Annotated in this window: 95 protein-coding genes and 2 tRNA genes (1 of these 97 running past the window's edge); 42 read left to right on the top strand and 55 right to left on the bottom strand. The window is 68.3% G+C overall.

The genetic code is table 11. From position 1 onward, the window contains the following. On the top strand, positions 1–333 hold the final stretch of the coding sequence (locus AAG565_RS01670; protein WP_348817803.1) for a sulfotransferase domain-containing protein. It extends 690 nt beyond the left edge of the window; 333 of the gene's 1023 nt are visible here — the last part of the coding sequence; the start codon falls outside the window, past its left edge; it ends in the stop codon at positions 331–333. Between the two features lie 23 nt (positions 334–356). Here the strand turns inward: AAG565_RS01670 and AAG565_RS01665 are convergent, their stop codons facing one another. From AAG565_RS01665 to AAG565_RS01625, 9 genes are all read right to left on the bottom strand, one after another. Continuing rightward, the gene (locus AAG565_RS01665; protein ID WP_348817802.1) at positions 357–1709 is read right to left on the bottom strand and encodes an O-antigen ligase family protein; all 1353 of its coding nucleotides are present in this window, start codon (positions 1707–1709) and stop codon (positions 357–359) included. A gap of 136 nt (positions 1710–1845) precedes the next feature. Continuing rightward, positions 1846–2943: a glycosyltransferase family 1 protein gene (locus AAG565_RS01660; protein WP_348817801.1), complete on the bottom strand. Its 1098-nt coding sequence runs from the start codon at positions 2941–2943 to the stop codon at positions 1846–1848. Next, positions 2940–3872 carry a glycosyltransferase family 2 protein gene (locus tag AAG565_RS01655; RefSeq protein ID WP_348817800.1) on the bottom strand — a complete coding sequence of 311 codons (933 nt, stop codon included), beginning with the start codon at positions 3870–3872 and terminating at the stop codon, positions 2940–2942. The genes AAG565_RS01660 and AAG565_RS01655 overlap by 4 nt, the downstream gene beginning before the upstream one ends. Beyond that, positions 3869–4861, bottom strand: coding sequence for a glycosyltransferase family A protein (locus tag AAG565_RS01650; RefSeq protein ID WP_348817799.1), 993 nt, complete (start codon positions 4859–4861; stop codon positions 3869–3871). Before AAG565_RS01650 ends, AAG565_RS01655 begins: the two co-directional genes overlap by 4 nt. After that, on the bottom strand, positions 4858–5763 hold the full coding sequence (locus tag AAG565_RS01645) for a glycosyltransferase (RefSeq protein ID WP_348817798.1): 906 nt from the start codon (positions 5761–5763) through the stop codon (positions 4858–4860). The genes AAG565_RS01650 and AAG565_RS01645 overlap by 4 nt, the downstream gene beginning before the upstream one ends. Positions 5764–5768: 5 nt before the next feature. Beyond that, positions 5769–6719 (bottom strand): glycosyltransferase family 8 protein, encoded by a 951-nt coding sequence (locus tag AAG565_RS01640; protein WP_348817797.1) that lies wholly within the window; start codon positions 6717–6719, stop codon positions 5769–5771. After that, positions 6716–7747 carry a putative sugar O-methyltransferase gene (locus tag AAG565_RS01635; RefSeq protein WP_348817796.1) on the bottom strand — a complete coding sequence of 344 codons (1032 nt, stop codon included), beginning with the start codon at positions 7745–7747 and terminating at the stop codon, positions 6716–6718. Before AAG565_RS01635 ends, AAG565_RS01640 begins: the two co-directional genes overlap by 4 nt. Then, the gene (locus AAG565_RS01630) at positions 7744–8667 is read right to left on the bottom strand and encodes a glycosyltransferase family 2 protein (RefSeq protein ID WP_348817795.1); all 924 of its coding nucleotides are present in this window, start codon (positions 8665–8667) and stop codon (positions 7744–7746) included. Before AAG565_RS01630 ends, AAG565_RS01635 begins: the two co-directional genes overlap by 4 nt. An 8-nt stretch (positions 8668–8675) precedes the next feature. Next, positions 8676–9629, bottom strand: coding sequence for a glycosyltransferase family 8 protein (locus AAG565_RS01625; RefSeq protein ID WP_348817794.1), 954 nt, complete (start codon positions 9627–9629; stop codon positions 8676–8678). 59 nt (positions 9630–9688) lie between these two features. Here AAG565_RS01625 and AAG565_RS01620 point away from each other — a divergent pair, with 59 nt between their 5' ends. After that, a complete protein-coding gene (locus tag AAG565_RS01620; protein ID WP_348817793.1) occupies positions 9689–10450 on the top strand; it encodes a class I SAM-dependent methyltransferase in 762 nt (253 codons plus the stop codon). Between the two features lie 5 nt (positions 10451–10455). Here AAG565_RS01620 and AAG565_RS01615 read toward each other — a convergent pair whose 3' ends face one another. The 7 genes from AAG565_RS01615 to AAG565_RS01585 all read right to left on the bottom strand — a co-directional run bounded on the left by AAG565_RS01615 (position 10456) and on the right by AAG565_RS01585 (position 18898). Continuing rightward, positions 10456–11970: a lipopolysaccharide biosynthesis protein gene (locus AAG565_RS01615; protein ID WP_348817792.1), complete on the bottom strand. Its 1515-nt coding sequence runs from the start codon at positions 11968–11970 to the stop codon at positions 10456–10458. 15 nt (positions 11971–11985) lie between these two features. Then, complete coding sequence (locus AAG565_RS01610) at positions 11986–12777, bottom strand: TylF/MycF/NovP-related O-methyltransferase (protein ID WP_348817791.1); 792 nt, start codon at positions 12775–12777, stop codon at positions 11986–11988. Between the two features lie 169 nt (positions 12778–12946). After that, on the bottom strand, positions 12947–13939 hold the full coding sequence (locus tag AAG565_RS01605; protein ID WP_348817790.1) for a sulfotransferase: 993 nt from the start codon (positions 13937–13939) through the stop codon (positions 12947–12949). Further along, positions 13936–15132, bottom strand: coding sequence for an acyltransferase (locus AAG565_RS01600; protein WP_348817789.1), 1197 nt, complete (start codon positions 15130–15132; stop codon positions 13936–13938). Before AAG565_RS01600 ends, AAG565_RS01605 begins: the two co-directional genes overlap by 4 nt. 48 nt (positions 15133–15180) lie before the next feature. Beyond that, positions 15181–16329: a hypothetical protein gene (locus AAG565_RS01595; protein WP_348817788.1), complete on the bottom strand. Its 1149-nt coding sequence runs from the start codon at positions 16327–16329 to the stop codon at positions 15181–15183. Between the two features lie 37 nt (positions 16330–16366). Continuing rightward, positions 16367–17599, bottom strand: a complete 1233-nt coding sequence (locus tag AAG565_RS01590; protein WP_348817787.1) for an acyltransferase — start codon at positions 17597–17599, stop codon at positions 16367–16369. 123 nt (positions 17600–17722) lie between these two features. Beyond that, the gene (locus AAG565_RS01585; RefSeq protein WP_348817786.1) at positions 17723–18898 is read right to left on the bottom strand and encodes an acyltransferase; all 1176 of its coding nucleotides are present in this window, start codon (positions 18896–18898) and stop codon (positions 17723–17725) included. 195 nt (positions 18899–19093) lie between these two features. Here AAG565_RS01585 and AAG565_RS01580 point away from each other — a divergent pair, with 195 nt between their 5' ends. The 10 genes from AAG565_RS01580 to glmU all read left to right on the top strand — a co-directional run bounded on the left by AAG565_RS01580 (position 19094) and on the right by glmU (position 27571). Further along, positions 19094–19450 (top strand): ATP synthase subunit I, encoded by a 357-nt coding sequence (locus AAG565_RS01580; protein WP_348817785.1) that lies wholly within the window; start codon positions 19094–19096, stop codon positions 19448–19450. Further along, positions 19443–20228: a F0F1 ATP synthase subunit A gene (atpB, locus tag AAG565_RS01575; RefSeq protein ID WP_348817784.1), complete on the top strand. Its 786-nt coding sequence runs from the start codon at positions 19443–19445 to the stop codon at positions 20226–20228. Before AAG565_RS01580 ends, atpB begins: the two co-directional genes overlap by 8 nt. Before the next feature lie 66 nt (positions 20229–20294). After that, positions 20295–20564, top strand: coding sequence for a F0F1 ATP synthase subunit C (gene atpE / locus AAG565_RS01570; RefSeq protein WP_348817783.1), 270 nt, complete (start codon positions 20295–20297; stop codon positions 20562–20564). 61 nt (positions 20565–20625) lie between these two features. Further along, positions 20626–21099, top strand: coding sequence for a F0F1 ATP synthase subunit B (locus tag AAG565_RS01565; RefSeq protein ID WP_348817782.1), 474 nt, complete (start codon positions 20626–20628; stop codon positions 21097–21099). Positions 21100–21117: 18 nt separating this feature from the next. After that, on the top strand, positions 21118–21654 hold the full coding sequence (locus AAG565_RS01560) for a F0F1 ATP synthase subunit delta (RefSeq protein WP_348817781.1): 537 nt from the start codon (positions 21118–21120) through the stop codon (positions 21652–21654). Positions 21655–21706: 52 nt separating this feature from the next. Beyond that, positions 21707–23245: a F0F1 ATP synthase subunit alpha gene (atpA, locus tag AAG565_RS01555; RefSeq protein ID WP_348817780.1), complete on the top strand. Its 1539-nt coding sequence runs from the start codon at positions 21707–21709 to the stop codon at positions 23243–23245. A 20-nt stretch (positions 23246–23265) separates the two neighbouring features. Continuing rightward, positions 23266–24126: a F0F1 ATP synthase subunit gamma gene (atpG, locus tag AAG565_RS01550; protein ID WP_348817779.1), complete on the top strand. Its 861-nt coding sequence runs from the start codon at positions 23266–23268 to the stop codon at positions 24124–24126. Positions 24127–24207: 81 nt separating this feature from the next. Continuing rightward, complete coding sequence (atpD, locus tag AAG565_RS01545; RefSeq protein WP_348817778.1) at positions 24208–25590, top strand: F0F1 ATP synthase subunit beta; 1383 nt, start codon at positions 24208–24210, stop codon at positions 25588–25590. Positions 25591–25660: 70 nt separating this feature from the next. Continuing rightward, a complete protein-coding gene (locus tag AAG565_RS01540; protein WP_348817777.1) occupies positions 25661–26086 on the top strand; it encodes a F0F1 ATP synthase subunit epsilon in 426 nt (141 codons plus the stop codon). A 102-nt stretch (positions 26087–26188) separates the two neighbouring features. Further along, a complete protein-coding gene (glmU, locus tag AAG565_RS01535) occupies positions 26189–27571 on the top strand; it encodes a bifunctional UDP-N-acetylglucosamine diphosphorylase/glucosamine-1-phosphate N-acetyltransferase GlmU (protein ID WP_348817776.1) in 1383 nt (460 codons plus the stop codon). A 33-nt stretch (positions 27572–27604) separates the two neighbouring features. On the opposite strand, the gene AAG565_RS01530 is transcribed toward glmU, so the two are convergent. Beyond that, complete coding sequence (locus AAG565_RS01530; RefSeq protein ID WP_348817775.1) at positions 27605–28717, bottom strand: XdhC family protein; 1113 nt, start codon at positions 28715–28717, stop codon at positions 27605–27607. A gap of 183 nt (positions 28718–28900) precedes the next feature. On the opposite strand from AAG565_RS01530, the gene glmS reads away from it, so the two are divergent. From glmS to AAG565_RS01510, 4 genes are read left to right on the top strand one after another with little or no spacing between them, the layout of a single operon-like run. Continuing rightward, the gene (gene glmS / locus AAG565_RS01525) at positions 28901–30736 is read left to right on the top strand and encodes a glutamine--fructose-6-phosphate transaminase (isomerizing) (protein ID WP_348817774.1); all 1836 of its coding nucleotides are present in this window, start codon (positions 28901–28903) and stop codon (positions 30734–30736) included. A 26-nt stretch (positions 30737–30762) separates the two neighbouring features. After that, entirely contained in the window at positions 30763–31071 is a 309-nt protein-coding gene (locus AAG565_RS01520) for a nucleotidyltransferase domain-containing protein (RefSeq protein WP_348817773.1), read from the top strand. After that, complete coding sequence (locus AAG565_RS01515; protein WP_348817772.1) at positions 31058–31420, top strand: HepT-like ribonuclease domain-containing protein; 363 nt, start codon at positions 31058–31060, stop codon at positions 31418–31420. The genes AAG565_RS01520 and AAG565_RS01515 overlap by 14 nt, the downstream gene beginning before the upstream one ends. After that, entirely contained in the window at positions 31417–32316 is a 900-nt protein-coding gene (locus tag AAG565_RS01510; protein ID WP_348817771.1) for an AEC family transporter, read from the top strand. The genes AAG565_RS01515 and AAG565_RS01510 overlap by 4 nt, the downstream gene beginning before the upstream one ends. A gap of 3 nt (positions 32317–32319) precedes the next feature. Here AAG565_RS01510 and AAG565_RS01505 read toward each other — a convergent pair whose 3' ends face one another. Beyond that, complete coding sequence (locus AAG565_RS01505) at positions 32320–33873, bottom strand: NAD(P)/FAD-dependent oxidoreductase (protein ID WP_348817770.1); 1554 nt, start codon at positions 33871–33873, stop codon at positions 32320–32322. 14 nt (positions 33874–33887) lie between these two features. Beyond that, positions 33888–34772 carry a metal-dependent hydrolase gene (locus tag AAG565_RS01500; RefSeq protein WP_348817769.1) on the bottom strand — a complete coding sequence of 295 codons (885 nt, stop codon included), beginning with the start codon at positions 34770–34772 and terminating at the stop codon, positions 33888–33890. 129 nt (positions 34773–34901) lie between these two features. On the opposite strand from AAG565_RS01500, the gene AAG565_RS01495 reads away from it, so the two are divergent. Further along, entirely contained in the window at positions 34902–35630 is a 729-nt protein-coding gene (locus tag AAG565_RS01495; RefSeq protein WP_348817768.1) for a TetR family transcriptional regulator, read from the top strand. On the opposite strand, the gene rimO is transcribed toward AAG565_RS01495, so the two are convergent. Further along, the gene (rimO, locus tag AAG565_RS01490; RefSeq protein WP_348817767.1) at positions 35603–37009 is read right to left on the bottom strand and encodes a 30S ribosomal protein S12 methylthiotransferase RimO; all 1407 of its coding nucleotides are present in this window, start codon (positions 37007–37009) and stop codon (positions 35603–35605) included. The two genes, AAG565_RS01495 and rimO, sit on opposite strands and share 28 nt — an antisense overlap. 71 nt (positions 37010–37080) lie before the next feature. On the opposite strand from rimO, the gene AAG565_RS01485 reads away from it, so the two are divergent. Next, positions 37081–37416 carry an arsenosugar biosynthesis-associated peroxidase-like protein gene (locus AAG565_RS01485; RefSeq protein WP_348817766.1) on the top strand — a complete coding sequence of 112 codons (336 nt, stop codon included), beginning with the start codon at positions 37081–37083 and terminating at the stop codon, positions 37414–37416. Positions 37417–37418: 2 nt separating this feature from the next. On the opposite strand, the gene AAG565_RS01480 is transcribed toward AAG565_RS01485, so the two are convergent. From AAG565_RS01480 to AAG565_RS01470, 3 genes are read right to left on the bottom strand one after another with little or no spacing between them, the layout of a single operon-like run. Continuing rightward, on the bottom strand, positions 37419–37985 hold the full coding sequence (locus AAG565_RS01480) for an ACP phosphodiesterase (RefSeq protein ID WP_348817765.1): 567 nt from the start codon (positions 37983–37985) through the stop codon (positions 37419–37421). Beyond that, positions 37982–38971 carry an enoyl-CoA hydratase/isomerase family protein gene (locus tag AAG565_RS01475; RefSeq protein ID WP_348817764.1) on the bottom strand — a complete coding sequence of 330 codons (990 nt, stop codon included), beginning with the start codon at positions 38969–38971 and terminating at the stop codon, positions 37982–37984. The genes AAG565_RS01480 and AAG565_RS01475 overlap by 4 nt, the downstream gene beginning before the upstream one ends. Before the next feature lie 17 nt (positions 38972–38988). Next, positions 38989–39537, bottom strand: a complete 549-nt coding sequence (locus tag AAG565_RS01470; RefSeq protein WP_348817763.1) for a nuclear transport factor 2 family protein — start codon at positions 39535–39537, stop codon at positions 38989–38991. A gap of 222 nt (positions 39538–39759) precedes the next feature. On the opposite strand from AAG565_RS01470, the gene AAG565_RS01465 reads away from it, so the two are divergent. Next, positions 39760–39835: transfer RNA gene (locus tag AAG565_RS01465), tRNA-Phe, on the top strand. 151 nt (positions 39836–39986) lie between these two features. Here AAG565_RS01465 and AAG565_RS01460 read toward each other — a convergent pair. The 18 genes from AAG565_RS01460 to AAG565_RS01375 form a co-directional block, all read right to left on the bottom strand. Then, complete coding sequence (locus AAG565_RS01460; RefSeq protein WP_348817825.1) at positions 39987–40463, bottom strand: hypothetical protein; 477 nt, start codon at positions 40461–40463, stop codon at positions 39987–39989. A 123-nt stretch (positions 40464–40586) separates the two neighbouring features. Then, entirely contained in the window at positions 40587–43322 is a 2736-nt protein-coding gene (locus AAG565_RS01455; RefSeq protein ID WP_348817762.1) for a phospholipase D-like domain-containing anti-phage protein, read from the bottom strand. Between the two features lie 2 nt (positions 43323–43324). Beyond that, positions 43325–44743 (bottom strand): hypothetical protein, encoded by a 1419-nt coding sequence (locus tag AAG565_RS01450; protein WP_348817761.1) that lies wholly within the window; start codon positions 44741–44743, stop codon positions 43325–43327. Next, on the bottom strand, positions 44740–46059 hold the full coding sequence (locus AAG565_RS01445) for an ArsA-related P-loop ATPase (RefSeq protein ID WP_348817760.1): 1320 nt from the start codon (positions 46057–46059) through the stop codon (positions 44740–44742). Before AAG565_RS01445 ends, AAG565_RS01450 begins: the two co-directional genes overlap by 4 nt. After that, on the bottom strand, positions 46056–46472 hold the full coding sequence (locus AAG565_RS01440; protein WP_348817759.1) for an SAM-dependent methyltransferase: 417 nt from the start codon (positions 46470–46472) through the stop codon (positions 46056–46058). Before AAG565_RS01440 ends, AAG565_RS01445 begins: the two co-directional genes overlap by 4 nt. A gap of 7 nt (positions 46473–46479) precedes the next feature. After that, positions 46480–49485 (bottom strand): anti-phage-associated DUF1156 domain-containing protein, encoded by a 3006-nt coding sequence (locus AAG565_RS01435; protein ID WP_348817758.1) that lies wholly within the window; start codon positions 49483–49485, stop codon positions 46480–46482. Next, positions 49482–51395 carry an ATP-binding protein gene (locus AAG565_RS01430; RefSeq protein ID WP_348817757.1) on the bottom strand — a complete coding sequence of 638 codons (1914 nt, stop codon included), beginning with the start codon at positions 51393–51395 and terminating at the stop codon, positions 49482–49484. Before AAG565_RS01430 ends, AAG565_RS01435 begins: the two co-directional genes overlap by 4 nt. Beyond that, entirely contained in the window at positions 51392–52021 is a 630-nt protein-coding gene (locus AAG565_RS01425; RefSeq protein WP_348817756.1) for an anti-phage-associated DUF3780 domain-containing protein, read from the bottom strand. Before AAG565_RS01425 ends, AAG565_RS01430 begins: the two co-directional genes overlap by 4 nt. 2 nt (positions 52022–52023) lie before the next feature. Further along, positions 52024–55149 (bottom strand): anti-phage-associated DUF499 domain-containing protein, encoded by a 3126-nt coding sequence (locus AAG565_RS01420; RefSeq protein WP_348817755.1) that lies wholly within the window; start codon positions 55147–55149, stop codon positions 52024–52026. Then, entirely contained in the window at positions 55146–55343 is a 198-nt protein-coding gene (locus AAG565_RS01415; RefSeq protein WP_348817754.1) for a ribbon-helix-helix protein, CopG family, read from the bottom strand. The genes AAG565_RS01420 and AAG565_RS01415 overlap by 4 nt, the downstream gene beginning before the upstream one ends. Positions 55344–55756: 413 nt before the next feature. After that, on the bottom strand, positions 55757–55912 hold the full coding sequence (locus tag AAG565_RS01410) for a hypothetical protein (protein WP_348817753.1): 156 nt from the start codon (positions 55910–55912) through the stop codon (positions 55757–55759). After that, positions 55909–57864 carry an HIRAN domain-containing protein gene (locus AAG565_RS01405; RefSeq protein ID WP_348817752.1) on the bottom strand — a complete coding sequence of 652 codons (1956 nt, stop codon included), beginning with the start codon at positions 57862–57864 and terminating at the stop codon, positions 55909–55911. The genes AAG565_RS01410 and AAG565_RS01405 overlap by 4 nt, the downstream gene beginning before the upstream one ends. Before the next feature lie 260 nt (positions 57865–58124). Continuing rightward, the gene (locus AAG565_RS01400) at positions 58125–58400 is read right to left on the bottom strand and encodes an oxidative damage protection protein (protein WP_348817751.1); all 276 of its coding nucleotides are present in this window, start codon (positions 58398–58400) and stop codon (positions 58125–58127) included. Further along, positions 58397–59455: an A/G-specific adenine glycosylase gene (gene mutY / locus AAG565_RS01395; protein WP_348817750.1), complete on the bottom strand. Its 1059-nt coding sequence runs from the start codon at positions 59453–59455 to the stop codon at positions 58397–58399. Before mutY ends, AAG565_RS01400 begins: the two co-directional genes overlap by 4 nt. After that, positions 59452–60018, bottom strand: a complete 567-nt coding sequence (locus tag AAG565_RS01390; RefSeq protein ID WP_348817749.1) for a hypothetical protein — start codon at positions 60016–60018, stop codon at positions 59452–59454. The genes mutY and AAG565_RS01390 overlap by 4 nt, the downstream gene beginning before the upstream one ends. Then, on the bottom strand, positions 60015–62429 hold the full coding sequence (locus AAG565_RS01385) for an AsmA family protein (protein WP_348817748.1): 2415 nt from the start codon (positions 62427–62429) through the stop codon (positions 60015–60017). The genes AAG565_RS01390 and AAG565_RS01385 overlap by 4 nt, the downstream gene beginning before the upstream one ends. Before the next feature lie 73 nt (positions 62430–62502). Continuing rightward, positions 62503–63726 (bottom strand): HAMP domain-containing sensor histidine kinase, encoded by a 1224-nt coding sequence (locus AAG565_RS01380; RefSeq protein ID WP_348817747.1) that lies wholly within the window; start codon positions 63724–63726, stop codon positions 62503–62505. Next, positions 63716–64399: a response regulator transcription factor gene (locus AAG565_RS01375; RefSeq protein ID WP_348817746.1), complete on the bottom strand. Its 684-nt coding sequence runs from the start codon at positions 64397–64399 to the stop codon at positions 63716–63718. The genes AAG565_RS01380 and AAG565_RS01375 overlap by 11 nt, the downstream gene beginning before the upstream one ends. Positions 64400–64546: 147 nt before the next feature. On the opposite strand from AAG565_RS01375, the gene AAG565_RS01370 reads away from it, so the two are divergent. Continuing rightward, a complete protein-coding gene (locus tag AAG565_RS01370) occupies positions 64547–66631 on the top strand; it encodes a TonB-dependent receptor (RefSeq protein ID WP_348817745.1) in 2085 nt (694 codons plus the stop codon). A 117-nt stretch (positions 66632–66748) separates the two neighbouring features. On the opposite strand, the gene thiS is transcribed toward AAG565_RS01370, so the two are convergent. Beyond that, complete coding sequence (thiS, locus tag AAG565_RS01365; protein WP_348817744.1) at positions 66749–66949, bottom strand: sulfur carrier protein ThiS; 201 nt, start codon at positions 66947–66949, stop codon at positions 66749–66751. A gap of 60 nt (positions 66950–67009) precedes the next feature. On the opposite strand from thiS, the gene AAG565_RS01360 reads away from it, so the two are divergent. The 6 genes from AAG565_RS01360 to AAG565_RS01335 all read left to right on the top strand — a co-directional run bounded on the left by AAG565_RS01360 (position 67010) and on the right by AAG565_RS01335 (position 70761). Continuing rightward, positions 67010–67083 (top strand) — tRNA-Gly (locus AAG565_RS01360). A gap of 57 nt (positions 67084–67140) precedes the next feature. Then, positions 67141–67920, top strand: coding sequence for a thiazole synthase (locus AAG565_RS01355; protein WP_348817743.1), 780 nt, complete (start codon positions 67141–67143; stop codon positions 67918–67920). Between the two features lie 127 nt (positions 67921–68047). Then, complete coding sequence (locus AAG565_RS01350) at positions 68048–68674, top strand: FMN-binding negative transcriptional regulator (RefSeq protein WP_348817742.1); 627 nt, start codon at positions 68048–68050, stop codon at positions 68672–68674. Then, positions 68661–69368, top strand: coding sequence for a tRNA (guanosine(46)-N7)-methyltransferase TrmB (gene trmB, locus AAG565_RS01345; RefSeq protein WP_348817741.1), 708 nt, complete (start codon positions 68661–68663; stop codon positions 69366–69368). Before AAG565_RS01350 ends, trmB begins: the two co-directional genes overlap by 14 nt. Positions 69369–69409: 41 nt before the next feature. Next, entirely contained in the window at positions 69410–70297 is an 888-nt protein-coding gene (locus AAG565_RS01340) for a phosphoribulokinase (protein WP_348817740.1), read from the top strand. A gap of 161 nt (positions 70298–70458) precedes the next feature. Then, the gene (locus AAG565_RS01335; RefSeq protein WP_348817739.1) at positions 70459–70761 is read left to right on the top strand and encodes a DUF6763 family protein; all 303 of its coding nucleotides are present in this window, start codon (positions 70459–70461) and stop codon (positions 70759–70761) included. 46 nt (positions 70762–70807) lie between these two features. On the opposite strand, the gene AAG565_RS01330 is transcribed toward AAG565_RS01335, so the two are convergent. After that, the gene (locus tag AAG565_RS01330; protein WP_348817738.1) at positions 70808–72796 is read right to left on the bottom strand and encodes a cation:proton antiporter; all 1989 of its coding nucleotides are present in this window, start codon (positions 72794–72796) and stop codon (positions 70808–70810) included. Positions 72797–72936: 140 nt separating this feature from the next. Here AAG565_RS01330 and AAG565_RS01325 point away from each other — a divergent pair, with 140 nt between their 5' ends. After that, on the top strand, positions 72937–73803 hold the full coding sequence (locus tag AAG565_RS01325) for a universal stress protein (RefSeq protein ID WP_348817737.1): 867 nt from the start codon (positions 72937–72939) through the stop codon (positions 73801–73803). Positions 73804–73808: 5 nt separating this feature from the next. On the opposite strand, the gene AAG565_RS01320 is transcribed toward AAG565_RS01325, so the two are convergent. The 5 genes from AAG565_RS01320 to AAG565_RS01300 form a co-directional block, all read right to left on the bottom strand. Beyond that, positions 73809–76562, bottom strand: a complete 2754-nt coding sequence (locus tag AAG565_RS01320; protein WP_348817736.1) for a cation-transporting P-type ATPase — start codon at positions 76560–76562, stop codon at positions 73809–73811. A gap of 89 nt (positions 76563–76651) precedes the next feature. Then, positions 76652–77131, bottom strand: a complete 480-nt coding sequence (locus AAG565_RS01315) for a potassium channel family protein (protein ID WP_348817735.1) — start codon at positions 77129–77131, stop codon at positions 76652–76654. Continuing rightward, the gene (locus AAG565_RS01310; RefSeq protein WP_348817734.1) at positions 77115–77906 is read right to left on the bottom strand and encodes an ion channel; all 792 of its coding nucleotides are present in this window, start codon (positions 77904–77906) and stop codon (positions 77115–77117) included. The genes AAG565_RS01315 and AAG565_RS01310 overlap by 17 nt, the downstream gene beginning before the upstream one ends. 82 nt (positions 77907–77988) lie before the next feature. Beyond that, positions 77989–78318, bottom strand: coding sequence for a hypothetical protein (locus tag AAG565_RS01305; protein WP_348817733.1), 330 nt, complete (start codon positions 78316–78318; stop codon positions 77989–77991). Between the two features lie 68 nt (positions 78319–78386). Then, the gene (locus tag AAG565_RS01300; RefSeq protein ID WP_348817732.1) at positions 78387–78650 is read right to left on the bottom strand and encodes a DUF4404 family protein; all 264 of its coding nucleotides are present in this window, start codon (positions 78648–78650) and stop codon (positions 78387–78389) included. Between the two features lie 153 nt (positions 78651–78803). Here AAG565_RS01300 and AAG565_RS01295 point away from each other — a divergent pair, with 153 nt between their 5' ends. Both AAG565_RS01295 and AAG565_RS01290 read left to right on the top strand, forming a co-directional pair. Beyond that, a complete protein-coding gene (locus AAG565_RS01295) occupies positions 78804–79289 on the top strand; it encodes a CBS domain-containing protein (RefSeq protein ID WP_348817731.1) in 486 nt (161 codons plus the stop codon). Positions 79290–79333: 44 nt separating this feature from the next. Further along, positions 79334–79822, top strand: coding sequence for a cupin domain-containing protein (locus AAG565_RS01290; RefSeq protein WP_348817730.1), 489 nt, complete (start codon positions 79334–79336; stop codon positions 79820–79822). Positions 79823–79845: 23 nt separating this feature from the next. On the opposite strand, the gene AAG565_RS01285 is transcribed toward AAG565_RS01290, so the two are convergent. After that, positions 79846–80643 carry a dienelactone hydrolase family protein gene (locus AAG565_RS01285; protein ID WP_348817729.1) on the bottom strand — a complete coding sequence of 266 codons (798 nt, stop codon included), beginning with the start codon at positions 80641–80643 and terminating at the stop codon, positions 79846–79848. Positions 80644–80819: 176 nt separating this feature from the next. Between AAG565_RS01285 and AAG565_RS01280 the strand changes: the two genes are divergently transcribed. The 5 genes from AAG565_RS01280 to AAG565_RS01260 all read left to right on the top strand — a co-directional run bounded on the left by AAG565_RS01280 (position 80820) and on the right by AAG565_RS01260 (position 89078). Continuing rightward, positions 80820–83987, top strand: coding sequence for a TonB-dependent receptor (locus tag AAG565_RS01280; RefSeq protein ID WP_348817728.1), 3168 nt, complete (start codon positions 80820–80822; stop codon positions 83985–83987). A gap of 226 nt (positions 83988–84213) precedes the next feature. Then, positions 84214–87537 carry a TonB-dependent receptor gene (locus AAG565_RS01275; RefSeq protein ID WP_348817727.1) on the top strand — a complete coding sequence of 1108 codons (3324 nt, stop codon included), beginning with the start codon at positions 84214–84216 and terminating at the stop codon, positions 87535–87537. A 95-nt stretch (positions 87538–87632) separates the two neighbouring features. Then, entirely contained in the window at positions 87633–88592 is a 960-nt protein-coding gene (locus AAG565_RS01270; RefSeq protein ID WP_348817726.1) for a beta-ketoacyl-ACP synthase III, read from the top strand. A 14-nt stretch (positions 88593–88606) separates the two neighbouring features. Further along, positions 88607–88810, top strand: coding sequence for a SlyX family protein (locus tag AAG565_RS01265; RefSeq protein ID WP_348817725.1), 204 nt, complete (start codon positions 88607–88609; stop codon positions 88808–88810). A 10-nt stretch (positions 88811–88820) separates the two neighbouring features. Further along, the gene (locus AAG565_RS01260; protein ID WP_348817724.1) at positions 88821–89078 is read left to right on the top strand and encodes a hypothetical protein; all 258 of its coding nucleotides are present in this window, start codon (positions 88821–88823) and stop codon (positions 89076–89078) included. A 4-nt stretch (positions 89079–89082) separates the two neighbouring features. Here AAG565_RS01260 and AAG565_RS01255 read toward each other — a convergent pair whose 3' ends face one another. From AAG565_RS01255 to AAG565_RS01245, 3 genes are read right to left on the bottom strand one after another with little or no spacing between them, the layout of a single operon-like run. After that, on the bottom strand, positions 89083–90141 hold the full coding sequence (locus AAG565_RS01255; RefSeq protein ID WP_348817723.1) for a GNAT family N-acetyltransferase: 1059 nt from the start codon (positions 90139–90141) through the stop codon (positions 89083–89085). Positions 90142–90174: 33 nt separating this feature from the next. Beyond that, positions 90175–90597, bottom strand: a complete 423-nt coding sequence (arfB, locus tag AAG565_RS01250; protein ID WP_348817722.1) for an alternative ribosome rescue aminoacyl-tRNA hydrolase ArfB — start codon at positions 90595–90597, stop codon at positions 90175–90177. A gap of 11 nt (positions 90598–90608) precedes the next feature. Then, positions 90609–92390, bottom strand: a complete 1782-nt coding sequence (locus tag AAG565_RS01245; RefSeq protein WP_348817721.1) for a DUF885 family protein — start codon at positions 92388–92390, stop codon at positions 90609–90611. 117 nt (positions 92391–92507) lie between these two features. On the opposite strand from AAG565_RS01245, the gene AAG565_RS01240 reads away from it, so the two are divergent. From AAG565_RS01240 to AAG565_RS01220, 5 genes are all read left to right on the top strand, one after another. Continuing rightward, positions 92508–93557 (top strand): hypothetical protein, encoded by a 1050-nt coding sequence (locus AAG565_RS01240; protein ID WP_348817720.1) that lies wholly within the window; start codon positions 92508–92510, stop codon positions 93555–93557. Between the two features lie 215 nt (positions 93558–93772). Then, complete coding sequence (locus AAG565_RS01235; RefSeq protein ID WP_348817719.1) at positions 93773–94396, top strand: hypothetical protein; 624 nt, start codon at positions 93773–93775, stop codon at positions 94394–94396. A 111-nt stretch (positions 94397–94507) separates the two neighbouring features. After that, a complete protein-coding gene (locus AAG565_RS01230; RefSeq protein ID WP_348817718.1) occupies positions 94508–95557 on the top strand; it encodes an RDD family protein in 1050 nt (349 codons plus the stop codon). An 83-nt stretch (positions 95558–95640) separates the two neighbouring features. Further along, the gene (locus AAG565_RS01225; RefSeq protein WP_348817717.1) at positions 95641–96696 is read left to right on the top strand and encodes a ferredoxin--NADP reductase; all 1056 of its coding nucleotides are present in this window, start codon (positions 95641–95643) and stop codon (positions 96694–96696) included. Positions 96697–96707: 11 nt separating this feature from the next. Continuing rightward, positions 96708–97916 carry a ferritin-like domain-containing protein gene (locus AAG565_RS01220; protein ID WP_348817716.1) on the top strand — a complete coding sequence of 403 codons (1209 nt, stop codon included), beginning with the start codon at positions 96708–96710 and terminating at the stop codon, positions 97914–97916. 1 nt (position 97917) lies between these two features. Here AAG565_RS01220 and AAG565_RS01215 read toward each other — a convergent pair whose 3' ends face one another. Continuing rightward, a complete protein-coding gene (locus AAG565_RS01215) occupies positions 97918–98568 on the bottom strand; it encodes a DUF2799 domain-containing protein (RefSeq protein WP_348817715.1) in 651 nt (216 codons plus the stop codon). A 191-nt stretch (positions 98569–98759) separates the two neighbouring features. Here AAG565_RS01215 and thiC point away from each other — a divergent pair, with 191 nt between their 5' ends. Beyond that, positions 98760–100646: a phosphomethylpyrimidine synthase ThiC gene (gene thiC, locus AAG565_RS01210; protein WP_348817714.1), complete on the top strand. Its 1887-nt coding sequence runs from the start codon at positions 98760–98762 to the stop codon at positions 100644–100646. A gap of 24 nt (positions 100647–100670) precedes the next feature. Here thiC and AAG565_RS01205 read toward each other — a convergent pair whose 3' ends face one another. After that, positions 100671–103226, bottom strand: a complete 2556-nt coding sequence (locus tag AAG565_RS01205; protein WP_348817713.1) for a di-heme oxidoredictase family protein — start codon at positions 103224–103226, stop codon at positions 100671–100673. After that, positions 103223–104515, bottom strand: a complete 1293-nt coding sequence (locus AAG565_RS01200) for an alkaline phosphatase family protein (RefSeq protein ID WP_348817712.1) — start codon at positions 104513–104515, stop codon at positions 103223–103225. The genes AAG565_RS01205 and AAG565_RS01200 overlap by 4 nt, the downstream gene beginning before the upstream one ends. Before the next feature lie 275 nt (positions 104516–104790). On the opposite strand from AAG565_RS01200, the gene AAG565_RS01195 reads away from it, so the two are divergent. Continuing rightward, positions 104791–110943 (top strand): PKD domain-containing protein, encoded by a 6153-nt coding sequence (locus tag AAG565_RS01195; protein WP_348817711.1) that lies wholly within the window; start codon positions 104791–104793, stop codon positions 110941–110943. A gap of 158 nt (positions 110944–111101) precedes the next feature. Continuing rightward, on the top strand, positions 111102–115187 hold the full coding sequence (locus AAG565_RS01190; protein ID WP_348817710.1) for a PKD domain-containing protein: 4086 nt from the start codon (positions 111102–111104) through the stop codon (positions 115185–115187). Positions 115188–115343 lie beyond the last annotated feature (156 nt).

Genomic DNA, 115343 nt, shown 5'->3' with positions numbered 1-115343 from the left:
GGCACCCGGTTGCGGGGCTTCGTGCAGTGGTGCGAGGACCCGTCGGTGCTGGTGTGCCGTTATGAGCAGCTCGTCGGTCCCCGTGGCGGCGGCAGTCTGGATGCGCAGATCCGCGAGGTGCGGCGGATCGCGGAGTTCGTCGGGCGTCCGATCGACGAGAGCCGGGCCCTGGCGGTGGCCGACGGGATGTTCAGCGAGAAGAGCCTGACCTTCAGGAAAGGCGGCACCGGCGATTGGCAGCATCACTTCGGGCCAGACCATCGCGCGGCGTTCAAGGAAGCGGCCGGCGACGTGCTGGTGCGGCTGGGCTACGAGCGCGGTGATCGCTGGTGAACCGGCGCAGGCTGCCGGCCTGGCTACGCGGACCGGGCGGCCGCACTCGCGTCGCGCTGGGGGTCTGGCGCATCCGGCGGCGTTTCGACCAGTGACAGCGGGCGCGGCGCGCGAACGGATGCGCGCGCTTCGATGATCAGCACGAGCCCGATCACGAACAGCAGGATGCCGAACGGCTGACGCGTGGGCAGCGCGTAGGAGGATGTCGTCATCCCGTCCACCATGAACATCGCCAGCAGGATCATGGCCACGCGGGCGCCATGCCGCAGTTCCGCGGAGATGCCGCGCATGCGCAAGACCCGGACGCCGCGATGGACGACGATGCCGAGGATCCCCAGGTAGATCGCGAATCCGGTCCAGCCGGCGGCGACGAGGACTTCCAGGTGCGAGTTGTGCGCCTCGCCGATCCGTTCGACCAGGAGCCCTTCGTAGCGGTAGGCGTCGCTGGTCACCGCGTCGATGTTGAGGAACATGTTGCGGAAACCGGTCGAATAGCCGAATCCCCAGGGGCGCTCGGCGATCTCCCGGAACGTCCAGCTCCACACGGTGGTGCGATGACTCAGCGTCGTCACCGAGTCGGCACTGCCGCCACGGTACCAGGTCGCCTGCAGCAGGCCGCTGAATGCTGCGACCAGGGCCAGCAGTATCGACGCGACGATCGACGTCAGCAGCAGCTTCTGCATCAGCCGCCGCCGCTCGGGGTGCGTGCGAATCCACAGCACCCACACGCCCAGCGCGCCGATCGCCACCGTCACGTAGGCGGCGCGGGTCCGCGCCATCCAGACCGCCGCAAGACTGAATGCGATCCAGAACAGTTCGGTCGCGCGGTTCCGCAGACCGAACGCGAGGAAGTACAGAGAGATCACGAAGACGGTGGGGCCGAGCGTCTGCTGCACGCCCAGGCGGCCGCCGCGCACGCGGATGCCGGTCGGCACCCACTGGACGATGCCGCGCTGATCCGTGAGATAGGCCAACATCACCAGGCCCATCAGCACGCCCGCCAGCAGCCTCAGTGCGCCCAGCAGGTCCAGCGCGCCGTGGTCGAGTCGTGCCCCGGTGGACGCGAACTGGGCGGTGACCAGCATCGCCAGGCCGAGCAGCAGGCTCATGCTCAACGTCGCGACGATCGAAGGCGACCACAGCGACGATGTCGCGAACAGCAGGCACAGGAACCCGCTCAGGGCCAGCAGCGGTCCGTTGCGCCGATGCACGCCGCGGCGCAGCGGTCCTGCGAGGTACAGCAGGGCGAGCCCGCCGGCGAGCGCGTACACGGCCAGCTGCCACAGGATCCAGGCATCGATCTGTCCCTGCAGCGACGCCAGCGCCCCGCGCCGCTCGTCGCGCAGCATCGGCGGGCCGGACGCGATCAGCAGCATCGGCAAGGCCCACCAGAGGTGCCTCAGGCGTGTGACAGGGTGCCGGAGCGGGGCCGAGCTGTTCACGGACATGGCGCCGGGCAATGCCTGGAGGTGCGGATGGGCGGTGACGCGGGAATGATCCATCGGCGCACGATCAGGTGCCCACGCGCAGGGCATCGAGCGCCGGTTCGACCTGCAGCAGCGCGTCCGTCAACCGCTGGCCGCAGCTCTGCCAGCTGTAGCGCTGTGCCAGCCGCAGACCACGCTCGATGTGGTCCGCGACCCGTGGTGGATCGTCGAGCGCCGCGAACGCGCGCGCCCAGCTCTCCGGCTGGCCCGGCGTCACGAAGATTCCGGCCTCGCCGAAGGTTTCCCGGTGGACCGGGATGTCCGACAGGATCACCGGCCGGCCCACGGCCATCGCTTCGAGCGGGGGGCGCCCGAATCCTTCGAGCAGCGACGGGTACACCAGGGCGGAGCAGCCCCGGTAGAGGGCGATCAGTTCGTGTTCCGGCAGGCCGTCCAGGAAGTCCACCCGATCCTGCAGGCCCAGGTTCATCACCGCACGGTGCAAGGCGCGTCCGTAGCGTGAGCGCCACGACACGATCACCAGCCGGTAGCGGTCTGCCCAGAGCGACCGCTGCTCCAGGAGCTCGAGCGTGTTCTTGTACGGCCGGTTCGCACTCACGGTCAGCAGGTAGGGCGGCCGCGACGGCTGTGCCGAGGGTGCGGGTCGCCAGTTCTGCAGGTCGATGCCGTTGGGCACCACATCGACGCGCCGCGGGTCGAGGCCGTAGAAGTCGCACAACTCGCGCTTCGCGGTCTGCGAGACGGTGAATACCGCACGCGCGCGGCGCACCACGGCGGGCAGCACGTGACGGTTGTACGCGTTGTTCACGAAATTGCGCGTCGGATAGTGATGGTGGATGAGATCGTGGATGGTCACGATCTGATTGTCGAAACCCCAGTGGCCGCGCATGTGCGGCGCGTACAGCAGATCGTCGCTGCGCAGCCCGAGTTCGCGCCGCCAGAAGCGTGCGCTCGGGTCGCGGCCAAACAGCGTGTTGCGCCACGCCAGCGGCGGCGGGCACTCGATCGGATCGTTGAACTGCGCACACCAGTACGGCGGCGCGAGCACGCGGCAGCGGAACGACCGCTCCAGGTGCCGGGCCATGTGAATCGCGTACACGCCGACGCCGGTCGTGCCGCGCGGCAGCATGGAGAGATCGACGAGGAAGCGGCGGATGCTCATGCCGCCGCCATGCGGCGCATCTCGCGCCAGCTCGAAGCCAGCGCCGCCGTCAGCCCCGGCGCCAGCCTGAGCATCGCGGCGAGCAGGCGCAGGCGCAGGTCGCCGGGCGCAAGCTGCCGCGCCTGCGCCAGGTGGGTCCGGCTGACGTCGCGGTCGCCGGCGATGCAGGCGTCGATCGCCGCCATGCGATGGATGCGCGCGCGCGTGGCCGGTTGCATCCGTGTGCCGTCGCGGGCGAGGACGCGACCGAACGCCGTCGTCAGCTGGCTGCGGCGGCGGGTCAGACTGTCGCGGCTGGCGTAGGCGCGAGTGACCGGCTCGGCGATTTCGACGATGCTGAAACGTTGTGCGAGGCGCAAGCAGAGATCCCAGTCCTCGCCGGCCTGGATCGTCGCATCGAAGCCGCCGATGTCTGCCAGCGCGGCGCGCCGGAACAGCATCGCCTGGCAGTGCGCAAAGCAGGCTCTGGCAATGGCGTCGAAGTCTACCGGCTGCGGTCCGCCGTCGCTGCGCGGCGCGACCCAGCGGCACACCTGAAGTCCGCGTCGCTTGTGTCGCACGAGCCCGCCCGCGACCGCGCCGACGCTCGGCGGCTGTCGGGTCAGGCAGTCCATCAGGGCGCGCATGCGGCCCGGCAGCCACTCGTCGTCGCTGTCCTGGAAGGCGATGAAATCGCCGCGCGCCGCGGCGATGCCGGTGTTGCGCGCCCGCGACACGCCGCCGTTGCGCTCGTGCCTGAGCACGCGCACGCGCGGTTCACGCGCAGCGAGTTCGGCCAGCCAGCGTTCGCTGCCATCGTTGCCGGCATCATCGACGACGATGAGTTCCAGATCGACCTCGTCCTGGTCGAGCACACTGGCGACGGCGCGCGGCAGCGTGCGCAGCCGGTTGTAAGTCGGCAATACCACGCTGACACGTGGAGCTGTCATGCGACGGTGGCCCGGTGGATGGTTGCGCGCAGCCGGCGCAGCAACGAGGCCGTCCGCCGGGACCACGCGTCGGGCACGCAGGTGAGGAACAGCGCGGTCAAGGTCTTGGCCGACCAGGGGTGCAGTCGCAGTGAGTGCCACAGTTCCGCACGGCCGGCCGGCCGCGGCTCGTGCAGGCTCAGCGCCAGTCCGATCACGTACTGGTGCCGGGCGCGCACCCGACGGTCGTGTGCCCACAGCGCGCCGTGTTTGTCCTCGATGACGCGCAGCGCGTCGGCCTTCGCGCGTTCGAGGCGGAACAGGTGCCCGCCGGCGAGCTGGTCCTGCACGTACAGCGGTTCGTCGAGGACCAGAACGTCGTACTGCTGCCACAGTCTCAGGGCGAGTTCCCAGTCCTCCCAGGTCACCAGGCGCTCGTCGAAGCCGCCGACGGCCTCCAGCGCACTGCGGCGCACGACCCAGGACGGCGTCGCGATCAGGGCATAGTCGGGGCCGCCGCGGCCATTGCCGCGGCGGAAATCCAGTTCGCCCGCCCGCGCGGCGCCCGAGATCAGAGCGGCGCGTCCGGGGGCGAGCAGCAGACGTCCGCACAGGCACAGACCGAAACCTGCCGGAGCGGCCAGCAGCGCGCTCATCTGCCGTTCCAGCTTGTGCGGCAGCCAGATGTCGTCGTCGTCGTTGAAGGCGAGATACGATCCGCGCGCCGCGCCGATGCCGGCATTGCGCGCCGCCGCGGCCGAAGAGCCCTGCTGCCGACGCAGCACGCGCAGGCGCGGGTCATCGACGGCGGCGAGGACCGCCGCCGTGTCATCGGTCGAACCGTCATCGACGACGATCAGTTCGAGATTGCGCCAGCTCTGGCCGAGCACGCTCATGACCGAGCGGGCGAGCAGCGGTGCGCGGTTGCGGGTCGGGACGATGACCGAGACCAGGGGCCGATCCGCCGGCGGCGGGGAGGCCCGCTGCTGGACTTCGATCCGGCCACTCATGGTGCGAAGCCCGCCGCATGCGGCGCCAGGCGCTCGATGGCGCGGACCGCCTTGCGATGCAGGAACGAAGCGAGCCACAGCCCGGTCGCCGGGTGCAGCGGTGCCAGGCGCATCGCCGTGCGGAAGCTCGCGCGCGCCTGGTCGCGCTGGCCGGTGTGGTATTGCAGGCAGCCGAGTGCGGCGTGGCGCCGTGCCAGGCGCCACGGATGCCCGTGCCAGCGATGACCGTGGTGGGCGAGCAGCCAGGCCGTGGCATCGCGCAGATGCACGCGGTTGCCGCACACGCTGTCGGTGCTGCCGTACTTGACGAGCACCGGACCGGGGATCGCGGCGATGCGCGTGCAATCCGCCAGCCGGAACACGAGGTCCCAGTCCTCGAAGCACGTCAGGCTTTCATCGAAGCCGCCGAGCGTCTGCACCAGCGCGCGGCGCACCAGCCAGGTCGGCGTGATGATCGGCCAGCCGTCGAGCAGGTCGGGCAGCGGGTCGCCGCGGTGCAGCGCCGAGCGCGGCCGGATGTCGCGCGCCATGCCCGGGTGCGCGGAGCGATAGCCGGCGAGCACGAGTCCGACGTCGCCGCCAGCGGCCCGCGCCGCGTCGAGTTGCAGGGCGAGCTTGTCGGGCAGCCATTCGTCGTCGCTGTCCTGGAAGGCGAGCCATTCCGCGGTCGCCAGCGCGATGCCGGCGTTGCGTGCCGCCGCCGCGCCGCGGTTGTGCTGACGGACGACACGCAGTCGCGGGTCGGTGATGGCGGCGAGCAGTCGCGGCGTGTCGTCGGTGGAGCCATCATCGACGACGATCAGTTCCAGATCGCGCACCGACTGTTGCAGCACGCTGCGCACGGCGCGGCCCAGCGAGGCGGCGCGATTGTAGGTGGGCAGGACGACGCTGACTGCAGGCATGTGCATCACGTGGCGAGGCCGAGGCGCCGCTGCAGGCCACGGCGCTTGCGCGCGAGCCAGCGCTCGAGTGCGAACCAGCGGTCGATGGCCGCCATCGGCAGCTGGCGCAGCACCGCATTGCGCAGCGTGCGGCCTTCGAGCGGCGGCACGCCCCAAGGCGTGGCGCGCGCGTGTTCGGCGTATAGCGCGCGCAGCGGATGCCGGCACAGGTAGGTCCAGGGTTTGAGGGGGCCGATGAAATGCACGATCGCCGGGTCGGTCCGCGCCTCGGCGGCCTCGACGGCCGGGACCGGCAGGTCGCGGTCCGACAGCTCGAAGAACGTCGATTGCGCGTTCCAGCGCGGATGCAGGCGGTGCCAGCGATCCCGGCAGACCAGGTTGAGGGCATCCTGGTCGGGATACCACAGACCGGGCCGTGTCGCCGCGACCTGCGCGAGCGCACGCGCGCTGCCTTCGGCGCGCATCCGCGCGAGGTCCAGCAGCAGCACGCCGGAATTGAAATAGTCCTCGGGCCGCGCGATGCCCAGCGCCTGTTGCGGATACGGCGGCTGGAACGGATACAGCGGGTTGGTGACGGCGCCGAGCAGTGCGCCGCCGAGATCGGTCCGCCAGAGCGGAACCAGGCTCTGGCGCACGATCAGGTCGGAGTCGAGGTACAGCACGCGCTCCAGTCCAGGCAGCAACTCGGGCAGCAGGACGCGGAACCACACGGCACGCGGGAAGCCGCCGTCGGGAAAGCCGCGCGCGGCGTCCTCGGCGAGCTGCAGCCAGCGCAGCTCGCCGCGCAGGCCGGCGACGACGCCGGCCAGCCGGTCGCGCTCGTCGTCGGCGATCGGACGCTCATGCAGGACGTGAACCGTGCAGCGGTCCGGCAGCGTCTGCGACAGCGCCGAGTGCAGCATCGCGCCGGTGTGCCGCAGGTAGGCGCCTTCGGCGATGCAGGCGAGGTGGATCACGATCTGCGCAGGCGGAACAGGAGGAAGTGATCGGTGACGCCCATGAACTCGCGCATCGCCTCGTCGGCGAACACCGGTTCGCAGGCGATGCGCTCGTATCCGGCGGCGTCGAGCAGGCCGTCGAAGGGACGCCGGGTCTGGTCCTGCTCCATCGTCAGCAGGCGGTCGGCGTCGTTGGGCACGATGAACAGCCACGGCACCTGGTGCTGGCGCAGCAGGTCGAGCCAGCAGCGCACCGCGTTCTCGTTCATTTCCGAGAAGCTGTGCACGTTCACGGCCAGGTCGATGCGCCGCTTCGGCAGCTCCGTGGCGAGTTCGTCGAGCGGCACGACTTTCGCGGACCTGGCCTGGCGGAAATCCAGATAGAACTCGCACAGGAAGCTGGACTCGGGGACGGCATCGGTGCACAGCCAGGTCAGTCCCGGCACCGCGGTCGTCGCACGATGCGCCAGCCGCCCATAGCCGGCACCGATGTCGAGCACGGTCCATTCCGGATGCGTCAGCAGGTTGAGGTGCCGGTCGAGGAAGTACAACTCGTTGATCGCGTCGAGCAGGTCGCGGCTGACCCTCGGCCAGCCCGGATAGTCGAAGGTCCAGCAGCCGAACAGACCGTCCTCGGTGAGCGTGTGCAGCAGATTGCGCGAGTCGCGCGCCGCGATGTCGCGCAGGTACAGGTAGTACTTGCGCCAGGCGTCGGAGCCGATGTTGCGGAACTGCCAGACGTAGGGGTTGTCGCCGCGAAACCAGCGCAGGTCCAGTTCGCGGCCGAGATAGCCGGCATTCCACATCGAATGCAGGGCCATCGGCAGTGTGCTCGCGTCGTAGCGGCGCCGCAGTTCGGCGAGACGCGGATGGTCCGCGCGCAGGCGTTCTTCCGTGCCCGGCGGCATGGGCCGTGACGCCTCGAAACTGGCGGAGTTGTAGCGCTGCCGGTCGGCTTCGAGGCGCACGAGCCGGTAGCCGACCCGCGACAGCGCGGATTGCACGAACCGGCGCATGCGGCCGGGCATGATGTCTTTGGCGATCACCCTCTGGAGTCTCCTGTCAGCAGTCGGCCGGCCGCGTGCCGCAGCGCGCCCACGCCGGGAACGAGCACGGACTTGCGGGGGATGCCGAGCAGGCTCGGCGGGTACAGCAGCACGGCACGCCAGACGTGGAACAGCCGGAACCATTTTGACCCGGTTGGGTTGTACTTGAGCGTCAGCAGGCTGTGCCCCGCCTCCGCGGCCAGGCGCAGGTGCAGCGGCGCGCCCCGCAGCAGCGGGGAATCGTCGATCATGCGCCGCCAGGCGTCCCACACCTTCCGGGCTTCCTTGTCGCGCTGCACGTCGTGCCGGCGCCAGGCCGACCAGGTGCGCGCGACGCGCCGGCCGCGGCCGCCGGCGAGCAGCAGGCGCATCCAGAACTCGGCGTCGCAGCAGAAATAGCGCCCGTCCCAGCCGCCGGCGGCACGGGCCGCGTCCACGCGGAAGAAGGCGCTGCTCTGGTGGACCACACAGCTGCGCGCCAGCAGGTTCGCGGGCGTCAGCGGCCGGCCCGCCGCCACGTGTCCTTCGACGCGGCCGTGGATGTCGATCAGCTCGATGTCGCCGCAGATCAGCGTCAGCGCCGGATCCGCGCGCAGCTCGGCGACGGCCTCGCGGATCGCGCCGGGCCGATAGAGGTCGTCCGAGGACTGGACGCCGGCAAACAGGCCGCGCGCGCGCGCCAGGCCCTTGTTGACCGCGTCGGCCGGACCCCGGTCGGGTTCGGAGATCCACTGCAGTTCCGGGTGTTGCGCGGCGTATCGGCGCAGCACCTCGACGGTCTCGTCGGTGGAGCCGCCATCCATCACCAGCACCTCCAGGGGCCGGTGGTCCTGGGCGAGGATCGAGTCGAGCGTCTGCGCCAGGAAGCGTCCCTGGTTGAAGCTGGGCACGATGATCGAAACGAGCGGGGCGGCGGTCACGGTCTGGGTCAAGGCGATAGGGCGCGGCGCAGCCGGCGGCGGACGCCGGCGGCGCGGTGCAGGAGGCGCAGTGTCGGGATCAGCAGGCCGATCGGCAAGGGGTGGAGCAGGCGGTGGACCAGCGTCCGGCCGTCGAGCTGTCGCAAGGGCCAGGGCGTGGCCGCGCGATGCCGCAGATAAAGCCTCCGTGCGGGATGCTTGCACAGGTAGTGCCAGGGCTTGGCCAGATCGCCGCCTTCGAAGTGCAGGATGCCGGGATCGGCAGTCGCCTCGGCGACCTGATTCGCGCCGAACACCTCCGGTGCGTGGCGGAAGAAGTACAGGCTGTTCTGGCAGTTCCAGCGCGGGTGCAGCGCCTTCCAGCGTCCGGCCAGCGCGATGTTCAGCGCATCCTGGTCCGGCCAGACGAGCCGGCGAGCGGGATCCCGCGCCAGTTCGAGCACCCGATGCGCCACGTCGGCGCGCCGCCAGGCATCGAGATCGAGCAGCAGCACGCCGCTGTTGAAATAGGCGCGCGGGTCTTCGAGTCCGAGCGTCCGCGCGTGCTGCGCCATGTGCGGTTCGAACACGTTCGACACTGCGCCGAGGCAGGCCCCCTCGAGATCGAGCGCGAACAGCGGCCGGAGATCGCGGACGACGATCGTGTCGCAGTCCAGGTACAGCACGCGCGGGACATCCGGCAGCAGCTCGGGCAGGAACACGCGGAACCACATCACGCGCGAGATGCGGCCCATCGTCGGCAGGCCGGCGACGCGCGCGTCGGCGATCGCATGGCAGCGCAGCCGGCCATCCAGGCCAGTCACGAAAGCGTCGAGCTGCGCGATCAACGCCGGCGCGAGCGCAGCGGCGTGCAGGAAGTGCACGGTGACCGCCTCGCCGCCGGGCGCGCGCAGCAACGAATGGATCATCGCCGCCGCGTGCGGCACGTAGGTCTCGTCGGCGGCGCAGGCGACGTGGATCATGGCGCTGGTCTCGCGTCCCGTTGCCGCCGGGCGCCGTCCGACGGCATGATCCGCAGCCAATGAACGCCACCGCCACCGTCAAACGCTGGGTCCGGACCGTCCTCGGGCGCGTACCGGGCGGTCCTCGCCTGATGGAATGGGTGCGCCGCGAGCGTTTCGCGCGCCGCTGGGGTGGGCGGCGCAGCGCGCGCGAGATCTTCTCGCACTTCTATGAGACCAACCGCTGGCAGGACGCCGAAAGCGTGTCGGGGCCGGGTTCCACGCTGGCCTATACCCGCAACATTCGTGCGGCCTTGCCGGACGTGTTCGCGCGCTACGGCGTACGCCGCATCCTCGACGCACCCTGCGGGGACTACAACTGGTTCCGGCACGTGCCGCGCCCGGGTGTCAGCTATCTCGGCGCGGACATCGTCCCCGCGCTGGTCCGCGCCAATCAGGCGCGCTACGGCGACGCCACGACGGCGTTCGCCGAGCTCGACATCATCCGCGACCCGCTGCCGGCCGCGGATCTGTGGCTGTGCCGCGACGCGCTGTTCCACTTTTCCGAGGCGGACATCTTCAGGACGCTCGAAAACCTGGCGCGCAGCGAGATCCAGTACGTACTGACCTCCAACCATCCGGCCTGCGACGCCAACCGGGACATCGCCACCGGCGGATTCCGCCAGCTCAACCTGCGCCTGCCGCCGTTCGATTTTCCGCCGCCGCTGCTGCAGATCGACGACTGGATCGAGGGCTACCCGCAGCGACAGCTGTGCCTGTGGACGCGCGAGGCGATCCTGACGAGCCTGCGCGACCGCCGCAGCCGTGCGGTCTCGGCGTAACCGGTTCATCGCGCAGAGCCCAGCTTGCGGCGCAGCAGCGTATAGAGACCGACGATGCGGTCGCGTTCGCCGAAGACGCCGATCATCAGCGCCAGATAGGTCATCGCGAAAACGGCGCTGCCGGCGGCCAGCCGCGGAAGCGTGTGCCAATCCCGGGCCAGATGCGCGACGACGGCGAGCGGCAGCGCCGCCAGCGCCGCTCCGGCCATCGGTCGCCAGGTCTGCGCCCAGATGTCGCCGAGCGTGATCTGCGTGCCGCGGCAGGCGTAGTGCATGCACGGCACCGCGATCAGGAACATGCTCAGGCTGTACATCGCCGCCACGCCATCGATGCCCCAGTACAGGCCCGACAGCATCAGGCCGATGACGACCGTCCAGCCGACCACACCCCAGCGCATCATCGCGCGCGCGTCGCCACGAGCCAGGTACAGCCAGCCGCTGGTGATGTTGATGGCCTGCGGCACGGCGCTGAGCGCCAGCCAGGCCAGCACGCGCGCGGTGCCGGTCCACTGCGCACCCAGCAGCAGATGCACGACGTCGTCGGCGGCGACCACCAGCCACGCGCCGAACGGGGCGGCGCCGAGCAGCAGCGGCCCCAGCGCGCCGAGGTAGTTCCTGCGGAATCCATCCGGGTCGGCCTGCAAGCGCGACAGCGTCGCCGGCAGGATCAGGCGCAGCGGTTCGAGCGCATAGCCCATCGGCTGCGTCAGCAGCGTCGAGGCGCGCACGTAGAGGCCGGCGGCGGCGGCACCGAAGAAGCGTCCGATCAGCACGATGTGTGCGTGCTGCGCGGCATAAGTCAGCAGGCCGAAGCCGACCAGATAACCGCCGAAGGACAACAGCGGGCGTGCGGCCGGATCCCAGGCCGGGGCGCCGGGGCGCCAGCCGCTGCAGCGCCACGCGCCGAGCGCGTTGGCGGCGCTGCCCACCAGCGCCGCGGCCACCAGCGCCCAGTAGGCGGCGCCCAGCGCCGCGAGTGCGAGCGCGGTCAAGCTACCGAGCAGCACGGCGGACAGGTTGATGCGCGCGATGACCGCGAAGCGCAGGCGCCGGCGCAGCAGGGCCAGGTGCTGCGCGGCCAGCCCGTTGAGCAGGAAGTTCATGCCGACGACGGCGGTGACCGGCGCGACGCGCGCATCGGAGAGCAGCGACGCGAGGGCGGGTGCGACCGCGATGCAGGCCAGCCACAGCACCGCGCCCAAGGTCGCATTGATCCAGAAAAGCGTGTTGAGCTGGCCGTGCGTGAGCTGTTCGGCGCGCACGGTCGCGTGCGACAGCCCAAGGTCGCGCAGCAGTTCGGCGACGCCGATCGCCGACATGACCATGGCCAGCACGCCGAAGTCCGATGGTGCGAGCAGGCGCGCCAGCGCGACCAGCGTCGCCAGCTGCAGGATCTGCATGGCGGCCTTGGCGGCGGCCGAAACCGCGAAGTGGCGCGCGGTGTCCGACTGGATCGTCTCCAGCGGAATCGGCTCGTGGACCAGGTCCGACGGCGCGCGTGCGGCGGCTCGCTGCGTCACGACGTTCGCGGTCTCTCAGACCCGCACGCCGATGCGGGCGTTGTAGTCGATCCGATTCAGCAGCGGACGCGGGGGGTGCGCCGCGAAATACTCGTCCACGGCCCGGCGGCAGCCTTCCCAATGACCATAGTCGTCGATGATCAGCACGCCGCCCTTCGCAAGCAGCGGATACAGATGCTCCAGCTCGTGCCGGGTCGATTCGTACCAGTCGGTGTCCAGGCGCAGCAGGGCGATGCCGCCCGGCACCGTGGCCGGGATCGTCTGCTCGACCGGGCCCTTGACGAAGTGCAGGCGATCGGACGGATAGCCGCTCGACAGCAGCAGCGCGCGCACCGTGTCCTCGTTGTACACCTCGGCGGCGAACAGCCGGTCCCAGCCGCGCTTGCCCTGCTTGCGGGCCTCGTTCCAGGTGTCCATCGCCGGCGCCTCGAAGGCCGACGTGTCGGCCGCACTCGGTGCGGTCATGCCCTCGAAGGTGTCGTACAGCCAGACGTCGCGGTCGGTGATGCCCAGATCGATCAGCTTGAGCAGCATCGCCAGCACCGAGCCTCCACGCCAGACGCCGCACTCGACGAATGCGCCCGGGACGCGCGCCGTGCAGACATAGTCCACCGCATCGATCAGGGCGTGGACACGCAGCGGGTTGGTCATGGTCTGACCGCGGACGGCCTCGGCGATCCGCTTGTCGGCGGCTGAGGCGATGATCGACGCCTGCATGCGATCAGCCGCAGAGGCAAACGGGCGGCCACGCAGCTCGGAGTACGCGCTCTTGGCTGCGGAGCGCAGGCGGGCAGTGAATCGGCTCATGACAAATGGCTCTCGTGTCGAGTGAAAAAGTTCACGGTGCCGTGGCAAGCGCGGGCCGTGCGACGGGTGGCCGCTCGTGCGCAGCGGGCAGATGACGGTGCCAGCACGCCGGCGATGAAGAAGTCCGGGATCCAGGTGTAGCGCTTGCGCATGCGGGCCGGCCCTGCGTTCATGGTGCGAGGTACTCGGCCTGCCACGGTGCCGGACTGCCGACCCGTTCGTGCAGCGGCGCGAGGTCCGCGATGAAGTGCGCGCGCAGTTCACGCACGAGGGCGTCGGGCACGTCCACCGGATCGGCAGGCGCGGTGAAGAAGGGCAAGAGGCGGGGTTCGAGGCGCCCGAACAACTGGACCTTGAATTCGTGCTGCAGCCGCGGCCAGGGTTGCAGGACACGGGCCAGGCCCTTGTGCAGACGGCGGTAGGCACGGAACCAGCCGACGCGGCGCAGCTTCATCGACTCGTTCTGCACCGGGAATGCGTAGCCGTCGTGAAAGCGCGGATCGATGCCGGCGAAGCCGCAGACCCGCCGCAGCGTGCCGCGCGGATCGCTCTTGAAGTCGTCGAACCAGAGCGGCAGCACCCGGTCGCGGCCGAACACGCGCAGGTAGTCCTCCAGGTACGGCGCGTAGCGGCAGTGCGCGACCGCCTGCAGCGTGTACGGCCGTTCATCCACCGGGCGCGTCTCGGCGAGCTGGCGACGGATCCAGGCTTCGAAACCCAGTCCGGGATCGAGTTGATTCTGCAGGCGCAGGAACCGGTACCACGAGACCAGGCGCGCGACCGGCTCGCGCATCAGCACGACGATGCGCGCGTTCGGCAGCGCGCGGGCGATGCGCGCCGCACAGCCCGGATCGTTGAAGTAATTGCTGGTGGCTTCGAGCAGTACGCGCGCGTTGCGCCGGCGGAACATCGAGCGATACGCCCAGGCTTCGTGTCCGGCCGGATACGCCGACGGCCGCTGCGCGATGCGCAGCGAGAAGAAGAACGCCGGTTCCTTGATCAGCGCGGGGTCGATGTCGGGATGGGCCGCGAGATAGGTGAACAGCGAGGTCGTGCCGCAGCGATAACCGCCGACGATGATCAGCATCGGCTGATCGGTCAGCGTGCCCTGGATCCAGGGGTGCTCGCCCTCGGTGCGCAGCGTCGGTCCAAGGTCGTTCATGCGCCGGTCCTGTCGTTGCCGGCGGCAGGGGGGACCGGAAGCAGGGCCAGACCTACACGCGAGCGTCCGGCGTGGTCGGCCGCCGGCGCCGTGCGTGCCGTCTTGCGCGACGCGTGGAAGCGGTCCTTGAGCGCGTTGATCGGCACCTCGATGTGACGATAGGTGAGATCCGACGCCAGCACCACGGCCGCCAGATACGGCACGGCGAACAGCAGCGTGCCGGGTACACGACCGAACATCGCGATTGCCGTGTTGAGCAGCGGCTGCATCAGGACCAGCATCGGGAAGTGCAGCAGGTAGGTCGAGTACGAGCGCTTGCCCAGATAGTCGAGCACGCCCAGGCAGAAGAAGCGCTTGATCGGCCCGCCGGTGAGGATCGCGCAGATCACGGTGAACCAGACGACGTTGATGACGGTGTAGCCCCAGGCGTACTGCTGGCCGTGCGGCATGAACAGCGGCCATCCCATCGACAGCGCCTCCATGCCGTAGCCGCCATTGACGGCGAAGCCCACCGCCAAGGCGCCGCCGATCAGCGCCACGATGTGCCAGATGCGCGGCCGCCACTGCACGAAGTTGATCAGCGCGCCGAGTGCGAAGGCGTCGAGATGCGAGGCCGTGAACACGTAAGTGTAGATCGGCGCCCGCTCGCCGCCGTAGCCGAACGCCGGCAGCAGGCCGTTGCAGACCCATTCGCGCACCAGCGGACCCATGCCGATCAGCGCCAGGCAGACGGCCGGGATCACGCGGCGCGGCGCGAACGCGATCAGCCAGGGCCAGACGAGGTAGAACTGCTCTTCGACCGACAGCGACCACAGATGCCCGAGCAGCCGCGAGTGTTCTGCGGACGCGATCATGCGGAAGTTGTACAGGTAGGTCCAGGCCCAGGGCAGTTCACCCTGCAGGCGCGCGAGTTTCGGGATCGACAGCACGGCGGCCGTGACCACCAGCAGGTAGAGGTAGTAGATCGGGAAGACCCGCAGCGCGCGGCGCAGGTAGAACCGTCCAAAGTAGGCGCGCAGCGTGTCCGACTCGGCGCGGTCGCCGAGCAGCACGCGCGTGATCAGGAAGCCGGACAGCACGAAGAAGCTCGGCAGCCCGATCCAGCCGATCGTGAAGATCGACAGATGGCAGAAGATCACGCCGAGCATGGCGAGCCCGCGCAGGCCGTCGAGCCCGTCGAGCCTTCCGATCATCGCTGTTTCATCTCTGGCCATCGCGAGTGTCCCTTTGTTCCGTGCTGGCTACGCGAGCGCGCGCACGATGCCGAGCCAGGTGCGCATGCACGCGGCGGTCTCGAGCAGGAATTCGCGGCCGCCTTCGTCCCAGACGAAGCCCTTGAAGCGCGATGCTTCACCGCCGATCGCGTCGGCCAACGACGCGTAAGCCTCGATGTAATCCGATCCGGACAGGCGCAGCGCCTGCAGCCACGGGGCGAGTTCCTCGACCAGGACCACGCCGGCCAGCTCGTGGTACAGGTCCTTGAACAGATTGTGCGGCGTGCGCCGATGCTCGGCGACCGGCGCGCCGATGCGCACCGTGTGGCCCAGGTGCTTGGCGCATTTCTGCACGAAGTAGCCGGACAGGATGTCGCCGAACCGGTCGATGCGCAGGCCCTGCAGCGGAAAGCCCATGCGCACGTAGTAGTAGGCCGGGATCGCCGCGCGCATCAGGGCGGTGTTCTGCGTGTTGATCGGGCTCCAGGTTTCCGGCGCGAGCAGCACCGCACCGGCTGCGGCGCGCCGCGCGCGGGGGGCCAGCACCAGGCGCGTCAGCGCATCGACGTCCGGGTCGTCGATCCACAGGCCGGCGTTGATCGCGACCGTGCGGGCGGCCTGGTCGGCCGTGCCGGCGGCGGGGGTTGCCTGCATTTGCGGGCTGCGCGCGGCGTACGGGTAGCCGCGTGCATAGGCACGCGCGCCCGTCTGCAAGTCCAGCTGCTCGCAGATGTTGTACCACGGCGCAGCCGCCGCCACCGCCGCGGCCGTGCCCGCAGGACGCCCGACCACGTGATGGCAGCCGACGAAGTCGGAATCGTCGCGGCAGTAGTTGTCGTCGTCGATCGAGATCAGCACGTCCGCGCCCGATTCCCAGGCGCGCAGGAAGCCGATGTTGCGGCGGTTGTCGGTGTTCCAGGGGATGAAGTCGGCTGGCAGGCCCAGTCTGCGCAGGTAGCTTTCCTGCTCGTCGAGGCTCGGGCAGTCGATCTGGAAGCCCTGGCGCCGCGCCGCTTGCGCGGCTGCATGGACGCTGCCGGGCGTCTTGCGGTCGCAGATGATGCGCAGGGTCACGTCCTCGACGTGCCCGTGCGCCCGCACATTGTCTAGGTATCCCTGCAGCCAGGCGGGCTCGAAGATCGTGGTGACGACGATGTCGGTCTTGCGTCGGGTCATTGCGGGTGCCTGGGAACGGGAATGGATCGGCGCTGTGTCATCGGCTCGTGCGGGGATCGATCAGCAGCGTGCCGGATTGCAGGGGCCGGCCGGCGTCGGCCGTGGTCGTGCCGCTCGGCGCCGCGGTCTCGACCGGCGCCCGGCCGAACTGGCGGTCCTTCATGACCAGGAAACGGCTCTCGAAGAACCGGTAGGACAGCTCGGCCAGGCCGAAGACCAGCGCCAGCACCAGCGGCGCGCACAGCCAGGTTCCCAGATAGACGCTGCCTAGGGCGGCCTGGACCTGCTTGATCGGCGGTACCAGCAGATAGACGATCCCGAGGTGGAAGATGTATGCGGCGTACGAGATCACGCCCATGCGCCGCACGAAAGGGTGCATGAACAGGGCGTTGGCGAAACGGCCCTGGGCAACCAGCAGGATCAGGCCCGCGGCCAGCAGATTGATGACGCTGTAGCCCCAGACGAACTGCCAGTTGTCCGCCATGTGGATCGGGTAGCCGAGATTGAGCGGGATGCGGTACGGCCCGCCGCGGCCGAAGCCGAAGCCCGAAGCCAGCGACCCGAGCAGCCAGGCCGCGACGACGCCGAGCATCAGGTGGGTGCCCGTGAAGCGGTACGACCACGGTTGCCGGATCACATAGCACAGCAAGGCGCCGACGGCGAACGCGTCGAGGTGTGTCGTGGACATCTGGTAGATCGCCTTGTGGGCGTTCGGCAGCACGCCGTCGAGCTGCGGCCAGGCCAGCGCGCAGCCGAGGCGGATCAGCGGGCCGGCGACGACGATGCCGATCGCGATCTTCCAGAATGCGGTGCCGCGTGCGAAGAACAGCAGCAGCGGCCACAGCAGGTAGAACTGCTCCTCCACGGCCAGTGACCAGAAGTGCTCCAGCTCGGGTGCCAGCCCGCCATGGTCGGTGATCGCGTACCAGTTCCATACGTAGGCCAGCGCGTAGGGAATCTGCCGACGCTCCCTGTCCAGCTCCGGCACGAAGAACGACACCGCCCACAGCGTCAGCAGGAACAGGTAGTAGATCGGGAAGATGCGCAGCGTGCGGCGCGCGTAGAAGATCTTCAGGTAATCGCCCAGGCCATGCTGCTCGCGCATCGACAGCAGGATGCGTGTGATCAGGAATCCGGACAGGACGAAGAAGATCTGGATCGTGATCCAGCCCACGCCGACCAGATGCATGTGCGTGAGAACCACGGTGGCCATCGCCAGGCCGCGGATGCCGTCGAGGCCCTTGAGATACTCGCCGCCGGCCTGCGTCATGTCGGTCGTGCCAGTCTGCGTGCAGGCGCACCCGGTAAGCGGGCGGCGCTGGCGGACGTGGGGATCATGCGGGATCCGGGGGCGGGTTCGATGCTCACGACGCGCAAGCAGGCGTGCAGCGTGCTACGCCGCATGCTTGCTCCTTTCGCTACGCAGTGCCCCCCGCGCTCCATCCATCGACTGTGCGCCGGAACGATACGGAAGCGCCCGCCGCAGCGCAAGGATGCGTTTTTCGAAGTACTCGTAGGACACATGCGCCAGTGCGAAGCTGCCTGCCCACAGGACGAGTTTCGCGGCGATGGGGCCGAACCAGCCGTACTTCACCGCCAGCAGCACCAGCGCATGCACGGGCACGTGGTACATGTACAGGCCGTAGCTGATGCGTCCAACCCATCGCAGCGGCTGGCTGCGCAGCCAGGCCAGCCGCCGGTGCCCGATGTTCTGCAATGCGGTGCACAGGGCCGCCGTGAACAGCAGCGCGAAGCCCGGTACCGCGATGGCGCGGGTGCCGAAGGCGCGACCTTCGTCGCGGGCGCCCTCCCACAGGTACAGGCCGACGAGCAGCGCGCCGACCAGGGCGGCGCCGGCGAGGTGGCGCGGCTGCACGCGGTGCAGCCAGGGTTGCGGGCCGGCCACCGAGAACGCGACGGCGGCACCGAGTATCAGGCCGTCGATGCGCGTGAGCAGCAGGTACATGGACATGCCCTGGGCACGGGCGATGCAGGCGGCACCCAGGGCGATCGCACCCAGCAGGGCCAGCCGCGACGGCCGGATCGCCAGCCCGATCAGCAGCAAGGGCCAGATCAGGTAGAACTGCTCCTCGACCGCGACCGACCACGAGTGCGCGAAGAACCAGATGTACGGCCGGGCCGGGCCGCCGAAGTACTGCTCGGTCTGCTGCAGGAACACCAGGCTGAGCCAATGGCCGGCGGGCACGCCGGGATCCAGTTCCGGATTTGCGGCGGCGGCGAGCACGTAGATCAGCGCCGTCGCCAGCAGCGTGAGGTAGTACACGGGCCAGATGCGCAGCGCGCGGCGTCCGTAGAACGACCACAGCATGCCGGGCTGGCCGCGGTTGACCAGCAGGATGCGCGTGATCAGGAAGCCGGACAGCACCAGGAACAGATCGACGCCGGCCCAGCCCCAGAAAAACCACGCCGGCTTGGTATGCAGGAGCAGGACCATCAGCACCGCGATTGCGCGCAGTCCGTCGAGCTCGGGCAGGTGGTCCCCGCTGGGTGGTTGAAGCGGTGGCGACGTGTCGGATGCGGGCGGGCGTGCGGGGCGGGGATGGGGCATGGTCGGCATTCCGGACACTGTCGCGAGGCGGTCGCGGACAATCGAGTCTGATTTTGGGAAGGCGCGTGTAGGAAAATTGCTCAACGCAGCGCCGCGTCAGGGGCGGCTGGCCCTCTCGGCGGCCAGTATTGATCACATCCGCGGAAAGCCGCTATACTTTTTCGGATTGGTGCGGCGCACCATCGCCAGGGTGTCATGAAGACGGCGACGCGCATCGCGCTCCTCCAGGCTTTGATTGCGGTGATCTCGGCTGCCTTGTGGGCAGCCTTCGCGGATCTGCGCTCGGGACTGGCGGCGCTGGTGGGTGGGTCGATCGGGGCGGTGCTGACGATCTACGCGGCCATCAAGACCTTTTCAGTGGCGGCGTCCGATGCGCCGCATGCGGTGATGAATTTTTACCGGGCCGAGGTGAGGAAATTGATCCTCGCCGCGGTTTTGTTCGCGGTCGCGGTCCGGTTTTTTGCAGAGGTGTTCGCGCCGGTGGTGGTGACGTTCGCGTTGACGCTGCCGGTGTACTGGTTCGCGCTTCTTTGGGATACGAACGATGGCTGAAGCGGGTCATTCTCCTGCCGAGTATGTGACGCACCACCTGAAGCACTGGGCGACCGGCCACGATGACGCATTCATCAGCCTTCAGGCGTGGCATCTGGACACGCTGTTCGTTTCCACCGTCCTCGGCCTCGTGTTCCTGACGCTGTTCCGCATGGCGGCCGTGCGCGTCACCAGCGGCGTGCCGGGCAAGCTGCAGAACTTCGTCGAGATCATGGTCGATTTCGTGGACAACGCGGTCAAGGATGCGTTCCACGGCAAGCGTGACTTCCTCGCGCCGCTGGCCCTGACGATCTTCGTCTGGACCTTCCTGTGGAACTGCATGGACCTGGTCCCGGTGGACTTGCCGCCGATGATCGCCAAGCACGTCTTTGGTCTCGACTACTTCCGCGCGGTGCCTTCGGCGGATATGAGCGCCACGTTCGCGCTGTCGCTGACGGTGTTCGGCCTGATCATCATCTACAGCCTCAAGGGCAAGGGCATCGGCGGCTTCACCAAGGAGTTCCTGACCCATCCGTTCGGGGCCAAGCTGCTCCCGGCGAATGTCGTGCTCAATACGGTCGAGCTGCTGGCCAAGCCGATCTCGCTGGCGCTGCGTCTGTTCGGCAACCTCTACGCCGGCGAGCTGATCTTCATCCTGATCGCGCTGCTGCCCTGGTGGGCGCAGACCATCCCGGGACTGGGCTGGGCGATCTTCCACATCCTGGTCGTCACGCTGCAGGCGTTCATCTTCATGACGCTGACCATCGTGTACATCAGCATGGCCTACGAGCATCACTGAGGCCGTCGTCCTTCCCGGCCGACATTCATTTTTCTTTTCCACCACCGCAACACACGGAGTACATCCATGGAGCTCATCGCTCAGATCCAGGCCAACACGGCGCTGACCCTCGGCCTCATCTTCGGTCTCGCCGCGCTCGGCACCGCCATCGGCTTCGGCCTGCTCGGCGGCAAGTTCCTCGAGGGCGCTGCGCGCCAGCCGGAAATGGCCAACATGCTGCAGACCAAGATGTTCATCATCGCCGGCCTGCTCGACGCCGTGTCGATCATCGGCGTGGCCATGGGTCTGCTGATGATGTTCGCCAACCCGCTGATCGCAGCGGTGCAGGGCGGCTGAAGCCGCTTCGCGTCCGGTCGGCAGTTCGTTCCTGACTCACTCTCAACCTGGAGCTTAGCCCATGCAGGCAAGCATCCCGTCCATCGTCGGACAGATGATCGTCTTCGGTATCTTCGTGTGGTTCACGATGAAGTTCGTGTGGCCGCCGATCACCAAGGCGATGGAAGAGCGCCGGCAGAAGATCGCCGACGGTCTGGCCGCCGCCGAAAAGGGTGCGCGCGCTCTGCAGGATGCGTCGGCCAAGAGCGAAGAAGAGCTCAAGGCGGCGCGCACGCAGGCGCAGGACATCCTCGCCGCGGCGGGCAAGCAGGCCGCGCAGCTCGTCGAGCAGGCCAAGGCTCATGCTCAGGAAGAGGCCGAGCGCATCGTCGCCAAGGCGCACGAGGACGTGCAGCGTGAAGTCGCCCACGCCCGCGAGGATCTGCGCAAGCGGGTCGGCGAGCTGGCGGTGATCGGCGCGGCGAAGATCCTCAAGCGCGAAATCGACGCCAAGGCCCACGCCGACGTACTCGGCGAGCTGGCGGCGCGCGTCTAACCCGTTCGGATCGACGACATGGCGGACTACAGCACGCTCGCGCGGCCCTATGCCAAGGCGGTTTTCGAGCTGGCCCGCGACACGCGCGCGTTCAAGGCGTGGAGCGACGCACTGGCGAGCCTGGCGCGGCTGCTGGCCGACGCGCAGGTTTCGCGGCTGATCGGGCATCCCGCGCTCACCCGTGCGCAGCTCGCGGCGGCGCTCAACCAGGCGCTCGCCGGCAAGCTGCCGGCGCAAGCCGTCGCCCTGGTGCGGCTGCTGGCCGAGAACGGCCGGCTGCAGGCCATCGCGGCGATCGCCGAACAGTTCGAGCACCTGCGCGCGGAGGCCGAGTCGCGCGCGGACGTGGAGATCACGTCCGCCGCCCCGGTCGCGCCCGCCCAGCAGGATCAGCTCGCCGCCGCGGTGAAGAAGCGCCTGCAGCGGGACGTCGTCATCGACTGGAAAGTCGATCCCGAGCTGATCGCCGGTGCGCTGATCCGCGCCGGCGATCTGGTCATCGACGGTTCCGTCCGCGGCGAACTCGATCGCCTGCAAACCGCGCTCACGCGCTAAGCCCTCGCGCCCGGAAAGACTCCAAGGCGACTCTCTTTAGGACACGGTTCGTATGCAACTCAATCCTTCCGAAATCAGCGACCTGATCAAGGCGCGCATCCAGAACTTCGACGCCGCCACCGAGGCGCGCAACACCGGCACGATCGTGTCGCTGCAGGACGGCATCGTCCGCATCCACGGCCTGTCCGACGCGCTGCAGGGTGAAATGCTCGAGTTTCCGGGCAACGTCTTCGGCCTCGCGCTGAACCTGGAGCGCGACTCGGTCGGTGCCGTGGTTCTCGGTGACTACAAGCACCTCAAGGAAGGCGACACCGTCAAGACCACGGGCCGCATTCTCGAAGTGCCGGTCGGCGAAGGACTGCTGGGGCGCGTGGTGGACGCGCTCGGCAATCCCATCGACGGCAAGGGGCCGATCAAGGCCGCCGGCACCTCGCCGATCGAGAAGGTCGCGCCTGGCGTCATCACCCGCAAGTCGGTGAGCCAGCCGGTGCAGACCGGCTACAAGGCGATCGACTCGATGGTGCCGATCGGCCGTGGCCAGCGCGAGCTGATCATCGGCGACCGCCAGACCGGCAAGACCGCGCTGGCGATCGACACGATCATCAACCAGAAGGGCTCGGGCATCAAATGCATCTACGTCGCGATCGGCCAGAAGGCCAGCTCGATCGCCAACGTCGTCCGCAAGCTCGAGGAGCACGGTGCGATGGCGCACACCATCGTCGTCGCCGCCGCTGCGTCGGATTCGCCGGCGCTGCAGTTCATCGCGCCGTACTCCGGCTGCTCGATGGGCGAGTACTTCCGCGACAAGGGCGAAGACGCACTGATCATCTACGACGACCTGTCCAAGCAGGCCGTCGCCTACCGCCAGGTGTCGCTGCTGCTGCGCCGCCCCCCGGGCCGCGAAGCCTTCCCCGGCGACGTGTTCTATCTCCACTCGCGCCTGCTCGAGCGCGCCGCGCGGATCAACGAGGAGTACGTCGAGAAGCTCACCGGCGGCAAGGTCAAGGGCAAGACCGGCTCGCTCACCGCGCTGCCGATCATCGAGACGCAGGCCGGTGACGTGTCGGCCTTCGTGCCGACCAACGTGATCTCGATCACCGACGGCCAGATCTTCCTCGAAACCGACCTGTTCAACGCCGGCATCCGTCCGGCCATGAACGCCGGCATCTCGGTGTCGCGCGTCGGCGGCGCCGCCCAGACCAAGGTCATCAAGAAGCTCGGCGGCGGCGTGCGTCTGGCGCTCGCACAGTACCGCGAACTCGCGGCCTTCGCGCAGTTCGCCTCCGATCTCGACGAGGCGACCCGCAAGCAGCTCGAGCGCGGCCAGCGCGTCACCGAGCTGATGAAGCAGAAGCAGTACCAGCCGCTGTCGGTCGGCCGCATGGCCGCGTCGCTGTACGCGGTCGAGAAGGGCTACATCGACAAGGTCGAGGTCAGCAAGGTGCTGGCGTGGGAGGACGGGCTGCACCAGTTCCTCGCCGGCCAGCACGCCGACCTGCTCGCCAAGCTCGATACCGGCGACTGGAACGACGCGCTCGAGAACGGGCTGAAGTCGGCGATGGACGCTTACGTCAAGCAGTCCGCGATCTAACCCGCTAAAGAGGCAGACCCGTGGCCGGCGCCAAGGAAATCCGCACCAAGATCAAGAGCGTCAAGAACACGCAGAAGATCACGCGGGCGATGGAAAAGGTCGCCATGTCGAAAATGCGCAAGGCGCAGGATCGCATGGCGGCAGCACGCCCGTATGCCGAGAAGATCCGCCGTACCCTGGGCCATCTGGCGCAGGCGAACCTCGAATACAAGCACCCGTTCACGGTGGAGCGCGAGGTCAAGCGCGTCGCCTACCTGGTCGTCTCCTCGGATCGCGGTCTGTGCGGCGGCCTCAACATGAACGTATTCCGCACCGTCGTCCGCGAAGTGCGCGAGTGGAAGGCCAAGGGCGTCGAAGTCGAGTTCGTGCTGATCGGCAACAAGGCCGTCTCGTTCTTCAAGCGCCTCGGTGGCAAGGTCCACGCGACCGCGACGCACCTCGGCGACCGACCGCACCTCGAACAGCTGCTCGGCGTCATCAAGGTGCTGACCGATGCCTACCGTGACGGCAGCGTCGATCGCGTCAGCGTGATCGCCAATCAGTTCGTCAACACGATGACGCAGAAGCCGACGGTGGCCCAGCTGCTGCCGGTGGAGCCGGTCAAGAGCGAAGGCCTGCTCGAGCACTGGGATTATCTTTACGAGCCGGCCTCGACCGAGCTGCTCGACGCGGTGCTGATGCGCTATGTCGAATCGCAGGTCTATCAGGCGGTGATCGAGAACGTGGCGTCCGAGCAGTCGGCGCGCATGGTGGCGATGAAGGCGGCGTCCGACAACGCGGGCAAGATCATCAATCAGCTGCAGCTCGCCTACAACAAGGCGCGCCAGGCCAACATCACCAAGGAGCTGGCGGAAATCGTCGGCGGTGCGGCGGCCGTCTGAGCCACCGCGGTTTGAATTTGCATTGAATCTCGCGCCGGACACGGCGCGGCGTGAGACACGGAACGGAAACAGGGTCAAGAAATGAGCACCAGCACTGGCAAGATCGTTCAGGTTATCGGCGCGGTCGTCGATGTCGAGTTTCCGCGCGACGCGATCCCCAAGGTTTACGACGCGCTCACGGTCGATAACACCGAGCTCACGCTGGAAGTCCAGCAGCAGCTCGGCGACGGCGTGGTCCGCACGATCGCGCTCGGCGCGTCGGAAGGGCTCAAGCGCGGGCTGCTCGTGCGCAACACCGGCAATCCGATCTCGGTGCCGGTCGGCAAGGCGACGCTGGGCCGCATCATGGACGTGCTCGGACGCCCGATCGACGAGGCCGGCGACGTGAAGTCGGAAGGCAAGTGGGCGATCCACCGCGCCGCGCCCTCTTACGAGGACCAGGCCGGCTCGACCGAGCTGCTGGAAACCGGCATCAAGGTCATCGACCTGCTGATCCCGTTCGCCAAGGGCGGCAAGGTCGGCCTGTTCGGCGGCGCCGGCGTCGGCAAGACCGTCAACATGATGGAGCTGATCAACAACATCGCCAAGGCGCACTCCGGCCTGTCGGTGTTCGCCGGCGTCGGTGAGCGTACCCGCGAGGGCAACGACTTCTACCACGAGATGAAAGAGTCGAACGTGCTCGACAAGGTCGCGATGGTCTATGGCCAGATGAACGAGCCGCCGGGCAACCGCCTGCGCGTCGCGCTGACCGGCCTGACGATGGCCGAGTTCTTCCGCGACGAAGGCCGCGACGTGCTGCTGTTCATCGACAACATCTACCGCTACACGCTGGCCGGCACCGAGGTGTCCGCGCTGCTCGGCCGTATGCCGTCGGCGGTGGGCTACCAGCCGACGCTGGCCGAGGAAATGGGCGTGCTGCAGGAGCGCATCACCTCGACCAAGAAGGGCTCGATCACCTCGATCCAGGCCGTGTACGTGCCCGCCGACGACCTCACCGACCCGTCGCCGGCGACGACCTTCGCGCATCTCGACGCCACCGTCGTGCTGTCGCGCGACATCGCCGCGCTGGGCATCTACCCGGCTGTCGATCCGCTGGATTCGACTTCGCGCCAGCTCGACCCGAACGTCATCGGCCAGGAGCACTACCAGACCGCGCGCGACGTGCAGGGCGTGCTGCAGCGCTACAAGGAACTCAAGGACATCATCGCGATCCTGGGCATGGACGAACTGTCGGAGGAAGACAAGCGCGTCGTCGCCCGCGCACGCAAGATCCAGCGCTTCCTGTCGCAGCCGTTCCACGTCGCCGAGGTCTTCACCGGTTCGCCGGGCAAGTACGTATCGCTCAAGGAAACGATCCGCGGTTTCCGCGGCATCGTCGATGGTCAGTACGATCACCTGCCGGAGCAGGCGTTCTACATGGTCGGCACCATCGACGAGGCCGTCGAGAAGGCCAAGAAGCTGTGACACGTGACTCGTGATAGGTGACGCGCAGTCACCGATCACCAGTCACCTGTCACCCGTCACGAGAACCGTAATGGCCAACATCCATATCGACATCGTTTCCGCCGAAGGGCACATCCACTCGGGCGAGGCCCGCATGGTGTTCGCGCCCGCGGAAATGGGCGAGGTCGGCATCGCGCCGCGGCACGCGCCGCTGCTGACGCGGCTCAAGCCGGGCACGGTGCGCGTGCAGCCGCCGGAGGGCGACGAACTCGAATTCTTCGTCGGCGGCGGCATCCTCGAGGTGCAGCCGTACCTCGTGACCGTGCTCGCCGACACCGCGCTGCGTGCGCGGGATGCCGACGAGGCCGCCGCGCTTGCGGCCAAGCAGGCGGCCGAAGACAAGCTCGCCGGTGCCAAGTCGGACATCGACCTGGCGCGCGCGCAGTCCGAGCTGATCGAGGCCGCGGCCCGCCTGCAGTTCGTGCAGAAGCTCAAGAACGCCAAGCGCGGCTCTTGATCCGCAGGCGCCACCCGGCGTCGTCCCGCTCCCCGTCCCGCTCCCCGTCCCGCTCATGTTCAGGCAGCATGAGCGGGATTGCTGTTTGGAAGCGAGCCGCACATGAAGACTGCGCCACTACACTGCATCGTCCTCGCCGCCGGGCAGGGCACGCGCATGAAGAGCGCGCTGCCCAAGGTGCTGCATCCGGTCGCGGGACGGCCGATGCTCGCGCACGTACTCGACGCCGCGCGGGCGCTGTCGGCCGCGGCGGTGCATGTCGTCCACGGCCACGGGGGTGATCAGGTGCGCGCCTGGTTCGAGGCGTCCAGGCGGCCGGACGCCGTTCGCTGGGCGCATCAGGCCGAGCAGAAGGGCACGGCACACGCCGTGCAGCAGGCGATGCCGGCCGTGCCGGACGATGCCATCGTGCTGGTCATGTACGGCGACGTGCCGCTGATCTCGGCGCAGACGCTCGCGCAACTGATCGATGCGGCGCGCCGGACGCTGGCCGTGCTGACGGTCGAGCTCGACGATCCGACCGGCTACGGCCGTATCCTGCGCGACCGAAGGCACCGCGTCAGCGGCATCGTCGAGGAAAAGGATGCCAATGCGCGCCAGCGCCGCATCCGCGAAGTCAACACCGGCTTCGTCGCCGCGCCGGCCAAGCGCCTGCGCGGCTGGTTGAAGGAAGTGCGCAACGACAATGCCAAGGGCGAGTACTACCTGACCGATATCGTCGCGCTCGCGGTCCGCGACAAGCTCGAAGTCGCCACGATCACCGCCGCGAGCGCCGAGGAGGTCGAAGGCATCAACGACCGCATCCAGCTGGCGCGCGCGGAACGCGTGTACCAGCGGCGTCAGGCGACCGGTCTGCTGGCGGCGGGCCTTTCACTCGCCGATCCCGAACGCTTCGATCTGCGCGGCACGCTGCTCCATGGGCGCGACGTGCACGTCGATGTCGGTTGCGTCCTCGAAGGCCGCGTCGAACTCGGCGACGGCGTGCGCATCGGCCCACACTGCGTGCTGCGCGACGTCATCCTCGGTGCCGGCACGATCGTCGATGCGCACAGCGTGCTGGAGAAGGCGGTCGCCGGGCGCGACTGCCGCATCGGTCCGTTCGCGCGCCTGCGCCCGGACGCCGCGCTCGCCGACGATGTGCACGTCGGCAACTTCGTCGAGATCAAGAAAGTGAGGTTGGGGCGCGGCAGCAAGGCCAACCACCTCGCCTATCTCGGTGACGGCGACGTCGGTGCCGGCGTCAACATCGGCGCCGGCACGATCTTCTGCAACTACGACGGCGCCAACAAGCACGAGACGATCATCGAGGACGGTGCCTTTATCGGCTCCGATACCCAGCTCGTCGCGCCGGTGCGCGTCGGACGGGGTGCCACCGTCGGTGCCGGCTCGACGATCGTCCGGGACGTGCCCGCCGGCGGACTGACGCTGTGCCGGGCACGGGAGCAGAAGACCTATCCGAACTGGAAGCGGCCGGTCAAGAAATAAGCAGGCGCGGCATCTCCGCGCTGCGGATGCGCGTCACATTGCTGTCGTGCGTCCGTGGATCGGCAGGTCGGATGCGTCCAGGCTGCCGCCGCGACGACCGGCGAGCACGGCCTGGATCTCCGCGGCGATGGCCAGCGCGATCTCTTCCGGCGTTTCCGAGCCGATGTCGAGACCCGCCGGCGCGTGCAGCCGGGTGGCGGCCGCGCCGCTGGCCTCATGCAGGTGCGCGGCGCGTGAGCGCGAGCCGAGTGCGCCCAGATAGGCCAGCGGCGTGGCGCGCAGCTCGCGCAGGTAGGCGAGATCGCGTTCGAGGTCGTGCGTCATGATGACGATGGCCGTGCGCCGGTCGCAGGCCACGCCGTCGAGCAGCGCCCCCGGTTCGGCCACGACGATACGCGCTCCCTCGGGGTGGACCTTCGACGGAGCGCCGTCGCCGTGATCGACCAGCCAGCTCTCCCAGCCGAGCGCGCCCGCCAGCCGCGCCAGCGCGCGGCTCGTCGCATTGACGCCGACCAGTACGGTGCGCAGCGGCGCTTCGATCGGTTCGACCAGGACGTCGAACATCCCGTAACGCGTGCCCACCTTGAGCACCTGCGCGCCATCCCGTGCGACGGCCTCCGGCGCGAGTGACATCAAGGCGTCGGCCAGGCGCGGGTCGTCCAGTTCGTCGAGCAGCGTGTGGTCGCTGCGCACCAGGCGGCGCGGTTGCTCCAGGCACTGGTTTTCGCACGCAAACGCGGTCGCCATCCAGCCCGCGCAGCGCGCGCGGCGGCACTCTTCGAGCGCGGTCACGAAGCGCAGGTCGCCGTCGCTGCGCAGTGGTTCGATCAGCACCTCGAGCTCGCTGTCGCAGCCCGTCGCAGGCGGGGCGTCGAGGCCGCGCTCGTGTCCATGGCGCAGCAGTCGGGCATGGCCGTCGGCGATGACGATGCGTGCATGCTCGACGATGTCGGCCTCCGCACAGCCGGCCGACAGGCCGCGCACGGTGCTGCCGTCGCCGAGCACGAGCATGCGCGCACCGGCGCGCCGGAACGCTGATCCGTGCGTGCGTACGAGCGTCGCCAGCGCAGCACCGCCGGCAAACCTGTCTTGCTGGACGCGGCGCAGCGCGGCAGCGAGCTCGGCAAACTCATGCGGCGAGTTCATGCCCGCATTGTCGCGCAGACTGCGGTGCGGCGTCAGGTGTCGAGCCGCCGCCAACCATCGCGTCGGCCAATGCCTCTGCGACGGCCGGCTCCGACATCGGCGCTGGATTGCGGTCCCGCCGCACCGGCGGCGGGAGGCTGGCCGTAAAATGGCGCACTCGCGATCTCTCGGACTCCTACACCCATGTGCGGAATCGTCGGCGCGCTCGCGCCCCAGGATGTGACGCCGATCCTCGTCGAGGGTCTGCGGCGGCTGGAGTACCGCGGCTATGACTCGACCGGCGTGGCCGTCGGTCAGGACGGTGCCGGCCTGTGCCTGCGCCGCGCGGTCGGCAAGGTCAAGCGCCTCGAAGAGAAGCTGCAGGCCGATCCCTGCGGCGGACGCATCGGCATCGCCCATTCGCGCTGGGCGACCCACGGCGGCGTCACCGAGGCCAACGCGCATCCGCACGTGTCCGGCGACCGCATCGCCCTGATCCACAACGGCATCATCGAGAACTACGTCGAGCTCAAGACCGAGCTCGTCGGCAAGGGCTATGTTTTCGCCTCCGAGACCGACACCGAGGTGATCGCGCACCTGATCCACGATTTCGTCCGGCAGGGTCTGGACCTGACCGGCGCGGTGCAGCGCGCGGTGAAGCGGCTGACCGGCGCCTACGCGATCGTCGTGTTCGACGCGCAGGTGCAGGACCGCATCGTCGTCGCGCGCATCGCCAGTCCGCTGGTGATCGGCCTGGGCGCGGACGGCAACTACGTCGCCTCCGACGTGCAGGCGCTGCTGCCGGTGACGCGGCGCTTCCAGTTCCTCGAAGAAGGAGATGTCGCCGACATCCGCCGCGATGCGGTGACGATCCTCGATGCCGCGGGTGCGAAGGTCGAACGCCCGGTGCACGAGTCGAGCCTGTCCGCCGACGCCGTCGAGCGCGGCGAGTTCGCGCATTACATGCTCAAGGAGATCTACGAGCAGCCGCGCGCGATCGCGGACACGCTGTCCGAACGCATCGCCGGCGACCACGTGCTGGAAGCGGCGTTCGGTCCGCGCGCCGCCGACATCCTGCCCAGGGTGCAGCAGGTGCACATCGTCGCCTGCGGTACCAGCTACCACGCCGGACTGGTCGCGCGGTACTACCTCGAACAGGGCGCGCGCCTGCCGTGCACCGTCGAGGTCGCCAGCGAATACCGCTACCGCGATCCGGTGGTCCTGCCCGGCACGCTGTTCCTGGCGATCTCGCAGTCCGGCGAGACCGCCGACACGCTCGCGGCGCTGCGCGAGGCGAAGAAGCTCGGCTATGTCGCCACCGCCGCGATCTGCAACGTGCCGGAATCCTCGCTCGTGCGCGAGGCCGACCTGACGCTGATGACACGCGCCGGTCCGGAGATCGGCGTCGCCAGCACCAAGGCGTTCACGACGCAGCTCGCCGCACTGGGCCTGCTCGGCATGGCGCTGGCGCAGCGCCGTGGCATCGACCGTCGCGTGATCGCGCTGTACACGCGCCAGCTGCGCAGGGTGCCGGAGATGGTCGAGCACACGCTCAAGCTCGACGCGCAGATCCGGCGCTGGGCGGACCATTTCTCGGCCAAGCACCACGCGCTGTTCCTCGGCCGCGGTCCGACCTATCCGATCGCGCTGGAAGGGGCGCTCAAGCTCAAGGAAATCTCGTACATCCACGCCGAGGCCTACGCCGCCGGCGAGCTCAAGCACGGCCCGCTGGCGCTGGTCGATGACGACATGCCGGTGATCGCCGTCGCACCCAACAACGCGCTGCTGGAGAAACTCAAGTCCAACCTGCAGGAAGTGCGCGCGCGCGGTGGCCGGCTCTACGTGTTCGCCGATCCGAGTTCCGGCATCCAGCCCAGCGACGGCGTCGAGGTGATCACGATGCCGGACCACATCGAGCCGCTGCAGGCGCCGCTGGTGTACACCGTGCCGCTGCAGCTGCTGTCCTACCACGTCGCCGTGCACCGCGGCACCGACGTCGATCAGCCGCGTAACCTGGCCAAGTCGGTCACTGTCGAGTGAGTCCTCATTTTCAATAGAATCCCGTCATGCACACGCTGATTGAGACCAACCGTGACGCGATCGCCGTTCTGTGCCGCCGCCATGGCGTGCGCAGGCTGGAAGTGTTCGGCTCAGTTCTGCGGCGTGACTTCGACGCTGCGCGCAGCGATATTGATGTGCTGATCGAATTCGAGCCTCAAGTCGCGGAGAGCTTTACCAACTTCCTGGACTTCAAGGAAGCGCTAGAAGCGCTTCTCGGGCGCCCGGTTGATCTCGTCGAGTTCAGCGCCATCCGCAATCGTCGCCTGCGTCACCACATCGAGCAGACAAAGTCACCGGTCTATGCAGCCGCGTGATCCCGGCGTTTACCTTGAGGACATCGAGCGGTACGCGGCAGCGGCCGTCCGGTTCACGGAGGGGTACACGGCAGAACAGCATCTGGCAGACGAAAAGACCAGAGCAGCCGTCGAGCGCGCGCTGGAAGTCCGTGGCGAGGCATTGCGCGCATTGCATCGGGTCGCGCCCGAGATCGCCATGCGCATCCCCCACGCCCGCGACATCATCGGCTTCCGCAATATCCTCGCCCACGGCTATGCCGAGCTCGATCATCGGAAGGTGTACTCGATCGCGATTGTTCGCGCGCCGCAGCTCCTTTCTGCCGTGCGAGAGGCGCTGAAGGCCTTGCCTGAGCCGCCGGCGTCGTGACGGCTTTTGCACTGCTGATCGTCTGCCTGCTGCTCGGCGTGCTGATCGCGCGCTACGCGCATCCGCCGCTGGGGCTGGCGCAGGGCTTGAACTGGTGGGTGATCCACATCGCGCTGCCGGCGCTGGTGCTGGACCTGATTCCGCGCCTGCACTTCGAGTGGCAGTTCTGGTTCCTGATCGTGTCGCAGTGGTTGGTGTTCGTCGGCGCGTTCGTGCTGTTCCGGCTGGTCGGCGCACGCCTGAACTGGAGCCGCGGCCGCATCGGCGCGCTGACGCTGGTCTGCGGACTGGGCAATACCTCGTTCATGGGCTATCCGCTGCTCGAAGCGCTGCGTGGGCGGGAAGGGCTCGCGCTGGGCGTGGTCGCGGATCAACTCGGCTGTTTCGTCATGCTGGCGATCGGCGGCACGCTGGTGACTGCCCTGTACTCCGGCGCGCACACCCATGCGCGGGCGATCGTGAAACGGATCGTCCTGTTCCCCGCGTTCCTGGCGCTGCTGGCCGGTGTCGCGGTCGGTGCGCTGGGCGGCTGGCCGGAACCCGCGCTCGACATCCTGCACAGGATCGGCGGCACGCTGGTGCCGCTGGCGCTGTTCTCGGTCGGTCTGCGCTTCAAACTGCACCTGGGCGACGGCCAGTTCGTCCCGCTCGCCCTGGGACTGGGCTGGAAACTGCTGCTGGTGCCGGCGCTGGTGCTGGGGCTCGGCCTGCTCGCCGGTGTCGGCGGCCTGACGCTGACGATCAGCGTGCTGCAGGCGGGGATGGCACCGATGATCTCGGCCGCCATCCTCGCCGATCAGCACAACCTCGATCCGCCGATGGCCAATACCGTGCTCGGCGCCGGCATCCTGCTGTCGCTGGTGACCGTGCCGACGTGGAACGCGATCCTCGGGTGATCCTTACGCGGGCAGCGGTGCGCTGCGCGGCGGCGTCGGCGTCGCCGGGGTGGCGGCAGGCATCTTGCCGCGCAGGATGTAGGCCCGTGCATCGAAGCGCCGTGTCAGCAGCCGGAACTGCCAGGTGAAGCCGGGCCACAGGGTCACGTTCTTGCCGCTGACCGGGTGCACGTACCAGCTCTTGCAGCCGCCGACGCTCCAGATCGCGCGGCGCATGCGCTCGGCCAGTGTCCGGTTGAAGCGGACCTGCGCGTCGGGACGCACCTCGACCGAGCGCAGCTGCTCCTCGTCCATCGTGCGCAGGGCATCGAGCACGTAGGCGATCTGCGACTCGATCATGTACACCATCGAGTTGTGGCCCAGCCCGGTGTTCGGACCCATCAGGAAGAACAGGTTGGGGAAGCCGGCGACGCTGGCGCCCTTGTAGGCCTCCGGGCCGTCCGGCCAGGCGTCGAGCAGATCCTGGTTCTTGCGGCCGAAGACGACGCCGCGCGGCACCGGATCGGCGGCCTTGAACCCGGTGCCGAAGATGATCGCATCGACCTCGCGCTCGACGCCGGCGCTGTCGATGACGCTGTGCGCGCGCACCTCGCGGATGCCGGTCGTGATGACTTCGACGTTGGGCTGGGTCAGGGCCGGGTAGTAGTCGTCGGAGATCAGCACGCGCTTGCAGCCCAGCACATAGTCCGGCGTCAGCTTGCGGCGCAGTTCCGGATCACGCACCTGCCGGCGCAGATGCAGCTCGGCGAACTTCTGCACGAACTTGAGGATGCGCGGCTCCATCGTGAATGCCAGCGCGCGGCTTTCGAGCAGGCCGTAGATCGCGCCGCGGAGAGCGGTCTGCGCCAGCGGCAGGCGTTCGAACAACGCGTGTTCGAGTGCGGAGATCGGCCGGTCCGGCTTGGGCACGATCCACGGTGGCGTGCGCTGGTACAGATCCAGGCGCGCGACCTGCCTCTGGATCTGCGGCACGAACTGGATCGCCGACGCGCCGGTGCCGATCACGGCGACGCGCTTGCCCTTCAGGTCATAGCCGTGATCCCACTGCTGCGAGTGGAAGGTCTTGCCCTTGAAGTTCTCGATGCCCGGCACCTGCGGGTACGAGGGCGTGGACAGGCCGCCCATGCCGGAGATCAGCACCTGCGCGCGGTATTCGTTGCCCTGCGCATCGCGGATGCACCAGACCGAGGCGACTTCGTCCCAGCGCGCCGAGCGGATCTCGGTATTCAGTCGCAGATGAGGCGTCACGCCGTATTTCTCGGCGCAGTGTTCGAGGTAGGCCTTGATCTCCGGCTGTGGCGCGAACATGCGCGACCAGCGCGGGTTCGGCTCGAAGGAAAACGAATACAGGTGCGACTGCACGTCGCAGGCGCACCCCGGGTAGTGGTTCACGCGCCAGGTGCCACCGACGCCGCCCTCTTTCTCGAAGACGACGAAGTCGTCGATGCCGGCCTGCTTGAGCCGGATCGCCATGCCCAGACCGGAGAAACCGGTGCCGACGATGGCGACACGGTACGGTGCCGACCGCGTGACGGCCGCTTTCGTATAGCTACCCATGGGTCTCTCCCGGTTCAGGCGGCCTGCAGCTGGGCCTGTGCGGCAACGAACGCGTCGATCTGGGCGAGATACTGGCGGTTGTCGTGATCCCAGGGGTGGAAGTCGGGACGGAAGTAGTCCGCCCACGGCCGGACCAGACGGCGGATCAGGCCGACTTCGCCGAAGGCATAGCGCATGAACTTGCGCCAGCCGGCGAAGTCCGTGAGCTTGCCCTGCTCGCGCACCACTTCGAGGAACGTCGGCGTGATCAGCGCCCAGAAGATCGCGGTGGCCAGCAGCTGGCCGCTGGCGCGCTCGAAGTAGGCACGCGGTCCGCGGCCCATCACCGCCTCCCAGACGTCGTAGGCGACGGCCTTGTGCTCGGTTTCCTCCAGCGCGTGCCAGTACCAGACGGCGGCGAAGTGCGGTTCCTGCCCCTTGGTCAGCTGTTCGTTCTCCAGCACCTGCTGCGCCAGCAGCGCGGTGAAATGTTCCAGCGCGATGGTTGCCGACAGGCGCGCCGATTTCGGCGTGCGCTCCTTGAGGAGGTTCAGCAGGCCGGCGACCAGCCGCTCGAACTTCGGCGCCACCTTCGACACGGCGTAGAGCGCGTCGTTGTAGGCCTCGTGCTCGCGGCCGTGCATGGCCTCCTGGCCGATGAACGCGGTGACCGCTTTCTGCAGTTCAGGGTCCTTGATCAACTCGCGGTGCGCGCGCACGGCGTCGATGAAGAAGCGCTCGCCGACTGGCAGCACGATCGAGAAGGTATTGAGGAAGGCGGTGAACTGCGGCCCGCCGCTCATGTGCCAGTCGTTGATCCGGTCCGCCGGCAGTTTGAACTTGATGTCACGGCGAATCGGCATTACCGCTGACTTGGCCTTGCGGGCGGCGGTGGCACGGCTGCGGGTCTGCTGGGTCATCGAAGGGTCTCCTGGCCTCGCTGAGTGCGAGGTGTACACTTGTCTACATCCGCAAGGTAGACGAGCGTCTACAACGATGTCAACAAACGATGTAAGGATTGCATTGCATGAAACAAGCAACGCGCTGATATGAAAAAGAATTTGGAGGGATATTCGAAGCGCACCGGTGCGGCCGTTGCGCACCGCAGCGGCCGGCAGAAGCTGATGGAAGCCGCGCTGCAGCTGGCGGCCAGCACGCGCAGCCTGGCGTCACTGGGCCTGCGCGAGGTGGCGCGCCAGGCGGGTCTGAATCCCAACACCTTCTATCGCCACTTCCGCAGCTTCGACGATCTGGGACTCGCGGTGATCGACGATCTGGCCGGTGAGTTGCGCCAGGGCTTGAGGGAACGCCGGCGGCGCTCGGCGGTCAGCGCGGCGCTGGCGTCGCGGCCGGGCGACGCCGCGCAGGTGCTGCGCCAGGCCGAGCCGGTGGTCCGCGAGTCGGTTGCGCTGGTGCTGGACTTCGTGACCGAGCACCAGCAGGCCTACGTCGTCGGCATCCGTGAGCTGCACGGCACCTCGCCGGTGCTGCGCGACGCGCTGCGCCGCGTGTTCGACCAGCTGGCCGCCGACATGGCGGAGGACGTGCTTGAGATGATGCCGTTGCCGCAGATGGATCCGCAGTCCGTGCGCGAGATCGCCGCCGCGGTGATCCGGCAGATGGCGTTCTTCTCGATGGACTATCTGGAGCAGCCGTCGCAGCGCGAGGCGATCTGCGGCCAGGCCGAGCGCTTCATCCTGATGCTGCTCTGGGGCGCGCTGGCGACCGGCGTCGCGCAGCCGGGACGCGCTCAGGCCAGGGTCGCGAACAGATCGTAGTCGTCGGCATCGACGACCTTGACCTGGACCCGCTGCCCGGGCGCCAGGCGCAGCTTGCCGGCCTTGCCGAGTCCCTTCACGTAGACCTTGCCGTCGATCTCCGGCGCATCGGCCCAGGAGCGCGCCACGCTGGCGGCATCCTCGTGGAATTCGTCGATCAGCACTTCGAGGGTCTGGCCGATCTTGCGCTGCAGTTTCGCCGCACTGATCGCCGCCTGCTTCTGCATGAAGCGGTGGTAGCGCTCTTCCTTGATCTCGTCCGGCACGGCGCCGGGCAGCGCGTTGGCCGTGGCGCCTTCGACCGGCGAGTACTGGAAGCAGCCGACGCGATCGAGCTGCGCCGCATCCAGCCAGTCGAGCAGCAGCTCGAAGTCGGATTCGGTTTCGCCGGGGAAGCCGACGATGAAGGTCGAGCGCACGGTCAGGTCCGGGCAGATGCGGCGCCAGGTCTCCAGGCGCTTGAGCGTGTCCTCGGCGGCAGCCGGGCGCTTCATCGCCTTGAGCACGGACTTGGAGGCGTGCTGAAAGGGGATGTCGAGATAGGGCAGGATCCTGCCCTCGGCCATCAGCGGAATGATCTGATCGACGTTGGGATACGGATAGACGTAGTGCAGGCGCACCCACGATCCCAGTTCGCCCAGCCCTTTGCACAGATCGAGCAAGCGCGTCTCGTACTCGCGCTCGCGCCAGCGGCCCTTCGCGTACTTCAGGTCCGAGCCATAGGCCGAGGTGTCCTGCGAGATCACCAGCAGCTCCTGCACGCCGGCCTTCACCAGCTTCTCGGCCTCGGTCAGCACCTCGCCGACCGGACGCGAGCGCAAGCGCCCGCGCATCGACGGGATGATGCAGAAGCTGCACTTGTGGTTGCAGCCTTCGGAGATCTTCAGGTAGGCGTAGTGTTTCGGCGTCAGCTTGATGCCTTGCGGGGGCAGCAGATCCAGGAACGGATCGTGCGCCGGCGGCGCCGCCAGGTGCACGGCCTGCATCACGCTGGTGTAGTCCTGCGGGCCGCTGATCGACAGCAGGTCCGGGAACCGCTCGCGCACGACATGGCTCTTCGGGCCGGTGCCCAGGCAGCCGGTGACGATGACCTTGCCGTTCTCCGCCATCGCCTCGCCGATCGCGTCCAGTGATTCCTCGACCGCGGCGTCGATGAAACCGCAAGTGTTGACCACGACCACGTCGGCGGCGTCGTAGCTGGGCGCGGTGTCGTAGCCCTCGGCGCGCAGCTGCGTGAGGATGCGCTCGGAATCGACCAGCGCCTTGGGACAGCCCAGCGAGACGAAACCGACTTTGGGGACGACCCTGGGCGCCGATGCGACGGACTTCGATGCCTTCTTGGGCGCCTTGCGGCGGGCGGCGGTACGGGATGCGGCCATGGACGGGGGTGACGACGCGGGCACGCATTGTAAACGCTTGCTAGGCTCGCAGGCCCTTTCCGGAGTTCGACATGAGCCACTACTACGAATCGGAAGACCTGAAGAAGTTCGGCGAGATCGGTCGCCACGCCAAGGCGCTGGCCGACCAGTTTTTCCAGTACTACAACGCCGTCACCGGCCAGGACGGCGCGCTGAGCAAGCGCGAGAAGGCGCTGATCGCGCTGGCGGTCGCGCACTCGGAGAAATGCCCGTACTGCATCGACGCCTACACGACGGCCTGCCTGGAGAGCGGTTCCAACCCGGAGCAGATGGCCGAGGCGGTGCATGTCGCAGCGGTGATGAAGGCCGGCATCACGCTGGTGCACTCGGTGCAGATGAACAACCACCTCGACAGGCTGGTGCTGTAGGTTCAGTGCATCAGCCTCAGCAGATCCTGCAGCAGCGCGCCGAGCTGCGGCTGCAGGCGCTGTGCGTGATGCGGCCAGTCGGCGGCGGCCTGCAGCAGCCGATCGGGTGCGCGCACGCGGCCGGCGATGCGCTGCAGCGCCAGACGCATGCCGTCCGCCTCCCCATAGGACTCCAGGAGCGCGGCGAAGCCGTCCGCGTCCGGTGGCCGCCCGCCGCCGCGTTCGAACCATCCTCCCGCAGCCGCGACCGCAGTCGCCGCGCGCTGGCAGAACTCCGCGAACGGTTCCTCGGCGTGGAGGGTCCAGTCGCGGCTCAGAACATGGTCGCAGGCGAGGTCGAGCACGATGCCGGCATAACGCCGCTCGCCCGGCGCGAAGCGGCTGCGCGCCGCCGCGATCAGCGGATGGCGGTCGGTGGCGGCGTCGATGCGCCGGTGCAGGCGGATGCCGTGCGCGATGTCGTCCGGGTACATCGACAGATCGGTGCCGCGTATCACGTCGCCGAGAATCGCGCCGGCCAGCGAGGTGCGGCTGCGATCGGCGAGCCACAGGTGGGCGAGGAAGTTCACGCGTCCAGCGCGTCCACCAGGCCCCAGTCCAGCGCCGTCGGCGCATCGACGCGCGCGCCGCTCAGCACCATCCAGGCGGTGCGCTGGCGGCCGATGCGGCGCGCGATGCCGACGCAGCCGCCGGCACCCGGAATCAGGCCGAACTGCAGCTCCGGCAGCTGGAACCACGCGGTGCGCCGCGCGACGATGCGCGACGCGAAGGCCGGAAACTCGATGCCCGAGCCGACGCAGGCGCCGTGCACGTGCACCTCGGCGCGCTCGGCGACCGCCGCCAGCGCGCGTCCCGGCAGCGCCAGCGTGCGCACGATGTGCGCGGTCGCCGGATCGGGCGCGCTGCCGAACTCGGTCAGGTCGCCGCCGGTGGAAAAGCACTTGCCGCGCCCGCGGATCGAAACCCGGCGCACGCCGTCATCGGCGGCGGCGAGATGCAGCGCCTCGACCAGCGCGTCGCGCATCTCGACGGTCATGCCATTGCGGTTCGACGGCCGATTCAGTTCCAGCGCGAGCGCGTCACCGTCGCGCGTGACGACGACGGCCGGCCCCGCGTCGCGGTGGGCCGCCGGCGCCGGTGCGCGATTCAGGCTCAGCCATTCGCGGTACTCCGGCCCTTCCTGCAGCGTGGAGTAGGCGAGCGATTCGGCGATCAGCGCGGATTCGACGTCGAGGCGCTCGGTGACGCGCAGCAGGCGCACCAGCACGGCGGCGGCGATCGGCGTGCGCGCCACGCGCTCGGCCAGCCGCTGCGCCTCGTCCACCGTCGCGGCCAGCACGTCGCAGCTGTCGCCGACTTCGCTACGTTTGCCGACGCCAATCACCGGCACCGGCCGGCCGTGCAGCCAGCGCGCGGCCGGGGCGGGGTGGTCGATGTCGCCGTCCAGTGAAACCAGCAGGCAGGCGGCCGGTCCGAGCGGCGACAGGTCCGGCGCGGACGCCGGGAAGGCCGCCCAGCGGCAAACGTCTTCGAGCGTGGCGTGGATGCCGTTCACCACCGCACTCTAGCCAATCAGCGCGCGCCGAACTTGAACAGCGAGAAGAAGCCGTAGGACGGATCGTCCGGTCCCGGTCTGCCGATGTAGGCGCCGGCGAGGAATGGATGGTCCAGCTTCACCGCCGACGGATGGGCGGGATAGGCCCAGTCGGCGACGATCGCGCGGTGGCTGAATTTCCACACGCCGGCGCGCTTCTCGTACTTGTCGAAGTAGCGGCCGCCGATCAGCACGTCGTAACCGGCGCCGCCGTCCTTCACCTTGTGGAACGCGAGGATATAGACCTCGCCCTCGGCGCGGTCGCCGTCGAGCCTGAGGTTCACCGTCGTGACGTTGTGGTGGAGGATGTCCATGTTGGCCTGGATCGCCGGCAGCTTGTCGATGAACTCCATCGCCGGCCCCTTGGCGAAATGGCCGTGATCGTCGATCGCATCCTCGTGGTAGAGCGCGCGCATCTTGGCGTGATCGTGGCGGTCCGCGGCATTGGCGTAGGCCATGATCAGCTCGTGGATCGCCTGCTTGTCGAGCAGTTCGTCGAGCTGCTGCTCGCGCGTCTTCGTCGTCATCGCTGCTCCTGTCCGGGCTTGGCAGAGCGTGATTGTGCCGCGCGATCGGCGAGCGCGACCTCGTCCACATGCGAGAGCCCACGCCGGATGCGCCGCTCCAGTCCGGCGCGGCGTCCGCACACGGCTGAGCGACCACGGGTTATTCCTTGACTTGGCCCCTCCTCGCCGCTTTAATACCGCGCTCGCCCGCCCGGCCCTCCCGCGCCGGGCCCTCCCAAGCATGGCCAGGTAGCTCAGTTGGTAGAGCAGGGGACTGAAAATCCCCGTGTCGGCGGTTCGATTCCGTCCCTGGCCACCACCATTCAACGCCCAACCTTCTCCCGTTGGGCGTTTTCATTTCTACCTTCCGCGACACCACGCGGGGTCCAGCACCGTTCTGCGTGTGCCACGCCGTGGCCACCCGGTGTCCTGAAGTCGCCCAGTTGGACTCTCTTTCGCTCTCCGTTCTCTCAAAACCTGCGCCAACTTCTTCGCCGGAGCACACGCAGGCGGCCTTGTGTGTCAACGATTTGTACGTGCGTCACGGCCATCGGTTGTCCATCGTGCTTGGATGGCCAGAGCATCAGGCCGACGCAAGGCTCGACGCCGCCGTGCGCAGGGCATGGCGTACAAGCCCGAGCGCTGCTGCGTGACCACGAGGGCGCGGTAGGCGAACCCTGGTCCTTGAGCTGCGCGTGGAGCTTGAGCGCCGTGCGTCGCTCGCGACGCGGCCGCCGGGCGTCGGCTTCCAGCGCCTGACGCAGCCACGTCTCGTGATCGGTGATCTTCTTGGGTCCGGCGGACCGCCGGTACTTCATTTCGCCGCGGACCGGCTCCCGCAGCCACGCCTTGATCGTGTTTCTCGACAGGCTCGTCCGGCGTGCGATCTCGCTGATCGACAGGCCGTCCCGCAACAGCATCCTTCTGACTTTCGCGTATGTCGCCATGGTGTGCACCTCGTCTCCCTGCTGGGCCGTAAACCACGCAGGCTAGGTCGGAACACCCTGGTCAATTTTCAGCGAGCAGAACCTCAAAATCCTGGTCAGTTTTCAACGGGCGGCAACACCCCATCAGCTCCAGGCGGAGCGCAACAACACAGAGAAATCGCGTCTCGACAACACCTCCGTGCAGTCGCGCCAGTCTTTGTCCGGGGGCGTCATCGTTGCCGTGTAACGCAGGTCAAATCCTGTCGCCGTCTTCTGGGCGTTGATGTACTCGTCCAACTTCTCGCCGAGGGACTCGATGTCTTCGATCCACTCGTCTTTGATGGTGTCGGGGAGCGAGCCGAACAGGTCGTAGCGGTTTCGCATGCGCTCGGAAAGCCGCTCGTAGATGGTCTCGTCCACCGTCTGCTCGAACACCAGGTTGAGCATATCGACGGTCTCGCGCTTCTGGCCGAAGCGCTTGATCCGCCCGATGCGCTGCTCCAGCCGTGTCGGGTTCCAGGGCAGATCCACGTTGATCAGCGTACCGAGGGTCTGCAGGTTGAGTCCTTCGCATGCGGCATCCGTGGCCACCATGAGCCGTATCTGGTGCTCGGCCACCATCCGCTTCAGGGTCTCGCGCTCCACCGCGACGCTGTCACCTCGCTGATACAGGCGGCTGCGGCCCGCGCCGGCATAGAGGCCGATGGCCTCTTCTGGATACCGGGCGGCCAGCGCATCCGCCAGCCATTTCGCGGTGTCGTAGTACTGGCTGAAGATGATCACGCCGAGATCCAGCCACTTCTCCTTGTCCAGAAAGTGGATCACGGCCTGCATCTTTGGGTCGCTACTCAGTCGCTGTAGGCGGTCGATCAGGCGTTCGAGAACCTCGCGTTCCTCGCGGGTTTCTACGGTCAGGTCGGCCTCGAACTCGTCCCCTTCCTCATGGACGCTCTCCCCGTGCAACAGCCTGCGGGCGGTCGCGAGTCCCGCCTGGATGCTGGAACAAATGCGCTGCTCCATCAGGTTCTTCATGAAACCGCTGCCTTTGCCTCGCTTGGCAAGCGCCTTGCCGAAGGCGCGTGCTTGGCTGTAGGCCTCGCGGAAATCTTCCGAAGTCCGCAGCGCCGTGCCCTCGAACAGAGCATCAAAAAGCCGCGGCTCGGTCACCTTGGGGCGATTCGGATGAACCTCCACCCCAACGCGGGTGAGCAGGCCGGCATCTTCGAGCTGCTGCCGCTTGCGCAGCACGACGTGCCGGACCAAAGGGTTTTCGCGTTGGAAAAACGTCGCACCGGCGATGCGCCGCTCCAACTCCTCCTCCAGAATCTCGCGTGTCTCTTCGGCAAGGTCGGCGAGCGGGCGATTCGATTGCCATTCCCCGTTCGTCAGCACCAAGTCCTGCCGGATAGCCGAGAACAGCCTTCGGGCTCGTGGCTCGCTGGTGGACTCCACGCGCGGCAGCGGCGAGCGCAACAGCTCCCAAGCGTGGCCTAGGTCCAGCACGTCTTGCCGACCTGCCAGGATGTCCAACACGTCGTCGGGCCGATGCCAGGCCGCCCAGTCATGCCCCAAGACGAAGTGCCCTCGGCCTTGGTGCAAGATGCCCAGCAGGTCCCAGAGATCCCTAGGATCGGTTTGGATGGGCGTCGCGGTGCCGAGCAGCACGTGGTCGGAACGGGCAGCGATTTCACGCATGAACGCCAACAATTCGTTCGGCGATCCGGCGTCACGGCCTATGCCCTGCCGCGTGCGTGCTTTGTGGGCTTCGTCCAGGATGACGATGCCGAACCGCAAGCCCAACAGATGCTGCTTCTCCAAGGAGTCGCGCATCATGAGGCCTGTGGAGACGATGCCGATGCGCAAGGGACAACGCGCGATCTGCTCGCGGCCCGCTGGCGAGATGGCGCGCTCGTCCGCATCCAGCCACACCTTGCGCACAGTGTCCCACCGCGCGGCTGGAATACCCAGCTTGTCGAGCATCTCGGTCTGCCACTGCTCGGTGAGCGTCGCCGGCGCGAAGATCGCCACGGGACGACGTGGCCCGTTTTCCTTATCCATCAGCAGGCACAGCGTCAGCGCGGCGGTAACGAGCGACAGCGTTTTGCCCAGCCCTACCTCATCGGCCAGCAGCAGCCTCACTACGCCGTAGAGGCGATAGTGGCGCAAACACTCGGTCAAGAATCCTTGCTGCCAAGGCTGCAGCTGCTGGCCCTCGCGGTACAGCGGGGACTCGATCAGCGCGGCCGGCGCAAGGTTTTCGTCCTCATCGATCTCGTCGAAGACCACTTCGCGGCGATAGCCACGGCGATGCACTTCCCGGATGACCGCCTGGGGCAGCGGCTTGGCGGCGTTCCAAAGGAAGTCGAACTCCGCCTCGATCCAGGCCACCCCCTCGGGGGACTCGTCCTCCCACAGGATCTCGTAGTGTCGCTGCCAGCCGCTTCGGGTCTCGTTCATCGAGCCGATGAAACCAAGCCTGCGGCCATCGGCCAGCGTGATCACCCCCGCCTTGCCGTGCACGAAACCGCAGATGTCGTCAGGCGCCACGCGCACGGCCTGGCCGTGCCGCTTGAGGAAGGCGTCCAAGCGGCGGTAACGGTCGCGGTTGAGCAGCGCCTCGGCCTCCAGCGCGCGCTCATTCCAGCGGCCCAGCATCTTGCTCTCGCGCAGCTGGGCCACCTTGAGGTCATCCGGGTGGATATCGACGTTGCAAACGATCTTGACTTCAGGGATGCCGTCCAGCGCCTCGCCGGCCACCTCGAACAGGGAGCTGGTGAAGTAGCCGGCAATGCGTTTGTAGCTCCTCGCGCCCTTGAGATGCTGGAGCAAGAAGCTCGCATCGAGCCGATGGGTGCGGGAGGAGAAGCGCCGGATGCTCACGGTCAGACTGACTTGCGGGGTTTCACGCCGCCCTTGCGACCCAATCCGAAGCCGACCCGGTACAAATCGGGCATATCGATACGACCGTCTTTCTTGGTCTCGATCAGGCCCAAACGCTCGAGATCTTCGCGTAGTCCATCCCAACCACGCGCTGCATGCTGTGCTGGCAGGCGATCCGAGGGAATGCCCTGCGGGCCATCAGGAAATCGGGTTTGCCAGCGGGATTCGATGGCATCGAATTCGCAAGGCACATTCAAACCTCGCAATTCGGAAAGTATGACAGGAACCCAGGGGTAATCCTCGGCCATCTCCTGAACACGAATCTCGGAGGCCTTCTGGATGCCGCGCTTGATGCTCTCGTAATGCAGCGCGAATTCATGCTGGCTGTAGCGCTCTGCAGAATCTTCCGTAGCCTGGTGGATCGCGGCAAGGAACGACCGCGGCGACGTTCGACCCTGCCCATCGGCCAGGTGGCTGACAGACCAGGTGTAGGGCACACCGCGTCGCCTGTCTCGCCCCATCCAGGGTCCAGCCAGCTTTTCGAAGGCCTGGCGCTGAACTTCAGTTTCGGCCTTCATTTCTTCAGCAACCCGCCAAGTGCTGGCCTGAAGCGTACACGGGCAAATCGTGCGCATCAGCTTGCCATGCAGCCCTGCCGCATTGATCAGGCGCTGCCACAGCAGCCCATGCAGATCATGGCGTGCCCAGGTCAGCTCGGCTTTGGTGGCCGTCAGTTTCGAGGCATCGGGAAAATTGAACACCGTGCGTTCGGCCTGGTCTTCGCGCAGAAACACCTTGGCGTACAGCCCCGGGAATGCCTTCAACCAAAGTACGGCTCGCAGCAAGCCGCGCACGATATCGTCCATGCGCTGCCAGACATTGCTGGTGCGATCCAGCGCATCGAAAAGAATCAGCCCGCGCCAGTCCCGCGGCGCCTGCATCAGGCGCGCCGCATCCTCGGGGTGAGACTTCAGCCACTGAACTGTTGCAGGCCAATCTTGGGCCGGAATGGCTTGCCCCGACTGAGCCGCTACCCAGCGCAGGATGACAGCTCGCCACATGTCGTAAGGATCGCCACCTTGATGCAGAAAGTTGGAAAAGACATCGGCGTTGGGGTAGCGGCTGACGTCTTCAGTATTGGAAAAACCAAGCTGAACGGATACCCCATTGAGGTCGGCGGCGATACCGCCCAACAGCCCACGCAAGTCATTGGATTGCAGAACCGCCGTCCAGAAAGACTTGCCGACGCCGCGTCCCCCCACGACGACATGCGCATCCAGGCGCAACGCCTTGAGATGCGAAGGCGGCAGGTACAGCATTCCTGCGTCTGGCGTCTCGCCAAAATTGCTGGTTTCCAGCGGCGCGGCGAGGATGGCCTCGCGCAACGCCCGTGCATCGGGGATTGTGGATTCGCTGCTCAAAACGTGCCTCCGTCGATCACCTTCGGGTAACCCTCAGCCCAGCCCAGCGAGCGCAGGGTTCGCCCGATCAGGTCGCCGAACACATGGCGAACCTCTTCGTCATCGATCTGAGCGAGCCGCCCGTGCAACGTGCGCAAGGCGGCAAACCCACGGTGCCAGCGTACCGACCAAGGCTGGTGCGGCGCGATTTCACTCGCCAGATCGAAACTCCATCCTTCGTCATCAGTGGCAGAGACCTCGTCGTAGAGCGTTTCCAAAAAAAGGTCGTAGGCATGCTCACGCAAATCGGCCAGATAGGCAGTCGGATCAAGCTCTGGCACCAAGGCGGCGACGGTTTGCAAACGCTCCCGGATTTGCGTGGCCACACTAGAGCGTAGCCAGTGCTTGAACAGGATCTCGTAGCCGTTCCAGGTCTGGCTACCGTCGAGTGCAAAGAGCAGAATCAAGTTTGCACCGAGGTCGGTCACGCAGCTCGATGCCACCTCGTCGATGCCCGCGCGCGAATCGATCAGGACGATATCGGGCTGGATGCGCGCCTCTAACCTCTGCAGCAGCCTCTGCAGGCGCATCGACCATGATTCGCGCCTCCCGTCGCTGTGAACCTTTGGCATCCAGACCCGACCGAGCTTGGCGATGTATTCCCCAGGATCGGCGCCATGCGCGGGCACTGCATAAATTTGGCCGTCCCTCGACAGATCGCTCGTCGCGATCATGGCTTCGAGGAGGGCGTCGCCCTGGTCGATCAAATCCTCCACCAGCCAGTCGGTGATGCCGTACAGGGGCTGCCGTTCAGGCGGCAGCAAACTGGACGACAGCCCCGGCGACTCCAGGTCGAGATCGAGCACCAGCACGCGCTTGCCGAGCTGGGCCAGTTTCCAGGCGCAGGCCGCAAGCGCCGTCGAGCGACCGACACCGCCCTTGATCGAGAAAAACACGACACGCGGCGCGCCTTGTGTCTCTGGGGCGATCTGCGCCCAGTTGCCCTCTGTCGCCAGCCGGTCGGCGATCCAGACCTTGTCGAACGCTTCCAGCGGGAACCGGGCTCCGCCAGCGCATGCGTCATCGACATTCGCCTCGAACAAAATGCCCGTTGCGACCGGGTAGGCATGCGCGGCAATCCGTTCAGTCAGCGCCTGATAGAGCGCCTCGATCTTTGCCCGCAACGCGTCGTTCGCCTCGATGCTCTCCGGAACGATGAAGCGCACGCGGCCGTTGAGGTCGCGGTTGATCACGAGCCAATCCAGTTGCGCAACAAGATCAGCTTCAGCAGTCAGCACCTCGGCGGCAGCCGGCAGGATTTTGTCAAACGTCGTCATATCAGCCCTTCCTTTCGTGCCCGCTTCACCAGTTCACGGATGGCTTGGGCTCCCGACTGATGTGCTTGCGCCCGCGGTTGATCGAAATGGCGTTGATGCGCGTAGCGCTGCGAAACATGCCAATCATCGAACGGGTTTGTGGGCGGCAGGACATAGACCGCGCCTTGGTGATGGCCACAGCGATAGCTCTCGAAGCGCGTCCAGATGCCGTCGGCGTGTTGTCGATCAGACGCATTGGCAGGCCAATTCTTGGCGGCATCGAACGGCATCCCAAAGGCCAGCATCAGGCGCTTGAGCCCGCACTCGGCCGCCATGCCGTAAAGATGATCCGCATTCGCCCAGCGCTGCGCCTGGAAGAGCCGCTCGGCATCGTCCCAATGGCGTTCATATGCGTCCAGAAAATCCGCCTGCATGCTTCTCTTACTCCCCAAACCGCAGATTCTTGAGCCGCGCCCCCAGCACCTCGGCGGCGCTGCGCACATTCGATTCCGGCAGCTTGCGCTCGAGAAAGGCGAGCATGTCCATGAGAAGCGGCCGCGCCTCCAGGAAATCAGCCATCTCGGCTTTGATCTGCTCGACGATGACCTGCGGCTCGGTGTCCTTGAGCATCTGCTGCAAGGCAATGATGAGACGGCCCAGCCGGGTTGGACCGAGTTCGGTGGCGTCGGTGAGATCGCGCGAGGTGAAGTCGCTGATGCGCTTGAGCCGCGCATGGTTGGGGCGCATGTCGCCCATCACGCGGGCATAGTCGGCCACGCGGAAGGCCTTGGCGAAGTTCTGGTAGTTGTCGAGCTTGGTGACGCCCGCCGTCTCCATGTCCCACATGCGCAGCAGGAAGCGCTCGATGCCGGCGAGCCTCGCCCAGGTGTCCGCCGCCAGCCCCTCGGGCACGAGGAGGCTCGAGGCCGTCTCCGCGGCCTGCTGGACGATCTCGTCGACGACGGTGACCTCGCCGCGTGTGCGCGGGCGCAGGGCGAAGCTGGTGACATCCTCGCCGCCGATGTGGGTGTAGGCCGTCAGCACCTTGAGCGCCGCGGCAAAGCCCGCCATCTGCAGGTCGGCATCAGACCACACCGGCTCGCCGTGATGCGCGGCCACCTGCTCATTGAGGTGCATCATGGTCTCGATCTGCCGCGCCACCTCCTGCCGCACCGCGGGGAGGATGCGCTGCTTGAAGCCCGGCCGCTCGCCAATGGGGCGTTTCTTGAGCATCAGGATCACCGTGCCCTGCACGTAGCCGCCCTTCTTGAGCTCGGAGGTCGTTTCGGTCGCGATGTACCAGGCGGCCACCACCTGCAAGCCCCCCGCCCAGAAGATGCCGATGAGGTCGCTCCACACCCCCGTGTCCTGGTGGGTGAACATCACGCATTGCAAGCCGTTGTCCGGCATGTGCTCGGCCATTGCCCGGTAGGCGGCGACCATGCCGCGGCGGAAGTCCTCGCCCGCGCCCTTGATGGCGAGCGCCCGGCGCGAATCCCACACCCATTCGTCGAAAGGCTTGGGCGGGTTCTTCCGGAGCCAGGCGATGAAGAACTCGGTGATCTCGTGGTAATTGACCGCGTCGGCGTAGGGGGGGTCGGTGATCCAGAATTCGCAGCGCTGCTGGGGTTGGTCGGCTGTTTCCGTGACAACAATGCTACGGATGTGAGAAAGGTCACCGAATCGTGCCGATCCAAGACCCCATTGCGCCAGCAAAAAGTAGGCTGATCGAGTTCCGTAGTTCCAGAATGTGTCAAAGGCTTGGTTGTAAAAGAGGTTCTCTGGCTTTTCCCACCCTGTATGCCAATGGCAACCCTTGTTGCTCCAGTCTGTGGCTTTGGTGAAGTACAGGGTCATCGCGGCTGACGAGGCGTGAGTCAGACAATTGCTTCGCAAGCCCCCCAGGAAAATTAACTGCCTTGCATTGAACAAATGATGCCAATGCGTCCAGCCGCGCTCGCGGATTGGCTGCTCCGTGTTGTAGCCTGGCTCGATGGCCATGTCGGGCACGAGCCCCTCGGCCTGCCAGCGCGCGAGGTTTCCGGCGACGAGGGCCTCCACCTTGCGTTCGCGTTCGAGGTCGGCCTCGGTCGGGGCGGCGAAGAAGGTCTCCTGCCGGGAGGCCGCTAGCGTCTCCTTTTTGATCCACTGGATGCAGTAGAGCCGCTCCTGAAAGATGTCACCTTCGCGCGGCTTGAAGTCGCTCTTTTCCCAGCGGCGCAGGCGGTTGCCCGTCGTGCCGTCGGGCAGCCGGTAGTCGCCGCGCAGGGTCTTGATCGGCGTGCGGTAGGTCTTGCCGTCGAGCTGATAGACCAGGTCGCCATCCTGCACCGTGCCGCGTTCGGCGGCCTTGAGTTCCGCCGCTGACACGCCGCTCAAAATCTCGATGGCGAAGCGCTCGTGGGCGTGATCGGGCACGAGACGCGCGATCACGTTGCGCGTCCTGGAGATGACCCAGGAAGGCGCCATCGGCACCCTCCAGCCGGTCTCGGGGCAGCGGGTCTCGAGGCAATAGAGATAGGCCTTGGCGCGGTTGCCGGCTTCGTCGTGCTCGATGCCCAACCGCGTGATCTCGGCATCGACCGCCGCCGCGACCTCGCGCTGCGCCCGTTCGATCGCCGCGCGGCGATCAGGAGAAGCGCCGATGATGTTCAAGGCGCCCCAGGTGAGCATGCAGGCCACAGGGTTGAGGTCGGAGGCATAGACATCGCATCCCAGCCGCGCTGCTTCAAAAGGAATCGAGCCGCCACCGCAGAAGCTGTCGCCCACGCGCGGGCGATGGCCAAAGCGCAGGATGCCGAGCTGCTCGATGAGCTCCGGGAAGGCATGCGCATCGATGCCAAGGTGCGCGTAGTGGCGGTTGACCACCGGCCACACCGGCGCATAGAGCCAGTCCTGATCGACCTCTTCCGGGCGCTTGGCGCGGCTGGCCTTCTCCTCGTAGCTGCCGAGGGCGGCAACGGCGAGGCGATAGAGGGTCAGTCTGTCGTCTTCGCTCACATCGCGCCGCCAGCGAGGTTTGCCCTCACCCCTGGCCCCTCTCCCCGAGGGAGAGGGGAAGGTGAAGTAACGCTCGGGGTCGTCGATCTGCACGCGCTCCAGGATCTCTGCGGGCGAGAAGGCATTGGCGGCGAAGAGCCGCCGTGCCAGCCCCTCGTCGTCGAAGGCCATCAGCTTTTCGAAGACCGCGAGATCCGCTTCCGCGTCGTCCGTGGGCGGCAAGAGGCTGCCCAAGACGATGGCGCGCACCAGGATCAAGGGCTTCCTGCCCTTCCAGTAGGAACCGAGTCCCGTCAAGGTCTGCCCGAGGTTGGCTTTCCGTTCCTTCTGCGCCTCGAAGGAGACCTTCTGGGCCGGGAAGACGGTCTCGATCAGGGCCGGGGCATCCTTGAGGGCAAGCGGGACGAGGGTGGGACTGGTTTCAGTGAGCATGGTGCTGGATTTCATTCTGGATCGACCGTGCGGTAGGCCTGCGCGGGGTCGTTGCGGTCGGGGCGGGTCATCGTGATGCGACCCGCTTCGATGAGCGGCTGGAGGTATTTCTGCCTGACGTATTCGGGGTTGCGGCCGAGCAGCAGGCCCAGCGCCTCGGCCCGCCAGGGGCGCAGGCGCAGCAGATCCAGCACGACCGCCTGCACGGCAGACGGAGCACCGCGCTTGCCCAGGGCGCCGACGCGGGCGGCGAGATCTCCGGGAAGCTCCGCCAAAAGCGCCCGCCGGGCCTCGGCTTGGCTGTTATCTAGGGAGTTCTGCGCATCCGACTCCCTAGACAAGGGCTCGAGCTCCCTGGATTGGTGGTCCCACTCCCTAGGCAAGGCCACCTCTCCATCCTGCCCGGCCTCGAGCGCCCCCGTCTCCGGCCGGTACTCGCCCAGCATCAGGTCGGTGGGGCGATACCAGGTGGCCGAGCCCCGCCCTTGTTGGTCGAGCAGGCCGGCATCGCGCAGCCGCCGCAGCGCCTGGCTCGCCGTCAGCGTATCGACGTGGTTGATTTCGCGGTAGGTGGCGTTGTCGAGGACGCCCACTTCGCGCGCCACGACCAGGGCGCGCGCATCGGCCTCGGACAGGTGCAGCGTCTTGAAGCGAGCCAGCCAGGCGAGATCTGCCGGACCCAGGAAGTGATGGAAGAACAGCCGCAACACGAACTGATCCTGCCCGCGGTCGGATTCGATCAGGGGTGGGGCAAGCCCCGCGCGCTCGCACATCTCGCGCATGACGCGCACGCCGCTGCCTTTGGTCTCGGCCAGTCCCGCGTCATAGAGCGCAGCGGCGATGCGCGGGTTGCGCGGCACCGAACCGGGTTCGCCCAGATGCTCGGGCGACTTCAACGAAAACCCCGGGTTGCGGATTTCCAGCCGGTTACTGTAACGGACGATCTGCACCGGCGCATGGGCGCGATAGCTGCGGTGCATCAGCGCATTGACCACCGCCTCGCGGATGACGCGGGCGGGCATCACGGGCAGCTCCTGGCGCTGCACCTCGCCTTCGGCCAGACCGAAAGCCTTGGGCAGGTCGTCGAGAATCGCGGCCTGGACGCGGCGAACGAGTCGCAGCAGCGGGTCTCGCAGCTCGATCGTCTCGAAGCGGCGTTCGGGATCGGGCATCCACTCCCGGCCGGGAACACGGATGTAGTCCACGCGCGTCATGGGGAAGAGGCGCCGCAGCGCAGAAGGTTTACCGAAAAGGATGACGCCAGCTACCGTCGGCCGCCAAGCGCCCCGACCGTCGCGACGTAGGGCGCCGAGCGCCTGCAGGAGCTCTTCATCGCTCCAGTCGAGTTCCTCCGCGTGTGGGCTGATCTGCCGCCGCGCGTTGCGGTATTCGGCAATGGCTTCGGGGGAGAAGTCTTCGAAGCCGGCGTCCGGAATGATGCTGCTGTCGAAGCCTTCGTGCTGCCGGCCAGCGTAAAACACGACGAGATCGTCCTCGGTGCAACGCTGATCGGTGCTGCCGACGCGCCGGAAGGCGCCCTTGGGAAGGCCTTGCGCCTTGAAATAGATGGGCTTGTCCGCCGGCTGCGCTTCGGGCACGAAGACCACCAGCACCGGCTTGCCGGCCAGTTCTTCGCTGCGAACTTCGGCCCGCACAGCAAGATTGAAGACCGTGGCCAGTTGGGAGGCCAGGTCGGCGGCCAACTTGTCCGGCTGTTCGATGCCGGTGACGCAATAGCTCGGGAACAGCGCTGACTCGTCGCGGCTCACGCCCAGGAGCAGCCACCCGCCGCCTAGTCCCGGTTCGTTGGCATAAGCACAGACCGTCTCCAACACGGATTTGCCGATTTCGCTGGCACTTTTCGCCTCGATCCGTTCGGTTTCGTCGAGCAGCTGGAGGCGTTCGAACAGTTCCTTGGCGGTCATTCGACATCGTCCCCGAACAGATCCAGCGTCGGCCGGGTGTCATCGCGGCCGTTGCGGCCGCGACGGGCGCGGGTGCCCAGCAACTCGCTCTGCGCGACGTCACCCAAGGCGTGGGCAAGCGCGGCACGCCACCCCTTGCCGGCGTCCATAATGCCGCCAGTCGCCATGGCGGTCATGCCGAACAGCCACCAACGTTCTTCGGGTCGAAGGGCCAGCCAGTTCCTCACGGCAACGGGGATCTTGGCTGTCTCCATCTGCTCGATGGCCCAGGCCAGGACGCAGAGTTCCTTGCCGAGCAGGCGATCCACGGGGTTCTCCCCGACCTTCCATGCACTGGGCTTCAAGCCATGCGCGATGAGGCGGGCGTTGAACGCCCGCTGCACCTCGGCGCGGATGGCCGTCCAGCGCGGCCTGTCGAGTAAGACACGATCAATCACCGCAGTGTCGCTCGATGCCGATTGCAGTCCAAGGTATTCGCTGATCTGCACCTTGCCCGTGCTGCTCCTGGGAATGACGACCTTGAAGTGATGCGGGTCCGAGGTCGCGGGCACCCCGAAGCCCAGCGTATGCTGGGTTTGCGCGCGCCCTGCGGGCGCTTGGGTCGCGCGGCGCAAGGCTTGCGGCATGGTCATTCCTCCTGGCTCACGTCGCCCGGTTTGAGCTCAACACCAGCAATCTTCGCGAACTCCTTGAGCGCAAAGCCCGTGTCGAACTGAATGCCATCGGCGATGGCGATGTTGACCAAGGCTTCGGGCTCGTTGAGCACTTCTCGAAGGCTGTTGACGACGCCTTCGATCATGGCGGCTGTGACTTCGCGCTCTTGGAAGCGCACGGTCACGGTGTTTTCGCCTTCGCCGATCTCGATGCGAACGCCCTTGAATCGCGTGCCGGGTTGATCGCGGAAGCGATTGATGACCCCGAATACACGGTCGGTGGTGTCGAGAGACACGCGCTTCGCCTGCAGGCGAGCCGGCTTGGCGTCGACGATCTGAACCGTCTTGTCGCCACTGGCCGGGATCTGGAAGTCGGCGGTCTTGTTGGCTTCTCCGGCGCGGGCAAACACCAGCAGGCGATAGCTTGCCGCGCCGACCTCGAACGGGCCCTCATACCGCGTGCCGTCCTTCGGGTTGGAGCCATCAAGCGTGTAAAAGAGATCGGCGCGCGGGGTGGCCTCCAGGCGCACACGGCGCTTGTCGGCAGCGGGCTCAACCTGGTGACGGATCTTCAGGTCGGCCAACCAGCGCACGGGCGGGGCACTTTCGTGCTGCCCGGTGGTGTCCTTCACCCAGAAGTAGAGCGTCCCCTCCGTCGTTGCGAAGTTGTCGAGGTCATCGACCTTCTGATCCTTGTCCGTGACCTCGGGCTTGGTCGACCAATAGACCACGGGGCTCGCGCCCGCATGGCGGGGCGTCAGGCTCAACACCGTCTCGCCCGAGTCGGCCTTCACGTTGACGACGGACACATTGACCGTGGCCTTGTCCTTGGGGAAGGGGCCTTTCTCGATGTAGCCGTCTTCACCCAGGCGCCAACGGCCTTGCTTCAATGCCTCCGTCTTGAGGGTGTCCAGCCCGCTCGCCCCCGGCATCCAGGGCCACAGGGCTAAGCACTTGGCGCGCGTGACGACGTCCTTCCACGGCGTGCGGCGGTTGTCTTTGCCGGAGGGCCAGAGGTATTCCTCGGCCTGCGCGAAGTATTCGTCCAGGTTGTCACGGGTCAATTCCCGTACGAGCTTGTAATCGGCCCTGGGGCTTGCGAGCAGACTCTCGATCTGCGCTTCGGCAGACTGATCTTTCTCACCGATCTTGAGCCCTTGGTCGATGGTGACGCCGGCGAGCTTGTCGCAACCATCCATCGGGTCGTTGATGGGGAAATAGAGGCGGTTGTAGGCGGCCGACAGCGCTTTTCCGAAGCGGTCTTCAGCTTCCTCCAGCCGGTCGCGCGCTTCTTCGAACAGCGTGTCGCCAGGCCGAAGCCGTTTGTGGATCTGCTCGATCGCGTAGAGCTCGCGCAGCCGATCCTCGACCGCATCCGCCAACAGGCTGTCCTGGCCCGTGAGCACCAGCAGGTTGTTCTTCTCCTGCTGATAGTCGAAGAAGTTCTGCAGCTCACTGGGGGGAACCTTGCCATCGGGCTTGATCACGATGAGCGTCCGGGGGCCGCCCAGCTTCAGTTCGTCGAGCTTGGGCAGAACCTGCACATCCTGGTACGCAATCTTGCGAACCGGCTCAAGGATGCCGGTAAGCCGATTGATCAGCGCCTGATCGACCTTGGGCTGAGGGACTTCCTTGGCATTGCGCTCGATTTGGCGTGACAGGTTCTCCGTTTCCTTGATGAAGAACCGTTGTTCCTCGCGGTGGAGGTACCAAGCGGCCTCGCGCAGCCGCTGCATGGCTTGAAGGAACTCGTCGGGCTTGCGCTGCGGGGCGGCCAGGAACTCGATGAGCTCGCTCTCGGAGAGACCGATCCGCCCCCCGACAGCGCGGGACAGGCTGGAGGCCAGCAGCAGGGTCATCACCTGTCGCGCGGCATCAGAACCTAGCTCGTCGTCGATGTGTTCGGCAATTGCGTTGCCGTTGTCGGCGATGTCCCGCGTGACGGCCGGCATCAGCTTCGGTGCGATGCGTTCGATCTCGTCCTTGACCTGATCGTCGTTGAGGTTGAGATGCTGCGTGCCGATCAGAAAGACGTCATCCGCTTCGCGTTCCTCGACGCTCTTGAGGAGTCGAGCGGTGAACTGCATCAGGCCGCGGGTTTGGCGGAACCCTTCGTTCTCCTTGAACAAGGCGACCAAGTGCTTGAACGAGGGATGGAAGGGATAGGTCTCCCGCACCTGCTCGGCGATCTGCTCGATGCTGCTGGCAACAATGTAGCCGCCGTCCTCGGCCTTCTTGATCTGCTGGGCGTACTCCTCGGCCACGTCGGCGATGACACGCTCGTCGGGCAGCTCGTCGATGAGCCGCTTCTTGAGGATCTCGTAGATCTCATTGCCGGCCAGTTGCACCGGCGTGATCGTCATCGCTTGCCGGCGCGTCTCCTGCTGGAGATTGGAAATCGCGTCCGCGAGAGCCTTCGTCTGAGCTTTGTAGCTTCCGGAGAGATTTGCAACGACGATGGCGCAGTTGGGCAACTCCAGCGCAGCACTCATCAAACTGGAGAGGCTGTAGACCACCATGTTGGCCAGCGTGCCTTCCCCGTAGCGCAGGGTGCTGGCGTTGTCGAGATAGGGCGGCAGCTCATCGAGCAGGATCAACGTTGGCTTGTCACCGATGATTTCCTTCCACTTGCGTTGATCGACGGCTTTGGGACCATTAACCCAGTAGGGCTTGATGGCATCCTCGGCACCGAGTTGGCTTGCGATCTCGCCCCAGATGTAGTTGTCCGGGTTGTTGCGGCCGTTGAAGGCGGCAATGCGTGCCTCACCAAATTCGATACGTGCGGCCAAGTCGGCGGGCAGAACTTCCGAGCGCAGATGGGGGTGTCGCGCAAGCAGGCCGAGCGCGATCATCATGTGCGTCTTACCGCCACCCATCGCCTGGGTGAGCTCGAAGACCGCTTGGTCAGACTTGCCGGACAGGCGCAGGAGCCCCTCGCGGAACAGCTGCTCCATGCCATGCGTGACGTAGTTGCGGGAAAAGAACTCGCGGCCGTCGCCCTCGTCTCGGATGAGCTCTGCGAGGTTCTCGATGCCTTGGCTCATCCGGTAGTCACGGATGATTGGATTGAACCGGCAGGCCTGCTTGACCGTCTTGATCATGAACGCGCTCCGTGGTTGTTCTTGGCTTCCTTGGAGAGCGGAATCGCAATGCCGCGCTGCTCGCAGTAGTTCCGGATCAGAACCTCGATCATGTTTGCAATGGATCGGTGCTCCTGATCCGCCGCGAGGCGAAGAGCCTCTTTCAGTCCGGGGTCGATGCGAAAGGTCAGCGTGGCGGTCTTGCTCGTGGCCATAGGCTCTCCAGAAACCACTGCAAATGTACTGCATTCGACAGTATTGGAGCGGCTCCCACAATGCGGAATGCGTGGGATCAACCTCAGCATGACGGTCTTGATCGACGCTAAACCGATGCCGCAGGCGCGGCAGTCGGGCGTAGCTGTGATCGTCTGGCGCGGCAAGCGCCAACACCTTGGAAGTCATGAGCCTGTCGGTCTGTGAGCGTGGCCGGTATGAACGCGCTTCTCAGCCGAGAAGCCAAGCGGCAGCCGGAACAGGTCTGCCGGCTCACGCAGCCCGAAGCCAAGCCACGATCCCGAACCAGGCGATTCGGTGTTGGCCGCCCAGATGCTTCAAGGAGTCCAGCGTGTTCGGGCGGGCGAGGCGTACGTCCCTCCTGATTCCGCCTGGTCGCGCGCATCTTGGGAGGTCAGCCCATTGCTGGTGATCGCAGGTTAAAATCAAAAGTGAAGCCCACCACCAGACTTTCACGCCCAACCTTCTCCCGTTGGGCGTTTTCATTTCCGGCTTTCCCGACACCACGGGCTTCGGCCGATCGGCTGACGGTCTCGTCGATGAGGGTCATGCGGGTCGCGCTTGCGCACGGGGCTCGGGTGCATCGACGACAAAAGCTACCCTTTGCCACGGCGGCGCCTCGGGATCGATCTCGACGATGCGTGCGGCCAGCGGCTCGCCGGAATCGAGCCTTTGGGCGATTTCGGCGTTCACGGCGCGCGGCACGTAGCCGAGCTTCTGGCCCTGCCAGTCGAGGCGCACCGCCAGCTGGTCGTGCGGGTTGTCCGGTTCACGCACCAAAGCGAGCGGCTGGCCGACGGCGAATCGCGCTTCGAGTCGCGGCCCGGCGTGATGCGGGTAGCCGGCGACATGGGTCAGCAGCAGGGGTTCGGGTGGCAGCGGCTGCTGATTCAGCCACGCGAGGGTCTGCTGCAGCTGGCGCTCGGACTTGGCGTCCAGCCAAGCTGCGCGGCGCCGTGCATCGACGCGCGCGATGTCGAGCCGACTGCGTGTCTCCAGCGCCGCCCGGCGGGCCTCCTGCCGTGACGGGGCATTGAGCGCCACGGCGACGACCGCAGCCCACGCCGTCATCGCAGGACTGACCTCGCCGTTGCACGGGCCGCGCAGCTGCACGAGGCGGTACCGGGTGTCGTGGGGACTCTCGTCGTGCAGGCTGGGATGGTACTGCGCGGTGGCGCGCTCGCCATCGGCGAGGCGCAGGGCGAAGATGCGGTCGCCGGCGACGCAGTCGGGCCAGTAGCTGCCGACGCAGTGCCGCAGCTCTTCGCCTTCACGGGCGAGTTCCGCGGGCGAGAGCAGTTCCGTCGCGAAACGCCCGCACGCGTCGTGGCGCTCCAGGATCGCCGGCAGCCGGAACCCGTCCGGTGTTTGCCAGCGGTCGAGCACGGGCCGCTGCCGGTGCCACCGCGCCGAGGCGGCGAACAAGCCCAACAGCCCGTGGCATGCGAGCCAGGCGGCGGCGAGCCGGCCGGCACCCGGCCCATACGGGCGTCCCAGCAGCGTGGCGGCCCGTTCGCGTGCGGCCTGCAGGAAATCGCGGCAATCGGCCAGGCACGCGTGCAGGTCGCCGTAGCGTCGTGCGGCGGTTTCCCAGGTGCGTGTCCACCCGAGCCGAAACGCGCCGCGATGCACGGCGGGCTGCTGAGGCGGCGAAGCGGCGCGGTCGTCGGCGCCCAGCAACGCGAAGTAGTTGGCGAGATACAGATGCCAGCGCTCGAAATCGGCCGGAGTGGGGCGCTGGTTGTCGGGCAGTGCATCGAGCAGCGCCAGCCACCTCCGGCGCATCGCAGGGCTGGGCGCCGGCCAGTGGGCGGCATTCACCGGCGCGCGTACCAGCCCCTTGGAGATGCGGTAGTGCTGCGCCAGCGCCGCGGCGAGATCGCGGCCGGCGTCGATCGCGGCTTCCACGGCCGGATCTGTCTCGCGCCAGGCATGGCGTTTGCCGCCCCAGACATTGGGCCCGGGGTGGGCGGTGAGTAGGATCGGGACGGTCAGCGCCGGGAAGCGGCCGAGCGCCTGCGCGCGCCGCATGCGCAGTTCGGGCGGCAGCGTGGCCAGCCGGTTGTAGTTGCGTACCGAGGCGTAGAAGCGTTGCGGCAGCGGGTGCGGGGCCGCGCCGTCTCGGCGGGTGATGGCCGCCGGCGTCGGCGCCCGCTCCAGCGCGAGCAGCAGGCACATGACCTCGGCGTCGAGCAGGCGGGCAAAACGCTGGTAGCCGGGATCGAACAAGAAGCCGGCATGGTCCTTGTTCGGCGCCGGCAGGACCGGCGCGGCGTAGAGCACTTGTGCTTGGCCGAAAGCGGGGTGTTCGATTTTCCAGATGCTACCGCGCATGTCGTCCGCCACGGCTCCGGCCAGCGCAGCGATCACGCTGTCGTCGCCGGGGACGGCCTTCGCCAGCCGGAAGGCGAGTACCCGGCCGTCGGCGAGAATCAGCCACAGCCGCGGATCGTCGTCGTTGTTGCCGAAGACATGACCCGGCAGCCACAGCCGCGCGCGCACTGCGGGAGACGGAGGCGCGATGCACGAGGCTGCAGCGCGCGGCAATGGCAAAACGACGGCATGCGGAGGATTTAACTGCATGCCGGAGATTGTTCCGGCTGTCGGGCTCAAAAACCGAGCCCGCGCCGCAGCGCCGGGTCATGCCTGCCGAGCGGGTGGCTCCGGCGGACGGTTGGCACCGGAACGGTTCTGTGTTCCCGCTGCGGCGCGGTGATTCATTCGATGCGCACGGGTCTCGCGCCGAATCACCGCGCGCGTGCTCACGGCTTCGCCGGCGGCACGTAACCCGTCTCGGCGGTGTGGCCGTCGCCGAAGAAGTAACGCTCCATCTCCGCGCTGAGGAACTTGCGCGCCTGGGCGTCGGCGAGGACCAGGCGGTACTCGTTGATCAGGCGCGTCTGCTGCGCGATCCAGTCCTGCCACGCGCGCCGCGACACGTGTTCGTAGATGCGCTGACCGAGCGGGCCGGGCAGCGGCGGGCGGTCGAGTCCTTCGGCGTCGATGCCGAGCTTGATGCAATGGACGGTGCGGCTCATGTTGCGACGGGCTGGAGTGCGGAGGCGATGAGTTTGCGGACCGGCGCGGGCAGACCGAGTTCCGGCAGCTCGGATAGCCTAACCCAGCGCCAGCGACCGGGCTCGGCGAGAACGTCAATGTGTTGCAGCTCGATGCGCAGCGGCTGCAGTTCGAGGTCGAAGTGGGTGAAGCCGTGGCGCAGCGCCGGCAGCGTCCGCGGGCTCGCGCCGTCGAGCAGGCCCTGTGCCCAGCCGCCGCTGGCGAGTTGCGCATCGTCGAGCAGCGGCGGGCACCACAGCCCGCCCCAGATGCCCAGCGGCGCGCGCTTCTCCAGCAGCAGCTCGCCGTCGCCGTTCGAGGCCAACAGCAGGCGCGCATGGCGCAGCGGGCGGGTTCTCCGGGGACGCGGCTGCGGATAGCGTTCCACGGCGCCCAGCGCCAAGGCCTTGCAGTCGGTCGCGACCGGACAGCGCGCGCAGGCGGGGCGTCGCGGCGTGCAGACCGTGGCGCCGAGGTCCATCAATGCCTGCGTGTAGTCCGCCAGACGTTCTTGCGGCAGGTGTTGCTCGGCCAGCGCCCACAACCGCTTCTGCACCGCCGGCGCGCCGGGCCAGCCGTCGATCGCGGCGTGGCGCGCCAGCACCCGGCGCACGTTGCCGTCGAGGATCGCGGCGCGCAGGCCGAACGCCTGCGCGAGGATCGCGCCGGCGGTCGAGCGGCCGATGCCGGGCAGCTCGCTCAGCGCATCGAGCGTGCGCGGGAATGCGCCGCCGTGGCGTTCGACGAGCTGCTGCGCGCAGCGGTGCAGGTTGCGGGCGCGGGCGTAGTAGCCCAGCCCCGACCACAGCGCGAGCACCTCGTCGATCGGCGCATGTGCCAGCGCGACCACGTCGGGGAAGCGCGCGACGAAACGCTCGAAGTACGGGATCACTGTGCCGACCTGCGTCTGCTGCAGCATGATTTCCGACAGCCAGACGCGGTAGGGATCGCGCGGCTGCTGCCACGGCAGGTCGTGACGGCCGTGCGCCGCATGCCAGTCCAGCAGGCGGATGGCGAAGGCCGGCGGCGCGCTCACGGGGATGTTCCGGTGCGCGCGAGCCGCTCGATGCCCTGCGCGGTCTGCAGCGCCTCGTTGCGCATCGCGCGTTCGATCGCCCACGGGCCGATCAGCGGCGGGATCCAGAAGTCGGGTTCGAGCTCGGCCTGGAAGTCGAGGCAGGTCTGTCGGCCGCAGTGCGTCATGCGCCAGCGGGCGCGGCCGTAGCGCAGGTTGCTCAGTTCGGGAATCACGCGCGCGTCCAGGCCGAGCGCGCCGTGTTCCCGTACCTCGACGATGTCCTGCACCTGGTCGAGATGCGTGCAGAAGAACCAGACGCAGACGCGGATGCGCGTGTACAGGCGTTGTGCGCCCGGTGTTGCGCCGGTCATGCTGCGTGCGACTTCGATCGCGTCGTTGATGCGCGGGAGGTTGGAGAAGTCGCGGAACACGCCGAAACTCTGCGCCAGCGGGCTGTCGAGCCGTGCGACCAGATGCATGCGGTAGAGCGGCGCGGCGCGTTCGATCTGCAGCGTCTGCACGTCGGCGGCGGCAGCGGGTGTGCAGAGCGCGGCGATGAGCATCGCCAGCGCGGTCCTCACGTCGGCGGCGTCGGCTCGGCCGGCGCGGGTGTCGGTTCCGGCTGCTTGTCCTTCTTCTTCCGGCCGAACAGCAGGTCGCCCAACTTCTCGGCGGCCTTTTCCTTGAGCTGCTGCTCGGTGGCCTGGCCCTTGGGCAGGTCCAGTTCCTTGGCGAGTTGGTTCTTCAGCTGTTCCTTGGCCTTGTCCTTGAGCACGCCTTCGAGGTCGAGCTTGTACTTGGGCGAGAACAGGTTGCCGCTGATCTCGATCGGCACGGTCAGGCCCCTGAGCTGGTCCAGGCCCTTGCCGCCCTGGCCCTGGCTCGTCTCGACGACGGTCGGCTTGGCCAGGAAGCGGATGGTTTCGTTGGCGAGATCGATCTGGCCGCTGCCGGCGAGCCGGAAGGCGGGGCTGGCGGCGGCGAGGTCGCTGGTCCTGAGCACGCCGTTGGTGATCGTCGCGCTGGCCGCAAGGGTGGCGAAGTCCGTCGTCTGCGGTTCGGTTTCGGTGGGGGCGGCCTGGCCGGCGAGGAGCGCCTGACCCTGACGCAGAATCTGACCGAGGTTGAAGCCCTTGACCGCGCCATTCTCCACCTTGACCGCGACGCTGCCGTTGAGCGCCTTGCGCAGTTCGCCGACGGTGGCGCCACGGCTGTTGAGATCCAGCTGCACGCTGCCCAGGCCACTGACGTAGTCCTTGCCCAGCAAGTCCTGCAGGAAGGGCGCCGCACTCAAGGCATTGAGGCTGGTTTTCAGCGCGAAGGTCGGCGCGCCGTCCGCCGCGTAGCGGTTGCTCAGGTTGACCGTGCCGCCGTACAGCCTGGCGGTCAGATCCTGGGTCTTGGGCGCCTTGCCGCTGCCGCTGAGCTTCAGGCGCACGTCGGTGAGCTTGAGGCCGTTTATCGTCATCCGGCCGATGTCGATCGTGCCGTTGGCGTTGAGCTGTTCGAGCGCCTCGGTCGGCAGCTTGATGTCATTGATGTCGCCGCCGCCCTGCGCCGGCGGCTTGCCGGCTTCTTCCGCTTTCTTGGGGGGCAGGTAACGGTCGGCATCGATGGCATCGAGCCTGAGTGCAAACTCCAGCGCCTGTGTCGCAAAGTCGCTGACGGCCAGCCGTCCCTGCATGGTGCTGTCGTCGAGGCTCAGCTGAAAATCGTTGAATGTGGCCGACTTGAAACTGCCGCCGTACTGCGCCTTGAAGCTGGCGCGCGACAGCGCTTTCGGGTCGGCGGTGTCGAGCGGCACGTCGAGCTTCTTCAGCAGTTCGCGCGGCGAGAACGGCGCGATGGCGATCGGGCCTGACAGCTTCGGGTGTTCGCCGGCGAGGCCCTCGCCCTTGATCTGCGTGGTGACGTCCAGCCCCAGCGCCTGCACGCGGCCGTTGTCGAAGGCCAGTGCGCCGGTTTTCTGGTCGTAACGCAGCGTGCCGCTCAGCTTCACGTCCTGGCTGCCGCCGGGCAGTGGCTTGCCGGCGGCCTTGATCGCCAGGTCGAGGCCGTCGATGCTGAACACCTGCGCCGCGAGATCGGCGACGAGGGCGAGGCCGACGCGGCCGTCCGCATTCAGGTCGAGGCCCTGGGCCTTGAAGCGGATGTCGAGCGGCCCGGTTTCGATGCGCTGGGCGTTCAGGTCGGCGCTGAGGTCACCGTCGAACGTGACTTCCGCGCTGGCATCCTTGCCATCGGCGATCTTCCTGCCATCGGCCTTGATCGTGCCCTTGAGCTTTTCGATCTGGAAGCGCTGCGCCTTGAGGTCCGGAATCACGTGCGCGCCGAGCTGGATCGCGGCCTGCGCCGCCGGCTGCTCGGCCTGCGCCAGCAGATCGAGCACGACGTCGAAGGGCTTGCCGGGCTTGAACGCGCTGACTTCGAGACTCAGCGGTTCGATGCGGTAGGCCGTCCCCGCCTTGGCGTCACGGTAGCCGATCGAGGCGTTGCTGACGGCGATGCCGCCGATGTCGATGTCCTCGATCCGGACCTTCGCTTCGACCTGCACGGGTTCGGGTGCCGGTGTCTCCGCCGGCTTCTGGCGGTCGAGCAGGTCCTGCCAGTTGCCGACGCCTTCCTTGTTCACCGCCAGGTTCAGGCGCAGGCCGTCGAGCTTGACGCTGCTGACCTGGACCTGGCGGTGCAGCAGCAGCGGCATCAGCTTGACGCCGACGCCGACTTGGCGGATCTCGGCGAAGGGCTCGGTGCCGAAACCTTCGGCGTTGCCGAGCCGGGCGTCGGCGAGCGCGACCCGGAGCCACGGGAAGACCTGCAGCTGGATGCGGCCGACTTCGAACGTGCGGCCGGTCTGCTCGTGGACGATGCCGCCGACGCGGCCGCGGAAGCTGTTCGGGTCGAACAACAGCGGCAGCGCCACGGCCGCCGCGACGATCAGCAGCAGCAGGACACCGATGATGGCGAGGACGATCTTGAGCGGCTTGGCCATGGGTGGGAACGCGTGACTCGGGAACGCGGAGTGTAGCCGCTCCGCCCGACCGGCCGATGAACGCGGAGGCGGGTCAGAAGCGCAGTTCGGCGACCGCGCCGCCGTGCGCCCCGTTGCGCACGTCGAGTGTCCAGTTCTGGCGCTGCGCGAGCAGGCGTGACAGGTACAGGCCGATGCCGCTGCCGCCGGCGCGGCCGTGCGTACCGGGCTCGAAGACGTGCGCCAGCAGCGCCGGGTCGATGCCGTCGCCGTCGTCGGCCACGCGCAGGCAGCCCGCTTCGAGCGTGACGGTGATGTGGCCCTCGGGTGCGGCCTTGAGGGCGTTGCGCAGGAGATTCGTGAAGATCGTCGCGAAGGCCGCGGCCGGCACGGCGGCGCGCACCTCGGCCAGCTGCCAGCGCACCTGCGCGGTGGTGCCGGCGAGCCAGGGTTCGGCCCAGACCGGCAGCTGCTCGTGCAGCGCCAGCGCACCGGCCGGCTCCGATTCGCTGCCGCGCGCGGCCTGCAGCAGCGTGTCGAGCGTCGCGCTCGCGGTCGTCACCGCGCGCTGCACGCGGCGCAGGCGTTCGCGGTCCGCTTCGGTCGCCGGCGCGATCATGTCGGCGGCGATGCGGATCGAGGTCAACGGCGTGCGCAGCTCGTGGCCGGCGGCGGCGGCAAAGGCGCGCTCGCGCTGTACGCGCTGCTCGATTTCCGCGACCAGGCCGTTGATCGCTTCGATCACGGCGCCGAACTGGCGATCGCCGGGCTGCGTCTGCAGCGGCTGCAGGCGTTCGCGATCGAGCGCGCGGATGCGCGCGACCAGCGAGTCCACCGGCGTCGTCAGCCGTTGCGCGATCGCGCGCGCGGCCAGCAGGGACAGCAACGCCGCGAGCGCCAGCGCCGCAGCGACCACGGCGATCAGCCAGCGTTCGCGCTGCGCGAAGCGCGTCACGTCGTAGGCGAGGTAGTAGCGCTGGCCGTTGCCGCGTTCGCCGACCAGCACGTGGAACTCGCGGCCGTCCATGTGCACGTCGCGGTGCGAACCGGGCGCGAGGCGGCGCAGCGCCGCCGGCATGGCGTCGGGCCGGGCGGGGTCAGCCTCGTACAGCGAGATACCCTGCGCGGTGCTGACGACCGTGCCGGGCGCCGCCGGGGCGGCGAGCAGGGACGCGGCCTCGCGCTGCAGGATCGAGGCGAGCACGGTCTGTTCCATCCAGGCGTGCCCGAACCACAGCACGCCGCCGACCAGCGTGCCGACCGCGACCGACAGGCCGAACAGCGCCAGCCCGACGCGCCGCCGCAGTTCAGACCGCATCGTCGGACAGGCGATAGCCGACGCCGTGCACGGTGTGCAGCAGCTTGCGCTTGAACGGCCGGTCGATCGCAGCGCGCAGCGCGTGCATGTGGATGCGCAGCACGTCGTCCTCCGGCACCTGCTCGCCCCACAGCAGTTGCTCAAGCTCGCCGCGCGCGACGACGCGCGGTGACTCGCGCATCAGGTGTTCGAGCAGGCGCCGCGTCGTCGGCGTCAGCACCAGAGTCTTCTGCTGGCGTGTCGCCAGCAGCCGGACCGGGTCGTAGCGCAGGTCGGCGACCTGCAAGCTCGTGTCCGGCACCGCCGGGGCCTGCGCGGTGCGGCGCTGCAGCGCCTGCAGGCGCACTTCAAGCTCGGCCAGTGCGAACGGCTTGACCAGGTAATCGTCGGCGCCGGCGCCGAAGCCTTCGAGCTTGTCGTCGAGACTGCCGAGCGCGGTGAGCATCAGCACCGGCGTGGTCTGCGCCTGGGCGCGCAGCCGCCGGCACAGTTCCGCGCCGTCGATGCGCGGCAGCATGCGGTCGAGCACGATCGCGTCGTAACGGTTCTGCGCAGCCTTGCGCAGGCCGCTGCCGCCGTCGTGGGCCAGCTCGGTCGCATGGCCGTGTGCGTGCAGGTACTCGCGGATGCCTTCGGCGATGTCGCGGTCGTCTTCGATGACGAGGATGTGCATGGGCAGCGGGCGCGGGTGGACGGCGCGAGCATGCCAGAGCCTCCGGTGCAGCCCAAGCGCCCGTGCTGAGGGGATTCCCGCGTTTACAAATCCTTAACGAGCGGCCACAGTGCGCGCCGTCGCGCGTGCGGTGCGGGGAGCAGGGGAATGAAGCGTGTCAGGGTGGCGGCCGGATGGGCCGCGATGCTGGTGCTGGGCGGCGTCGCGCGGGCGGCCGACGAGGCCGTGCAGCTGGAGCCGCAGCAGGTCACGGCCAGCCGCAGCGACGCGGCAGAGGACGAGGTTGCGCAGGCGCTGACCGTGGTCACGCGTGCACAGATCGAGCGCGAAGCGCCGCAGACCTGGACCGACCTGCTGCGCGGCCAGGCCGGCGCGTTCACGCAGGCCTCGGGACCGGGGCAGGGCATCGTCATCGTGCGCGGGCTCAAGGGCTCGGAGGTGCTGCACCTGGTCGATGGCATGCGCCTGAACAACGCGTTCTTCCGCAACTCGCCGAGCCAGTACATCGCGCTGGTCGATCCGTACAACATAGAGCGCGTCGAACTGCAGCGCGGGCCCGGCGCCACGCTGTACGGCTCGGATGCGATGGGCGGCGTCGTGCAGATCCTCACCCCCGAGTACCGTTTCGACGGCGAGGACTGGGACACCGCCGGCGCCTTGCGTCTGCAGTACGGTAGCGCCGACCTCGCGCGCATCGCGCGCGTCGAGGCGGCGGCCGGAAACCGCGATGTCGCCCTGTCCGGTGGCTTCACGTTCATGGATTACGGCGAGCGCGACCTCGGCGGCGGTGGCCGCGAGGCGCTGACCGACTACCTGGCGCGCGGTTACGACGCCAAGCTGCGGTGGACGCCGGGTGCGCGGCACGAGCTGATGCTCGGCGGCCAGTATTTCGAGTATCCGAAGCTGGCGCGCTATTTCGACGTCGCCGGCGGTCCGGGCGGACCGGGCGGGGACGTTCAGTCATACTTCCAGCCCAACGACCGCCAGTTCGTGCACGCACGCTACCGCTACCTCGAACCGCTGGGCATGCTGCACGGCATCGAGATCCATCTCGCGCAGCAGCAGGTCGAGGACGACCGCCTGCGTCAGCCCAACGACAGTCGCATCGACACCGAGCAGAACCGGAGCACGCTCGACGGGTTCACGCTGCAGGCGTGGACGCCGCTGGGCGACACGCTGCGCCTGCGCTACGGATTCGACCTGTACCGCGACACGGTGGACAGCACCAGGCAGCGCACGACGATCGCGACCGGCGCGACGACCGACACGACCAGCACCTTCCCCGACGGCGCGCAGCAGGACAGCCTCGGCGTCTATGTGCACGGCGAATGGCGCGCGCTGCCGCGCTGGCGTGTCGATGCCGGCCTGCGCTACAGCCGCGTCGCCACGGACCTGCCGGCGACGGCGGTCAGCGAGCCGGCGGAGTTCGCGGACGACGACCTGACCTGGCAGCTCGGCACGCTGCTCGACCTGAGCGAGCGTCTCGCGTGGACCGCGACCGCGGCGCGCGGCTTCCGTGCGCCCAACATCTTTGACCTGGGCACGCTCGGCCCGCGCCCGAACAGCAACCAGGTCAACGTGCCCAATCCGGACCTGCGGCCGGAAACGGTGACGTCCTTCGACACCGGCCTGCGCTGGCGCGCCGGTGGCCTGCGCGCGGAGATCACCGCGTTTTTCGCCGACCATGACGATCGCATCGAGCCGCGCGAGCCGACCGGCAACACGATCCCGAACGGCGAGCTGGGCTGCACGCAGGCCGACGGCTGCGTCGAGGTGCAGAGCCGCAACATCGCCGAGGCGCGTTACTGGGGCATCGAGAGCGCGCTGCGCTGGCGCGCCGGCGTCACCGACGCCTACGCAGTGCTGAACTGGACCTGCGGCCAGGAACTGCGCGACGGCGCGCCGACCACGCCGGCCAACCGCATCCCGCCGCTCAACGGCCAGGTCGGCGCGATCTTCGCGGTACCACACGCGCTGACGATCGAACCCTATCTGCAGTTCGCCGGCCGCCAGGAACGCCTCGACGACGACGACCGCGACGACGTGCGCATCGACCCGCGGGGTACCGGCGGATGGGCGACGCTGAACCTGCGCCTGGCGTGGGTGGCGCGCGACGGCTTGCGCCTGCAGCTCGACGGCCGCAACCTGCTCGACAAGGACTACCGCGAGCACGGCTCCGGCATCGATGCGGCGGGGGCGGGGCTGGTGGCTGCGGCGGTGGCGAGCTGGTAGAGGCGGCTCACGCGAATGTCGGTCGGTGGCGCCATCTCTGGCGCGACCGCTGCCGGCTCGATGACCCCGGCCGGGCGTCCGCCGACACGCGACGCGGTGCTTCGCAGGCGTGTCGGATCACCCGCCGCCGATCGCGTGCACGATCAGCAGCTCGTCGCCGTCGGCCAGCGGCGTCGCGGCATGGCGCGAGCGCGGCACGATCTCGCCGTTGCGCTCGACCGCGACACGGCGTTCGCCGAGCTGCAGTTCGGCGAGCAGGTCGGCGATCGTCGTCGGGCGATCGAGCCGGCGGATGTCGCCGTTGACGGTGATCTGCATGGGCCAGCGAGGCGACTTGAATGGGAGGCACGGCCTTGGACTACAATCTGCGTCGGCCGGGCGGGCGTAGTTTAATGGTAGAACTGAAGCTTCCCAAGCTTCTAGCGTGGGTTCGATTCCCATCGCCCGCTCCAGATTTCTGACCCGAGGGTGGCACGCGCGTGCCACCCTTTTTCGTCCCCGGAGTTCTCGTGGAAGACAGCCTGCAGATCGCCGGTCGCGCCTACCGGTCGCGGCTGCTCGTCGGCACCGGCAAGTACAAGGATCTCGACCAGACGCGCCGCGCGATCGAGGCCAGCGGCGCCGAGATCGTCACCGTCGCGGTGCGCCGCACCAACATCGGACAGAACGCGAACGAGCCGAACCTGCTCGACGTGATCCCGCCGTCGCGCTACACGATCCTGCCGAACACTGCCGGCTGCTACACCGCCGACGACGCGGTGCGCACTTGCCGGCTCGCGCGCGAGCTGCTCGACGGCCACGACCTGGTCAAGCTCGAAGTGCTGGGTGACCCGAAGACCCTGTACCCGGACGTGCCGGCCACGCTGGAAGCCGCGAAGGTTCTGGTCGCGGACGGCTTCAAGGTGATGGTCTATACCAGCGACGATCCGATCGTCTGCAGGCGTCTGGAAGACCTGGGCTGCGTCGCGGTGATGCCGCTGGCCGCGCCGATCGGCTCCGGTCTGGGCATCCAGAACAAGTACAACATCCTGACCATCGTCGAGAACGCGAAGGTGCCGATCCTGGTCGATGCCGGTGTCGGCACCGCCAGCGATGCCGCGATCGCGATGGAGCTGGGCTGCGACGGCGTGCTGATGAACACGGCGATCGCCGAGGCCAGGGATCCGGTGCTGATGGCCAGTGCGATGAAGAAGGCGATCGAAGCCGGCCGCGAGGCGTTCCGCGCCGGACGCATGCCGCGCCGCCGCTATGCCAGCGCGTCGTCGCCCGTCGAGGGCCTCCCGTTCTAGCCGGCCGGTCAAACGCCGCCAAGCCCGCGCAGGCGGGCATCCAGAACGCCCGATTGGCTGCGAGCTGCCTGGATTTCCGCCTCTGCGGGAATGACGATTTCAATAGCTGCGAGCCGGTTCCGTTCACATGTCGCTCTACACGCCCCGCCACTTCACCGCACCTGCGTCCGAGGACGCCGTCGCGCTGATGCGCGCGTATCCGTTCGCCACGCTGATCACCGCGTCCGCAGGCGAGCCCAGCGTCAGCCACGTGCCGTTGATCTGGGCGCCGGGCGGCGACTGGGGCGAGCTGTACGGGCACCTCGCGAAGGCCAATCCGCACTGGCAGCAGTTCGCCGGCGGCTGGACGATGGCGCTGTTCCATGGCCCGCACGCGTACATTTCGCCGTCCTGGTACGTGCAACCCGAGCGCGAGGTGCCGACCTGGAACTACGCGACCGTACACGCGCATGGCCAGCCGCAACTGATCGAGGATCGTGACGACAAGCTCGCGCTGATCGACCGCAGCGTCGCGCTGTTCGAGGCGCACAACACGCCGCCGTGGACGCGCGCGCTCGATGGCGAACGGCTCGAGGCGATGCTGCGCAGCATCGTCGCCTTCCGCATGCCGATCGCGCGCGTCGATGCCAAGTTCAAGATGAACCAGAACCGGACCGCGGCCGACCGCGCCCAGGTGGTCGCGCGGCTGCGCAACGGCAGCCACCCCGATCTGCAGGCGATGGCGGACTGGATGCAGACCCATGAAACCCGCTGACGCCCACTCCGGCGACGTCGTGCGCCGCCGCGAGATCCGTTCGTTCGTACGCCGCGAAGGGCGCATGACCGAAGGCCAGCAGCGCGCGCTCGCAGCGCTGTGGCCGCGCTACGGTGTCGAGAAGCCGGACGCGCCGCTCGATCCGGCGCGGCTGTTCGGCCGCAGTGCGCCGCTCGTGTTCGAGATCGGCTTCGGCATGGGCGACCACCTGTTCAGCCGCGTCGTCGATGAGCCGGAGCGCGACTTCTTCGGCGTCGAGGTCCATCGCCCCGGTGTCGGCCGCCTGCTCAGCCGCGCGCAGGCCGCGGGGTGCGGCAACCTGCGCGTGGCCTGCGCCGACGCCGTCGAGGTGCTGCGCGACTGGCTGCCGGAACGCAGTCTCGACGAGATCGTCATCCAGTTCCCCGATCCCTGGCAAAAGAAGCGCCACCACAAGCGCCGCCTGATCCAGCCGGAATTCGCGCGTCTGGCGGCGTCGCGCCTCAAGTCCGGCGGCCTGCTGTCGCTGGCGACCGACTGGGCCGAATACGCCGAACACATGCTCGCCGTGCTCAATGCCGAACCGGCGCTGCGCAACGAGGCAGCCGACGGCCGCTACGTGCCGCGGCCGGCGACGCGCCTGAAGACCAAGTTCGAGCTGCGCGGCGAACGTCTCGGCCACGCCGTGTTCGATCTCGCCTACCGGCGCGTCTGACATTCCGTCGTCATGCGGACTCCGGTAGGCTGATTCGCATCATGTCCGCCCTTCACCCCATCGTCGGCATCACCGGCTCCAGCGGCGCCGGCACCAGCACGGCGGTCAAGGCGTTCAACCGCGTCTTCGAGCAGCTGCAGCTGCGCGCCGCCTTCGTCGAGGGCGACGCCTTTCACGCCTACGACCGCGAGCAGCTGCGCCGCACGCTCGAACGCGCACGTATCCGCGGCGAGAACTTCTCGCTGTTCGGCCCGTCCGGCAACCTGCTCGAGCGGCTCGAACAGCTGCTGCGCGAGTACGGCGAGTCCGGCACCGGCACGACGCGGCATTACCTGCACCTGCAGGCGGAGGCCGATGCCGCCGGGCAGCCGGTCGGCACCTTCACGCCCTGGGAGCGGCTGCCGCAGGATACCGACCTGCTGTTCTACGAGGGGCTGCACGGCGGTTATGTCGGCGAGGACGTCAACATCGCGCGCCACATGGACCTGCTGATCGGGGTCGTGCCGGTGATCAATCTGGAATGGATCCAGAAGATCCGTCGCGATACCGCCGAGCGCGGTTACCAGCCGGAGGAGGTACGGCGCACGATCCTGCGGCGCATGCCCGATTACGTCGATTACATCGTGCCGCAGTATTCGCGCACCGACGTCAACTTCCAGCGCGTGCCTCTGGTGGATACCAGCAATCCGCTCGACGCGCGCGAGATCCCGCGCCCGGAGGAGAGCCTGGTGGTGATCCATTTCAACGCACACAGCCGCATCCGTGCCGACTTCGAGCTGCTGCTCGACGAGCTGCCGGGCGCGTTCCAGTCACAGGCGCAGACCATGGTGGTGCCGGGACTGCAGCAGGAGCGCGCGCTGGAGCTGATCCTCAAGCCGGCGATCGCCGAGCTGATCGCGCGCCGCGAGGCGGCACGGGTCGCGTCCTGAGCGCGCCGCCCGGGCATTCGTCCGACTTTCAGCCGCTTGCGGGGACTCCTTGCAGCGCACGCTTGAAGCCTGGCGTTGACCGGCGTACAACCATCGAACGGGCTGCGGCCGGAATCCTCGGGCCGGGCGCCGGGCATCACGGTCGATGCGGGGGTGCGCAGATGGCGGAATGGTTGAATGACCTGGCGGTCGGCCAGTGGTTCAAGACCGAGGGCGAGCCGTTCGAGATCATCGGTATCGACACCGATGCCGAGGTCGTCCTGGTGCAGCATTTCGACGGCACGCTCGAAGATTTCGATTTCGACACCTGGCTGCAGATGTCCGCGCGTCCCTGCGCGCCGCCGGAAGACTATTCCGGAGCGCTCGACATCGAACGCGAGGACTATGACGTCGCGCGCGACGACGACGTCAGCGTCCGCCCCGGGCGCTGGAACAGTCCGCTCGACATGATCGACCAGCTATAGCGGAGCGTCACCCTCGCGCAGCACGCCGGCGCGTCCCGTCCTTCGTTCAGTGCTTGTCGCGCCGCAGCGGCGTCAGCAGTCTCTGCTCCGCGGCCTGCAGGTCCTCCGGCGATCCGAACAGCACCAGCGCATCGCCCGCCTCCAGCCGGGTGTCGAGCGGCGGCGACAGCCGGCGCTGGCCATTGCGCACCACCGCGGTCACGGCGACGCCGTCTAGCGAGAGTTCCGCCAGGCTGCGGCCGCGCGCGGTGCTGTTGTCGCCGAGCACGACGACGCGCAGGCGGTCGGCGTTCGCGTCGGCTGCGCTCTCCGTCAGCGGATCGCCGAGGAACACCTCGCGCAACAGGCGGTAGCGCTCGCTGCGCTGACTCTGGATGCGACGCACGATGCGCGACAGCGGCGTGCCCAGCAGCAGCAGGGCGTGGGTCGCGATCATCAGGCCGGCTTCCAGCGTCTCCGGGACCACCTCGGTCGCCCCTGCCGCGCGCAGTTCCTCGACGTGCGTCTCGTCGCGCGTGCGCACCATCACCGGCAGGTCCGGCCGCAGGCTGCGGACCACGTCCAGCACCTTGCGCGCCGCCGGCAGTTCCGAATGGCTGATCACGATCAGCCGTGCCGTGGCGATGCCCACCGCTTCGAGGATGTCGCGCTCCGAGGCGTCGCCGTAGAACGCCGGCTCACCGGCGGTGTGTGCCTCGCGGACACGCGCCGGATCGAGGTCGAGCGCGACGTGCGGGATGCCTTCGACTTCGAGCAGGTTGGCGACGCTCTGGCCGATGCGCCCGTACCCGCAGATGATGACGTGGCCGCTGAGCCGGCCGGTGGTCGCCGGCGCCGGACGCGGCGCCGGGCTCTGCTCCGCGCGCGGCACCGTCCGTCCGATCCAGGCGGTGAGCGCGCGGTTGTGACGGATCAGGAATGGCGCGGCGATCATCGAGAACAGCACGGCGGTCAGCGCGATCTGGCCGGTGCGTTCGTCGATGACGCCGGCACCGAGCGCGATCGCCAGCAGCGCGAAGCCGAACTCGCCACCGACCGCGACGACCAGGCCGGTGCGGACGGCCGCGCGCAGATCGACGCCCGAGTAGCGGACGATCAGCGTCACCAGCGCGAGCTTGCTGGCGAGCAGGGCGAGCGCGCCGGCCAGCGCCCACGGCCAGATGGCCGGCAGCAGCGCCGGATCGAACAGCATGCCGATGCCGACGAAGAACAGGCCGAGCAGCACGTCGCGGAACGGCCGGATCGTCGCTTCGACCTGATGCCGGAACTCGGTCTCGCCGAGCATCATGCCGGCGAGGAAGGCGCCGAAGGCCATCGACAGGCCGAAATGCTCGGTGGTCCAGCCCGCCGCCAGCGACACCAGCAGCACGGTCAGCGTGAACACCTCGGCGGAGCGCAGTTCTGCGACCAGATGGAACAGCGGGCGCAGCAGCCAGCGGCCCAGGACGATCACCAGGACGAAGGCCAGCACGGCCTTGGCCGCGGCCCAGCCCAGGTCCAGCGCGATCGTGCTCGCCGCCGCTGCGGTGCCCAGTGCCGGGATCACCACCACGAACGGGACCGCGGTGACGTCCTGGAATACCGATATCGCCGTCCCGAGCCGGCCGTGCCGGCTGTCCTGTTCGCCCTGTTCGTTGAGCTGCTTGACGATGATCGTCGTCGAGGACTGCGCGAACACGGCGCCGATGACGAAGGCCGCGGCAGCCGGCAGTCCGGCCAGCCAGCCGACGACGCCGATGCAGACGGTGGTCATAAGCACCTGTCCGGCACCCTGCGTGAGCACCTGGCTGCGCAGGGCGTTGATCTGCGGCAGCGAGTAGTTCAGCCCGGTGGTGAACAGCAGGAAGACGATGCCCAGTTCGGCGAGTTCGCCGACCTGCTGCAGATGGACGACCGGCCCGGCGGTGTGCGGTCCGAGCAGCACGCCGACCAGCAGGTACCCCAGGCTCGACGGAATGTTGAGCCGATGAAAGCCGACCACGACCGCGACCGCGGCGGCCAGCAGCAGCAGCATCTGGGGGACGGCGTACTCCATCGGGTTCCGGCATTGAGGAGACGGCTCTGCGGGAATCCCGCGCCGTCCGGGCCGCTCATTGTAGTCGGCGTCCGGCCGGCGCTCGGTGGAGCCGACACTGCGCTAAGGTATGGCCAGGCCCACGCGGACACCGTCCCGACATGCCACGCCTGCTGATCGCCACGGATTTCTCGACCCGCTCGGACCGGGCGCTGCGTCGCGCCTGCCTGCTGGCGAAATCCCTGCCCGCCGCGCTGGCGTTGGTGCACGTGATCGACCCGGATCGTCCCGCCGCGCTGGTGGAGGCCGAGCGCCGGGCGGCGGAGACCCTGCTCGCAGGCATGCAGCGCGGCTTGCGCGAAGTCGATGGCATCGACTGCGATGTGCGGCTGGTCGAAGGCGAGCCCTTCGAGGGGATCGCGTCGGCGGTCTCCGACAGCGGCGCGGATCTCGTCGTCATCGGGCCGCACCGGCGGCAGCTGCTGCGCGACGTGTTCGTCGGCACGACCGCGGAGCGCACGGTGCGCACGAGCCGGCGGCCGGTGCTGATGTGCAATGCGGTGCCGGTCGAACCGTATCGCCGGATCGCCGTCGCCGTCGATCTGTCGGCGGTCTCGGCCGCCGCGCTGCGCTCGGTGTACGCGCTGGGCCTCGATCGCGGCGCGGCGGTGAGCGTGCTGCATGTCTTCGATGCGCTCGCCGCCGATCTGGGTCTGCGGTCGCCGGGGCTGCCGGTGGCCGGCGCCGAGATGGTCGAGCAGGCGCGCCAGCAGGCGCAGCAGGACGTCGTGCACTTCCTGCAGCGGCACGGCCTGCCTTCGCTGCCGATCGAGCTGTACCGCAACGACGGCGCGGCCGGGGCCGTGATCCAGGCCGCGGCCGAGCGCTGCGGCGCGGATCTGCTGGTGCTCGGCACGCGCGGGCAGCGGCAGCTCGCCGTGCAGATGCTCGGCAGCGTCGCCGAGGCGGTGATGCGCGTCGCCCGCATCGATGTGCTGGCGGTGCCGCCCGGCGACACCGGCGCCTGAGACTGCTACGGCGTCTTCCGCGAGTTCTGCAGCGACAGCCGCACCCGCTTCTCCAGCTCCGCGCAGCACAGCAGGGCGATGCCGATCGCGATCGTGACGCAGCCGTCCAGCAGCGACAGTGACCGCGTGGCGAAGACGGACTGCGCCGCCGGCAGGTAGGTGAACGCGAGCTGCGCGGCGAACACCGTGGCGATGCCGATCAGCACCGCACGCGTGCCGAGCACGCCGCGCCAGGTCAGCGCGGTGCCGTGCACGTAGCGCACGCTGAACAGATAGAACACTTCCATCGCGACGATGCTGTTCACGACCAGCGTGCGCGCGTACTCGATCGGCAGGCCACGCCGTTCGGCCCAGAAGAACACCGAGAACGCTCCGGCGACGAACAGCATCGACACGAAAGCGATGCGCCAGGCCAGGCTGCGGTCGAGAATCGGCTGGCTGGCGGCGCGCGGCCGGCGTCGCATCGTGCCGGGTTCGGTCGGCTCGAAGGCCAGCGTCAGGCCCAGTGCGACCGCCGTCACCATGTTGATCCACAGGATCTGCAGCGGCGTGATCGGCAGCGCGAGCCCCATGGCGATGGCGGCGATGATCGTCAGCGCCTCGCCGCCATTGGTCGGCAGTGTCCAGGCGATGACCTTCATCACGTTGTCGTACACCGTGCGGCCTTCGCGCACCGCGGCGACAATGGAGGCGAAGTTGTCGTCGGCCAGCACGATCTCGGCCGCCTCCTTGGCGGCGTCGGTACCCTTGCGTCCCATCGCGATGCCGACATCCGCGCGCTTGAGCGCCGGTGCGTCGTTGACGCCGTCGCCGGTCATCGCCACGGCCTGTCCATTGGCCTGCAGCGCCTGTACCAGACGCAGCTTGTGCTCGGGCGTGGTGCGCGCGAACACCGCGGTCTCGCGCACGGCGGTGCGCAGCGCGGCGTCGTCGAGCCGGTCCAGCTCGCTGCCGGTCAGCACGGCCGGTGCCTCGGCCAGCCCGAGCTGACGCGCGATCTCGCGCGCAGTCACGGCGTGGTCGCCGGTGATCATCGCCACGCGAATGCCAGCGCTCCGGCAATCGGCGACCGCGCGGATCGCCTCCTCGCGCGGCGGATCGATGAAGCCGACCAGGCCGAGCAGGCAGGCGTCGTGATCCACGTCGGCGAAACTCAGGCTCTGCCTGGGTTCCGGCAGCGCCTTGGCCGCGAATGCCAGCACGCGCTGGCCATGCGCCGCCAGCTTCTCCGCCGCCCCGTGCCATGCGTCGGCGTCGATCGGCCGGTCGCCGTCCGCGCCGCGTGCAGAGCGGCACATCGCGATGATGCGCTCGGGCGCGCCCTTGATCAGGATGAAGGCGCTGCCGTCGTGGCCGTGATGCAGCGTCGCCATGAACCGGTGCTGCGCATCGAACGGAATCTCGTCGGTGCGCGGGAACTGCTTGCGCAGCAATGGCGCGTCGGCGAACGCCTTGTGCGCCAGGGTGACCAGCGCGCCCTCCATCGGATCGCCATCGACGATCCAGCCGGCTTCGGTCCGGCGGATGTCGGCGTCGTTGCACAGCAGGCCGGCGCGTGCGATCTCGGCGAGCAGCGGATCCTGCGCCGGGTCGGTGGCGTGCCCGCAGCTGCGGAAGTCGCCGTCCGGCGCGTAGCCGACGCCGCCGACCTCGTACTCGCCGCTGCCGACGACGACCCCGCGCGCGGTCATCTCGTTGCGGGTCAGCGTGCCGGTCTTGTCCGAGCAGATCACCGAGACCGAGCCGAGGGTCTCGACGGCGGGCAGGCGCCGGACTATCGCATTGCGCGCGGCCATGCGCTGGACGCCGATCGCCAGCGCGATGGTCATGATCGCCGGCAGTCCTTCCGGAATCGCGGCCACGGCGATGCCGACCACGACCATGAACGCATCCTCCGCCGCGTAGCCGCGCATCCACAGCGCGAAGGCGAACACCAGCACCGACATGCCGAGCACGACCAGCGTCAGTTGCCGGGCGAAGGCATCCATCTGCCGGATCAGCGGCGTGCGCAGGGTATCGACGTCGCTGAGCAGGCGGCTGATGCGGCCGAGCTCGGTGCGTGCGCCGGTGGCCACGGCGATGCCGGTGGCCTGGCCGGCGGTGATGAAGGTCCCGGAGTAGGCCATCGAGCGGCGGTCGCCCAGCACCGCGTCGGCCGTCACCGGCGCCTCGGACTTCTCCACCGGTACGGATTCCCCGGTCAGGATCGCTTCGTCGATGCGCAGGTTGCGCGCGCGCAGCAGGCGCAGATCGGCGGGCACCCGGTCGCCGGCTTCGAGCAGCACGATGTCGCCCGCAACGATCTGCTCGGCGGGCAGCGTGGTGCGCCGGCCGTCGCGCAGGACCGACGCCTGCGGATCGACCATGCCGCGGATCGCATCCAGCGCGCGTTCGGCGCGACCTTCCTGCACGAAGCCGATCGCCGCGTTGATCACGACGACGGCGAGCACCACGACGGCATCGAGCTCATGCCCCAGGACGAGCGACAGCACCGCCGCCACCAGCAGCACGTAGATCAGCAGGTTGTGGAACTGCAGCAGCAGGCGCTTGAGGGCGCTGCGGCGTGGCGGCTGCGGCAGCCGATTGGGGCCGTGCGCGCGCAGGCGCGCATCGGCAGCCGCCGCGTCGAGGCCGCGCGGCGTCGTCTGCAGGGCCGCGAGCGCAGACTCGATGTCGAGCGCGTGCCAGCGCGGAGTGTCGCCGGGTTCCGCGCCGGCGCGGGGCACGGAACTCGCGGGTGTCGGGTTCGTCATCGGCATGCGCTCTCGGAGGGACGATCGGCCGCGACGCTAGCAGATGCCGCCCACGGCCTCCTTGACCTCGGTCAGGCACCGGGCGCGCCGCGGCTTCAGCGCGGACGCCAGTAGCGCTGCATCTCCAGGTAGGTGAACGAGGCGGACCAGGTGATCAGCACCAGTCCGATGAGCGACTCCACCGCCAGGATCAGCCGGATCGGCCCCTTGGGCGCGAGGTCGCCATAGCCGACGGTCGTGAAGGTCACCGCCGACATGTAGATCGCATCGAGCAGTTTCAGCGGTTCGGCACCGGCGATGTAGCCGAGATCCGGGAACTGGACGGCAGCGTAGAGGCCGACGCCGAAGATCCAGATCTCGGCGATGTGCAGCGCGACGATCCAGACGACGAGTTCGAGAACACGCGTGCGCTGCTTGAGCCGCCAGTGGGAGATGGAGTGGTTCATCCGCTCCAGCGCCTCGTAGTGCATGAACATCGTCGTCACCGCGAGCACGCCGGTGATCAGCACGACCAGCCAGTGATCGGCCGACACGATGGCCGAGAGCAGATCGAGGGTCTCAATTCGGTTCGCCATGGGTGCGGATGTGCAGGAGGCGGCCGCAATGCTTGCAATGGACCGCGTCGGGGTCGTGGCGGTCGAGGCCACAGTCCGGGCATTCGTACTCGATGCGCCGCGGGCGGAAGATCGACTGGATCAGGCGCAGGAACAGCGACACGCCGACGATCATGATGACGATGGCGACGACGCGGCCCCACTCGCCGATCATCACGATGTCGCCGAAGCCGGTCGTGGTCAGCGTCGTGATCGTGAAGTACAGCGCGTCCACGTAGTTGGCGATCTGGTGGTTCACCCGCACCTGCAGCGCATACACCGCAGCAGAGATCACGAAGATGAAGACCAGCAGGTTGGCTGCGCTGAAGATGACCGCCTCGTGCTGCGCGAAGAAGCGGACCTGCGTGCGCAGCCTTTTGAGCACGTGGTAGGAGCGCATCAGCCGCAGCGCCCGCAGGATGCGCAGGAAGATGAAGTTCTCGGTGACGGTGGGCGCGAACAGCGACAGGATCACCGCCAGATCCAGCACCACCAGCGGCTGGGTGAGGAATCCGAGGCGGTCGCGCGCGATCCACAGTCGCAGCAGCCATTCCGCCGCGAGTACCGCGCCGATGCCGTAATCCGCCAGGACCATCCAGCGTCCGTGCTCGACGAAGGTCGTCGCCAGGAAGTACAGGATCAGGGCGCCGTCGAGCGCCAGCGTCGCCCAGCGCACGCGCATCGCCTGGCGACTGTCGTCTTCGTAGAGCGCGCGGATGCGGTCGCGCAGCGTCGGCGTCGCGGAGGGCGGGGTCATCGGCGGGAGCATCAAAAAAGCCGTCGGGGGTGCCGACGGCTTTCCGGGTCCACCATCTGAACGCAGGTCGCTTCGACCCGCCTCAGCCGACGGCCTTGCGCGGCGCCTTCTTTGCCGCCTTGCGGACGGCCTTCTTGGCCGTCTTCCGGGCGGCCTTGGCAGGCGCCTTGCGCGCCGGCCTGGCTTCGGCCTTGAGCAGGTCGATCAGCTTGTCCACAGCGGCGGCCACCGGCGTGCCCTTCACGGCACCCTTGAACTGGTTGACGCGCGACTCGTGCGACATCACCCACTGCAGCGCCGCGTCGGCGGCCTTGGCGCGCAGCGCCAGGATCTGCTTCCTGCGCGAAGCGGCCGCGCTGTCGAGCTTCTTGCGCAGTGCCTTGATCTGTGTGTCGATGGTTTTGCTGGCCATGTCTTTGACTCCCCGCTGAGGACGAGGTCCGAGCATATTGCAGAACCTCGCGCCGGTGCCAGCGCGGTTCAGATGCCCATCGAGCTGAGGGTTTGCACTATGCGCTGCAGTACGCCGGCGGCGCGCGGATGCTCGACTTCGAATTCCGCGACTGCATCGCGCACGCCATGGACCAGGGATGCGTGCGGTTCGGACGGACGCGATGCGTCGAGTTGTGCCTCGATGCGCGCCGCGAGGTCGCGCAGGCGCGCGCGCCCGGGCGCGTCCGGCGGCAGGCGGTCGAGTTCGGCGCGCAGCTCGTTGAGGTCGCGGTGCAGTTGTTGCAGATTCATGCGCGGCTCCGGCGAAGGACTCCATTGTTGGAGAAGGGTGCCGGGGCTTTCAATGCCGCGAGCGGGGATGACCCATGTCAATGCGCGCCCCGGCGGCGCTGCCTTAGCGTGGTGCCGGATCGCCGGTCCAGGCCGGTACACGAGGAGGGACTCATGCAGCACCGGATTCTGGCGAGCGAGATCATGACGCGCGACGTGGTCAGCGTCGATGCGAAGATGGAAGTGGCGGCGGCGGCAGAGCTGCTGTGCGAGCGGAGCGTCTCCAACGCGGCCGTGGTCGAGAAGGACTTCACGCGGGAGATCCTCGTCGGCTTCGTGTCGGAAAAGGATCTGCTGCAGTGCTATGCCAGTGGCAAGATGCACGCCGAGCCGCACCTGCGCGTGGCCGAGGTCATGCGTCCTCACCCGGTGTGCGTGCGGCCCGAAACCGATCTGTACACGCTCGCGGCGATCTTCATGCAGCACGGCTATCGGCACGTGCCGGTGGCCGTGGGGCAGGTGCTGCAGGGCATGGTCAGCCGCCGCGACGTGCTCAAGGCGCTGCTCGCGGACTACCGGGCCTGGCAGCGCGAAGATCCGGCGACGCGGCGTGCGCCGGACCTGGCGGCGATCTTCACGCCACGCTTCCTGCTCGGCTGAGCGAGCATGTCCAGGGTGACGAGCGAAGCCGACGGGAGACCTGCATGACCGACGCGGTGGACTGGATCAAGCGGCTGGATCTCGCTCCGCATCCGGAGGGCGGGCATTTCCGTCGCATCTACACCGATGAGCGCGCTTATCCGACGCTGAGCGGCAACCGTCCGCTGGTGACGTCGATCCACTACCTGCTCAGCCGCAAGTCGCCGGTCGGCTACCTGCACCGCAACCGTTCGACCGTCCTGCACTACCTGCAGGATGGCGGCCCGGTGGAGTACCTGTTGCTGCCCGAGTCCGGGGTCTGCCAGCGCGTCGTGCTCGGCGGCGGCGAGGGCGAGCAGATCTTCCTGCAGGTACCGGGCGGCTGCTGGAAGGCCTGCCACCTGCAGGACGGCGTCGATCATGCGCTGATCAGCGAAGTGGTCGTGCCCGGATTCGACGGCATCGACCACCAATTCATGCCGATGTCCACGCTGCGCCGCGATTTCGCCGCACTGGCCGGCGATCTGCTGCCGTTCCTGCGTCCGCCGGGCTGACCGGCGACGGAGGCACGCGGAGTTCAGCCGCCGAAGGCTTCGGCGAGGAAGTCACGCATCATCGCGAACGCGCGGCGCGCCACCTTGGCGTCGTACATCGCCTGGCCCGGTTGGCGGGCGTCCGGGTCGGTGAACGAGTGCACCGCGCCGCCGAAGCGCACCAGCTGCCAGTCGGCCTTTGCCTCGCGCATCTCCGCCTGAAACGCATCCACCTGCTCGGCGGGCACATAGGGATCGGCGTCGCCGTGCAGCGCAAGGATGCGCGTGCGGATCGGTGCGTTGTCCGGGGTTCCCGGCAGCGACAGGTTGCCGTGGAAGGACACGACGGCGGCGATGTCGGCGCCGGTGCGGGCCAGTTCCAGGACGGTCGCGCCGCCGAAGCAGAAGCCGATCGCCGCGACACGCCCGGGATCGGCGGGCAGCCCGGCCCTGCGCACCTCGCCCAGCGCCGCGGCCTGTGCGGCACGGATGCGCTCGCGCAGCAGCGGGCGGTCGGCGTACAGCGCACCGACCGCCTTGCCGGCCGCGCCGGCATCGGCCGGCAGCCGGTCCTTGCCGTACATGTCGGCGACGAACACCACGTAGTCGGAACCGGCGATCTCGCCGGCCTGCTTGCGGTTGGCGGCGGTGGCGCCCAGCCAGTTGGGCACGACGATCAGCAGCGGCCGCGTCGTGCGCACGGTGTCGTCGTAGAGGAAATAGCCGCGGTGCGTCTGCGCGCCGACCGGGTAGTCGAACGGACGCTCGACGACGGCGGCGAACGCGGTGGCGGAATACGTGGCGGTCATCCAGCTGATCAGTCCGGCGATCCAGCGGTTCATCGGCAAGCTCCTGCGCGGCGCGAGCCCGGATGATAGCGCCGCGCGCCGCCGCACCGGTGACGCTGAGGGAATCCCCGGTGACGGGCCGATGCCCGGCTGCGATAACGTAGGAATAGGAGTACAGGCGGAACGGAAAAATCCGACATCCGCATTCCGCGGCTTGGGGAGAGTGGGGGATGACGACGAGACTGAAGGCCTGGCCGCTGCGCCTGCTGGCGGCGGCTTTTTCTTTGAGCGCGGCGTCCGTGCTGGCGCAGGACGGCGAGCCGGTGCCGGAGCCGGAGTACGGGCAGGCCGCGGACGCGGTCGTGCCGGACGAGACGGGCGCGGCGGTCGAGACGATCCAGGTCGAACCGCTGCGCGAACCGGAGCCGCCTGCGGCCGAGCCGGACGTCGCGCCGGGCAAGACCCGGCTGGAGACGATCGAGGTGACCGGTTCGCGCCTGAAGCGCACCGATTACGAGACCGCGCAGCCGGTGGTCGTGATCACGCGCCAGGATCTCGAGCGCACGGGACTGACCGACATCTCGGAGATCCTGCGCAACATCACGGTCGCGGGCAACAACAGCCTCAGCGCGCAGCAGGGCCGATTCGCCCTGACGATGGGCGAAACCAATCTGGATCTGCGCAACCTCGGCGCCAACCACACGCTGCTGCTCGTCAACGGTCGCCGCTGGGTGACCGGCCTGATCCAGACGCAAACGTCGGTTTCCGACTACAACACGATTCCCACGGCGATCATCGAACGCGTGGAGATCCTCAAGGACGGCGCATCGGCGATCTACGGTTCCGACGCGATCGGCGGCGTGGTCAACGTCATCACGCGCAAGGACTTCGATGGTCTTGCCCTGTCCTACCACGTCGGCCAGTTCTACCAGCAGGGCGACGGCACGAATCAGCAGGCGTCGATCTCGTGGGGCCTGAATCGGCCCGACACCAATCTGTTTCTCAACCTGAGCTACACCGACCAGGCCGAAGCACCCAACACCAATCGCGCCATCACCGCCAGCCCCAGCGCGGGCCCCACGCGCAACAGCATCGTCACGCCCAACGCGCTGCTGCGCTTCGTCGAACTCGATTCGATCCATGCCGCGATGTACGGCTGCCCGAACCTGCAGGCCGGCATCGCCGCCGGCGCGGTGCCGGGCACGCTCGGCCCGCTGCGCGGGCCGGTGGCGATGACCAGCATGATCCCGGCGGGCCTGGTGCTCTGCGACCTGACGCTCAATCCGGGCGCCACCGGCGGCGCCGGGAATCCGCAGGACTACCACCAGATCAACCGCAACAATCCGGACGACGTCTACAACCGCTTTGCGGACGGCACGCTCAAGGAGCCCAACGAGCGCACGGCATTTTTCACGCAGTTCAACCAGCGGCTGTTCGACACCCTGTCGTTCAATTTCGAGGGCCTCTACAACCGGCGCGAATCGATCAGCGTCGGCCAGAACGCCTACCTCGGCGGCGGGAATCTCGATGGCGGACCGCAGGGTTATCTGGCCTACATCTCGGCGACCAATCCCAACAACCCGTTCGCGCAGGACATCGGCTGGGACTCCAGCTGCGGACCGGCCGGCGTCGGCGATCCGACCGGGCCGAGCTGCACCGGCATCGGTGACGGCAGCGGTTCATGGGCGATCCGCCAGGGTCCGGGCAAGAACAACCAGACGTTCATCGACACCGTGGACACGCTGCGCCTGGGGGGCGGTTTCAGCGGCGATTTCGGTCTCGCGGGTCTGCCGGTTTCCTGGGAAGGCGGCTACATCTACTCGCGCAGCAAGATCGAAGACATCCTGCCGTCGGTCAACTATGAACGCGCCGGCATCGCGCTCGGCAACTTCGGCACCTGCAGCGGGGACTGCGCGCCGCTGAACGTGTTCCAGGGCCCGGCCGGGCTGACCCAGGAAGCGATCGATTTCATCGTCACCCACAACTGGCAGCGCAACCGGACGCGGCAGGACATCGCCTACCTGAACTTTTCCAGTCAGCTGCCGGTGGACGGCTGGCTGCCCGCGCCGCTGGCGGTCGCGCTCGGTGGCGAATTCCGCCGCGACCAGTACGTCAGCGACATCGACCCGACGATCCAGCAGGGTCTGATCCGCCTCAACACGCTCAATCCGCTGAGCGGCCGGACCTATGCGCGCGAAGCCTACGTCGAGCTCGGCATCCCGCTGCTGAAGGATGCGCCGCTGGCGGCCGCCGTCGATCTCGATCTGGCGGGCCGCTATTCGCATTATCCGCGGATCGGTGCGGTGACCACGGGCAAGGCGGGCCTGCGCTGGCAGCCGATCGACGACCTGCTGCTGCGCGGGACGTACTCGACCGGTTTCCGCGCGCCGAACGTCGGAGAGCTGTATCTCGGCGCCGCGCAGAGTTACGACCCGTTGTCGGATCCCTGCGCCAATCCCGGCGACAACGACACCGCCGACCAGAACTGCCTGATGGATGGAACGCCGGGCGGCGGATCGTCCGACACCGTGGCAACGCCCTACGACCTGTGGATGGGCAACCTGGATCTCAAGCCCGAGCGCTCGAAGAACCTGACCTACGGGCTGATCTATTCGCCGACCTGGATCCGGGATCTGAACGTCAGCGTCGATTTCTACGACATCAAGATCACCGACTTCGTCGTCATCGGCCAGGGACAGTTCTTCCTCGACTCCTGCTACAAGACCGAACAGCGCAACTACTGCGACTACATCCACCGTGACGGGACCGGAACGCTGACCTACGTCGAGACGCCGTATTTCAACCTCGCCGGCGTCGAGACCGCCGGCGTCGATTTCAGCATCAACTACGGGCTGCCGCTGCCCGAGTCGCTGGGGCGTTTCAAACTCAACCTGGACGCGTCCTATCTGAGCAAGTTCGATTCGATCGCGCCGCGTCCGGGACAGCCGGACGAGGTCAGCAACGAGGTCGGCAAGGTCTCGGGCCAGTTCTTCGGCTTCCCGCGCTGGAAGGCAACGGGGACGCTCGGCTGGCAGTTCGACCGGCTGAAGGCGAGCTGGTCCACGCGCATGGCCTATCACATGACCGAGCCCTGCGGCGACTTCTTCCCGACGCCGTCGCTCAAGGACCTGGGCCTGTGCAGCCATCCCGACGTCGTCGATGCCGAAGGCAATCCGGCGCCCGAGAACCGCTTGCGCACGGTCTTCTATCACAACGTGCAGATCGGCTACGAGCTGTCCGACTACAACGCGAACATCGCGATCGGCGTCAACAACGTGCTGGATCAGGATCCGCCGATCTCGCGCAGCCTGACGTCGCTGTACTGGTACAACTACGACCCGAATCACTACGAGACGCCGGGACGCTTCGGTTATATCCGCGCGGGTTTCAAGTTCTGAGCGTCCGGGACCGACGGGATCGTCGGTCTTAGGCAGTCCCCGAGACTGCGGACCGACTCCTGGCCGACGCCGCCCGCGTCACCGGGTTCGCCCCTGCCATGCCCGCCGTGGCGCTGAGTGAATCCCCGGTGACAGGCCGATGACGGGTTGCGATAATGTAAGGAATCACTTACAGGCGGAATCCACTTATCCGACATCCGGATTCCGCGAGCTGGGAGAGTTGGGGATGGCGACGAGACTGGGTACCTGGCCGCTGCGGCTGCTCGCGGCGGCTTTTTCTTTGAGTGCGGCGTCCGTGCTGGCGCAGGACGCTGACCCGCTGCCGGAACCGGAGTACGGGCAGGCCGCGGATGCGGCCGCGCCGGACGATCCGGCCGCGACACCGGAGATCCAGCCGGAAGACCAGCAGGAAGATTCGACGGTCGTCGAGACGATCCAGGTCGAGCCGCTGCGCGAACCGGAAGCGCCCGCGGCCGAGCCGGAAGTGGCAGAGGGCAAGACCAGGCTGGAAACCATCGAGGTGACCGGCTCGCGCATCCGCCGCTCCGACTACGAGACGGCGCAGCCGGTGCTCGTGGTGACGCGCGCCGACATCGAGCGCTCGGGCCTGACCTCGATCGGCGACCTGCTGCAGGGCCTGCCGCAGGCCGGCGCGGCGCTGAACACCGCCAACAACAACGGCGGCAACGGCGCGGTCGAGGTCGATCTGCGCAACCTCGGTTCCAACCGCGTGCTGGTGCTGGTCAACGGCCGGCGCTGGGTGTCCGGCGTCGCCGCCACCAGCACCAGCTCCGTGGATCTCAACACCATCCCGATTTCGATCATCGACAGCATCGAAGTCCTCAAGGACGGTGCGTCGGCCGTGTACGGCTCGGATGCCATCGCCGGCGTCATCAACATCAAGACGCGCCGGGATTTCGAGGGCGGCCAGTTCCGCGCCCACGCACAGACCTACGACGACGGCAAGGGCCTGACGCAGTCCTACAGCTATTCGGTCGGCAGCTTCAACGGCAAGACCGGCGTGTTCATGGACGTCAGCTACACGAATCAGGGAGAGGTGCTCGCGGGCGACCGCGAGGAATCTTCGTATCCGACGTACGGTACCGGGCTGTCGCGCGGCAGCTCGTTCACGCCGGGCGGTCGCTTCCTGTTCGTGCCCACGCCCGGCAACGGCAACGTGATCTCCAATGGCGACACCGATCCGACCTCGCCCAACGCACTGTGCCGCGACCTGTCGGGCGGCGTCGTCGAAGGCGTGCTCAGCGATCCCTGGGGGGGTGTCGTCGGCAGCGACCCGGCCAATCCCGGCATCCCGGGCGCGCCGCCTCTGGGCCTGGCCTTCCCGGCCGGCTCGGCACTGACGCTGTGCGATCTCGCCGGCCGCCGCGGTGCGGGGACCGATCCGAGCGGCAACTTCGCGCGCTTCGATCCCAACGTCGATGCCTACAACTACGCGCCGGTCAACTACCTGCTGACCCCCAGCGAGCGCACCGGCCTGTTCGCGCAGTTCACGCACGACTTCGAGAACGGCATCCACGCGTCCAGCGAGGTGCTGTACAACAACCGCAAGTCGGCGCAGCGGCTCGCGGAAACGCCGTTCGGCTTCGGCGACGCGCTGGGCATTCCGCCCTTCGATCTCGGCTACGTGGCCGCCGACAACCCGTACAACCCGACCAACTCGGCCAGCCCGTACTACATCCCCGGCACGACGCCGCAGGACATCGGCCTGGCCGATCCGGCCGCCGGCCTGGTCGGGCTCGGCGCTTCGCTGCGGCGCCTGGTCGAGTACGGTCCCCGCCTGTTCCGGCAGGACGTCGATACCTACCGCATCGGCGGCGGCTTCGACGGCCAGTTCCCGCTGCTCGACTATCTCGTCAGCTGGGATCTGGGTGCGGCCTACTCGCAGAACCGTCAGAGCACTTCCGAGCAGGGCCTGGTCAACATGGCCCACGCGGCGCGTGCGCTCGGCCCGCTGGCCGACTGCGTCGATACCGACACGGCGACCGCGCCGCCGGCGGCTGCCGGCTGCGTGCCGCTCGATATCTTCGGCGGCCCCGGCACGATCACGCCGGAGATGCTGGCCTACATCACCTACACCGCGCACGACACCTCGCGGCAGAGTCAGCGCCTGTTCTACGGCAACGCCACGACCAATCTCCCCTTGCTCGACGGCATCTTCCTCGGTGGCCAGCTCGGCATCGCCGCCGGCGTCGAGCTGCGCACGGAATCCTTCCAGAGCGAACCGGACCCGCTCAAGGTCAATGGCACCAGCAGCACCAATGCGTCCGCGCCGACCAAGGGCAGCTACGATGCCTTCGAGGCCTATGCCGAGCTGGCGATTCCGCTGGTCCGCGACGTTCCGCTGATCGACGGGCTCAACGTCAGCCTCGCGGCGCGTTTCTCCGACTACGGCGAGATCGGCACCAACACCAGCGGCAAGGCCGGTGTCGAGTGGCGCATGCTCAACGGCCTGCTGCTGCGCGGCACCTGGTCGGAGGCCTTCCGCGCACCGTCGATCACCGAGCTGTACCTGGGTGCGGTGACCAGCTTCCCGGAGGAGACCGATCCCTGCGCGTCGGACGAGCGCAACAGCAATCCCAACGTGGCGGCGAACTGCGATGCCGACGGCGCCGCGGATTCGCAGACCAACGCGCAGATCCCGACCGTGTTCGGCGGCAACCCGGACCTGAAGCCGGAGACCGCGACCTCGACGACGGCCGGCTTCGTCTGGAGCCCGGAGTTCTTCCCGGACTTCTCGTTCGAGATGGACTGGTACCGCATCGAGCTGAAGGACTTCATCTCGTTCATCGGCTCGGACCAGATCTTCACCTTCTGCTACCGCGCCGATCCGGACTCGCGCTCACTGTGCGATCGCGTGCAGCGCTCGTCCAACGGCGAGCTGTCCAAGATCCTCGCGACCGCGGTGAATTTCGCGGCGCTGGATGTCGAGGGCCTCGACTTCAACATGAGCTGGAAGATCCAGAACGACTGGCTTGCGCCGATCGGCAGCTTCAAGCTGACCGCGGATGGCGCCTACGTGACGCGCTGGGACGCGGTGCTGCCGACGGTGGACGGCGGCGAGCAGCGTCAGGGCGCGGTCGGCCAGGAGTTCGGCGGCTTCGGTTCCATCCCGCGCTTCAAGATGAATGCGGCACTGACCTGGACCAATGGCCCCTTCGAGGCCAGCTGGAGCTCGCGCTTCATCTACCACGTCTATGAAGTCTGCGACGACGGCCGCCAGGATCCCGGTGCTGCGGAGGGCGGCAACTACCCGTACCCGGTGCTTTCGCTGGAGCAGTACGGCCTGTGTTCCGGTCCGCACAAGGCCGACGGCACGCCGCTCAACAAGCTCGACGCGACCACCTATCACGACGTCCAGTTCGGCTACGACGTGCCCGCCTGGAACACCAAGCTGGTGCTGGGCGTACTCAACGTGCTCGACCAGGATCCGCCGAAGGCCTACTCGGCCTTCGCCAGCACCTTCGACCCCAACACCTACGAGATCTGGGGCAGCAGGACGCCGTATCTGCGCGTGCAGACCAAGTTCTGAACGGCAGGACCCACGACCCCGGGGCGCGCGTCTGCCGCTCCGGGGTTTTTCTTTGAACGTCCGGCGCGGACCTGCCATCGGTTAAGCTGCCGCCCATGGGATATTCGAGAATCGCCGGCACCGGCAGCTACCTGCCCGAACGGGTGGTCACCAACAGCGACCTCGCGGCACGCATCGAGACCAGTGACGAGTGGATCGTCTCGCGCACCGGCATCGAGGCGCGGCACGTCGCGGCCGACGGCGAGCTGACCAGCGATCTGGCGCTGCATGCGGCGCGGCGTGCGCTGCAGGCGGCGGCCGTCGAGCCGGGTGACATCGACCTGATCGTCGTCGCGACGACGACACCGGACATGGTCTTCCCTTCGACGGCCTGCATCCTGCAGTCCAAACTCGGCGTGAAGCAGGGCGCGGCCTTCGACGTGCAGGCGGTGTGCACCGGCTTCATCTACGCGCTGGCCACGGCCGACAAGTTCGTCGCCAGCGGTGCGTCCCGCTGCGCGCTGGTGGTCGGCGCGGAGGTGTTCTCGCGCCTGCTCGACTGGAACGACCGCCGTACCTGCGTGCTGTTCGGCGACGGCGCCGGCGCGGTCGTGCTCAAGCCGTCGGACGCGCCGGGCATCTACTCGACGCATCTGTACGCCGACGGCAGCTACGGGCACATCCTGCGCGTCGCCGGCGGCATCGCCGAAGGCAAGGTTCGCGGCAACCCATTCCTGGAGATGGACGGGCAGGCGGTGTTCAAGCTCGCCGTGCGCGTGCTCGACGAATGCTCGCGTGAGGCGCTGGAAGCCAATGGCTTCAGCGGCAGCGACATCGACTGGTTCGTGCCGCATCAGGCGAATCTGCGCATCATCAACGCCACCGCCGACAAGATGGGGATCCCGCGCGAGCGTGTCGTCACCACGGTGCATCGCCAGGGCAACACCTCCGCCGCCTCGGTGCCGCTGGCGCTGGACACCGCGGTGCGCGACGGTCGCATCCGGCCCGGGCACCTGGTGCTGCTCGAAGGCGTCGGCGGCGGCATGACCTGGGGTTCCGTGCTGCTGCGCTGGTAGCGGATGGATCTGCGATGGAAGACCGGCTGATCGATCTCGAAACGCGCCTGACCTACCAGGAGGCGACGCTGCACGAGCTCAATGCCATCGTCACCGCGCAGCAGCAGAGCATCGAGCAGCTCGAACGCCTGTGCCGGGAACTGGCGACGCGGATCGCGCGTGCCGCGGAGGGTGCGCAGAAGGGCAGTGCTGCGGACGAAGTGCCGCCGCATTACTGAACGGTCAGCGATGGCACGCCTGCTGTTCATCCTCGTCGTCATCGGCCTGCTCGCGCTGGCGGTCGTGCAGCTGCGTGCGGGGCGCCTGCATTTCCGGATCGCCGACTGGCCGCTGGGCAAGCAGGTCGAAGCCGGGCTGGCGGTGCTGTTCGCGGCCGTCGCGGCGCTGGGCCTCGCGGCGCAGGAATACGGCTTCGCGTTGTGGCTCGGGCTGATGGCCGCGCTGATCGCGGCGTTCTCGTTGCTGACCTGGCCGAAGAAGCGCTGAGCGGCTACGGCGGCGACCGGTACGCGCCGTGCTGCGCCAGCGCCGCGATGCGTGCGTCGAGCGCCGCGCGCTCCTGCGCATAGTACCGTCCGACCGCTTCGTGGAAGCCGCGGTGCGCGAACCAGTGCGCGGAGTGATCGCGCACCGGCTCGAATCCGCGCAGCAGCTTGTGATCGCCCTGCACGCCGGCGTCGAAGTGGCTTAGGCCGTGGCGGATCGCGTGGTCGATACCCTGGTAGTAGCACAGCTCGAAGTGCAGCAGTTCGTCGCGCGTCGCCGATCCCCAGTGGCGGCCGTACAGGGTCTCGTCGTCACGGAAGAAGTAGGCCATCGCGACGATGTCGGCGTCGCGCGTGGCGGTGCACAGCAGCATGCGTTCGCCGCAGCGCTCGGCCCAGGTGCGCAGGCATCCGAGAGTCAGATACGGCGCTTGTCCGCGTTCGTGATAGGTGTTCGCGTAGAGCGCGTACACGCGCGCCCATTCGTCGTCCGACAGCGTGGCTGCCGTGCGCCAGTCGATGCGCAGCCCGAGCGCCGCGACGAGACGGCGCTCGCGGCGGATGTTCTTGCGGCGCTTGGCGCTCAGCGCGTCGAGGAAATGGTCGAACGAGACGTAGCCGCGGTTGGACCACCGATAGCGCAGCTGCTGGCCGGGCAGCCAGCCGCGCGCCTCCAGCATCTGCACTTCCGCCGCCGTCGAAAACAGGACGTGGATGCCGGACGCGGCCTGGTGCCGGACCTGCTCGATCAGTGCGTCGGCGAGCGCGTGCGCTGCGGATTCATCGTCCGCGAGCAGACGTCGTCCCGGCACCGGCGTGAACGGTACGCAGCAGACCAGCTTGGGGTAGTAGGCGAGGCCGCGCGCCGCGTACGCCCGCGCGATGGCGAAATCGAAGACGAATTCGCCCCACGAATGCGACTTGCGGTAGCAGGGTGCGTGCGCGCCGCCGGCCAGGCGCAGATGCGCGGGCGTCCAGCCGGTTCCCGGGCCGACGCAGCCGTGCGCTTCCAGCGCTTCGAGGTAGGCGGGCGAGGTGTACAGCTCGGCGGACATGGCCGCCATGATGGCAGCGGCGCCGCCGGACTGCTGCGGACGCTAGTCCTGCGGCCGTGCGCGCAGTGTCTTGAGGCGGCCGCGCCGTGTCTTCAGGTCCAGCCGCTTGCGCTGCGCGGCGCGCGGCGGCCGGGTCGCCTTGCGCACACGCGGCACCTGTGCGGCGCGGCGGATCAGTTCGACGAGCCGGCGCAGCGCATCGGCGCGGTTCAGCTCCAGGCTGCGGAAGCGCTGCGCCTTGATGACGATCACGCCGTCGCTGCCGATGCGCTGATCGCGCAGGCGCAGCAGGCGCACCTTGCAGTCGTCCGGCAGCGACGACGCCGGCACGTCGAAGCGCAGCTGCGCCGCGCTCGAGGTCTTGTGCACGTTCTGGCCGCCCGCACCCTGCGCGCGGATCGCGCTGAACTCGATCTCGCCCGGCGGCAGGCGCAGCGCCGGCGTGATCTCGATGGCTGCGTCCATCGCTCCGTCCGTCAGCCGCGCTGCCGCTCGGCGATCCAGCGCGTGATCTTCGCGTCGAGGACATCCAGCGGCACGGCGCCGTCCTTGAGCACTTCCTCGTGGAAGGCGCGGATGTCGAAGCGCGCGCCCAGCTGCGACTCGGCGCGCGCGCGCAGTTCCTTGACCTTGAGTTCGCCGATCTTGTACGCCAGCGCCTGGCCGGGGATCGCCATGTAGCGCTCGGCTTCGGCGATCGACTGCGTCTCGCTCTCGGCGGAATTGGCCAGCATGTATTCGATCACCTGCTCGCGCGTCCAGTTGCGGCTGTGCAGGCCGGTATCGACGACCAGACGGATCGCGCGCCACAGCTCGTTCTGCAGGTAGCCGAAGTACGAATACGGGTCCTGGTACACGCCGAGCGCCTTGCCCAGCGATTCCGTGTACAGCGCCCAGCCTTCGATGAAAGCGGTGTAGCCGCCGAAGCGGCGGAACGCCGGCACGCCGCGGAGTTCCTGCTGGATCGCCAGCTGGAAGTGATGACCGGGGATCGCCTCGTGCAGGTACAGGTCCTCCATGTCCCAGGTCTTGCGCGACGGCAGGTCGTAGGTGTTGACGTAGAACACGCCGGGGCGGCGGCCGTCCTCGCTCGGGCTCTGGTACTCGCCGCCGGCGGCGGACCTTGCGCGGAAGGCCTCGACCGGACGGATCTCGAAGCCGGCCCGTGGCGTGACCGAGAACAGCGCCGGCACGCCGGCATCGACGCGCTGGCGCAGGCCGTTGTAGGCCGCCAGCAGCGCCTCCTCGCTGGCGAACTCGAAGCGCGGGTCGGTGGCGAGGAAACGGAAGAAGTCGTGCAGGTCGCCCTTGAAGCCGAGCGCGGCGATCACGCGCCGCATCTCGGCGTGGATGCGCGCGACCTCGTCGAGGCCGATCTGATGGATCTGCGCCGGCGTCAGCCCGGTCGTGGTGATGCGGCGCACGTTGTAGGCGTACCACGCGGCGCCGTCCGGCAGCGCGTCGAGGCCGGCGCTCGTGCGCGCTGCGGGCAGGTACTCGTCGCGCACGAAGTCGCGCAGGCGCCGGTAGGCCGGGGTGAGCCGTTCGTCGATCAAGGCCAGATAGGCCGCGCTCAGGCGTTCGCGGTCCGCCGCCGCGAAGTCGGACGGCATGTTCGCCGCCGGCATCCAGAACAGGCTCTGGCGCGGATCATCGACGACCAGCGCATCGAGCTGCGGCACGACCTTCTCCATCAGCGCGCGCGGCTGCACGATGCCCCGGGTCATGCCTTCGCGCATGTTGGCGATGGCCTGGTCGAAGATCGCCGGCAGCTGCGCGGCGCGGCGCAGCCAGCGCTCATGCTGCGCGACGGTCCGGAACGGCTGCGCCGACGTGCCGGAGCCGAGCTGCGCGGCCAGATTGGCGAAGCTGTAGAACTGGTTGAGCGGCAGCAGATGTTCGGGGAAGCGCTCGCCCTCCAGGGCTTCGGTGCGGTCGCGCAGGAATATCTCGACACTGAGCCGGTCCTGGTCGCCGAGCTGCGCAGTGTCCAGCGCCTGGACGCGTTCCAGCCATTTGCGGCGGAAGGCGTGCTCGCGCGCGCGGAAGTCCGGTGCGAGCATGTTCGGCAGACGGTCGTCGTAGCGCTCGTCGCCGGCGAACGTCGCCTCCAGCGGGTAGAGCTGCAGGTATTCCTCCCAGTAGTCGGCGAACAGCTTCTGCACGTCGGCCGCCGGCGCGACAGCGGCCGGTGGCGCGGCGGTCGCGCAGGCGCCGAGGAAGATCGTCACAATCAGGACCGGCAGGATTCGCTTCATCGTGCGTGCTCGGGGGAGGGTGGCGGCACCGTAGCATTCCGCCCGCGACCGCGTCCTGAGTGAAAGCCTGCAGCGGCGCCGATGCCGCTGACGCCCTCCATTCGCCAGATCACGTCCATGACCAAGAAGAAGCACCACGATGTCGCCGAGGCGCTGCTCGACGCGCACGTCGCCTACCTCGTCGCGCAGCTGAGCGGCGACGGCCTGCAGGCACTGATCGAGGCCGAGCTCGATGCCCTGCTGGTCGATGGCATGCGCCTCAAGCTCAAGGACGTGGTCAGCGCGAAGATGATCAAGGACACCGCGCGCACCTACGCCGCCGACATCGAGATGGGCGGCGGACTGCCGCAGCTGGTCGCCGACGTCGCGCAGGCGGTCTATGCGCACAAGGTGCTCGACCACACCACGCCCAAGGACATCGTCACGCACACCCGCTACACGGAGTTCATCGACAAGCTGCTGGAACTCAGGTCGCTGCGTGACGGGCTGGTGCGCGAGATCGCGACCAGTCCGATCTACATCGCCTTCGCGTCGGACCTGCTGTACCACGGCATCAAGGGCTATCTCGCGCGCAGCACCGAGCTGACCCGCGGCATCCCCGGTGCCAGCTCGGTGATGAAGCTCGGCCGCAGCGTGATGAGCAAGGCCAGCCCCGGCCTCGAAGCCTCGCTCGACGAACAGCTGAAGAAGTATGTCGCGCGCAGCGTCGAGGCGACCGCGAAGTCCAGCGCGGACTTCGTGCTCAAGCACCTCAACGACGAGGCATTGCGCGACATGGCGCGCGAGATCTGGGATCGCAGCAAGTTCACGCCGCTGGGCACGCTGCGCGACCACATCGACGGTGACGATCTCGAAGACCTGTTCGTGATCGGCTACGAGTACTGGCGCGAGCTGCGCAAGACCGAGTTCTACGGCAGGCTGATCGACGCCGGCATCGATGCCTTCTTCGACGCATACGGCGATGCCTACCTCGGTGACCTGCTGGACGATCTGGGCATCACGCGCGATCTGATGATCGCCGAGGCGATGCGCTACGCACCGCACGTGATCAAGGTGCTCAAGCGCAAGAAGCTGCTCGATGGCATCCTGCGCCGCCAGCTTGCGGGCTTCTACCGTTCCGGGGCGGTCGAGCAGGTGCTGGCCGGACACATGCCGCAGCCGCTGTAAGGTCATTCCCGACACACCCGCGGTGGGTCCGCGCGCCGGAGCCGCAGCCCATCCCGTTCGTCGGCGCTTCGCGCGCGTCAGCCGTCCCGGCCGCGCAGGCGACCGCGATGCGCCGCTAAATGAGCGCGTGCGGACGAGGTGTGGCGATGCGCTATATGGGCAGGGAACGGCGACGCAGAGGTGGCTTCAACCCGCTTCGACGCGGCCTCTACGCCGTGCTGCTCTGGCTCAGCCCGCACGCGCCGTCGGCGGCATCGTCGGGCGAGGCGCCGGTACCCCAGTCCGCCGGTCCGTCCCGGGCGTCGCTGAGCATCGAGGCCCTGCCGTCGTGGACGCCGGGCGTCGCTTCCGCATATCGCATCAGCTATACGCCGCCGGATGACCGGATCGCGGCGCCGTTGCGCAAGCTTGCCGATCTGCTGCGCACGCGCACCTGGCAGTTCAACGACAGCCTGCTGAGCCTGCGCGGCGGCGTGAAACTGGATCTCGGCCTGCCCGATGGCGGCAACCTGCACCTGAACCTGTTCCCCGACCAGGACGATCCCGAACGTGGCCGCCACTGGCAGTTGTCGTCGGACGGCGATGCCGGGCCGGCGCGGTTGTGGTCGGTGGGCGGCAGCGTCGAGGTCATCAACGCCGAGCGCGAGCGCGGGCCGCACCGGGTCGATACCGAGCGTCAGGTCGTGCTGACACCGCAGCTGATGCTCGACATGGATCAGCTCGCCGGCATGCCGGGCAATGCCCAGCTCACCCTCCAGCACTGCAACTGGCGCGACGGCGTCACCAACCATCACAGCGACGACAAGGTCTGGCAGCTCAACGTGCGCTGGCGGTTCTGAACACGGCGCGGATCCAAGGCCGAGACCGCCGGGGGGGCGAGCGGCGCGCAGCGCGTGTGCGTGCCATAGTCGCGTGCACGACTGCCGCAAGGCCACGATCCGCTGCAACGCATGCACCCGTCCGACCCGATCTCCCGTCAACGTCCCGGCGCGGATCCGCGCGACATCATCACGCCGGATGCATTCCAGGTTCTGCCGGCGCTGTACGGGCTGCGCCTGGCGAGCCCGATGCGCCGGCTGCTGGCCGTCGGCATCGACGCGCTCCTTGTCGCCGTCATCGCGCAAGCCGGTGGCCTGCTGCTGGCGATGGCGGCCGCCGTGTTGTTCTACGGCTGGATGCGCGCGGGATCGGCACCCAGCGGCCGCGGCCGCCGTGCGCTGCGCGCAACGGCGGCGGCGCTCGGCGCCGTGATCCTGTTCGCCGGCGCGCTGTCGGTTCTGCAGCCCTTGTGGGAGCGGATCACCGGCACCCGGAACGGCACTGCCGCCGAGGCCGGGACGCTGCGCGGCCGGGACGCCGTCGTGGCCGGCGTGAGCCTCGCGCAGCTCCAGGCCTGCGCCGATGCGTCCTGCCGGCAGGCGCGCTTCGACGAGCTGGCCGCCGCGCTGGCCCGCAGCCGGATGCCGGGGGCGGAGCAGCGCGAACTGCTCGACGAGCTGGCCGCCGCGACCGCGGCGGACGCGGACGAGGCGGCACGCCTGCGCGCGCGGGCGCCAGCGCCGGCAGCCCCGACGCCGGCCCCTGCGACCGCACCGGGCAGTGACGGCGACGTTCCGTCGCCGATCCACGACGGCGGCATCAGCGTGCTCGGCACGCTCCGGCTGCTGGCGTCCGAGCTCGGCTTCAGCTTCGGCTGGGGCGCCGTGTACTTCACCTTGCTGACGGTCTTGTGGAACGGCCAGACACCCGGCAAGCGCCTGCTCGGCATCCGCGTGATCTCGCTGCGCGGCGAGCCACTGACCTACTGGGCGGCCTTCGAGCGCTACGGCGGCTATGCGGCCGGTTTTGCGACCGGCCTGCTCGGATTCCTGCAGGTCTTCTGGGATCCGAACCGGCAGGCGATCCATGATCGCATCTGCTTCACCGCCGTGATCCGCGATCCCGCGGGCCCGCATCCGGCCCGTCCGCGCGCGGCCGCGGACAACGCCGATCCGCCGTAGCGGGAGTAATTGAACGATCGGTTGACTGCGGGCGCGGTCACCGCCATAGTCGGGGCCGGCGAGTTCGCAGAACAGGGTCGGGCATGTTGGGATCGCATTCGCGTCGCATCATTCTTCCGCGTCCGGGCGGTCCGGCGCGGCGCTGGTCCTTGCACGCGCCGGTCGCGCCGCCGCGCTGGGTGCGCGTCACCGCGCTGCGCCGGGAAACCGAGGATGCGGTGACGCTCACCGTCGCGCCCGAGGATGGGCGCACGCTGCCGTTCCGGGCCGGCCAGTACCTGACCCACTGCTTCACGATCGACGGTGCCGAGGAACGCCGCGCCTACAGCCTGAGCAGTGCCGAGGGCGGGGCGCTGTCCTGCACGATCAAGCTGCTGCCGGACGGCCGCGTGTCCCGCTACATCGCGCAGCAACTCAAGGTCGGCGACCGCTACCGCGTCATCGGGCCGGGGGGCGATTTCACGCTCGATGCCGGGCACAGCGGACCGCTGGTCCTGCTCGCCGGCGGCAGCGGCATCACGCCGGTGATCAGCCTGGTCGAGACCGCGCTGGCGCAGCAGCCGACACGCCCGGTGCGGCTGGTGACGGTCAACCGCGACCGTGCCCATGCGATCTTCCACGAGCGCCTGGAGGCGCTGGCGCTGCGCTACGCCGCGCTCGAGTACACGCCGGTGTTCACCGCCGATACCGGCCGTCCCGACGCAGCAACGCTAGCCGGATTGCTGCGGCCGGATGCGCAGGGTGTCGTCTATCTGTGCGGGCCGCAGGCCTTGATGGACGCCGCGGACGCCGGCCTGCGCGCCGCCGGCTTCGATCCGGCGCGCATCCGTCGCGAACGCTTCGTCCCGGCGCCGCGCCACCAGCCGCGACCGACCGAGCCGCAGGACATCTTCTTCCGCCGCTCCGAGCGCACCGTGACGCAGCAGCCGGGCGAAACCATTCTCGAAGCGGGCACGCGGGCCGGTCTGCGGCTCGACTTCAGCTGCACCGTCGGCGGCTGCGGACACTGCAAGGTCCGCATCGTCGATGGCCAGGTGCGCCTCGACGAACCCAACTGCCTGACGCCGGAGGAGCGCAGCGCCGGCTACACGCTGGCCTGCTCGGCCTGCGCGACCACCCCCATCACCGTGGATGCTTGAGGAGAGATGACATGACCACGCTGGACCGGATGCTCGACGGCCTGCCGCGCAAGGCGCAGAACACCATCTACGGCGCGCTCGACAACCTGCGCGTGATGTCCTCGGTCGGCAATCTCAAGGTTGCCGCGTCGATGGCGCCGTCCGTGTACCGCGGCCTGATCAAGGGCACGGCGCGCGACGGCGATGCCGTGCAGATGCCGGGCCGTCACGCGGCGCACTTCTCGCTGACCTACCAGGGCGAGTTTCCGGAGATGTACGACCTGTACCGCCGTGCGGTCGCCAACCAGTGGAACGGCGACCGCGACCTCGACTGGGCGACGTCCGTCGATCTCGAAAACCCGGACACGATGGTGATGCCGCTCGACTACCCGCCGTTCGCCGGTCTTGAGGCGAAAGGCATCAAGCTCAACGACAAGGAAAAGCTGCGCTTCGCCAACGACATCGCGTCGTGGACGCTGTCGCAGTTCATGCACGGCGAACAGGGCGCGCTCTACGCCGCCGCCCAGGTCACCGAGTCGGTGCAGTGGATGGACGGCAAGTTCTACGGCGCGACGCAGGTGATGGACGAGGGCCGGCACCTGGAAGTGTTCCTGCGCTACCTCGATACCAAGCTGCAGAAGGTCTATGCGGTCAACGACAACCTGTTCGTGATCCTCGACGACCTGCTCACCGATTCACGCTGGGACGTGAAGTTCCTCGGCATGCAGATCATGGTCGAGGGCCTGGCGCTGGGCGCGTTCGGCACGATGTACAACTTCACCAGGGAGCCGCTGCTCAAGCAGCTGCTCAAGTACGTGATCCAGGACGAGGCGCGCCACGTCCACTACGGCGTGCTGGCGCTGCGCGAGCACATCACCAAGGAGCTGACGCCGGCCGAGGTGCGCGAGCGCGAGGACTGGTCCTACGAAGTCGCGCTGCTGATGCGCAACCGCTTCCTGTCGCACGAGATCTACTACGAATGGTTCGAGGGGCGGCTGTCGCTGAAGGATTGGGACGAGGTGATCCTGAACGCGCCGTCGATGGCGGCGTTCCGCCACCTGATGTTCCTGCGGCTGATTCCGAATCTCGAATACATCGGGCTGATGAGCGACCGCATCAAGGCGCACTATGAAAAGGCGGGCCTGACCAGCTTCCTCGGCGGCAAGAACGCGACCCAGCTCTCGGCCGACGACCTGATCCGCGACATCTCGGCGTACCGCGCGCCGGTGACGGCGCACTGAATCAGCGGTCGCGGTAGTTCGCCGGCGCGACGGCGTAGCGGGCGCTCAGGTCGGCATCCGCGCGTTCGATGCGCGCCAGCGATTCGGCGTAATCGCGGTCCAGCCGTGCGTACTCGCGCTCCAGCCGCTCGCGCTCGTCGCGGCCGAGCAGTTGCGGCTTGTTCGGCGGCGTCCTGCCGTCACGGACGGCGTCGAGGTAGTCGCGGCTGCGGCGGTCGTCCTCGGCGAGCCGGCCGCCGATGTCCTTGAGCTGGCGGATCACCTCGTCGAGGTGGACGCGCTGCTCGAAGACGCGGCGCCCGTCGTCGTAGGCCGGCCGGAACAGGCGGTCCGTCGCCGGCGGACAGACATCCGCGTAGCCGTTGCCGTTGCGGCCCTGCAGATAGCCGTTGTCCGCCGTGCAGTACAGCGCCTGGCCTTCGGCATAGCCCAGCTTCCAGCCGATCTCCTCCGCGGCGATGCCGTATTCGCCGCAGGCTTTCTGGTGTTCGGCGAAGCGTGAAGAAGGCCGGCCCTTGAGGCCGTCGGTGTAGCCGATCTGGCGCCAGTCGCCGCTGCGGCACTCGCTCTCGTTGAGCGTGGCGCAGGCGCCGAGCAGCGCGACGGCGATCGCGGACAGCAACCACCGGCCGGGGCAAGGAATCGTGCGCATGCGGCAATGATGCCCCAGGACTGCGCCGCCGGCGACGCGCCGCAAACTGGCTACACTAGCCGCCTAAGCCGGGGGTGCCTGCCGTGCGGCGGGCTGAGAACAGACCCTTGGAACCTGGCCCATTGGGCGAGGGAAGGCTGCAGGGCCGCGCATGCGCCTGGCGCCTTTCATCGCCAGATTCGAGAGTCGTCATGAGCGCATTGCCCGAGCAGATCTTCCAGAAGGCCGCGGAGCTGTCCGCCGAGGTCCGCAGGCCGTTTCCGAACAGCCGCAAGATCCACGTCGAGCGCAACGGCCTGCGTGTGCCGATGCGCGAGATCGCGCTGACCGCGACGCGCACCGCCCAGGGCCTGGAGCCGAACCCGCCGGTGACGGTGTACGACACCTCCGGTCCCTACTCCGACCCGGATGCGCAGATCGACCTGCGCCGCGGCCTGCCGGCGTCGCGCGCGGCCTGGATCGAGGCGCGCGGCGACACCGAGCAGTTGCGCGGGCCCAGCTCGATCTTCGGCCGCATCCGCGCCGCCGATGCGCACACGCAGCACCTGCGCTTCGAGCATGTGCGCGCACCGCGCAAGGCCAGGGCGGGCGCCAATGTCAGCCAGATGCACTACGCCCGCCGCGGCATCGTGACCCCGGAGATGGAATTCGTCGCGATCCGCGAGAACGCGCGCCTGCAGGAGCTGCGCGAAGTCTATGAGAAGGCCGGCTATCTCAGGCGCATGCACCGCGGCCAGGCTTTCGGTGCGCGCCTGCCGGACGAGGTCACGCCGGAGTTCGTGCGTCGCGAAGTCGCCGAAGGCCGCGCGATCATCCCCGCCAACATCAATCACCCGGAGCTGGAGCCGATGATCATCGGCCGCAACTTCCGCGTGAAGATCAATGCCAACATCGGCAACTCCGCGGTGACGTCGAGCATCGCCGAGGAGGTCGAGAAGATGGTGTGGTCGATCCGCTGGGGCGGCGACACGGTCATGGACCTGTCCACCGGCAAGCACATCCACGAGACGCGCGAGTGGATCCTGCGCAACTCGCCGGTGCCCATCGGCACGGTGCCGATCTACCAGGCGCTGGAGAAGGTGGGCGGCAAGGCCGAGGAGCTGACCTGGGAGATCTTCCGCGACACGCTGATCGAGCAGGCCGAGCAGGGCGTCGATTACTTCACGATCCACGCCGGCGTGCTGCTGCGCTACATCCCGTGGACCGCCGAGCGCGTCACCGGCATCGTCTCGCGCGGCGGCTCGATCATGGCGAAGTGGTGCCTGGCCCACCACAAGGAGAACTTCCTCTACACGCACTTCGAGGACATCTGCGAGATCATGAAGGCCTACGACGTGTCGTTCTCGCTCGGCGACGGCCTGCGCCCGGGCTGCATCGCCGACGCCAACGACGACGCGCAGTTTGCCGAGCTGCACACGCTCGGCGAACTGACGAAGCTCGCGTGGCGGCACGACGTGCAGGTGATGATCGAAGGTCCCGGCCACGTGCCGCTGCAGCTGATCCAGTCGAACATGGAGGAGGAGCTCAAGCACTGCTTCGAGGCGCCCTTCTATACGCTCGGGCCGCTGACCACCGACATCGCACCGGGCTATGACCACATCACCTCCGGCATCGGCGCCGCCAACATCGGCTGGTACGGCTGCGCGATGCTGTGCTACGTCACGCCCAAGGAGCACCTGGGCCTGCCCGACAAGAACGACGTGCGCGAAGGCATCGTCACCTACAAGATCGCCGCGCACGCCGCAGACCTGGCCAAGGGCCATCCCGGCGCACAGGTGCGTGACAACGCCCTGTCGAAGGCACGCTTCGAGTTCCGCTGGGAGGACCAGTTCAATCTCGGCCTCGATCCGGAGAGGGCGCGCGAGTTCCACGACGAGACCCTGCCGCAGGAAGGCGCCAAGCTCGCGCACTTCTGCTCGATGTGCGGCCCGCACTTCTGCTCGATGAAGATCACGCAGGACGTGCGCGACTACGCCGCGAAGGTGGGTGCCGACGCGCAGGCCGCGCTGGAAAAGGGTCTGGCCGAGAAGGCCGAGCAGTTCAGGCAGACCGGCGCCGAGGTCTATCGCCGCGCCTGAGTCGGCCGCGCGGCGGCCTGCGCGTCACAGCGACTTGAGGAACCAGACCAGCGCGTCGCGCTGCATCTTGGGCAGCGCGCGGTAGGCGGCCTGCGCGGCCTGCGCCTCGCCGCCGTGCCAGAGGATCGCTTCTTCGAGCGTGCGCGCGCGGCCGTCGTGCAGGAAGCCGGCCTCGGCGCCGCTCACCGCCTTGGTCAGGTGCAGGCCCCACAGCGGCGGCGTGCGCCACTCGCGGCCGTCGGCATCGCCCTCGCGCACGCCGTCGGCGAGGCCCTCGCCGAGGTCGTGCAGCAGCAGGTCGGTGTAGGGCGCGATGACCTGATCGGCGAGCGCGGCGGACGCGGCCTGCCGGGAAGTGCGCCACTGCGGGCGGTGACAGGCGGCGCAGCCGAGGTCGTGGAACAGGCGCTCGCCGTCGCGTACCTCGCGCGCGTCCTGCCAGCGCCGCGCCGGCACGGCGAGGTGACTGGCGTAGAACACCAGCGCGTCGAGGATGTCCGCGGCGACTTCCGGATCGCCGCCGGCCGTGGCGCGCAGGCAGTCGGTCTGCGCGGGGGTGCACAGTTGTGGTTCGCCCGGCGTGGTGGTCAGGCCCATGTCGTTGCGCAGCGCGCTGACGACCTGGTCGCGCACGCCCGGCTGCGCGGCCTTCCAGCCGAAGCGGCCGATGGTGCCGGCGGCGTCGAGCCGGTTGACGCGGCCGGAGATGCCGTCGCCGTCGCGGTCCTGCGGATCGGCGCCGGCGCGGATGTCGGCGGCGTCGATCGCCTCGAGCAGCCCCAGGCCGATCATCGGCGGGGCGATGCGCAGCGAGTGACGCAGCGGCGCCGACGGTGGCCCATACGCGAGGTGCTCCAGCGTGACGACGGGGCGGCGCAGCGCGACCTGCGTGCCGTCGCCGAGCGTGACGTCGTGCGCTTCCCAGCGCAGCGCGATGCGCGCCTCGGCGGCGACACCGGCAATGCCGCGGTCCTGGATCTGGCGGCCATAGACCGGGTCCGCGTCGCCGCTGCCGGTGGCGATGCGCAGCAGCGCGCCGCTGGCGTCGGCGCGCTGCGCATCGGGCGGGTGGCCGCGGCCGTCGCGGATGTGGCAGTGCTGGCAGGCCGAGGCGTTGTACAGCGGACCGAGGCCGTCGCGCGCCGTCGTGCTCGCCGGCGCGGCGACCCAGGGTGTCGTGAAGAAACTGTTGCCGACCATGAAGCGCGCGCGGCCCGCGGCGTCGAGGTTCGCGGCCGGCTGCGAGAAGGCGTCGCGTTCGAGCGTCTCGTCGGGCGAACGCTTGAGCGCCGTCGTCGCGCCGCCGGGCGCGGGCTGCGCCGGCGCCGTGCTGGCCGGATTGAGCGGTCCGAGTTGCAGCACGACGCCGGCGCGTTCGATCTCGGCGGCGAGCGCACGCAGCGCGTCGGCCAGCGTTCGCAGCCGTGCGCGGCCGCCGTCGGGACCCTCATCGAGGATCATGCGGTCGAAGGGGCCGCCGATGCGCGCGGCGGCCTCCCGCGCCGCGGCGAGGCCGGCATCGATGCGCCGGGCCTGCGCGGTGTCGCGCGCGGCGATCAGCGTGCGCAGGCTTGGTACCTCCAGCACCGACCCGTCGCTGCGGCGATAGGTGCCGGTCCAGAAATTGGCGATGCCGAGCAGGTTGTGGCGCAGCGAATCGTGCGTCTGGTCGCTGAAGCAGTCCTGCTCCTCCTCCTGCGCCCGCGTGTGCAAGGCGACCTCGATGCGCTCGCCGGCCATCTCCACGGCAGCGAGGCTGCTCAGGCCGAACAGCATGCGGCGCAGGCCCTCGCGCGGCGCGCCGCGCACCAGGCGCATGCCGTAGCTGCCGACGTCGTCGGTCCAGTGGCGCTGCATGTCGCGCAGATCGCTGATCAGCAGTTCGACGACGGCGAGCAGGTAGTCGGCGCGGCGCCGGCAGACCTGTGCGGACGCGGCGCGGTGCCGGCCGTCGGTGCAGAGCTCATCGCTCAGCGCGTAGTCGGTCCACGGCCGGTCACCCGGTCCGTCCGCGCTGCGATCCTGGCCCCACAGCAGGAATTCGATGGCGTGGTAGCCGACCGCGACCGAGGTCTCCACCGGCGCCAGGCGCTGCAGGTGCACGAGCAGCGCCGGGTTGAACTGCGTCGTGTCGATGCGCGTGGTGCCGAGCCTCACTGCGTCGGCGTGAACCAGGTCGGCGCGTGCCAGCGGGTTGTCGTCCGACGGCGCATAGCCGTCCTCGACGTAGTCGATCAGCCCTTCGTCGAGCGGCCAGGCATTGACCTGCGTTTCCCAGTCATCGACGACCCAGTTGCCGAAGCGCAGCGCCTCGGTCTGCGCGTAGGGACGGCGCGCGGCGATCCAGGCGGCGCGTGCTGCTTCGAGCCCGGCCGCGTCCGGCTGCGCGACGAAGCGGCGCGTCGTGGCCAGCAGCGCCTCGGCGGACGTCAGCGAATCCGCGTAGGCGGCCGCGGCGATGCGGCGGTAGCCGTCGAGCACTGCACTTTGGCTGGCAGCGTCCTCGCGCGCCGAACAGCCCCACAGCGTCGTCAGCAAAGCACCGGCGGCCAGCGCCGCCGGCACATGTCTGCTTTTCACCCGCCGCAGTTATAGACGTCGGCGCCGAAGGCATGCATGCCTGCGCTCGCCGGCAGGCCGGCGTAGCCGAGGTAGCCGTCGTCGGGCTTGGCGTCGAGGTCGATCTGGTCGAGGCCGAAGATGTTCTCGACCGAGCGCAGGAAGCCGAAGTGGTTGTACGGCGTCGGGTTGACGCTGCCCGGCTGCGTGTAGCGCGAGATCACCAGCGCGCCCTGCCGGCCGCCGCCGGGGCCGACGATGCCGGGCAGCGGCGTGTTCGGACCGGGATGCAGTTCCTGTCCGCAGCAGGCCGCGGCCAGGTCGGGATCGGCCGGGTTGGCGATGTTGGCCTCGTCGGCGACGATGATCAGCAGGCCGTCCTGCTGGTAGGCCGGCGACGCGAGGATCAGCGGCACCCATTCCCTGAGGAACTCGTCGGCGCGCTTGAGGCCGCCGTCGCCGCCGTCCGAACAGCTCGGATCGTGGGCGTTGTGGCAGTTGTCCGGCACGATGAAGTTGAAGTTGGGCGTGGTGCCGACCGCGCGCAGCGCCGTGCGCAGGCGCTCGAGGTCGAGCACGCCGGCGTCGCAGCGCGCGCGTGCCGCCGCGGTCTCCTCGGTGCCGATCAGCGACTCGAAGAACACGAAAGGGTTGTGGCGCGCCGAGTACTGCTCGGTCGCGTCCGAGCCGTTGGTCTGGTCCGGCGCGGTGTACGAGATCTCGGGCTGGATGCAGCTCGCCTCCGGCGTGCCCGGCTTGGGTCGCGCCGGATCGCGGCCGGGATCGCCCTTGAGCTCGAACTGCATGTCCTGCATCCAGCCGGCCCAGGTCTTGCCGGTCAGGTCGAGTTCGTCGAACACGGTCGGCACGTTGGCCGGATAGACGCAGCCCTGGCCGATCGCCTGCGCGTACTCGCCGAACAGCGCTCCGCCGTTCGCCGGGTTGGTCGGCGTCCACGGCGCGAAGCTGGCGATGCAGTCGCCCTGCGTCATCAGGTTGGCCGACTGGCCGGACACCATCGCCACGTAATTCGTCGTCGAGTTGTGGCCGGTGCCGTGGTAGTTCGGCAGCATCTGGCCCAGCGGCATCAGCGTCTCGCGCAGATACACCGCCGGCGAGCCGGGCCCGAAGGTTTCGTCGTAGCCCTTGTTCTCCAGCATGATCACGAACACGTGGCCGATCGGCGGCGGCTGGTCCTCGGTGCCGCTGGCGACGCAGTTCTTGGGGTCCGGCAGGCCGCCGGACGGGCCGCTGGCGCTGCAGGCGGCGAGCAGCAGAGCGCCGGCGCCGGCGAGTACGGTGCGATGCATGGCTTTCCTGTCTGTATTCGTCGTGAAGCTCAACGCTGCAGCATAGGCAGCCCGCATGACATCGTCATGACGGACGAGTCCGGCCGCGGGGGGGGCGCCGCGGCTGACGGAAAACCCCCAGACGATGGCTCGAACTGGGGAAAAGTTCCTATTGCTCCGCGTCGCGCGACCTTCCTACAGTCCCGTCAGCCATTACTTACAGGAGCGATCCGCAGCCACCGGCGTCACCGTGTGGTCTGCCAGGGCGCTCCGGATTCGGGGATCGGGGAAGAGCCATGGGTCGTATGTTGGGGTCGCGATCGCGCGCCGCAGCCGGTCTTCGTGCGGGGCTGATCTGGGGGCTCGCGGGGTCGGCGGCACTGCTGCCCTTCGCGGCGCGGGCGGCCTGTCCGCTGCCGGTCGGGGCGCAGGTGCTGCACGAGTGGGACGTGCAGATCGGGCCGTCGGCGCCGGTCGCCTCGTCGAGCACGTCCGCGCCGGAGGCCTTCACGCTGCCGGCGGGCTGTGCCGCGAGCAGCATGACGGTGCGCATCGAATGGGACGTCGCCGCCAACGACCTCGACCTCGACGTGCTGCTGCCCAGCGGCGAGAAGGTCAGCGCGGCGCACTACCAGACGTCCGGCCAGCCAGTCGAGGAAGCGGCCATCCCCGATCCACGCGCCGGCCAGTACAGCGCGACCGTCAAGGGCTGGCTGAACGCGCCGACCACGGTGCACGGCAAGGTCAGCGTCACCATCACCGGTGACGCTCAGCCCGGTGACGGCGGTGGTTCGGGCGGCGGCACGCCGCCGGCCGCGATCGTCTCCGACCCGCTGCGTCCGCGGGTGATCGTCGCCGACATCGACTCGGGCATCAATCCGTATCACGCCTACTACTACGCCGGCAGCGAGATCTACCCCAACTCCGCGCCGTCGTCGGTGACCCAGGAAGTGCTCGATGCCTTCGGCGTGGAGCCGGACAACGTCGTCCAGCTGACCCGCACCGGCGTGCTCGCCAACGATCTCGCCGCCGATGCCGCGTTCTGGAGTCGCGTGCAGCGCGGCAAGGCGTATCACTTCAAGGGCACCAACATCATCGCCATCTCGTATGCCGGTACCGGCCTGGCGCCGCTGGTGCCGACCACGGCCAAGAGCGCGCACGGCGTCGGCACCAGTTCCGCGGTGCTGCGCGCGAACCCGGACGCGGTCATCGTCTTCGTCGAGACCGAGGGCGCGCTGGGCAATGACACCGCGCACGAGTTTGCATTCCTGCACCCGAACGTCGATATCGTCACGACCAGCTACGGCGTGTCGATCCCGCAGACCGGCTTTCCGCTGCCGGAGACACGCGCGTTCCACGTGACCTATCAGGGCGTGGTCGAGAAGGGCAAGCTGCATTTCAGCTCCGGCGGCAACGGCCCCGGCCTGACGCCGCTGCGTGCCGGCGCCGGGCCGTGGTGGAGCATCGGCGTCGGCGGCATCGAGGAGGATTCGTCGGAAGGCGACACGCTGATCTCCGGCGTGTTCCCGGATTTCGTCTCCGACTTCACGCAGCCGCTCGCCTACTGCATGGACTGCGAAGCGGGTACCCAGAGCGTCGGCGGAACCAGTTTCTCGACGCCGCGCGCCGCCGGTGTCGCCTCGCGCGTGCTGCTCGAAGCGCGGCGTCGCGTCGGCCATGCCGGCGGTATCCGTGCGGTCGATGGCGGCCTGCCGCTGATGGCGCAGGGCAAGGGATTCGCGATCAGCAACTGGATGCTGCGCCGCGCGCTGGAACAGGCCGCGTGGATTCCGGGGCTGGCCGAGTACGATCCCGTCCAGGGTGTGTTCGATCTCGGCGGCCTGCCGATCAATCCGGTCGCGCCGTGGCTGCAGATCGCCTGGGGCGATCTGACCGCCAAGCCCGAGAAGGGGGTCGTCCCCAAGGCACTGGGCCACCTCAATCTGGGCATGACGCTCAACAGCAAGAGCGTCGGCTACTGCGACTTCCAGACCGCCATCATCCAGGAGCGCAAGCTCTACTGGGATCATCTCGCACCGTTCCTGCCGGGCGTCCTCGGCGGCGACCCGACCGGCAACACGCCGGCGCAGGATCCGTTCATCTACTGCGACTCGACGCTGGGCCAGCCGGCGCCCAATGACAGCGGCGGCCATCCGGTCGATAGCGACGGCGACGATGTCGTGGATGGCATCGACAACTGTCCGACGGTGGCGAACGCGAGCCAGGCGGACGCGGACGCGGACGGCATCGGCGATGCCTGCGACAGCGACACGGGCGGCGGCGGTGGCGGCAACGATCCGCTGGCGGTGACGCTGAGCGCGAGCCATTCGAAGCCGGCGAACGCGGACGGCAGTTACACGGTGAACGGATCCGACCCGCTGATCGTGACGTTCACGGCGGCGGCGTCCGGCGGACCGGACGCGAACTACCGCTACACCTTCAACTTCGGCGACGGCAGCTACGCCGGCCCGCAGAGCGCGAACTCGGCGCAGCACAGCTACGCCTACGCCAATCAGGACGGCTACCGCGTGACGGTGGTGGTGACGGACGCCAGCGCGACGCAGAGCGCGGTGTCGAACACGATCCTGATCCGGACCACGACGCAGGTGATCGTCACCGGCAACAACGGCACGGTGGCGAGCCTGGTGGTGAACCCGACCAGCGGCACGGCGCCGCTGACGGTGACGGCGGACGCGACCGGCTCGACGCACGCCAGCGGCACGGTGAGCACCGATTACGTCTTCGACTTCGGCGAAGGCGCGCCGGTGACCAACGGCAGCGGCACGGCCAGCCACGTCTACACGGTGCCGCAGCAGCAGACCTACACGGTGCGCGTGACGGTGACGGACAAGGACGGCAGCGGTGCGGTGCTCGGCAGCGCGACGGCGACGCAGGACGTCGTCGTCAACCCGGGCAACCGGCTGACGGCGCTGCTGTCGGTGAACCCGACGACGGCGGATGTCGGCCAGATCATCACCTTCGACGGCTGCCACTCGTTCGCCGGCGACGGTCACAGCATCACGCGCTACACGCTCGACCCGGGCGACGGCACGCCGGTGATCGTGCACGACGTGACGGCGCCGGTGAGCTGCGCGAACGGGCACAACGACGCCAGTGTGTTCCAGCACGCCTACGGCCAGGGCGGCAGCTACACGCCGACCCTGACGGTCTATGACGAGACCGGCGCCTTCGCCAAGGCTTCGGCCGGCGGCGTGACGATCCGCACGGTGCCGGGTCCCGGCACCGGCGGCACCAGCAACAGCGGCGTCGCGCCGCGCCGCGGCGGCGGTGCGCTCGGCTGGATCACGCTGCTGCCGCTCGCGCTCGCAGGCCTACGGCGGCGTGCCGTGCTCGGCGCGCTGGCGCTGACGGCCGCGCTGGTGGCCGGTCCGGCCGCGGCGCGCTCGGCGACACCGGCCTCGGGCACGCTGTCGGAGTCGAATCCGGTGCTCAGCTTCTCCGGTACGACCCCGGCCGGCGTCAACCCGATCGGTGACACGGGCCGCTATCCCTGCCTCAACGCCAGCGTCGAATGCGACCGTTTCCAGGCGACCATCACGCTCAGCGACGCGTATCTGGCAGCGCATCCGCAGGCGCGCATCCGTGTGACGCTGAACTGGGAATTCGCGGAAGACGACTACGACCTCTACGTCACCAAGGCGGCCGGCGGCGAAGTCGTCGCGGCCTCGGCGACGGACAACTCGCCGGAGATGGTCGAGATTCCGGCGGCGGCCGGTTCGGTCACCTACAACGTCGATATCGTCCCGTACACCGCCTATCTCAACTCGTACAGTGGTACCGTCGAACTGCTCTCCGGCAGTGAAGGTGGCGGTGGGGGTGGCGGCGGTGGTGCCGGTGGTGGCGGCTCGGCGGCGGCGCCCGCGGACATCGACGCGCCGCGCGTGGTCGTCGCGGTGATCGACACTGGCATCAACCCGTATCACGCCCACTACCGCGCCGGCAGCGCGATCTATCCGCCCGGCCACCCGCCGCACGCGGTCACGTTGCCGGTGCTGGCGGAATTCGGCATCGCCAGCAAGCCCGAGTGCTGGATCACGCTGACCCGCACCGGCGACGCCCAGGCCGACTACGACGCCGACGTCGCCAGCGGACTTTGGGACCGCGCCGCGCAGTGCGATGTGGTGTGGTTCACCGGCACCAACATCCTCGCCAAGACCTTCAGCCCGGGCGGACGGCCGTATCTGCCGAACAGCGAGAGCGACACGCACGGTGTCGGCACCAGCTCGGCGGTCCTGGCGGCCAATCCAGACGCAGTGCTGCTGTTCCTCGAAGGCACCAGCACGGCGGCCGAGGAATACGCGATGACGCACCCGGCCGTGGACATCATCAGCACCAGTTACGGGCCGATCGGCAGCCTGCCGATCCCCGAACACCTCGGCAAGAGCTTCACCGGCACCTACCAGTACGGCAAGCTGCACTTCGGTGCCTGCGACAATTCGCCGTCGACGGCGATGCAGGATGGCACCTGCGGACCGTGGTGGAGCGTCGGCATCGCCGGCATCGAGGAGACACAGGACAACGAGCCGCATTCGTCCTCGACCGGGCGCCAGCCGATGTCCGGCACCTTCCCGGACTTCATCGCCGACTTCACGCAGACGCTGCCGTACTGCGCCTATTGCCAGGACCGCTACGACGACGACGTCGGCGGCACCAGCTTCGCGACGCCACGCTCGGCCGGCACCGCGTCGAAGGTGCTGCTCGCGGCGCGCCAGCTGCTCGACTATCGCGGCGGCGTTTTCCGCGGTCCCGGTGGCAACCTGATGGCGGCCGGGCGGGTCGATGGCCGCACCGTCGCGTTCAGCAACTGGCGGCTGCGCCGCGCGCTGGAGGAAGCGGCCTGGGTGCCGGGCCTGGACGACTACGATCCGACGGCGGCACCTTCCGAGTTCCTGCCGGGTTATCCGATTCCGCCGGTCGCGCCCTGGGCCTTCATCGGCTGGGGCGTGCTGAGTCCCCGCCCTGACACGGGCGTCGTTGCGCGCAGCCTGACCCAGCTCGGCGTACTGACGGGCAGCGTCCCGGCCAAGGACGCCGGCTTCTGCCAGTTCCAGAACGGCCTGATCGCCGTGCGCAAGTTCTACTGGGACTACGTCGCCGTGCTCAGCGAGACCTATCTCGATCCGCCGAGTCCCGATCCCTACCTCTACTGCGATTCGGCGGCGGCCCTGCTCGCCGACGTCGATGACACGCCGCAGGACAGCGATGGGGACGGTATCGCCGACGCGACGGACAACTGTCCGACGGTGGCGAACGCGAGCCAGGCGGACGCGGACGCGGACGGCATCGGCGATGCCTGCGACAGCGACACGGGCGGCGGCGGTGGCGGCAACGATCCGCTGGCGGTGACGCTGAGCGCGAGCCATTCGAAGCCGGCGAACGCGGACGGCAGTTACACGGTGAACGGATCCGACCCGCTGATCGTGACGTTCACGGCGGCGGCGTCCGGCGGACCGGACGCGAACTACCGCTACACCTTCAACTTCGGCGACGGCAGCTACGCCGGCCCGCAGAGCGCGAACTCGGCGCAGCACAGCTACGCCTACGCCAATCAGGACGGCTACCGCGTGACGGTGGTGGTGACGGACGCCAGCGCGACGCAGAGCGCGGTGTCGAACACGATCCTGATCCGGACCACGACGCAGGTGATCGTCACCGGCAACAACGGCACGGTGGCGAGCCTGGTGGTGAACCCGACCAGCGGCACGGCGCCGCTGACGGTGACGGCGGACGCGACCGGCTCGACGCACGCCAGCGGCACGGTGAGCACCGATTACGTCTTCGACTTCGGCGAAGGCGCGCCGGTGACCAACGGCAGCGGCACGGCCAGCCACGTCTACACGGTGCCGCAGCAGCAGACCTACACGGTGCGCGTGACGGTGACGGACAAGGACGGCAGCGGTGCGGTGCTCGGCAGCGCGACGGCGACGCAGGACGTCGTCGTCAACCCGGGCAACCGGCTGACGGCGCTGCTGTCGGTGAACCCGACGACGGCGGATGTCGGCCAGATCATCACCTTCGACGGCTGCCACTCGTTCGCCGGCGACGGTCACAGCATCACGCGCTACACGCTCGACCCGGGCGACGGCACGCCGGTGATCGTGCACGACGTGACGGCGCCGGTGAGCTGCGCGAACGGGCACAACGACGCCAGTGTGTTCCAGCACGCCTACGGCCAGGGCGGCAGCTACACGCCGACCCTGACGGTCTATGACGAGACCGGCGCCTTCGCCAAGGCTTCGGCCGGCGGCGTGACGATCCGCACGGTGCCGGGTCCCGGCACCGGCGGCACCAGCAACAGTGGCGTCGCGCCGCGCCGCGGCGGCGGTGCGCTCGGCTGGATCACGCTGCTGCCGCTCGCGCTCGCAGGCCTGCGGCGGCGCAAAGACGCGCGGAGGAGGCTGCGTGTCGGGGAAACCCCGACAGCGTAGGGGAATACACGGAATGCGGAATTACCATTGCCGCGATGAAAAGCCGCTGACTACAGTCACGGCGGGTTGAATTGCGGTGTCTTGGCTCGTCGGCCGCGCCTAAGGGGGGTGCGTCCGCCGGGTGATTGCGATCGGGCCCAGGCTCGGAGGATGAGGAGATGACCATGCAGGTGTTCCAGGGCGTCGGCCTGAAGGCCGGGGCTGCGGGGCGGTTGGTGACGGGCTGCGCGCTGGCGCTGGGCCTGTTGAGCGTCGGAGCGCCGGCGGTGCATGCGGCCAGTCCGAACAGCGGCACGCTGACCGACAGCGGTGCCAAGGTCGAATACGACTCCGGACCGTTCTTCGTCTCCAACCCCAGCGGCACCGCCAGCCTCGACGGCGAGCCGATGTGCATCTCGCCGATCGCGCCCTGCGACGAGTTCGCGCTGACCGTGCAGCTGCCGGCCAACTACGCGACGCTGCGCCCGTACGACCAGATCAGGATCACGACCTCGTGGACGGTGGCCGGCACGGCCTCGCCGGAGGACATCGACATCTATCTGCTCGACAGCGCCGGTGCGGTGGTCAAGGACTCCGCGAGCTCGTCGAATCCGGAAGTGATCATCGCGCCGGCCGAGTCCGGCACGCGGACCTACAAGGTCCGCATCGTGCCCTTCGCGGTCGCCGGTGCCACCCCGCACACGACGATCGAGCTGGTGCAGAACGAGGCGCCGCCGGCGCCCGCGCAGGCCCCGACTTCGAGCGTCGCGCCGCGCTTCCGCGTGTTCGAGTCGCCGGCCGGCATCGCCGGTAGCGCCGGCGAGCCGTCGATCGGCTACAACCGCACGAGCAAGCGCGCGATGTTCACCGCCGGTTTCGACACCGCGCGCGTGACCTTCCCCGAAGATCGCACGCCGCCGCTGCCCGAATCCGCGGGCGCGCTGTGGGAGAAGAAGAACTACCCGTACAACACCGTCTCGCTCGATCCGATCGGCTACACCGATCCATGGAAGGGCCGCAGCTTCACCTCGCAGCTGACCGGCGCGAACTCGATGTACGGATTCACCGATGACGACGGCCAGACCTGGACGCCCGGGCAGTTCGGTCCGCCCAACGGTGGCGCCGACCACCAGACCACCGGTTCGGGTCCGTATCCGGCCGGCCAGCCCTTCGACGCGCTGCGCGCGCTGTCGCAGGCGGCGGGCTTCGGCAATGCGGTCTATTACTGCTCGCAGTCGATCGCGGCCTCGTTCTGCGCGCGCAGCGACGACGGCGGGCTGACCTTCGGTCCCGGCATGCCGACCTGGACGCTGCTCGAATGCGGCGGCCTGCACGGCCACGTGCGCGTCGCCTACGACGGCACTGTCGCGTTGCCGAACAAGGGCTGCGGCGGCGGCCAGGGTGTGGCCTTCAGTTTCGACGCCGGCAACACCTGGACCGTGTCGGTCGTGCCGGGCACTTCCGGCGGCGACACCGATCCGCAGCTGGCCTGGTCGGACACCGAGGATCCGCAGACCCATCAGCCGGTCGGCTATTTCTGCTTCATCGACGGCGACGGCAAGCCCAAGGCGGCGGTGACCAAGGACCGCGGCCAGACCTGGTCCACGCCGGTCGATCTGGGTGCCGCGCATGGCATCAAGAACGCCGTGTTCGCGCAGGGCATCGCCGGCGATCACGACCGCGCGGCCTGTGCCTTCATCGGCACCACGACCGCCGGCAATTACGGTGCGCTCAGCTTCAAGGGTATCTGGTATCCCTTCGTCGCGATGACCCACGACGGCGGCGCGAGCTGGCAGACGGTCAATGCCTCGCCGACCGACCCCGTGCAGGGCGAGGGCGGCATCTGCACCAGCGGCACCACCTGCGGCTCCAACCGCAACCTGCTCGACTTCAACGAGATGGCGCTCGACGAGGACGGCCGCCCGCTGTTCGGCTATGCCGACGGCTGCATCGGCGCCTGCGTGCAGAATCCGGCCAACAACAGCTTCTCGGCCAAGGGCGCGATCATTCGCCAGTCCGGTGGCCTGACGCTGTTCAGGGCCAAGGATGGCCAGGGCCAGTTCTCGGCCAGCGCCGTGGTGCCGGCCCAGCCCTACCTGAGCGTCACCAAGAATGCGAGCAACAACACGCTCAACTGGACCGCGCCCGACGACGGTGGCGCCGCGATCAGCGGCTACAAGATCTACCGCGACGGCGTGCTGCTGGCGACGCTCAACCAGCCCAAGCTGGACTACACCGACACGGCGATCAATCCGGCGACCGACTACGCCTATGCGGTGGCGGCGGTCAACAGCGTCGGCGAGGGTGCGCGCAGCGATGCCGCGGCGCCGACGCAGGGCGGCCCGACCGAGAGCGTCTGCGGTCTGCCGGGCCTGACCAAGCTCACCGACGCGGCCGGTGACCAGGCGAACCTCGGGCTGGTCCCCGACCCGCAGCCACAGCACGACCTGCTCAAGCTGTCGGTCGCGCAGCCCTACGCGCAGGATGGCGTCGTGCGGCTGATGTTCCAGCTCAAGGTGTCGTCGCTCTCGCAGCTGACGCCGCGCAGCGGCTACTACACCTCGTTCAAGTCGCCGGACAACGTCTATCGCGGCGTGCGCATGGTGGTCGATGCGAGCGGCACGCCGGCGTTCCAGAGCTATGTGGTCGGCGCCAACAACAGCGGCGGCCAGGACGGCCGTTTCGTCAGCGGCACGCCCAAGGCGGCCGAGGCGGGCAGCGGCTACACGGCGGATGGCCTGATCACCATCGTCGTCAAGCCGGCCGACATCGGCCTGAATGCCGCCGGCGAGATGCTGACCGGCTTCAACGCCGGCGTGATCTTCGACGGCACGACGCCGGTCGGCGGCATCACCGACGTCGTCGATGAGATGCCGGACGGTCTCGGCCGCGAGGGCGAGTTCACGCTGCTGAACAACGCGAGCGGCGGCTGCGCGCCGAACACGCCGCCGGTGGCGACGCTGACGGCCTCGCCGCAGTCCGGCACCGCGCCGCTGAACGTGACCTTCACCGCCAGCGCCAGCGACGACGACGGCGACGCCATCGTCGAGTACCGGCTCGACTACGGCGACGGCAGTGCGCCGGTGACGCAGGCCAGCGGCGCGTTCAGCCACAGCTACAGCGCGGCCGGCAACTATCCGGCACGCCTGACGGTCAAGGATGCCCGCGGCGCGGAAAGCAACGTCGCCGAGAAGATCATCCAGGTGAGCAGCGGCGGATCGATGGCCGTGAGCCTGGCGGCGACGAGCTATTCGAAGTCGCCGAATCCGGATGGCACCTACACGGTGAGTCAGGCTTCGCCGCTGAACGTGACCTTCACGGCCACCGCGCAGGGCAGCGACGGCGCCCCGTACTGGTACACGTTCAACTTCGGTGATGGCCAGAGCGTCGGACCGCAACGGTCGAACAGTGCGACCCACGCTTATCCGTACGCCAACCAGGACGGCTACCGCGTCAAGGTGACGATGACCGACGATGCCGCCACACGCGCGGCGGTGTCGAACGAGGTCGTGGTCAAGACCACCGCGAACGTCGTCATCAACGGCGGCACGGTGATCGACCTGGTGGTCACGCCGACCAGCGGCGACGCGCCGCTGACGGTGACGGCCAATGCCAACGGCCCGAACGCCCGCCACGACGCCGCCACGGCGGTGACCGAGTACACGTTCGACTTCGGCGACGGCAGCGCGGTGATCAACAACACCAGCGGCAGCGCCAGCCACGTTTACACGGTGCCGGAGGCGCGCACCTACACGGTGAGCGTGACGATGACCGACAAGAACGCCGGCGGCACGGTGCTCGGCACATCGACGGCCTCGGCGACGGTGTCGGTGAACTCCGGCAACCGCCTGACGGCGCTGCTGGCGGTGAGCCCGACGACGGCCAACGTCGGCGACACGATCACCTTCGACGGCTGCCACTCGTTCGCCGCCGACGGCCACAGCATCACGCGCTACGTGTTCGATCCGGACGGCGCCGGCAGCCTGCCGGCGGCCTACGACGGCGCGAACTGCACGGCCAGCTACGCCTATGCCAGCGCGGGCAGCTTCACGCCGACGCTGACCGTGTACGACGACACCGGCGCCTTTGCGAAGGTGGAAGTGCAGGGCGTGCGTATCCAGACGCCGCCGAGCCCGGGCACGGGCGGCGGCACCAACACCGGCGGTGTTTCGCGCCGCGGCGGTGGCGGTGCGTTCGGCTGGCTCAGCTTGCTGCCCCTGGGTGTCGCCATCGCGCGGCGCCGTGGGGTCAAGCCCGTGGACTGATCGGGGGGTCAGTCCCAATGCCCCTGCCGGGTCCCGTACCCGGCGGGGGTTCTTTTTGGGTATCGGGGAAATGCTGTTGTCGAGGGCATTCCGGCGCTTCGTCGACCGACCCTATCCCAGTGTTGTTACAGCGTCCCGTCCTCCAGCAGCCGCGTC

The organism is Fontimonas sp. SYSU GA230001, assembly GCF_040066175.1.
GTDB lineage: Bacteria > Pseudomonadota > Gammaproteobacteria > Nevskiales > Nevskiaceae > Solimonas.
This window is presented reverse-complemented; position numbering and strand designations above follow the sequence as displayed.

What these genes read in the sequence shown, in the direction of transcription:
- AAG565_RS01565 (WP_348817782.1), top strand. Translation starts at nt 20,626, where the DNA reads ATGCAGGCAAGCATCCCGTCCATCGTCGGACAGATGATCGTCTTCGGT.
- thiS (WP_348817744.1), bottom strand. Translation starts at nt 66,949, where the DNA reads ATGCAGATCACCGTCAACGGCGACATCCGCCGGCTCGATCGCCCGACG.
- AAG565_RS01340 (WP_348817740.1), top strand. Translation starts at nt 69,410, where the DNA reads ATGTCCGCCCTTCACCCCATCGTCGGCATCACCGGCTCCAGCGGCGCC.
- AAG565_RS01625 (WP_348817794.1), bottom strand. Translation starts at nt 9,629, where the DNA reads ATGATCCACGTCGCCTGCGCCGCCGACGAGACCTACGTGCCGCACGCG.
- AAG565_RS01350 (WP_348817742.1), top strand. Translation starts at nt 68,048, where the DNA reads ATGTCGCTCTACACGCCCCGCCACTTCACCGCACCTGCGTCCGAGGAC.
- AAG565_RS01330 (WP_348817738.1), bottom strand. Translation starts at nt 72,796, where the DNA reads ATGGAGTACGCCGTCCCCCAGATGCTGCTGCTGCTGGCCGCCGCGGTC.
- AAG565_RS01325 (WP_348817737.1), top strand. Translation starts at nt 72,937, where the DNA reads ATGCCACGCCTGCTGATCGCCACGGATTTCTCGACCCGCTCGGACCGG.
- AAG565_RS01605 (WP_348817790.1), bottom strand. Translation starts at nt 13,939, where the DNA reads ATGAACGACCTTGGACCGACGCTGCGCACCGAGGGCGAGCACCCCTGG.
- AAG565_RS01295 (WP_348817731.1), top strand. Translation starts at nt 78,804, where the DNA reads ATGCAGCACCGGATTCTGGCGAGCGAGATCATGACGCGCGACGTGGTC.
- AAG565_RS01220 (WP_348817716.1), top strand. Translation starts at nt 96,708, where the DNA reads ATGACCACGCTGGACCGGATGCTCGACGGCCTGCCGCGCAAGGCGCAG.
- atpA (WP_348817780.1), top strand. Translation starts at nt 21,707, where the DNA reads ATGCAACTCAATCCTTCCGAAATCAGCGACCTGATCAAGGCGCGCATC.
- atpE (WP_348817783.1), top strand. Translation starts at nt 20,295, where the DNA reads ATGGAGCTCATCGCTCAGATCCAGGCCAACACGGCGCTGACCCTCGGC.
- atpD (WP_348817778.1), top strand. Translation starts at nt 24,208, where the DNA reads ATGAGCACCAGCACTGGCAAGATCGTTCAGGTTATCGGCGCGGTCGTC.
- AAG565_RS01620 (WP_348817793.1), top strand. Translation starts at nt 9,689, where the DNA reads ATGAACGCCACCGCCACCGTCAAACGCTGGGTCCGGACCGTCCTCGGG.
- AAG565_RS01665 (WP_348817802.1), bottom strand. Translation starts at nt 1,709, where the DNA reads ATGCTGCTGATCGCGTCCGGCCCGCCGATGCTGCGCGACGAGCGGCGC.
- AAG565_RS01245 (WP_348817721.1), bottom strand. Translation starts at nt 92,390, where the DNA reads ATGAAGCGAATCCTGCCGGTCCTGATTGTGACGATCTTCCTCGGCGCC.
- AAG565_RS01260 (WP_348817724.1), top strand. Translation starts at nt 88,821, where the DNA reads ATGGCACGCCTGCTGTTCATCCTCGTCGTCATCGGCCTGCTCGCGCTG.
- AAG565_RS01585 (WP_348817786.1), bottom strand. Translation starts at nt 18,898, where the DNA reads ATGCCCCATCCCCGCCCCGCACGCCCGCCCGCATCCGACACGTCGCCA.
- AAG565_RS01335 (WP_348817739.1), top strand. Translation starts at nt 70,459, where the DNA reads ATGGCGGAATGGTTGAATGACCTGGCGGTCGGCCAGTGGTTCAAGACC.
- AAG565_RS01370 (WP_348817745.1), top strand. Translation starts at nt 64,547, where the DNA reads ATGAAGCGTGTCAGGGTGGCGGCCGGATGGGCCGCGATGCTGGTGCTG.
- AAG565_RS01435 (WP_348817758.1), bottom strand. Translation starts at nt 49,485, where the DNA reads ATGAAATCCAGCACCATGCTCACTGAAACCAGTCCCACCCTCGTCCCG.
- AAG565_RS01600 (WP_348817789.1), bottom strand. Translation starts at nt 15,132, where the DNA reads ATGATCGGAAGGCTCGACGGGCTCGACGGCCTGCGCGGGCTCGCCATG.
- AAG565_RS01285 (WP_348817729.1), bottom strand. Translation starts at nt 80,643, where the DNA reads ATGAACCGCTGGATCGCCGGACTGATCAGCTGGATGACCGCCACGTAT.
- AAG565_RS01590 (WP_348817787.1), bottom strand. Translation starts at nt 17,599, where the DNA reads ATGACGCAGGCCGGCGGCGAGTATCTCAAGGGCCTCGACGGCATCCGC.
- AAG565_RS01320 (WP_348817736.1), bottom strand. Translation starts at nt 76,562, where the DNA reads ATGCCGATGACGAACCCGACACCCGCGAGTTCCGTGCCCCGCGCCGGC.
- AAG565_RS01270 (WP_348817726.1), top strand. Translation starts at nt 87,633, where the DNA reads ATGGGATATTCGAGAATCGCCGGCACCGGCAGCTACCTGCCCGAACGG.
- AAG565_RS01445 (WP_348817760.1), bottom strand. Translation starts at nt 46,059, where the DNA reads ATGACGACGTTTGACAAAATCCTGCCGGCTGCCGCCGAGGTGCTGACT.
- AAG565_RS01275 (WP_348817727.1), top strand. Translation starts at nt 84,214, where the DNA reads ATGGCGACGAGACTGGGTACCTGGCCGCTGCGGCTGCTCGCGGCGGCT.
- AAG565_RS01415 (WP_348817754.1), bottom strand. Translation starts at nt 55,343, where the DNA reads ATGGCCACGAGCAAGACCGCCACGCTGACCTTTCGCATCGACCCCGGA.
- AAG565_RS01645 (WP_348817798.1), bottom strand. Translation starts at nt 5,763, where the DNA reads ATGCCTGCAGTCAGCGTCGTCCTGCCCACCTACAATCGCGCCGCCTCG.
- AAG565_RS01655 (WP_348817800.1), bottom strand. Translation starts at nt 3,872, where the DNA reads ATGACAGCTCCACGTGTCAGCGTGGTATTGCCGACTTACAACCGGCTG.
- thiC (WP_348817714.1), top strand. Translation starts at nt 98,760, where the DNA reads ATGAGCGCATTGCCCGAGCAGATCTTCCAGAAGGCCGCGGAGCTGTCC.
- AAG565_RS01380 (WP_348817747.1), bottom strand. Translation starts at nt 63,726, where the DNA reads ATGCGGTCTGAACTGCGGCGGCGCGTCGGGCTGGCGCTGTTCGGCCTG.
- AAG565_RS01200 (WP_348817712.1), bottom strand. Translation starts at nt 104,515, where the DNA reads ATGCATCGCACCGTACTCGCCGGCGCCGGCGCTCTGCTGCTCGCCGCC.
- AAG565_RS01215 (WP_348817715.1), bottom strand. Translation starts at nt 98,568, where the DNA reads ATGCGCACGATTCCTTGCCCCGGCCGGTGGTTGCTGTCCGCGATCGCC.
- AAG565_RS01400 (WP_348817751.1), bottom strand. Translation starts at nt 58,400, where the DNA reads ATGAGCCGCACCGTCCATTGCATCAAGCTCGGCATCGACGCCGAAGGA.
- AAG565_RS01375 (WP_348817746.1), bottom strand. Translation starts at nt 64,399, where the DNA reads ATGCACATCCTCGTCATCGAAGACGACCGCGACATCGCCGAAGGCATC.
- AAG565_RS01290 (WP_348817730.1), top strand. Translation starts at nt 79,334, where the DNA reads ATGACCGACGCGGTGGACTGGATCAAGCGGCTGGATCTCGCTCCGCAT.
- AAG565_RS01300 (WP_348817732.1), bottom strand. Translation starts at nt 78,650, where the DNA reads ATGAATCTGCAACAACTGCACCGCGACCTCAACGAGCTGCGCGCCGAA.
- arfB (WP_348817722.1), bottom strand. Translation starts at nt 90,597, where the DNA reads ATGGACGCAGCCATCGAGATCACGCCGGCGCTGCGCCTGCCGCCGGGC.
- AAG565_RS01265 (WP_348817725.1), top strand. Translation starts at nt 88,607, where the DNA reads ATGGAAGACCGGCTGATCGATCTCGAAACGCGCCTGACCTACCAGGAG.
- AAG565_RS01580 (WP_348817785.1), top strand. Translation starts at nt 19,094, where the DNA reads ATGAAGACGGCGACGCGCATCGCGCTCCTCCAGGCTTTGATTGCGGTG.
- AAG565_RS01595 (WP_348817788.1), bottom strand. Translation starts at nt 16,329, where the DNA reads ATGACCCGACGCAAGACCGACATCGTCGTCACCACGATCTTCGAGCCC.
- AAG565_RS01385 (WP_348817748.1), bottom strand. Translation starts at nt 62,429, where the DNA reads ATGGCCAAGCCGCTCAAGATCGTCCTCGCCATCATCGGTGTCCTGCTG.
- trmB (WP_348817741.1), top strand. Translation starts at nt 68,661, where the DNA reads ATGAAACCCGCTGACGCCCACTCCGGCGACGTCGTGCGCCGCCGCGAG.
- AAG565_RS01520 (WP_348817773.1), top strand. Translation starts at nt 30,763, where the DNA reads ATGCACACGCTGATTGAGACCAACCGTGACGCGATCGCCGTTCTGTGC.
- AAG565_RS01410 (WP_348817753.1), bottom strand. Translation starts at nt 55,912, where the DNA reads ATGACCCTCATCGACGAGACCGTCAGCCGATCGGCCGAAGCCCGTGGT.
- glmU (WP_348817776.1), top strand. Translation starts at nt 26,189, where the DNA reads ATGAAGACTGCGCCACTACACTGCATCGTCCTCGCCGCCGGGCAGGGC.
- AAG565_RS01660 (WP_348817801.1), bottom strand. Translation starts at nt 2,943, where the DNA reads ATGAGCATCCGCCGCTTCCTCGTCGATCTCTCCATGCTGCCGCGCGGC.
- AAG565_RS01430 (WP_348817757.1), bottom strand. Translation starts at nt 51,395, where the DNA reads ATGACCGCCAAGGAACTGTTCGAACGCCTCCAGCTGCTCGACGAAACC.
- AAG565_RS01305 (WP_348817733.1), bottom strand. Translation starts at nt 78,318, where the DNA reads ATGGCCAGCAAAACCATCGACACACAGATCAAGGCACTGCGCAAGAAG.
- AAG565_RS01470 (WP_348817763.1), bottom strand. Translation starts at nt 39,537, where the DNA reads ATGACGACGAAGACGCGCGAGCAGCAGCTCGACGAACTGCTCGACAAG.
- AAG565_RS01485 (WP_348817766.1), top strand. Translation starts at nt 37,081, where the DNA reads ATGAGCCACTACTACGAATCGGAAGACCTGAAGAAGTTCGGCGAGATC.
- AAG565_RS01500 (WP_348817769.1), bottom strand. Translation starts at nt 34,772, where the DNA reads ATGACCCAGCAGACCCGCAGCCGTGCCACCGCCGCCCGCAAGGCCAAG.
- AAG565_RS01195 (WP_348817711.1), top strand. Translation starts at nt 104,791, where the DNA reads ATGGGTCGTATGTTGGGGTCGCGATCGCGCGCCGCAGCCGGTCTTCGT.
- AAG565_RS01255 (WP_348817723.1), bottom strand. Translation starts at nt 90,141, where the DNA reads ATGGCGGCCATGTCCGCCGAGCTGTACACCTCGCCCGCCTACCTCGAA.
- rimO (WP_348817767.1), bottom strand. Translation starts at nt 37,009, where the DNA reads ATGGCCGCATCCCGTACCGCCGCCCGCCGCAAGGCGCCCAAGAAGGCA.
- AAG565_RS01540 (WP_348817777.1), top strand. Translation starts at nt 25,661, where the DNA reads ATGGCCAACATCCATATCGACATCGTTTCCGCCGAAGGGCACATCCAC.
- AAG565_RS01310 (WP_348817734.1), bottom strand. Translation starts at nt 77,906, where the DNA reads ATGACCCCGCCCTCCGCGACGCCGACGCTGCGCGACCGCATCCGCGCG.
- AAG565_RS01280 (WP_348817728.1), top strand. Translation starts at nt 80,820, where the DNA reads ATGACGACGAGACTGAAGGCCTGGCCGCTGCGCCTGCTGGCGGCGGCT.
- AAG565_RS01530 (WP_348817775.1), bottom strand. Translation starts at nt 28,717, where the DNA reads ATGAACTCGCCGCATGAGTTTGCCGAGCTCGCTGCCGCGCTGCGCCGC.
- AAG565_RS01440 (WP_348817759.1), bottom strand. Translation starts at nt 46,472, where the DNA reads ATGCAGGCGGATTTTCTGGACGCATATGAACGCCATTGGGACGATGCC.
- atpB (WP_348817784.1), top strand. Translation starts at nt 19,443, where the DNA reads ATGGCTGAAGCGGGTCATTCTCCTGCCGAGTATGTGACGCACCACCTG.
- AAG565_RS01420 (WP_348817755.1), bottom strand. Translation starts at nt 55,149, where the DNA reads ATGATCAAGACGGTCAAGCAGGCCTGCCGGTTCAATCCAATCATCCGT.
- AAG565_RS01225 (WP_348817717.1), top strand. Translation starts at nt 95,641, where the DNA reads ATGTTGGGATCGCATTCGCGTCGCATCATTCTTCCGCGTCCGGGCGGT.
- AAG565_RS01425 (WP_348817756.1), bottom strand. Translation starts at nt 52,021, where the DNA reads ATGCCGCAAGCCTTGCGCCGCGCGACCCAAGCGCCCGCAGGGCGCGCG.
- AAG565_RS01240 (WP_348817720.1), top strand. Translation starts at nt 92,508, where the DNA reads ATGACCAAGAAGAAGCACCACGATGTCGCCGAGGCGCTGCTCGACGCG.
- AAG565_RS01495 (WP_348817768.1), top strand. Translation starts at nt 34,902, where the DNA reads ATGAAAAAGAATTTGGAGGGATATTCGAAGCGCACCGGTGCGGCCGTT.
- AAG565_RS01560 (WP_348817781.1), top strand. Translation starts at nt 21,118, where the DNA reads ATGGCGGACTACAGCACGCTCGCGCGGCCCTATGCCAAGGCGGTTTTC.
- AAG565_RS01460 (WP_348817825.1), bottom strand. Translation starts at nt 40,463, where the DNA reads ATGGCGACATACGCGAAAGTCAGAAGGATGCTGTTGCGGGACGGCCTG.
- AAG565_RS01610 (WP_348817791.1), bottom strand. Translation starts at nt 12,777, where the DNA reads ATGAGCCGATTCACTGCCCGCCTGCGCTCCGCAGCCAAGAGCGCGTAC.
- AAG565_RS01505 (WP_348817770.1), bottom strand. Translation starts at nt 33,873, where the DNA reads ATGGGTAGCTATACGAAAGCGGCCGTCACGCGGTCGGCACCGTACCGT.
- AAG565_RS01315 (WP_348817735.1), bottom strand. Translation starts at nt 77,131, where the DNA reads ATGGCGAACCGAATTGAGACCCTCGATCTGCTCTCGGCCATCGTGTCG.
- AAG565_RS01515 (WP_348817772.1), top strand. Translation starts at nt 31,058, where the DNA reads ATGCAGCCGCGTGATCCCGGCGTTTACCTTGAGGACATCGAGCGGTAC.
- AAG565_RS01650 (WP_348817799.1), bottom strand. Translation starts at nt 4,861, where the DNA reads ATGAGTGGCCGGATCGAAGTCCAGCAGCGGGCCTCCCCGCCGCCGGCG.
- AAG565_RS01230 (WP_348817718.1), top strand. Translation starts at nt 94,508, where the DNA reads ATGCACCCGTCCGACCCGATCTCCCGTCAACGTCCCGGCGCGGATCCG.
- glmS (WP_348817774.1), top strand. Translation starts at nt 28,901, where the DNA reads ATGTGCGGAATCGTCGGCGCGCTCGCGCCCCAGGATGTGACGCCGATC.
- AAG565_RS01190 (WP_348817710.1), top strand. Translation starts at nt 111,102, where the DNA reads ATGACCATGCAGGTGTTCCAGGGCGTCGGCCTGAAGGCCGGGGCTGCG.